Raw genomic sequence first — 111,960 nt, forward strand, 5'->3', positions numbered from 1 at the left:
CGAGGCTGAACACCGGCGGCTCCGCGCACTCAAGATTGATCTTCCGCGGCCGGGCACGGACAGAACGGCCCTGCGCCGTCCCACTTCGGGCGGGCCGGCGAAAGGCGCAGCCTCCCGCCGGCCACCGGGGTTACTTCGAGCAACGCCCGTTCTGGGCCATCTTCAGCTGCATCACCTGGCTGCGGCCTTCCGCTTCCGGAACCACGGTCAGCTTCGCGCCGCCAACGAACACGCCCATCTTGATCGACTGCTGGATGAAGTAGTTGCGACCGGCTTCGGTAAAGAGCTTGAGGTCGTTGGGCGAGAACTCCGACTCGGTGGAGATCACATGTTCCTGGTCACCGGCAACCTGGGTATAGAAGAACACCTTGTCGGCGGTTTCGCCCAGGCACTGCCCATCGATCAGCACGTCCTTCTTCAGTGCCTTGCCGACGAAACTGTTGCGGAACACGTACACCCCGGACTTGCCGTCCTGCGGTGCCGGGAAGGTCTTGGCCGTGTCCACCACGCTCTTCTCGGTCATCGGAACGCTGGCGCAACCGGACAGCGCACTGATTGCCACCGCCAACGCGACTCCATGCAGCTTTTTCATCTACAGCCCCTGTAATGCGCGCCATCGCGCGCGGAATGGACATGGCCAGGCACACCCGTTGCGGGTGTGCACTGCCAATAGTGAAATGAAGCTCCGGCATCACTGTGCAGGGCATGGATCGTCGCATGGCAGCCTGCACAGGCATCCTCCGTGATGCGCGGGTTCGGCCGCAGAGAATGCCATGCCGGCATGAAAAAAGGGCGACCCATCGGGCCGCCCTCGTCGGTACTGCCAGCAGATCGGCCAGGCCTTACTCCACCGTCACGCTCTTGGCCAGATTGCGCGGCTTGTCCACGTCGGTGCCGCGCGCCAATGCGGTGTGGTAAGCCAGCAGCTGCACCGGGATGGTGTGCACGATCGGGCTGAGCACACCGGCATGGCGCGGCGTGCGGATCACGTGCACGCCTTCGGACTCGTTGAAATTGCTGTCCTGGTCGGCGAACACGAACAGTTCGCCGCCACGCGCACGCACTTCCTGCATGTTCGACTTCACCTTCTCCAGCAGGCTGTCGTTGGGCGCGATCACCACCACCGGCATGTCCTCGTCCACCAGCGCCAGCGGGCCGTGCTTCAGTTCGCCGGCCGGGTACGCCTCGGCATGGATATAGGAGATTTCCTTGAGCTTGAGCGCGCCTTCCAGCGCGATCGGGTAATGCAGGCCGCGGCCCAGGAACAGGGCGTTGGCCTTGCGCGCGAAGCGCTCGGCCCAGGCGGCGATCTGCGGCTCCAGGTTCAGCGCGTGCTGCACGCTGCCCGGCAGGAAGCGCAGCTGCTCCAGGTAGTCCGCTTCCCGTGCCGCGTCGATGCGGCCATGCAGCTTGCCCAGCACCACGGTCAACTGGAACAGCGCGGCCAGCTGGGTGGTGAACGCCTTGGTCGAGGCCACGCCGATCTCGGCGCCGGCACGGGTGTAGCAGACCAGCTCGCTGGCGCGCGGAATCGCGCTTTCCGGCACGTTGCAGATCGACAGCGTGTGCTTGTGGCCCAGCGACTTGGCGTACTTGAGCGCCTCCATCGTATCCAGCGTTTCGCCAGACTGGGAAATGGTCACGATCAGGTGCCTGGGGTTCGCGTAGGCGGCGCGGTAGCGGTACTCGCTGGCGATCTCCACGCTGCACGGCAGGCCGGCGATCGCCTCGATCCAGTAGCGTGCGGTCAGGCCGGCGTAGTAGCTGGTGCCGCAGGCGATGATCTGCACGCCTTCGATACCCGACAGCACCGCTTCGGCGTTCTTGCCGAACAGTTCGGCCGGGAAACCACCGGCGTCGATCGCCGCTTCGATGGTGTCCCCCAGCGCACGCGGCTGCTCGTGGATTTCCTTCTGCATGAAGTGGCGGTACGGGCCCAGCTCCAGCGAGGCCAGCGACACGTCGGACAGGTGCACCTCGCGCTCGACCGGCTGGTCATGGCCGTCGAAGATGCGCACGCCGTCGCGACGGATTTCGGCGGTGTCGCCCTCTTCCAGGAAGATCACTTTGCGCGTGGCCGAGATCACTGCCGACACGTCCGAGGCAACGAAGTTCTCACCCTCGCCCAGGCCGACCAGCAGCGGGCAGCCCATGCGCGCGCACACGAAACGTTCAGGCTCGGCACGGCTGACCACGGCCAGCGCGTAGGCACCGGTCAGTTCCTTCACCGTGTGCTGCAGCGCCACCAGCAGGTCGTCGCCACTCTTCAGGTGATGGTGGATCAGGTGCGCGATGACTTCGGTGTCGGTCTGCGATTCGAAGGTATAGCCCAGCGCGCGCAGCTTCTCGCGCTGCTCCTCGTGGTTTTCGATGATGCCGTTGTGCACCAGCGCCACACCCTGGCTGATGTGCGGATGTGCGTTGGCCTCGGTGACGCCGCCGTGGGTGGCCCAGCGCGTGTGGCCGATACCCAGCAGCGCATTGAAGCCCTCGGCCTCGGCGGCCGTGGCCATCTCCGAAACGCGACCGGTACGGCGCACGCGACGAACCTCCGGACGCGCGTGCTGGTCGATCACGGCGATGCCGGAGGAATCGTAACCGCGGTACTCAAGCCGCTTCAGGCCCTCGATCAGCACCGGCACCACGTCGCGATCGGCGATCGCACCCACGATTCCACACATGTCACGCGTTTCCTTGAAGACGATCGCGGCATTCTAGCGTGCGTGTCCGCCTTCCCCCTCCTGTCCGCTTAATGAAAGTGTCCGGAAAGGTGTCCGCGGACACCCGGACACGTCCGCGCCATCTCCAACTCATTGAAAACAAATGAAATAAAGTTGGCACGCTACGTGCTTGGTACTGGCTACCACCGTCAGGCATGCACCCGATGATCCGCGACACTTCCGCCCAGGACCAGATCGTTTCCTCCGCCCCGGCCAGCGCCACCGGCGCCAGCTGGCACCGCTACCGCTGGCCGGCCCTGGGCGCCATCGCCCTGATCGCCGGCATCGGCTGGGCCGTGCATGCCTGGTCCAATGCCAGCCGCTCCTTCGACAGCAGCCGCGTGCGCATCGCCGAAGTGAAGCGCGGCGACCTGGTGCGCGACATCGCCGCCGATGGCCGGGTGATCGCCGCCAACAGCCCGATCCTGTACGCCATCTCGGCCGGTACCGTGGACCTGAAGGTGGTGGCCGGCGATGTGGTGAAGAAGGGCCAGGAGCTGGCGATCATCGACAGCCCGGAACTGCGCAGCAAGCTGGCCCAGGAGCAGGCCACCCTGGCCGGCCTGGAGGCCGAGGCCAGCCGCGCCGCGCTGGACGCCACCCTGGCCCGCGCCAAGTCGCGCAAGGAGACCGACCAGGCCACCATCGAACGGCAGGCCGCCGACCGTGACCTGCAGCGCTACCAGCGCGGCTACGACGGCGGTGCGGTGCCGCAGATCGACCTGGCCAAGGCCAAGGACTCGCTGAAGAAGGCCGACATCACCCTGGCCAACGCCACCACCGACGCCCGCCTGCAGAGCCAGGGCGCCGACCTGGACGCGCGCAACAAGCGCCTGCTGGCCGATCGCCAGAAGGCGGTGGTGGCTGAAGTGCAGCGCCAGGTCGATGCGCTGACCCTGCGCGCGCCGTTCGATGGCCAGGTCGGCCAGGTGCAGGCGGTGCAGTCCACCAACCTGGCCGCCAACGCGCCGGTGCTGGGCGTGGTCGACCTGTCCAAGTTTGAAGTCGAGATCAAGGTGCCGGAAAGCTTCGCCCGCGACCTGGCGATCGGCATGCCGGCACAGCTGACCGGCGGCAACGGCCAGCCGTTCCCGGGTGAGATCAGCGCGGTGTCGCCGGAAGTGGTCAACGGCGAGGTCAACGCCCGCGTGCGCTTCGCCAGCGCGCAGCCGGAAGGCCTGCGCCAGAGCCAGCGGATGTCGGTGCGTGTGCTGCTCGATACCCGCAAGAACGTGCTGAAGGTCGAGCGCGGCCCGTTCGTCGAACAGGGCAACGGCATGGCCTACGTGATGGATGGCCGCACCGCCGTGCGCCGCCCGGTGGAACTGGGCGTCAGCAGCCTGGGCGAAGTGGAAATCAAGTCGGGTGTGCAACCGGGCGACCGCATCGTGGTCTCCGGCAGCGACCTGTTCAAGGACGCCGAGCGCGTCTCCGTCAACTGATACCTGAACCCTGAATCCTGGAGAGAGGACACCCCATGTACATGCTCGAAATGCGCTCGGTCGCCAAGGTCTTCCGCACCGAACAGGTGGAAACCCATGCGTTGCGCTCGCTGGAACTGCAGGTCAAGGAAGGCGAGTTCGTCGCCGTCACCGGTCCGTCCGGTTCCGGCAAGACCACCTTCCTCAACATCGCCGGCCTGCTGGAAACCTTCACCAGCGGCACCTACATGCTCGACGGCCAGGACGTGAGCACGCTGGGCGACGACGCCCGCAGCCGCCTGCGCAACCAGAAGATCGGCTTCATCTTCCAGGGCTTCAACCTGATTCCCGACCTGAACCTGTTCGACAACGTCGATGTGCCGCTGCGCTACCGGAAGATGAGCGCCGGCGAGCGCCGCGAGCGCATCGAAAAGGCGCTGAGCCAGGTCGGTCTCGGCTCGCGCATGAAGCACTACCCCAATGAACTGTCCGGCGGCCAGCAGCAGCGTGCGGCCATCGCGCGCGCCCTGGCCGGCAGCCCGCGCCTGCTGCTGGCCGACGAACCGACCGGCAACCTGGATACGCAGATGGCCCGCGGCGTGATGGAACTGCTGGAAGAGATCAACGCCGCCGGCACCACCATCGTAATGGTTACCCACGACCCGGAACTGGCCGCGCGTGCACAGCGCAACGTGCACATCGTCGATGGCCAGGTGACCGACCTGGTGCGCGAGCCGGTGCTGGCCACGCCGGTGCGCCACATCGTCGCCGTCAACGAGTGAGGGCCCGACCATGTTCGCCTACTACGCCCGATTGGCGGCCCGCAGCTTCCGCCGCAACAAGGTCCTGACCGCGCTGATGGTGATCGCCATCGCGCTTGGCATCGGCGCCTCGATGACCACCCTGACCGTGTTCCATGTGCTGTCCGGTGATCCGATTCCCGGCAAGAGCGACCGCCTGTTCTACGTGCAGCTCGACGCCGCCACCGGCGCCTATGTCGCCGGCGAAGAGCCGGAAACCCAGTTGACCCGCTTCGACGGTGAAGCGCTGCTGCGCGAAGCCAAGGGCGAACGCCAGGCGCTGATGAGCGGCGGCGGTGGCACCATCGAACCAGACAACAGCACCCTCAAGCCCTTCAGCATCGACACCCGCTGGACCTCGGCCGACTTCTTCCCGATGTTCGAGGTGCCCATGCAGTACGGCCGTCCGTGGACGCGCGAGGACGATGACGGACGCGCGCGCGTGGTGGTCATCTCCAAGGCGCTCAATGACAAGCTGTACCAGGGTGCCAACAGCGTGGGCCGCGACCTGCGCATGGAGGGCCAGAGCTACCGCATCGTCGGCGTGATGAAGGAATGGAGCCCCGAGCCGCACTTCTACGACCTGACCACCGGCAGCTACGGCAAGAACGAAGACCTGCTGCTGCCGATCTCCACCTCGTTCGACCTGAAGCTGGGCAACAACGGCAACATGAACTGCTTCGGCGAGAACCCCGACGGCAACAGCTATTCGCTCAACGCCCCCTGCGCCTGGCTGCAGTACTGGGTGGAGATGGACCCAGCCAAGGCCGGCGATTACCGCCGCTACCTGGAAAACTATTCGACCCAGCAGCGCGAGGCCGGCCGCTTCAAGCACCCGCCGAACGTGCGCCTGCGCACCGTGATGGAATGGCTGGACTTCAACGGCGCGGTGCCCAGCGATGTGCGCCTGCAGCTGTGGCTGGCGCTGGGCTTCCTGGGTGTCTGCCTGGTCAACACGGTCGGCCTGCTGCTGGCCAAGTTCCTGCGCCGCAGTGGTGAGATCGGCGTGCGCCGTGCCCTGGGCGCCAGCCGCGGCCAGATCTTCCTGCAGTGCCTGGTGGAAGCCGGCGCGGTCGGTGTGGTCGGTGGCGTGCTCGGCATCGGCCTGGCCCTGCTCGGCCTGTTCGCGGTGCGCCAGCAACCGGTGGAGTACGCCAAGCTGGCCCACCTGGACGGCAACATGCTGCTGCTCGCACTGGGCCTGACCCTGTTTGCCAGCCTCGCCGCCGGTTTCCTGCCCGCCTGGCGCGCCATGCAGGTCACCCCGGCCATCCAGCTCAAGTCGCAGTAAGCACCCGAACGAGGACTCCCATGGACATCCGCCCCATCCTCAGCACACTGCGCCGGCACAAGACCGCTGCCGCCCTGATCGTGCTGGAAGTCGCACTGACCTGCGCCATCGTCTGCAACGCGCTGTTCCTGGTCAGCCAGCGCGTGGAGAAGATCAGCATGCCCAGCGGCATCGCCGAGAACGAACTGGTGATGCTGCGCGTCAGCGGCATCGGCAAGCAGACCGACGCCCTGGCCCGCACAAGCGAGGACCTGGCCTCGCTGCGTGCGATTCCCGGCGTCAGCAACGCCACCATCATCAACCAGGTTCCGTTCCGCAACGGCTCCTCCAGCAGCAGCATCTCGCGCGAGGTCGACCAGGAACGGCCGACCACCAACGCTTCGATGTACACCCTCTCGGAGAACGGGTTGGCCACGATGGGCATCAACCTGATCGCCGGCCGCGACTTCCTGCCCGACGAGTACCAGAACTTCGAAGACGTCAGCAAGGGCGGCGCCAAGGAAAAGGCCATCCCGGTGATCTTCACCCAGTCCACTGCCGCCAAGATGGAACCCAACGGCAGCGCGCTGGGCAAGACCTACTACATGGGCAAGCAGCCGCTGCACGTGGTCGGCATCGTCGACACGCTCAGCACGCCCAATGGCTGGAATGACAACTGGACCAATTCGATGCTGCTGCCGGTGCGGCGCACCTTCGACGACGGTGGCACCTACATGCTGCGCACCTCGCCGGAACGCCGCCAGGAAGTGCTCGACGCCGGTGCGGTCGCGCTGGAACGCAACGACCCCAACCGGCTGATGCGCGACAAGCTGACCTATGAAGACCAGCGCAAGGACTTCTTCAAGAATGACCGCGCCATGGTCGGCCTGCTGATCACCGTCAGCATCTCGCTGCTGGTGGTCACCGCGCTGGGCATCATCGGCCTGGCCAGCTTCTGGGTGCAGCAGCGCAGCAAGCAGATCGGCATCCGCCGTGCACTGGGCGCCACCCGTGGGCAGATCCTGCGTTACTTCCAGACCGAGAACTTCCTGCTGGCCACGCTGGGCATCGTGCTGGGCATGCTGGCTGCCTATGCGATCAATCTGGCCCTGATGAACCTGTACGAGCTGCCGCGCATGCCACTGTTCTACCTGCCGCTGGGCGCGCTGCTGCTGTGGGTGCTGGGCCAGATCGCGGTGTTCGGGCCGGCCCGGCGTGCGGCAGCGGTGCCGCCGGCCGTCGCCACGCGAGGGGCGTGAGATGCGCGCCTGCACGATGGCGTTGATGCTGCTTCTGCCACTGCCGGCGCTGGCCGGCGGTGGCAGCGCGCAGACAATGGAATGGCGCCAGGACGATGCGCGCTTGTCGCTGCGCTCGACCGAGGGCCAGGTGCATGTGGAGGCGGCGAAACCGGAGGCACGCTTCGGCGTGCGCCAGGGTGATCGGATCCTGCGGGTGAACGATACCGTCGTGCGCCGGATCGAGCATCTGAGCGAGGCCCTGCGCCAGACCACCGCACCGACCGTGTATCTGTTGCTGCGGCGCGACAAGCGCGAGCTGACGGTACCGGTGGACGCGGTCGCCTGGCGCCTGGCGCTGGTCGCGCCGCCACCACCTCCGCCGCCGCCTCCCCCTCCGGCGCCGCAGCGCTGAGCAACGCGCCCTGCACGGGCGCCGGTTTGGCTATGCTTGATGGGTGGCGCCGGGCTCTCCCGGCGCAGGCACGCGATCGGCTCCAACGGCGCCGCCCATCCCTTTCCGCAGAACTGCTTGATGCCTTCGATCCTGATCATCGACGACAACGCCAGCGTGGGCACCGCGCTGGACGTGCTGTTCTCCCTGCATGACATCGACACCCTGCAGGCGCAGACCCCGGCCGAAGGCCTGGCGCTGCTCGAATCGCAGCCGGTCGACCTGGTGATCCAGGACATGAATTTCAGCGAAGACACCACCTCGGGCGAGGAAGGCGAGGCGCTGTTCGCACAGATCCGCACGCGCCACCCGGACCTGCCGGTGATCCTGCTCACCGCCTGGACCCACCTGAGCAGTGCGGTGGACCTGGTCAAGGCTGGTGCCGCCGACTACCTGGCCAAGCCCTGGGACGACCGCAAGCTGCTGACCACGGTCAACAACCTGCTGGAACTGTCCGAGGCACGCCGCGAACTGGACCGCCGTCGCTCGCGCGAACTGCGCCAGCGCAACGCCCTGGAAGAGAAGTACGACCTGTGCGGCGCCGTGGTCGCCGATCCGGCCAGCGAACGCGTCATCACTCTGGCCTGCCAGGTCGCGCGCTCGGAGCTGCCGGTGCTGATCACCGGCCCCAATGGCGCCGGCAAGGAGAAGATCGCGCAGATCATCCAGGCCAACTCGCTGGTGGCCAAGGGGGCATTCGTGGCGGTGAACTGTGGCGCACTGCCATCAGAGCTGATCGAAGCCGAACTGTTCGGTGCCGAAGCCGGCGCCTATACCGGCGCCAACAAGGCACGCGAAGGCAAGTTCGAAGCCGCCGACGGCGGCACACTGTTCCTGGATGAGATCGGCAACCTGTCGCTGGGCGGGCAGATGAAACTGCTGCGTGTACTGGAAACCGGACGCTTCGAGCGCCTGGGCTCCAACCGCGAGCGCCAGGTCAAAGTGCGCGTGGTCAGCGCGACCAATGCCGACCTGCCGGCGATGATCCGCGACGGCAGCTTCCGCGAGGACCTCTATTACCGGCTCAATACCGTGGAGCTGGTGCTGCCGCCGCTGGCCGAACGCCCTGGTGACATCGTGCCGTTGGCCGAGCGCTTCCTGACCGCAGGCAAGCCGCTGTCCAGTGCCGCCACCGCTGCGCTGCAGCGGCATCCGTGGCCCGGCAACGTGCGCGAGCTGCGCAACGTGATCCAGCGCGCCGAGCTGCTGGCCACCGGCAGCCGCATTGAAGTGGCCGACCTGAATCTGCCGCGCGCGCCTGCCGCGCCCCGGCCTGCGCCCAGTGCGGGCAATGATCCCGACCGTGCGCGCATCGAGGATGTACTGGCACGCAACCACGGCGTCATCGCCCAGGCCGCTGCCGAACTCGGCCTGAGCCGCCAGGCGCTGTACCGGCGCATGGACCGCCACGGCATTCCACGCGAATGAAGCGGCGCTCCTTCACCTTCCGCCTGTTCCTGCGCCTGCTGCCGGTGCTGGCGCTGGCCGCCGCATTGCCATGGCTGCTGGCCTACTGGATGGATCACGGCTGGGTGGTGACCACGGTATCGGCACTGATCCTGCTGTCGCTGATGTGGTGGACGCTGCGCCGCGCCACCGCGCCGGTGCGTTCGCTGATGCGCGCCCTGTCCGGTACCACCAGCAGCTACCGCGATGGCGAGTACAACTTCGGCGTGCACTGGCCGGGCAATGACGAGCTGGGCGACCTGGTGCAGGCCCACCGCGAACTGGGCGACGTGCTGCGCGCGCAGCGGCAGGGCCTGGTGCAGCGCGAACTGCTGCTGGACACCATGGTGCAGAACACGCCGGTGGCGATGTTGCTGATCGCCTCCGGCGGTGATGGCATCGCCCGCGTGGTGTTCTCCAACCTGGCCGCACGCAAGCTGCTGCACGGCGGCTGGAAGCTGGAAGGCCAGCGCCTGGAAGACGTGCTGGAGCAGGTGCCGGTGGAACTGCGCGATGCCATCGCCCGTGGCGGCGACAGCCTGTTCGCGGTGCATGCCGAGGGCGAGGATGGCGATGAAGATGACGAGCAGGTCTACCACCTCTCGCGTCGCGCGTTCCAGCTCAACGGCCGCCCGCATGACCTGCTGCTGGTGCGCCTGCTGACCGCCGAACTGCGACGCCAGGAGGTGCAGACCTGGAAGAAGGTGATCCGGGTGATCAGCCACGAGCTCAACAATTCGCTGGCGCCGATTGCTTCGCTGGCTCATTCCGGCGGCGTGCTGGTGCAACGCGAACGCTTCGACCGGCTGCCGGAGATCTTCACCACCATCGAAGACCGCGCGCGCCACCTGGAAGGCTTCATCCGCGGCTATGCACGCTTTGCCAAACTGCCACAGCCGCAGCTGCAGACCGTGCACTGGGCACCGTTCCTGTCCAGCCTGCGCCAGCAGATTCCGTTCACCATGGATCGCGAGCCGGACGAGGAGCTGAGCAGCCGCATCGACATCGCGCAGTTCGGGCAGGCCCTGCTGAACCTGCTGAAGAACGCGCACGAAGCCTGCGCCGAGGCTGATCCGCCCAACGATGACGTGCAGGTGCAGCTGACGCGGTTGCCGCAGTGGCTGCGCCTGGATGTGCTCGATCGCGGCAAGGGCATGAACGAGCAGGTGCTGCAGAACGCGTTGATGCCGTTCTATTCCACCAAGCGCAATGGCACCGGGTTGGGGTTGGCGTTGACGCGCGAGATCGTGGAGGCGCACGGCGGACGTGTGTCGCTGCAGAATCGCAGCGATGGTGGACTGTGCGTATCGATTCTATTGCCCGTGGGTTGAGCGGGCCGATCGCGTTGGTGGATCCACGCCGTGCGTGGATGTGCCGACCCAGGTCGGTACCTACCAGAGCAGCCGCATCGCCACCCGCAGATGCATCGGAAACCCCAACGCGGCCTCTTCGGCCATCACTGCCTGCAGCGCCGCGCCCCACTCCGCTTCCGCTACGGTGACGAACCCTTCGCTGGCATAGAAGGCCGCATTCCACGGCACGTCGGACAGCGTGGTCAGCACCGCCGATCGGTAGCCGCCTGCCCGCGCCTGTGCCAGTACATGGCGCAACAACGCACGCCCATGGCCCTGCCGCGCATGCACAGGGTCTACATCCATCTGCAGTATGTGGAACTCACCTGCCAGTTCGCCCGCCAGCAGGTAACCGGCGATGCCACCGTCAGCCGCATCCACCACCCATAGCTGGCGGCGGTGCAGGCCTGCGTGCAGTACCCGCAGATCCAGGCCATGCGCGGCAAACACCGCATACGCCTCATGACCCTTCAACAGCCCTCCGGCGCGCTGCTCGATGACCGGCAGCGCGTCGAGTTCATCGGCGCGCGGAAGGCGCGGCTCAGGACTTCTTGAGCGGGCGCTTCCAGCCATCGATGGTTTCCTGTCGTGCGCGTGCCAGGGTCAGCTTGCCGTCCGGGGCATTGCGGGTGATGACCGAACCGGCGGCGATGGTCGCGCCATCGCCAATGGTCAGCGGCGCCACCAGCGAACTGTTGGAGCCGATGAACGCGTTGTCGCCGATGGTGGTGGTGAACTTGTTCACCCCGTCGTAGTTGCAGGTGATGGTGCCGGCGCCGATGTTCACCCTGCTGCCGATCACCGCATCGCCCAGGTAGGTCAGGTGATTGGCCTTGCTGCCGACGCCGAGGGAGACCTTCTTGGTCTCGACGAAGTTGCCGACATGCACGCCATCGGCCAGCACGGTGCCTGGCCGCAGCCGCGCGAACGGGCCGACCTGCGCCGCGCCTTCGGTGACCACGCCTTCCAGATCGCAATGCGCGCGCACTTCGGTGCCCGGCCCGAGGTTGACGTCCTTCAGGCGGTTGAAGGGACCGATGGTGACGCCGTCACCCAGCACGATGTTGCCTTCCAGCACCACGTCGACGTCGATCATCACATCGCTGCCGACGGTGACGGTACCGCGGATATCCAACCGTGCCGGATCGCGCACGCGCGCGCCCTGCGCACACAGTGCACGCACGGCGCGGCGTTGCCAGGCGCGCTCCAGCTGCGCCAGCTGCCAGGGATCATTGGCCCCTTCGGCGTCCTGGGGGTCGGCCACCAGCGCCATTTCGGCCGGGGTGTACTCGTGCGCGGCGAAGGCGAACACGTCGGTCAGGTAATACTCGCCCTGCGCGTTGCTGTTGGACAGCTGCGACAGCCAGCGGCGCAGCGCAGTGGATTCGGCGGCGATGATGCCGGTGTTGATGATGCGTACGCGCAGCTGCTCGTCGCTGGCATCCTTCTGCTCGACGATCGCACCGACCTTGCCCTCGGCGTCGCGCAGCACGCGACCATAGCCGGTCGGGTCATCCACCTCGGCCACCAGCACCGCCAACCGCCCCGGCTGCGCCAGCAGGTCGCGCAGGGTCTGCGCGCGGATCAGCGGCACGTCGCCGTACAGCACCAGCACCTGCGCGGCATCGGGCACCTGCGGCATCGCTTGTGCGACCGCATGGCCGGTGCCGAGCTGCTGTGCCTGTTCAGCCCATTGCAGATCCTGCTGGCCGGCGAAGTACTGGCGCACGGCTTCGCCGCCGTGGCCATGGACCACGTGGATCGCTGCCGGGTCCAGCTCGCGCGCCGCGGCGATCACGTGTGCCAGCATCGGCTGGCCGGCGATCGGCTGCAGCACCTTGGGCAGCACCGACTTCATGCGCTTGCCGGCGCCGGCGGCGAGGATGATGACGTGCAGGGGTTGGGTCATGGCAACGGCGGTCCGTGGGTCGTTGCCGATGATTCTAGAGCGTGGGCCGTTAACATGGGCATCCCTCCTCCTCCTGCCGCCTGCCGATGAGTCTGTTTCGCCAGGGAAGCGCCTACCTCGTCATCGGGCTCGTGCAGCTGCTGGTGGACTGGCTGGTGTTCGTGGTCGCCACCGCGCTGGGCATGCCGGTGGCACCGGCCAACATCACCGGGCGCCTGGCCGGCATGCTGCTGGGCTTCTGGCTCAACGGCCGCTACACCTTCGCCGAGGCCGGCAGCCATCGGCTGGGTTGGAAGCGTTTTGCCCGCTTCTTCGTGCTGTGGCTGCTGATGACCGCGGCAAGCACGCTGCTGGTGAGCCTGGTCGATCACGCACTCGGCCTGCAGTACACCTGGCTGGCCAAGCCGCTGGTCGAAGGGGGGCTGGCCTGCGTCTCGTTCCTGTTGATGCGGTATGTGGTGTATCGCTGATACAGCGCCAGGATCGGGATCGGTAGAGTCGACCGCTGGTCGACTGCTCTTCCGTGAGGCCGCGGAAATCCCGCGCTGCGCGCGGTAGTCGACTCTACCCATTCGGCGCTGCCGTACCCGCACAAACAAAAACGCCGGCACAAGGCCGGCGTTTTCGTGGACGCAGCGCGTGAACCTCAGTGCTTGAGGGTCTTGCGCAGGCGTTCCAGGGCCTGCAGCTGGACAACGGCTTCGGCCAGCTTCTGCTGGGCTTCGGCCACTTCCATCGCTTCGCCGCGGTTGGCCAGGATGCGCTCGGCTTCTTCCTTGGCCTTGCGGACCGAGGCTTCGTCGATGTCCTGCGCGCGGATGGCGGTGTCGGCCAGCACGGTCACTACCTGCGGCTGCACTTCCAGGATGCCGCCGGAAATGGCGAAATCCAGCTGCTCGCCGTTCGGCGTGGTGACCACGACCTTGCCGGGCTTGAGTCGGGTGATCAGCGGGGCGTGCTTGGGCGCAATGCCCAGCTCGCCCAGCTCACCGGTCGCCACGACCAGGGTCGCTTCGCCACGGAAGATTTCCTGTTCAGCGCTGACGATGTCGCAACGAATGGTGCTCATGATCAGGCCTTCTCAGCCATCTTCTTGGCCTTCTCAACCGCTTCTTCGATGCCGCCGACCATGTAGAACGCCTGCTCCGGCAGGTGGTCGTACTCGCCATCAACGATGGCCTTGAAGCCACGAATGGTGTCCTTCAGCGGCACGTACTTGCCCGGCGAACCGGTGAACACTTCGGCCACGTGGAACGGCTGGCTGAAGAAGCGCTCGATCTTGCGGGCGCGCGACACGGCCTGCTTGTCTTCTTCGGACAGTTCGTCCATGCCCAGGATGGCGATGATGTCCTTCAGTTCCTTGTACTTCTGCAGGGTCTGCTGGACGCGCTGGGCGGTGTCGTAGTGCTCGTGGCCGATGACCAGCGGGTCCATCTGGCGGCTGGTGGAGTCCAGCGGATCGACGGCCGGGTAGATACCCAGCGAGGCGATCGAACGCGACAGGGTGACGGTCGAGTCCAGGTGGGCGAAGGTGGTCGCCGGCGACGGGTCGGTCAGGTCGTCCGCGGGAACGTAGACGGCCTGGATCGAGGTGATCGAGCCATTCTTGGTCGAGGTGATGCGCTCCTGCAGAACGCCCATTTCCTCGGCCAGGGTCGGCTGGTAACCCACCGCCGACGGCATACGACCCAGCAGTGCCGACACTTCGGTACCGGCCAGGGTGTAGCGGTAGATGTTGTCGACGAACAGCAGGACGTCCTTACCCTTGCCGTTTTCGTCCTTCTCATCGCGGAAGTACTCGGCCATGGTCAGGCCGGTCAGGGCGACGCGCAGACGGTTGCCCGGCGGCTCGTTCATCTGGCCGTACACCATCGCCACCTTGTCCAGGACGTTGGAGTCCTTCATTTCGTGGTAGAAGTCGTTGCCCTCACGGGTACGCTCACCCACGCCGGCGAACACGGACAGACCGCTGTGCGCCTTGGCGATGTTGTTGATCAGTTCCATCATGTTGACGGTCTTGCCGACGCCGGCGCCGCCGAACAGGCCGACCTTGCCGCCCTTGGCGAACGGGCACATCAGGTCGATGACCTTGATGCCGGTTTCCAGCAGCTCGGTGGCCGGGGACTGGTCTTCATACGACGGCGCAGCGCGGTGGATTTCCCAGTTGTCGCTGGCAGCGACCGGGCCGGCTTCGTCGATCGGACGGCCCAGCACGTCCATGATGCGGCCCAGGGTGCCGGCGCCGACCGGCACCGAGATGCCACGGCCGGTGTTGACGGCAACCAGGTTGCGCTTCAGGCCGTCGGTGGAACCGAGGGCGATGGTACGCACCACGCCGTCGCCCAGCTGCTGCTGGACTTCGAGGGTGATTTCGGTGTTTTCGACCTTCAGTGCGTCGTACACCTTCGGCACCGACTCACGCGGGAATTCGACGTCGACGACCGCGCCGATGATCTGAACGATCTTGCCCTGACTCATTGCTGCATCCTCTAATGTGTGCTTTGAACGAACGCGGTCAGACTGCTGCCGCGCCGCCGACGATTTCGGAGATTTCCTGGGTGATCGCTGCCTGGCGCGCCTTGTTGTAGACGAGCTGCAGGGTGCCGATCAGCTTGTTGGCGTTGTCGCTCGCCGCCTTCATCGCAACCATGCGAGCGGCATGCTCGGAAGCAACGTTTTCCAGCAGTGCCTGGTACACCAGCGATTCGATGTAACGCGTCATCACGTGCTCGAGCACGGTCGCGGCATCGGGTTCGTACAGGTAATCCCAGTCGTGGTGAGCGACCTGCTTTTCAGCCGGCGGCAGCGGCAGCAGCTGATCGAAGCTGGCCTTCTGCGTCATGGTGTTCACGAAGCGGTTGTAGACCAGGTACACGCGGTCGACCTTGCCTTCGGTGAAGGCGTCGAGCATGACCTTGATCACACCGATCAGCGATTCCAGCTTCGGCACGTCGCCGATGTGGGTCACGCTGCCGACCATGTTGACCTTCACGCGGCGGAAGAAGGTCGATGCCTTCTGGCCGATGGTCACCAGGTCCACTTCGGCACCCTTGTCCTGCCATGCCTTGGCTTCGCCCAGCATCTTGCGGAACAGGTTGTTGTTCAGGCCGCCGGCCAGACCGCGATCGGAGGAGATCACGATGAAGCCGACCCGCTTGACCTGCTCGCGCTCGACCAGGAACGGATGCTGGTAGTCGGTGCTGGCCTGGGCCAGATGACCGATCACCTGCTTCATCGCCTGCGCGTACGGACGCGAGGTCTTCATCCGATCCTGCGCCTTGCGGATCTTGGAGGCCGAGACCATTTCCAGGGCGCGCGTCACCTTGCGGGTGTTCTGCACGCTCTTGATCTTGGTTTTGATTTCGCGTCCGCTTGCCATCTCTTGTTTCCCGTGGCGCGGGGCTGTTGCCCCGCGTTGTTCAACCGTTTGTCATCTGGTCCAGCGGAGCCCGTGGCTCCGCTCTACAGGACCGCGATTACCAGCTGCCGGTGGTCTTGAACTCGGCGATGCCCTTCTTGAAGGCACCTTCGATGTCATTGTCCCAGCCGCCGGTGGCGTTGACCTTGCTGACCAGCTCGCCCTGGGTGTTGGCGAAGTGGGCGTGCAGGCCTTCTTCGAACGCCAGCAGCTTGTTGACCGGCACGTCGTCCAGGTAGCCCTCGTTGACGGCGTAGATCGACAGCGCCTGGTTGGCGATGGACATCGGCGCGTACTGCTTCTGCTTCATCAGCTCGGTGACGCGCTGACCGCGCTCCAGCTGCTTGCGGGTCGCTTCGTCCAGGTCCGAGGCGAACTGCGCGAACGCAGCCAGCTCACGGTACTGGGCCAGCGAGATACGGATGCCGCCCGACAGCTTCTTGATGATCTTGGTCTGGGCCGAGCCACCGACGCGCGACACCGAGATACCGGCGTTCACGGCCGGGCGGATGCCGGCGTTGAACAGGTCGGTTTCCAGGAAGATCTGGCCGTCGGTGATCGAGATCACGTTGGTCGGAACGAAGGCGGACACGTCGCCGGCCTGGGTTTCGATGATCGGCAGCGCGGTCAGCGAACCGGTCTTGCCGGTGACCTTGCCTTCGGTGAACTTCTCGACGTATTCCTCGGACACGCGGGCAGCGCGCTCGAGCAGACGGGAGTGCAGGTAGAACACGTCACCCGGGTAGGCTTCACGGCCCGGCGGGCGCTTCAGCAGCAGCGAGATCTGGCGGTAGGCCACGGCCTGCTTGGACAGATCGTCGTACACGATCAGCGCGTCTTCGCCGCGGTCCATGAAGTACTCACCCATGGTGCAGCCCGAGTAGGCGCTGATGTACTGCATGGCAGCCGATTCGGAAGCGGTAGCGGCAACCACGATGGTGTGGGCCAGCGCGCCGTTCTCTTCCAGCTTGCGCACGATGTTGGCGATGGTCGAAGCCTTCTGGCCGATCGCAACGTACACGCACTTGATGCCGGTGCCCTTCTGGTTGATCACCGCGTCGATGGCCATGGCGGTCTTGCCGGTCTGGCGGTCGCCGATGATCAGCTCGCGCTGGCCACGGCCGATCGGGATCATCGCGTCGACCGACTTGTAACCGGTCTGCACCGGCTGGTCGACCGACTTGCGCCAGATCACGCCCGGAGCAACGCGCTCCACCGGAGCGGTCAGGTCGGTGCCCAGCGGGCCCTTGCCGTCGATCGGCTCGCCCAGCGCGTTCACGACGCGGCCCAGCAGTTCCGGACCGACCGGCACTTCCAGGATGCGGCCGGTGGTCTTGGCGACGTCGCCTTCGCGCAGGTGCTCGTAGTCACCCAGCACCACGGCGCCGACCGAGTCGCGCTCCAGGTTCAGGGCCAGGGCGAAGGTGTTGTTCGGCAGTTCGATCATTTCGCCCTGCATCACGTCGGCCAGACCGAAGATGCGCACGATGCCGTCGGACACGCTGGTCACGGTGCCTTCGTTGCGCGATTCCGCGGCCAGCTTGACCTTCTCGATGCGGTTCTTGATCAGTTCGCTGATTTCGGAGGGGTTGAGCGTGGTTGCCATCGTCAAGTCCTAGTGCCGGCAGCGGGGCCGGACGTTAAATGAATTCAGTTAGCGAGCGCGGTCTGCAGACGGGCCAGCTTGCCCTTCAGCGAACCATCGATGACCACGTCGCCGGCGTCGATCACGGCGCCGCCGATCAGCGAGGCATCCACCGCAGTGGTCACATCGACCTCGCAGTTGAAGCGCTTGCGCAGCGCGACCTTGATCGCGTCCAGCTCGCCGGCCGACAGTTCGGCGGCCGAGGTCACCGTGGCCTTGACCACGTGCTCGGCTTCGGCGCGCAGGGCGTCGAACATGCCGGCGATTTCCGGCAGCAGCGGCAGACGATGCGAATCGGCCAGGATGGCCAGGAAGCGCGAGTAGGTCTCGCCGTGGGACACCGGCGCCAGCAGGGCGACGGCGTCGTCACGACCCAGCTCCGGGTTGGCGAGCAGGGCCGCCACGCGCGGGTCGGCGGCGACGTGGGCGGAGAACGCCAGGGCGTCCGACCACGGCGCGAACGCGCCTTCGTCGCGCGCGGTCGCGAACGCGGCGCGGGCGTACGGGCGGGCAAGCGTGAGGGCCTGGCTCATCCTTAGATCTCCGAGGCCAGCTCGTCGAGCAGCGCCTTGTGGGCGTTGGCGTCGATTTCGCGCTTGAGCAGCTTTTCGGCACCGGTCACGGCCAGCGCGGACACCTGCTTGCGCAGATCTTCACGGGCACGGTTGGCGGCGGCGTCGATTTCAGCCTGGGCCAGTTCCTTCTGACGGGTGGCTTCGGTGATCGCTTCGTTGCGGGCAGCATCGACGATCTGGTTGGCGCGCGCGTGGGCCTGATCGATGATCTCGTTGGCCTTGGTGCGGGCTTCCTTCAGCGCTTCGTTGACCTTCTCCTGCGCCTGGGCCAGATCTTTCTGGCTACGGTCGGCAGCAGCGAGGCCTTCAGCAATCTTCTGCTGGCGCTCTTCGATCGCGTTCATCAGCGGCGGCCAGATCTTGGTCGCGATGATCCAGATCAGACCAGCGAAGGCGAGCGCCTGCGCGAGAAGGGTGAAATTGATATTCATGGTTAGCTCGATCGCTGGTTTCGGGGTGGACGCGCCGCCGTAGCGGCGCATCCGGCCTTCATCCGAAACCGGGTGCATCAGCACCCGGTCGTCTCAAACCGCTGTATCAGCCGGCCAGAGCCTTGGTGACGGCGCCAGCGAAGGCAGCCGACAGCGGGTTGGCGAAGGCCAGCAGCAGGCCGACGGCGACCGAGATGATGAACGCGGCGTCGATCAGGCCGGCGGTGATGAACATGCGGACCTGCAGGACCGGGATCAGTTCCGGCTGGCGGGCGGCCGACTCCAGGAACTTACCAGCCATGATGGCCAGACCCAGACCGGCGCCCAGCGCGGCCAGGCCGATCATGATGCCGACGGCAAGGGCGGTGGAGCTCTGAATCTGCGCGAAGTTGGTCAGGACGGCGAAGTACATGGTTATCTCCAGGAACTTAAGTTGCTAAGGGTGATGAAACGGATGAAGGTTGAAACGCGTTGAAGCTTGAAACGTTAGTGAGCGTCTTCCGACAGGCTCAGGTACACGATCGACAGCATCATGAAGATGAAGGCCTGCAGCGGGATCACCAGCAGGTGGAACAGCATCCAGCCAAGGCCGAACGCACCACCGGCAATGGCACCGAAGAAACCGGCACCACCCAGCACCCAGATCAGCAGGAACACGATTTCGCCGCCGAACATGTTGCCGAACAGTCGCATCGCCAGCGAGATCGGCTTGCTCAGCCACTCGACGATGTTGAGGATCAGGTTGAACGGCATCATCCACTTGCCGAACGGCGCCGTCAGGAATTCCTTGATGAAACCGCCCAGGCCCTTCGCACGCAGGGCGAAGAACAGCATCAGGAAGAACACGCTGAAGGCCATGCCCAGGGTGGCGTTGACGTCAGCGGTCGGCACCGGCTTCCAGTAGTGGATGCCGGCCATTTCCAGCGGCTTGGCGATGAAATCGGCCGGGATCATCTTCAGCAGATTCATCAGCAGAATCCAGAAGAAGATGGTGATGGCGATCGGCGTGACCAGCTTGCTCTTGCCGTGGTAGGTGTCCTTGGCCTGGCGGTCGACGAACTCCAGGCAGATTTCCACGAACGCCTGCCACTTGCCCGGCACGCCGGCAGTGGCCTTGCGGGTGCCCAGCCAGAAGGCAACCACGATCACCAGGCCCATCAGGACCGCGGTGAGGAAGGTATCGACGTGGATATGCCAGAACATCCCCTCGCCCTTGCCGACCGGAGCGGTCAGGTTCTGCAGGTGATGCTGGATGTAGCTGGTAGGGGTTAGAGCCTCGCCCGCCATGTGTCCGGAACCTTCAGTTATTTGAATTTCTGTCAACGCCTGGCCATGGCCAGGACCTGGAACATCAGGCCGACGGCGATACCGGCCAACAGCGCCAATGCAGGCAGCTTGAAGACCAGGAACCCCACCAGCAGGACGCCGAAAACGACCACCCACTTGGCCACGATCGCGACGATCAGCCGCGCCATCGCCGAACCCGCCGCCACCGCCCCACCACTGAGCGCCATTCGTGCCGCAACCCAGCCGCCGGCCGAAATGGCCACACCGGACGCCAGCGCGCCGAGGGCATATTTCGGACCCACCAGCAGGAAGGCCAGGGCCAGGACAGCGACCGCGGCCAGCGGGTAGACCGCGGCGCGCAGCATCAGTCGCCGACCCGCATCAACGGAGTTCAGCACAGGACGTCCCGCGTGGTTGCAAGTGGATGGCTGAGGCGGCTACAGCAGGGGGGCCTCATCGAGCCGCCAAATTATAGCAATGGGACAATTTGCGAGACAACCGCTCCCTGTTCATCCCGGAAGGCCGCAAGTTGCGGTAACGGTTACATTTTTGCGTTCCGCCCCGGGGACAATGACGTCCGTGTCATGTTGCAGTGCAATATTGAACTTTGGTCGCAGGCGGCGGAACTTTTGCTGCGGGCGTCGGTCCGATCTTGCGACCTGCCTGCAGCAACCTCGTCGACGCTCCGCCCCGCAGGTCCCACGATGGCCCCGAAGCCCGGCTCCGGGGCCATCTTTTTGCATCGCGGCGACAGCGCTGAACCGTCCACATGACGTGGACCATACGTTCACGGATGGTGGACGCCGGCGTCCGGCACAGTGGTTTTCATTCTGATGAACCCCTGCAAGGACTCTTCGATGCGCCCCGTACCCACCCTGCTCGCCCTCTCCCTGCTCGCCGCCGGCGCTTCGTTCGCCAATGCCGCACACGCCGCCGAAGGCGATGACCGCTTCGCCCTGCGCCTGGGTGCGATGAACATCGACTCGGACAACACGATCCGCGGCAAGACCAACGTCGCCGGCCAGGACATCGGCTTCTCCGAGGACTTCAAGCTGGGTGGCAAGGAGTGGGAACCGCGCATCGACGGCATGTTCCGCATCAGCAACCGCCAGCGCCTGCTGTTCAACTACTTCAAGTACGACAAGGACCGCCGCGAGACCCTCGGCCAGGACATCTCCTTCGGTGACGTCAACGTGCCGTCCGGCAGCTTCGTCAAGGGCGAGCTGAAGTACCAGGTGGCCAGCCTGGTCTATGACTACTCGGTGGTGGACACCGACACCTTCGATCTCGGCCTGCAGCTGGGTGCCGAGTACGCCAAGGTCAGCAGCAAGGCCTACGCCGATCTGGGCACCGTGTATGAGGGCCAGTTCCTCAACGAGAAGACCGACGGCGTGGCGCCGGTGGTCGGCGCGCGGCTGAGCTTCACCCCGTCGGAAAAGTGGATGATCACCCTGCAGGGCCAGTACCTGAACACCCGTTGGGGCAGCTTCGATGACTACAAGGGCGACCTGAGCCGCGCCAACGCCATCGTCGATTACCGCTTCACCCGGAACTTCGGTGTGTTCGCCGGCTACGACTGGTTCAAGCTCGATGCGGACAAGAAGGGCAGCGACGGCACCATCGGCCTGAAGCAGGAATTCAAGGGCCCGGTGGCCGGCGTCAGCTTCGTGTTCTGATCCCCTGCCTCTTCCACACACGCTCTCTCCTGGCGCGGCCTCCGGAACATCGGGGGCCGCGTTTTTTGTGCTGTTTTTCCCTGCGTGCAGGAGCAAGAGCAGCTGGGTCGAGCGTTTGAGGGAGAGGGGGATGGGTGCGAATGTCCCCGGGCGCCGGCCTGCGGCCGTCACCTCCTCCTTTACTTCGCACCCATCCCCCTCTCCCTCCGCGTGTCAGGCGTGCAGGCGGCCTAGGCCGTGGCTCTCGACTGTCCGGCAAGCCGAGCCGGTGCGCGGGTGGCAGGGGTTTGGACAACGTAAAGGAGGAGGCGACCGCCGCAGGCGGACGACGGGGTACCTTTGTCCAAACGTCTGCCACCCGCGCAGCGGCCCAGACCCTCGCGAGGTGCTGCCGAAGGCGTCCCCGCAGCCAACAAAAAACCCCGGCAGATGCCAGGGCTTTTCGTTCGCAAGGCGCGGGCGCCTTACTTCTTCTTCGGCATGTACAGATCGGTGATCGTGCCGTCGTAGATTTCCGAGGCCATCGCCACCGATTCGCTCAGCGTCGGGTGCGCGTGGATGGTGTGGCCGATGTCTTCGGCTTCGGCACCCATCTCGATGGCCAGGCCGATCTCGGCCAGCAGGTCGCCGGCATGCACGCCGACGATCGCACCACCGATGATGCGGTGGGTCTCTTCGTCGAAGATCAGCTTGGTGAAGCCCTCGGTACGGCCGATGCCGATCGCGCGGCCGCTGGCGGCCCACGGGAACTTGGCCACGCCGACCTTCAGACCCTTGGCCTTGGCTTCGGTCTCGGTCACGCCGACCCAGGCGATTTCCGGGTTGGTGTAGGCCACCGACGGAATCACGCGGGCCACCCATTCCTTCTTGTGGCCAGCGGCCACTTCGGCGGCCAGCTTGCCCTCGTGCGTGGCCTTGTGCGCCAGCATCGGGTTGCCGACGATATCGCCGATGGCAAAGATGTGCGGCACGTTGGTGCGCATCTGCCGGTCGACCGGAATGAAGCCGCGGTCGGTGACCTGCACGCCGGCCTTTTCGGCATCGATCTTCTTGCCGTTCGGCGAGCGGCCCACAGCCACCAGCACGCGATCGAAGGTGCCCTGCGCCAACGCCGGCGCCTGGCCTTCCTCGGCCGCTTCGAAGGTGACCGTGATGCCCTTGGCATCGGCGGTGACGCCCGAGGCCTTGGTCTTCAGGTGCACCTCAATGCCCTGCTTCTTCAGGCGGTCGGCCAGCGGCTTGACCAGATCCTTGTCGGCACCCGGCATCAGCTGGTCCATGAACTCGACCACGGTGACCTTGCTGCCCAGCGCGCCGTACACGGTGGCCATTTCCAGGCCGATGATGCCGCCGCCGACGACCAGCAGCGAGCCCGGCACTTCGGCCAGCTCCAGCGCGTCGGTGGAATCCATCACGCGCTTGTCGTCCCACGGGAAGTTCGGCAGCTTCACCGCCTGCGAACCGGCGGCGATGATGCACTTCTGGAAGCGCAGCAGCTGGGTGCTGCCGTCGGCGGCGGTGATTTCCAGTTCGTTGGCGGACACGAACTTGCCCACGCCCTGCACGCTGCGGACCTTGCGCTGCTTGGCCATGCCGGCCAGGCCCTTGGTCAGCTGGTTGACCACCTTTTCCTTGTACTGGCGCAGCTTGTCCAGGGTGATGGTGGGCTTGCCGAACTCGACGCCGAAATCACCGGCATGGGCCACTTCGTCGATGACCGCCGCGGCGTGCAGCAGGGCCTTGGACGGAATGCAGCCCACGTTGAGGCAGACGCCGCCGAGGCTGGAGTAGCGTTCGACCAGCACCGTATCCAGGCCGACGTCGGCGGCGCGGAAGGCAGCGGTGTAGCCGCCCGGGCCCGAGCCCAGCACGACCATCTCGCATTCGATGTCAGCCGGCTTGCCGCTGGACAGCGCCGGCTTCGGCGCGGCCGGCTCGGCCGGGGCACGGTGCGACGGGGTCACCGGCGGCTTGCTGGCCGGAGCGGCTGCTGCCGGGGCCGGCGCGGCGGCCTTGGCCGGGGCTTCGGCGGCGCCTTCGGCGTCCAGCACCACAACCACGGCGCCTTCAGACAGGGTGTCGCCCAGCTTGACCTTGATTTCCTTGACCACACCGGCGGCCGACGACGGCACTTCCAGGGTGGCCTTGTCCGATTCCAAGGTCACCAGACCCTGATCCTTCTTCACCGTGTCGCCGACGGCGACCAACACTTCGATCACCGGCACATCGCTGTAATCGCCGATGTCGGGAACCTTGACTTCAATCGTGGCCATGGTGGTTTTCCTTGTGCCCGGCCGGCATGGCCGGCGGGCTGTCACTGCATCTGTTCACGCGGCCGCGCCTGGGGCAGCGGCCGCACGGTGGGGGCGAAGCGGTGCCTTACAGCAGCACGCGGCGCATGTCGGCCAGTACCTGCGACAGGTACGTGGTGAAGCGTGCGGCCAGGGCGCCATCGATGACGCGGTGGTCGTAGCTCAGCGACAGCGGCAGCATCAGCTTCGGCGCGAATTCCTTGCCATTCCAGACCGGCTGGATGGAGGACTTGGACACGCCCAGGATGGCCACTTCCGGTGCATTGACGATGGGGGTGAACGCGGTGCCACCGATGCCGCCCAGCGAGCTGATCGAGAAGCAGCCACCGCTCATGTCGGCCGGGCCCAGCTTGCCGTCGCGCGCCTTCTTGGCCAGTTCGCCGGTTTCCTGGGCGATCTGCACCACACCCTTCTTGTCCACGTCGCGGATCACCGGCACGACCAGGCCGTTCGGCGTATCGGCAGCGAAACCGATGTGGAAGTACTTCTTCAGGGTCAGGTTTTCACCGCTGGCATCGAGCGAGGCGTTGAATTCCGGGAACTTCTTCAGCGCCGCGGCACTGGCCTTGATCAGGAAGGCGAGCATGGTCAGCTTGATGCCCGCCTTCTCGTTCTCCTTGTTCAGCGCCACGCGCAGGCCTTCCAGGTCGGTGATGTCGGCCTGTTCGAACTGGGTGACGTGCGGGATCATCGCCCAGTTGCGGGCCAGGTTCGCGCCGGAGATCTTCTTGATGCGCGACAGCGGCTGCACTTCGGTTTCGCCGAACTTGCTGAAGTCGACCTTCGGCCACGGCAGCAGGTTCAGGCCACCACCGGCAGCAGCGGCGGCACCGCCGGCAACCGGCACGCCACCGCTGAGCGCGGCCTTGACGAACTTCTGCACGTCACCCTTGGTGATGCGACCGCCCTTCTCGGTGCCGTTGATCTGCAGCAGGTCCACGCCCAGTTCGCGGGCGAACACGCGCACGGCCGGGGTGGCATAGGGCACCTTGGCCGGCAGCACGCCATCGGCGTTGAACTGCACCGGCGGGCTGGACGGCGTACCGGCAGAGGCGACCTCGCGGGCAGCCAGCTTGTCCGGCTGCGCCGGAACGGCGACCGGCTCAACCTTGGTAGCGGTCTCGGCAGCCGCCGGGGCGGCGGCAGCAGCAGCCTTGCTCGGGGCCGGAGCGGCGGCGCCTTCGGCTTCGATGATGGCAACCACGGCGCCCTGCGACAGAGTGTCGCCGACCTTGACCTTCAGTTCCTTGACCACGCCAGCCACCGAGGACGGCACTTCCATGGTGGCCTTGTCGCTTTCCAGCGTTACCAGGCCCTGGTCCTTCTTGACGGTGTCGCCCACGGCGACCAGCACCTCGATGACCGGGATGTCGGTGTAATCACCGATGTCCGGCACCAGGGCTTCAACGGCACCGCCGCTGGCGGCCGGGGCGGCCGGAGCAGCAGCGGCCGGGGCCGGCGCGCTCTGGGTGGCGGCAGCCGGGGCAGCGGCCTTGGCCGGGGCCGGTGCGGCGGCAGCCGGCTTGGCGGCCTCGCCTTCGGTCACTTCGATCAGCGCCACGACCTTGCCCTCGGACAGGTTGTCGCCGACCTTGACCTTGATTTCCTTGACCACACCGGCGACCGAGGACGGCACTTCCATGGTGGCCTTGTCGCTTTCCAGCGTGACCAGACCCTGGTCCTTCTTGACCGTATCGCCGACGGCGACAAGCACCTCGATTACCGGGATATCGCTGTAGTCACCGATATCGGGGACAAGTGCTTCCTTGATTTCGGCCATGGGGATAACTCCGGCAATCTGGTGTAGGGAAACGTCTATTGTGCGGCCAGCGGGGGTCTGCGCCAACCGTTACAGGTGTTTTCAGTACGCACGCAGCCGGGACAGGCTGTTGCCCATGGGCGGCGGCTGCGACCAGTCGGTAGCGTATTGTCGGCAGGATGTCCGCTTCATGTCGCCAGTGCGGCGGCCAGAGGCTGCCAGGCCTGGCGCAGTCGTGGCAACGACCACGCCGCGTTGGCCGGGCTGGTGGAGGGCAGTGCCAGCAGCGTTGGCGGGGCCGCCAGGTGGGGCAGAACCCAGCGCTGGTACGCCTGCAGCGCGGCACCACCGTTGCAGCCGATCAGCTTCAGCTCAGGCAGCTGCGCGATCAGTTCCGGCAACGCATTGGGGACTTCCGTGCCACGCACGATGCCCGCATCCAGGCTGCCGCGTCGTTCGCAGCGGCCGATCACATCCCACAGGCCAATACCGGCGGCCTTCGCTGCCTGCAGGCGTTGCGCATAGTCCAGATCCGCAGCGAACCCGCAGATCTCGGCCACGATCGGCCAGAAGCGATTGCGCGGGTGGGCGTAGTAACGCTGCTCCTGCAACGACGCCACACCCGGCATCGAACCGAGCAGCAGCACGCGGCAGTCCGCGTTCACCTGCGCGCGCAGGCCGATGCACAGCATCGCCGCGCTCACATCTTCTCCAACTGCATGAATGTCACCGCACGCGGAAATGCGCATGAAAACAGGCTTTTCGCACCCTTCGCTGAACAAGGAAAACCATTTTTTAACGCGCGTCGGATTCGATTCATGTTGAGGCGACTACGGTGTGCTCGCCCCGCAACCGGGGGCCCAAAACAAGAAACATTAGGAGATACCCCCATGCGCTCCATCCGTATCCTGAGTCTCGCCCTGCTGACCTCCGCTGCCTTCGCACCGGCCGCCTTCGCCCAGGACAGCAGCTCTGCCGACACTGCCTCGGGCAAGCATTTTGCCGTGGTTGGCGGCATCTCGCTGCTGGAACCGAAGAACGATCCGATCACCGGCGTGAAGAAGACCGATGGCGGCCCGGCGCCGACCGTCAGCTTCAGCTACTACATCAACGACAACTGGGCCGTTGAGCTGTGGGGCGCGGCCGACAAGTTCGACAACAAGTTCAAGGGCCCGAACAATGCCCGCCTGGGCTCGGTCGAGCAGCAGCCGATCGCGCTGAGCGGCCAGTACCACTTCGGCCAGGCTGACAACGTGTTCCGTCCGTTCGTGGGCGTGGGCTACTACCAGTCGAGCTTCAGCAACGAGAAGCTGGGCAACGGCGCTGACACCGACATCCGCTTCAAGGATGCCAAGGGCGTGATCGGCACCGTCGGCGTCGACATGAACATCAACTCCACCTGGTTCGCCCGTGCCGACGCCCGCTACATGCGCGCCCGCCCGGACATCAAGGTCGGCGGCGAGAAGATCGGCGAAGCCAAGATGGATCCGTGGACCGTCGGCTTCGGCATCGGCGCCCGCTTCTGATCCACGCTGCACCTGCTTGATTGATGTAACGCGACGGGCCCTGCGGGGCCCGTCGTCGTTTCCGTCACCCGCGTTCTGTAGAGTCGAGCTTGCTCGACTATCGCTCGGCACGGCAGTCGAGCAAGCTCGACTCTACAGACCGAATGCGGAGGCGCGATGGACGAAGTCGACCTGCTGGTGATCGGTGGCGGCATCAACGGCGCTGGCATCGCCCGTGATGCCAGCGGCCGCGGCCTGCGCGTGCTGCTGTGCGAGCAGCACGACCTGGCCGCACACACCTCCAGCGCCAGCAGCAAGCTGATCCACGGCGGGCTGCGCTATCTGGAACAGGGCGAGTTCGGCCTGGTGCGCAAGGCACTGGGCGAGCGCGAGGTGGTCCGGCGCCAGGCCCCTTTCCTGGTTCGACCACTGCGCTTCGTACTGCCGTGGGAACCCCACCTGCGCCCACGCTGGATGCTGCGCGCGGGGCTGTGGCTGTATGACCACCTGGGCCGGCGCAGCGACGCCTTCCCCGCCTCCCACGCACTGGACCTGCGGCATGACCCGCTCGGCACGTGGCTCTCGCCGACGCTGCGACAGGCCTTCAGCTACGCCGATGCGCAGGTGGATGATGCGCGGCTGGTGCTGCTCAATGCACTGGATGCCGCACAGCGGGGCACACGGGTGCAGGTGCACTGCCGCTGCGTGGATCTGCACGCCGAACAGGGCCGATGGCAGGCGCGGCTCGAAACGGCCGATGGCCGGCAGCAGCATGTAAGCGCCCGCGCGGTGGTCAATGCGGCCGGCCCATGGGCGGGCGGCCTGCTGGAACGGATGCAGGCGCGCAGCGGTGGCCCCGCGCTGCGGCTGGTACAGGGCAGCCACATCGTGCTGCACCGGCGCTGGCCCGATGACAGCGCCTGCCTGCTGCAGCAACCCGACGGCCGCGTGGTGTTCCTGCTCCCGTTCGCCCACGATCATCTGCTGATCGGCACCACCGACACCGACTATCGTGGCGACCCCGCGCGCTGCAGCGTGCTGCCAACTGAAGTGGCGTACCTGTGCGAGGCGGCCAGTCGCTACCTGCGTGAACCGGTCGTGCCGGATGAGGTGGTCTGGGAATTTGCCGGCGTGCGCCCGTTGCTGGCCGACCCGGACCCGCGCGCGGCGAAGCTGAGCCGCGATTATCGCCTGCAGCTGCAGGTGGCCCCGGCACCGGCGCTGCATGTACTGGGCGGCAAGCTGACCACCTACCGGGTACTGGCCGAAGAGGCGATGGACCTGCTGCGCCCGGCCCTGCCACAGATGGGGCAGGCCTGGACCGCTGCCGGAGAGCCGCTGCCCGGCAGTGACTGGGGAGACGCCGCACAGGCACGCGCGCACCTGCGGGAGCTTGCCCCCTGGTTGCCCGCCGATATCGCGCGGCGCTGGGCCGACACCTACGGCAGTCGCAGTGCCGGGCTGCTGCGCGGCGCGAAGGGCATCGATGATCTTGGCGAAGACTTTGGCGGCGGACTGCATGCACGCGAGGTCGGCTTCCTGCGCGAACACGAGTGGGCGCAGAGCGCCGAGGATGTGCTGTGGCGACGCAGCAAGCTCGGCCTGCGCCTGGATGCGGCACAGGTGGCACGGCTGCAGGCGTGGATGGAACCCGCATCGTAGAGTCGAGCTTGCTCAACTGCTGTGCAAAGCAGTCGAGCAAGCTCGACTCTACAGATTCCGGGCAATCCCACACACCGCACCGTCCATGACGATGCCTTAGGATTTCCCCAACGCCACCGGAGACGCCCCATGACGCCCCGCTACGTGCTGGCCATCGACCAGGGCACCACCAGTTCGCGCGCGATCCTGTTCGATCGGGCCGGCGACATCGTCGGCAGCGCGCAGCGCGAGTTCGCGCAGATCTTCCCGCAACCCGGCTGGGTCGAGCATGACCCGCGCGAGATCCTCACCAGCGTGTACGCCACGCTGACCGAACTGCTCAGCCGCGGGCAGATCGACCCACGCCACATTGCCGCGCTGGGCATCACCAACCAGCGCGAAACCACCGTGGTCTGGGACCGTGCCACCGGCCAGCCGATCCACAACGCCATCGTCTGGCAGTCGCGGCAGAGCCACGCGATCTGCGAGCGGCTGAAATCCGAAGGGCATGAGGCACTGATCCGCGAGCGTACCGGCCTGCTGATCGACGCCTATTTCTCCGCGACCAAGGTGCGCTGGATCCTCGACCACGTAGACGGCGCCCAGCAGCGGGCCGAGCGTGGCGAACTGCTGTTCGGCACCATCGACAGCTGGCTGGTGTGGAACCTCAGTGGCGGTCAGGCGCACGTGACCGACTACAGCAATGCCGCGCGCACCCTTATGTTCAACATCCACACGCTGGACTGGGACGACGACCTGCTGGCGCTGCTGGACATCCCGCGCGCGATGCTGCCGCAGGTGCGCGATTCCAGTGCGGTGTATGCGCACACCCGGCCGCAGTTCTTCTTCGACCATCCGATCCCGATCGCCGGCATCGCCGGTGACCAGCAGGCGGCGCTGTTCGGCCAGGCCTGCTTCCAGCCGGGCATGGTCAAGAACACCTACGGCACCGGTTGCTTCATGCTGATGCACACCGGCACTCAGGCGGTGCGTTCGCGCAACGGCCTGCTGACCACCATCGCCTGGGGCCTGGACGGGCGCGTGGAGTACGCGCTGGAAGGCTCGATCTTCATCGCCGGCTCGGTGGTGCAATGGCTGCGCGACGGGTTACGCATGATCGAGCGTGCCGGCGACAGCCAGGCGCTGGCCGCGCAGGTTCCCGACAGCGGCGGGGCCTATCTGGTCCCGGCCTTCGTTGGCCTGGGTGCGCCTTACTGGCGCAGCGACGTGCGTGGCGCGATGTTCGGCCTGACCCGCGGCACCCGCAAGGCGCACTTCGTGCGCGCGGCGCTGGAGTCCATGGCCTATCAGACCCGCGATGTGCTCGATGCGATGCAGTCCGATGCCGGCATCGCGCTGACCGAACTGCGTGCCGACGGCGGTGCGATCGGCAACGACTTCCTGGCCGGCTTCCAGGCCGACATTCTCGGCGTGCCGCTGCTGCGGCCACGGCTGACCGAAACCACCGCACTGGGCGCGGCGTATCTGGCCGGGCTGGCGGTGGGGTTCTGGACCAGCCGCGAACAGATCGCCGCGCAGTGGGGCCTGGACCGGCGCTTCGAACCCCAGATGGAGGTGGCCCGGCGCGAAAAGCTGTATGCCGGTTGGCAGCAGGCCGTGGCCGCCACCCTCGCCTTCCACGTCGATTGAGGGTAGTGCCGGCCGCTGGCCGGCAACCGCATGATCTTTGGCGGCGTTTGCAGATTGCCGGCCAGCGGCCGGCACTACCGCACGGCCAGAACGTCCGGCCGTGGCCGCCACCCTGGCCTTCCACGTCGATTGAGATTGGTAGCGCCGGGCATGGCCCGGCGCTACCCCAACATCAGAACGCCGGCAGCACCGCGCCCTTGTACTTGGTTTCGATGAAAGTCTTCACCTCCGGGCTGGTCAGTGCCTTGGCCAGCTTCTGCACGCGGGCGTCGTCCTTGTTGTCCGGGCGCGCGACCAGGAAGTTCACGTACGGCGAATCCTTGCTCTCGATCGCCAATGCGTCCTGGGTCGGGTTGAGGCCGGCATCCAGCGCGTAGTTGGTGTTGATCAGGGCCAGGTCGACCTGGTCCAGCACGCGCGGCAGCATCGCCGAGTCCAACTCGCGGAACTTCAGGTTCTTCGGGTTGGCGATGATGTCGCGCTGGGTAGCCAACGCATTGGTCGGGTCCTTCAGCTCGATCACCCCGGCCTTGTGCAGCAGGATCAGCGCGCGGCTGTTGTTGCTCGGGTCGTTGGGGATCACCACGTCGGCGCCTTCGCGCAGCTCGGCCAGCGACTTGATCTTGCGCGAGTACGCACCGAACGGCTCGATGTGCACGCCGATCACCTTGACCAGATCGGTCTTGCGGTCGCGGTTGTAGGCGTCCAGATACGGCTCGGTCTGGAAGTAGTTCACGTCCACCTGCTTCTGCACCAGCTGGTCGTTGGGCTGCACGTAGTCATTGAACACGCGCACGTCCAGGTCCACGCCTTCCTGCTTGAGGATCGGCTTGACCACCTCCAGGATCTCGGCATGCGGTACGGCCGTGGCGGCCACCACCAGCTTCTGCGAGGGCTCACCGGACTTGCCGCAGGCGGTCAGGGCCAGCGCAGCGGCGAGCAGGGGCAGCAACAGGGTCTTCTTCATGGGGGCAATGGGTCTCTCGGGGGGAGGGTCAGGCGTTTTCGTAGTTGCTCAGGGCCAGCTCAAGCAGCGCCTTGGCCTGCTCGCGCAGCATCATCGGCTCGACGATCTCGGCATCCGAGCCATAGTGCAGCACGTCCATCAGCAGTTCGCGCGAGACGCTGTAGGGCACCTTCAGCTCATAGCGGCCATCGGCCAGGAAACGGCCCTGCTGCTTGGAGTGCCAGTGCTCGTCGGCCACCCAGCGTGCGGCCTTGGCGCTGAACAGGATGGTTGCCCAGCCCTTCGGGGCACCGGAGAAGATGCCGTAGCTGGCGCCCAGCTGCTCATCCAGCTCGCTGTCGGCCACATCGCGGGCGGTGCTGTCGATCACCCGCGCCTTGTGGATGCGGTCCACGGCGAAACTGCGCAGGGCTTCGCGGTCGTGGTCCCAGGCGTCCAGGTACCAGTTGTCGCGGTAATGGGTCAAGCGCTGCGGCGATACGGTGCGCTTGGTCGGCTCGTCGGTGGAACGGGCGCGGTACTCGAACGCCAGCTGGCGGCGTTCCAGCACGGCCGAGGCCACGCTGCGGAAGCTGCCTTCATCGAACTTGCGGCCACGATGCGGGATCACCCGCACCCGGTCCACCGGCCAGCTGGACACACCCGCCTGCGCCGCCAGCAGGCTCTCGATGCGCTGCTGCAACGGTGCCAGCACCGACGACAGCACGCCGCCGCCAGTACGCGCCAGCAGATGCTGCGAGGCCAGCAGGGCGTGCAGCTCTTCCGAGCTGAGCCACAGGCCCGGCAGCTCGAAGCGGTCGCTCTCGTCGGCGTGGTAGCGGAAGCCGGCCTCGCCGTCGCCCTCGATCGGCGCCATCAGCGCATCGCGCAGGAAGGCCAGGTCGCGGTAGACGGTGGCGCGGGAACAACCGAGCTTGTCCTGCAGGGTCGCCACCGTCACCGGATAGCGCGCGGACTTGAGCAGACGATGCAGGGCGGTGATGCGTTCGTATCGGTCCATGCCCCCGATTATGTCCGAGTCGCGGGTCTTGTGTGGGACGTTTGGGCTATCGTGGGCGCCCCCGCCCCCATGGAAGCCCCGATGCGCCGGTTGCCTGCCCTGCCCCTGCTGGCCTGTCTGCTGCTGGCCGCCTGCAACGGAGCACCGCCCCCGGCGTCCTCCGCCGCCGTGGTCCCGGCCGCCGACCCGGCCCAGGCGGTGCTGGCCGCCAGCCAGCGATTTGCCGCCCTGCGCAGCTTCCATGCCGAGCTGGAGCTGCTGGGTGCGCCGCAGCCGGTGCGCAGTTCGATGGACTTCGTCGCCCCCGACCGCTTCCGGGTGCAGACCCCGGCCGGTGCGCAGACGATCATCGGCGATACCCTGTTCCTGCAGGCCGATGGCGCCATCCGCCAGGTGCCGGCCCCGGCGGGCCTGCTCGAACAGTGGCGCAATCCACTGCCGGCCGACGCCCTGCCCGCCGACCTGCAGGCCGAAGACCTCGGCGACCAGCTGCTGGATGGGGTCCAGACCCGCCACTACCGGCTGCGCGGTACGCAGCCCGGCGAGCGCCTCGAATACTGGCTGGATGCGCAGGGCCTGCCGCGGCAACTGGTACGCAGTGGCAGCAGCAATGGTCGCAGCTTCCAGCTGCGGCTGCGGTATTCGCGCTTCAACGACCCGGCACTGCGCGTCGATCTGCCCTGAATGGGCGATCGCGGCAACGCCTGCTGAAGCCGGTTTTGGATCGATTCGGACCGCCATCACGCTTCCAGTATCATCACCGGCTGTCAACCGCTTCGGAGAAGCCTCGATGTCCCTGCGCGTGTCCCTGCTGATTCCCCTGCTGCTGTGCGCGCCGCTGGCGTACGCGCAGGATGCCTCCGAACTGGCGGCGATGTCTTCGCCGTGGAGCGGCAGCGGCGGCGAGCTCGGCTTTGCCTCGGCGCGCGGCAACAGCAGCACCGAGAGCTTCAACGGCCGCCTGCGCCTGCGCTACACCGACGGCGACTGGGTGCACAGCATGGACCTGTTCGGCCTGCGCTCCAGCTCCAAGGTGACCGAGACCAACGACGACGGCACCACCACCCGCCGCAACAACACCACCGCCAACCGCTACACCGGCAGTGCCGGCAGCGCGCTGCAGCTGGGCGAGCACCGCCAGCTGACCGCGACGGTGCGTACCGAACGCGATGATTTCGCCACCTACGACCGCCAGAGCTCGTTCGGTCTGGGTTACGGCACCCGCCTGTGGAACACCGAGCGTTTCTCGTTTGATGCCCAGCTCGGCCCCGGTGTGCGCCGCACCCACAGCACCGAGGACGACCGCACCCGCACCGGCATGATCGGTCGCGGCCTGTTCGACCTGAAGTACTCGCTGACCGACAACACCGACCTGGTGAACACGCTGCTGGTCGAGTCCGGTTCGTACAACACCTTCGGCCAGAACGACTTCGGCGTGTCGGTGAGCATGAACGAGCACCTGGCGCTGAAGGCCGGCTGGCAGGCGCGTTACAACAGTGACGTGGCCGAGGACAAGCGCAAGACCGATACGCTGACCACCATGAACGTGGTCTACAAGTTCAAGTGAACAGAACGGGCGCCAGGGCGCCCGTTTTCTTTCGGTAGTGCCGGCCGCTGGCCGGCACTACCTGATGGCTCAGACGTCCAGCAGTTCGCCTGCGCCTGCGTCCAGCAGCATTCTCGCTACCTGCTGTCCCAGCGCGTCCGGGTCGCTGGCCGGGCCCACTGCCTCGGCACGCACTGCGCGGCCATCGCTGGCACTGCCCACCAGCCCCTGCAGGTGCAGGTCCTGGCCCTGCCACTGCGCGATCGCCGCCACCGGCACATGGCAGCTGCCATGCAGCGCGCGGTTCATCGCCCGCTCCGCCTCGACGCAGGCACGCGTAGCGGCATCATCCAGGCCGGCGAACAGCGCCATCAGGCGCGTATTGCCACCATCGCATTCCACCGCCACCGCGCCCTGCGCCGGTGCCGGCAACCACTGCGGCGGCTGCAGACGCGCGACGATGCGATTGCCCAGGCCGAGCCGCTCCAGCCCGGCCACCGCCAGCACGATGGCGTCGTAGCCGCCGTTGTCGAGCTTGGCCAGGCGGGTGTTGACGTTGCCGCGCAGATCCAGCAGTTCCAGATCCGGGCGTAGCGCGCGAAGCTGGGCCTGCCGGCGCAGTGACGATGTGCCGACCCGCGCACCGATCGGCAGCGCGTCCAGCGAGGCGTAGAGGTTGGAGACAAAGCCGTCGGCAGGGTCGTGGCGGGTGAGCATCGCCGGCAGCGCGAACGGCGCGTCCAGCTCCATCGGCACGTCCTTCAGCGAGTGGACGGCACAATCAGCCTCTCCACGCAGCATGGCCAGCTCCAGCTCTTTCAGGAACAGCCCCTTGCCACCGATGGCCGCCAGCGAGCGGTCCAGCACTTCGTCACCGCGGGTGCTCATCGGTACCAGTTCCACATGCAGGCCGGGGTGGGCATGGCGCAGGCGATCGGCGACGTGTTCGCTCTGCCAGAGGGCGAGCGGGCTCTTGCGGGTGGCGATGCGGACGGTTTCCATCGGCACATTATCGCGCCTCCGGCGCGGATACGGCCAACGGCGGAGTTCCTCCTGGCTGGGGCGAACGGCTGGATCATTGCGTTTGGCCGGGCGGGGTGGGTTCGCGGGGGACGCCGTGAATCCGTCCGTGGAGGCTTGGCCGCGGCATCCATGCCGCGGACACCCCCGCCAACCCACCCCGCCCGGCCTCTGACAGTTTCCGTGCGCGCCAGCCACGGAAGATCAAAAGAAAAGCGGAGCAACAGCGGATCGCTTCGCTCTGAGTCGAGCATGGCTCGACTCTACATTTCTCTCCCCCTCCGATAACACCAACGCTCTTGCTGTCCGACGCAGGAGACAACGAGAGGGTTGGGCCGGGGTGGGGTGGCGGGACCGTTGGCGCCATGGATGGCGCCATCGAGCTGACAGGGATGTACTTGCAGCGTGTCCCGCCACCCCACCCCGGCCCGACCCAGCACGTAGGAACACCGAGCCATGACCCGCTGTTGCTGTTGATGTTGATGTTGATTTCGAAGCAGTCGCGGCCGCAGGCCGCGCGGAACCCTACAGATGCCGCAATTCCTGCTTCAGCGTCGCCACGCAGCGGCGGCTGACTTCCAACGGTTGCTTGCCATGCCGCAGCACCGCCTGCACCTGCCCGCCAGTGCCACGGCGCAGTTCGACCAGCTCATGCCGCGCCACCAGGCAGTTGCGATGGATGCGGATGAAACGGCTGGCGAATTCCTCTTCCAGCGACTTCAACGACTCCTCGATCAGATCCTCTCCGCGCGCATGGTGCACCACCACGTACTTCTCTTCGGCCTGCAGGTAGTGGATGTCGTCCAGCGGAATCAGCCGCAGGCTGCCACGCAGGCGCGCGCACAGCATGCTGCGCGCCTGCTGCCCGCTGTTGTCATGCGGCTGGCCGTCACGGCCGGCCAGGAAGGTGCGCGCACGCGCGATCGCCGCGGCCAGCCGCTCGGCGCGCACCGGCTTCATCAGATAGTCGATGGCCGCCGCCTCGAAGGCCGACAGCGCGTGTGCATCGTAGGCGGTGCAGAACACAACGGCCGGCCGCGGCTCGAAACTGGCCAGATGACGCGCTGCCTCCAACCCGTCCAGTCCGGGCATCGCGATGTCCAGCAGGACCAGGTCCGGCTGCAGTTCCGCGCACGCGTGCAGGGCCTGTTCGCCGTTGCCGGCTTCGGCCACCACGTCCACGCCCTCCTGCGCCGCCAGCAGGCTGCGCAGGCGCTCGCGCGCCAGCGGTTCGTCATCGGCGATGACTACCCTCACGATCGTTCCCTCACTGGATCGGCACTGTCACCTGGCAGGCATAGTAGCCCTCGCTCCAGCCAGCCGTCATCCGCGCGGCGCTGCCGAAGCGCCAGGCCAGCCGATGGCCGATGCTGTGCTGGGCGTGGCCAGCGCCACGCGCCAGGGCCAGCCCGGGCGCTTGCGGGTCGGGCGCCGGATTGCGGACGCGGATCTGCAGTTCATTGCCTTCGCAGGCCAGCTGCAGCTCGATGGTGCCGCCCTCAGGCAGGCGCGAGATGCCATGCAGCACGGCATTTTCGACCAGCGGCTGCAGCACCAGGCGCGGCAAGGGCTGATCCCACGGCAGTGGCTCATCACGCTGCCAGCGCACCTGCAGACGTTCGCCCAGGCGCAGCGATTCGATGGAGAGATAGCGCTCGGCCAGTTCGCATTCGTCGCGCAACGTGGAATCGCCCTCGCCCGCCCCCAGTGCCGCGCGGAACAGGTCGGACAGATCCAGCACTGCACGCTCGGCCACCGCCGGGTCGCGATGCAGCAGGCTGGCGATCAGGTTCATGCTGTTGAACAGGAAATGCGGTCGGATGCGCGCCTGCAGTGCATCGGCCTGCGCGCGTGCATTGGCCTGCACCTGCGCCGCCCAACGGTCACTCACATAGAAATAGCGCAGCGCCAGGGCGGTGATCAGCGCGGTGGTCGCCGCACTGCCCAGGGTGAAACGCCAGAAGCTGATGCCGCGCGCGAAGCTGTCACCCAGCACCGCGTAAAGCGCATGCACGATGCCGGCGCAGACCACCGCGATCAGCGCCGCCAGCGCAATCGCCGTGACCGCGCCCAGCATCTGCGGCAGGCTCGACAGCGCCTGCCGCAGCAGGCACAGGCTGGCGGTCACCGCCAGCGCCAGCCACAGCGCGAAGCCACTGGCCGAGAGCAGTTCGCCGAAGGTCCAGTGACGACTGCCATCGGGTGCCAGGGCCAGCACCACCACCACCAGCTCGGCCAGGCCGAGCATCGCCGCAACCCGCGGCAGGCGGCACAGCTCCGGCATCCAGGGGGGCGCGCTGGCCGGCGACATGGCTCAGGCAGCGCCCAGCCGGTCATGCAGCCAGTCACCCAGCGCCTGGATTTCTTCGGCGCAGACCTGGTGGGCCATCGGGTAGCTGTGCCATTCCATCTCCAGCCCCAGCGTGCGCAGCGTCTGTGCGCTGTGCGCGGCCACCGCCTGCGGAATCACCGGGTCGCTGCTGCCATGGGCCATGAATACCGGCACCTGCACCGCTCCCTCCGCCCGGGTGGCCGCATCGGCATCGGGAAGGTAGGTCGACAGTGCGATCAGCCCGGCCAACGGCGCGGTGCGCGACAGCGCGGCGGTAAGGATGATCGCGCCGCCCTGCGAGAAGCCGGCCAGGAAGATCTTTTCCGCGGCGATGCCGCGCGCGATCTCGCGCGCGATCAGCGCATCGAGCTGCGCCACCGATTCACGCACGCCGGCCATGTCGGCGCGCGAACGGAAATCCATGCCGACGATGTCATACCAGCCACGCATCGGCACGCCGTTGTTGATGGTGATCGGCCGCACCGGTGCATGTGGAAACACGAAGCGGAGCGCCGGCCAGTGCGGGCGCACCAGTTCCGGCACGATCGGCGCGAAATCGTGGCCGTCGGCGCCGAGCCCGTGCAGCCAGATCACCGACCATTGCGGCGAGGCGCCGGTTTCCTGTTCCACCGTTTGCAGCATGATGCGGCTCCTTCAAGTTCGAGCCGCATTATGCCGCTGGCGCGGGGCGATCAGTACAGGGGTGGCTGCTCGCCCGCTTCCCGGCGCAGCTGCGCGGCCCGCACCAGCACCGGCGGCGGAATGTTCTCTTCCGGGATGTCGAGCAGGCCCAGGCGATGCAGGAAGGCGCCCGGACCACGCGAAGAGGTCAGCGCCACCACCGGAATGGCCAGCACCATGCCGATCACCACCGGCGCCATCCAGGCGGCCAGCGACGGCGACACCGCCCAGGCCAGCACCCCCATGAAGGCGCCGAACACGCCCAGCCCGCCATAGCCGCGGATCAAGGCCATCCACGAAATGCCGCCATCGTCACGCTGCTGCGCGTCCCAGCCGGAATCGCGCCCGGACAGCACTTCGGCCACGCCGCGCGACTGCACGTACATCACCACCGGCGCCATCAGCGCGGCCAGCACGGTTTCCACCAGCATCGACACGAACGCACGGATCGCACCGCCACAGCCACGGCGGTCGACCGGGTCCAGCAGCATCGCCAGGTAGCCCAGCACCTTGGGCAGCAGCAGCACCGCCATGGTGGCGGCGAACAGGCGTACCACCTGCTCCTCGTCCTGGGCACGCCAGTACACGCTGGGGGACAGGTGCAGCAGGGCGTTGAAGTCGATGCCCTCCTGGAACAACGGGATGGCGATGCCGATCAGCATCAGCATCGCCCACATCGGCGCGGTGAAGTAATGGCCGATGCCGATCAGCATGTGCGTGCGGCTGATCCAGTGCAGGCCGCGGCTGCCGACCACCTTGCCGTGCTGCAGGTTGCCCTGGCACCAGCGGCGGTCGCGCACCAGCAGGTCGGTCAGCGTCGGCGGGCCTTCTTCATAGCTGCCGCCCAGGTACGGCACCATGTGCGCGGCCCAACCGCCACGCCGCATCAGTGCCGCTTCAACGAAGTCATGGCTGAGCACGTGGCCGCCGAACGGCTTGCGCCCCGGCAGCGCCGGCAGGCCGGCGTGGTCGGCGAAGGCACGGGTGCGGATGATCGCGTTGTGGCCCCAGTAGTTGCTCTCGGCGCCATGCCACCAGGCCACGCCACGGGCGATCACCGGGCCGTACACGCGGCCGCCGAACTGCTGCATGCGCGCAAACAGGGTGCGCCCGCCGATCACCGACGGCAGGGTCTGGATCAGGCCGACATCGGCGTTGTGCTCCATGCCGGCCACCAGGCGCACGATGCTGTCGCCGGTCATCAGGCTGTCGGCGTCGAGGATCAGCATCTGCGGGTAGGCGCCACCGAAGCGGCGCACCCAGTCGGCGATATTGCCAGCCTTGCGCCCGCTGTTGTCGCCACGGCGGCGATAGAACAGCCGCGTCATGCCCTCCGGAACCCGCTCGCGCAGTTCGGCGAACACCTGCTCCTCGGCGCGCGCGATGTCCTCGCGCCGGGTATCGCTGAGCACGAAGAAGTCGAAACGTTCGAGCTGGCCGGTGGCCGCCACCGATTCGTAGATTGCCTGCAGGCCGGCCAGCAGGCGCCGCGGATCTTCGTTGTAGGTCGGCATCAGCAGCGCGGTGCGGCTGTGTACGGTCGGCAGCGGTTTGTCCGGATCGATGCCCAGGCGGTAGCCGCGGTCGAACACTGCGGTCAGGAAGCCGGCCAGGGCGCTGGCGAAGGACAGCGCGATCCAGGCGAACAGGCCGACGAACAACACCAGCAGGCAGGCTTCGAGCACGCTGATGCCGTTGGCCGACAGCACCCGCCACATCATCCGCGTGGCCAGGGCCGTCATGGCCAGGGTGCCGCCGAAAATATAGAAACGACGCAGGCCGATCAGGCGCGGCGACGTACGATGCCGACGGACCTTCAGCGCGCCCTGGCGCAGGGTCTGCTCGGGCATCGGCAACGGTGATTCGGCCGGCAGCAGTGCCCAGCCGGCATCAAGCCCGGGCGTATCGGCTTCAGCGTGGATGGTCTGCACCCCCATTGCCGCCTACTCCGCGCAGTCGGCACGGCCGGCCATCCCGGCCGGGCTGCATGCACCAAGGTTCCCGGCGCGCTTTCCCGGCGCCCGCACTTGTCCTGGCTGCGTCGGCACAAGGCCACACAGTCGATGTCTGTCACTACCGGAACCCACACGATCTCCAACGGGGCGGAATCGAAAATGCGGCCCAGTCTAGGGCGCCGGATGTAAGCCGGGTGCGAAGGTCTACGCCGGGATTTCTCCCCATTCAGCCAATAGCAGGCGAGCGGGCGCGGTGCGCGCTGGATGTCACGATGTCGCCCCGGGTACTGGATCGTATCAAACGCGAACAGTTATCATTTCATTAACCAGGCAGGTCGCCGTCTTCCTCACGGCCCAGACCCACCCAGCTGCGCCGGTCCGAACCGCGCACCCCAGATGACCCATGGAAGGGGCTGGCTGCCGATTGCCTGCGCCTGCTGCTTCCACCGGGTCCCCCACCTCCCATGGAAGCCGTCATGTCCCTGCCGTCCCACCCCCGCTCCGCGCGCCTGCCGCGTACCCGCCTGGCCCACGCCCTGGCCACCGCCTGCCTGCTGACCCTGCCCGGCCTGGCCGCCGCCGAGGCCAGCGCCGATGCCTCCACCAAGGATCTGGACACCGTGGTGGTCACCGCCTCAGGCAACCAGCAATGGATCAAGGATGCGCCGGCCAGCATCAGCGTGATCAGCCGCGAGGACATCGAGCGGCAGCCGGTGCACGACCTGGCCACCCTGCTCAGCCGCGTGCCCGGCGTCACCGGCGGCCTGAGTGCGGCTGGCGAACAGTCCAAGATCAAGCTGCGCGGGATGCCGTCCAACTACACGCTGGTGCTGGTGGACGGCAAGCGCATGGGCAGCTCGGCCTCGACCAACTACCGGCCGGACCTGGGCCGCCAGGACCTGAACTGGATTTCGCCCGACCAGATCGAGCGCATCGAAGTGGTGCGCGGGCCGATGTCCTCACTGTACGGCTCCGACGCCATGGGCGGGGTGATCAACATCATCACCAAGCGCATCGGCGATGAGTGGCGCGGCAGTGCCACCCACAGCTATACCCGCCCCGGCGATGACACGCGCGGCGACACCCAGCAGATCGGCGCAACGTTCTCCGGCCCGCTCAGCGAGCGGGTCGGGCTGCGCATCGGCGCCAACAGCATGCGGCGCGATTCCGACCGGTCCAACGGTGGTGTCTACGGCAATGCCTATGCCGGCGAGAAGGACCGCAACGTCGATGCATTGCTGCAATGGAAACTGAGCGACGCGCAGGACGTATCGCTTGAAGCGGGCCACGGCGTGCAGCAGGCCTTCATCGACACCGCACTGGAGCAGCAGGACGAAGGCGCCTGGGGGGCCAGTGAACTCAAGCGCAGCTCGCTGGCACTCAACCACGATGGCACGTGGAGCTTCGGCACCTCCAGGATCAGTGCGTACTGGACCGAGTACAAGAATGACATCGGCGCGACCGGCCGCTCCGAGGCCACCGACACCATCATCGAAGGCAGCCTGACCACGCCGTTCACGCTGGGCGTGGAGCACCAGTTCGCCGTCGGTGGCCAGTGGAAGCGCCAGGAACTGACCAACACCGATACCATCGGCCGCGCGCCGATCGACTACGCCGGCAATCCGGTCAATGGCTCGAGCCTGGAAGTGGATACCTGGGCCCTGTTCGTGGAGGACGAACTGAAGCTGCACCGCACCCTGGCACTGACGTTGGGCGCACGCCTGGACCATCACGAGAAATTCGGCGGCCACGTCAGTCCGCGTGCCTACCTGGTCTGGCACCCGGCCGAGCAGTGGACGATCCGCGGCGGCATCTCCAAGGGCTTCCGCGCGCCGAGCCTGACCGAGAACTCGCCCAATGCCGCCACCCAGTCCGGCGGTCGTGGCTGTACCTCGCTGATCCCGTTGGGCTACACCCGCGGCGGCTGCTACATGGCCGGCAACCCGGATCTGGATCCGGAGACCAGCACCAACCGCGAGATCGGCATCAGCTTCGACAATGAACGTGTCGATGCCGGCCTGACCTACTTCCATACCGATTTCAGGAACAAGATCGAGTACGCGCCGCTGGGCCGGTTCAACGGCATCTGGTGGACGCGGATGAGCAACGTCCAGCGCGCGCGTACCAGCGGCATGGAAGGCAACCTCAACGTGCGCTTCGGCGAGCACTGGCGCTGGCGCACCTCGGCGACCTGGATGAAGGAAGCCAAGAACCTGACCACCGGCCGCAACCTGATCGACACCCCGGAATTCTCGGGATACTCGTCGCTGGACTGGACGCCCAACACGGTGTTTTCCAGCAGCCTGTCGGCACAGTACACCGGCAAGCAGACCGGCGTGGCCACCACCTTCTTCAAGGCCTACACCCTGTATGACCTGACCGCGGCATGGAACGTCAACGAGGTACTGACCCTGCGCGGTGGCGTCAGCAACCTGGCCGACAAGAAACTGTATGCCGAAGGCTCCACCGACTACTTCGTCGCGGGGCGCAGCTACTTCTTCAGCATGACCGCACGCTTCTGATCGATGCGCGTCGGGATCGCGCTGGCCATGTGCCAGCGCGATCGTTGCCGTTGCGCGTTACTCGCTTTCCAGCGCGGCCGGTGCCGCGTTCTGCGTGGCCGCCGTGCGCGCACGGTCCATGGCCACCGCCAGTTGCTGGCGTGCGAGCAGTTGTTGTGCCTGCACCACTTCAGGTGTCGGCAGGAGCACCGGTCCCGGTGCGTTTTCCGGTGTAGCAGGTGTGGTCATGCAACCTCCATGGACATCCCGCTGCCATCCGGGTTCAGCTGGAACGGCAGCGGAACTGCGCACCCTATCCTAAAAACAAGGCGGGTGGGTAACGGTGGGGTCACCGACGGTGGCGCCGGGGTGTCCCGGCGCCTCATTCCCGCCCCTGCCGACCGTCTGCCGAAGCTGAATCGCTTCAGCCCACGGCGCCGTTCAGGCGGCGCGGCGCGCTGCAGGCAGCGGTTCGGCCTGCAGGCGGAAGCGCGACACCGCCACCGCCAGCTGCTCGGCCTGTTCTTCCATCGCGCGTGCCGCAGCGCTGGCTTCCTCCACCAGCGCAGCGTTCTGCTGGGTGGTCTCGTCCATCTGCACCACGGTCTGGTTGACCTGCTCGATGCCCGCCGACTGCTCGCGCGAGGCCGCCGAGATCTCGGCCATGATCTCGTTGACCCGGCCGACCTGGCCGACGATCTCCTGCATGGTGCGGCCTGCACCGTGCACCAGCTGCGCGCCCGCGCCCACCTGGGCCACCGAGGCATCAATCAGTTCCTTGATCTCCTTGGCGGCGCCGGCCGAGCGCTGCGCCAGCGCGCGCACTTCACTGGCCACCACCGCAAAGCCGCGCCCCTGTTCACCGGCACGTGCTGCTTCGACGGCAGCGTTGAGCGCCAGGATGTTGGTCTGGAACGCAATGCCATCGATCACCGAGATGATCTCGGCAATACGCTGCGACGAGGCTTCGATCTGCTCCATGGTCTGCACCACCTGGCTGACCACCTGCCCGCCTTCGCTGGCGACACCGGCTGCCGAGCCGGCCAGGGTATTGGCCTGCAGTGCGTGGTCGGCGTTCTGGCGCACGGTGGAGGTCAGTTCCTCCATCGAGGCCGCCGTCTCTTCCAGGTTGGCTGCCTGCTGCTCGGTGCGGCGTGACAGGTCGCTGTTGCCGGCGGCGATCTCGCCCGCGGCCAGGCGGATGCTGGCGGCCGACTGCTGGATCTGCCCGACGATGCCGGTCAGCTGCTGCACGGTGCTGTTGGCATCATCGCGCATCACCGCGAACACGCCATGGAAGTCACCGTGCATGCGCGCGCTGAGGTCTCCGGCGGCAATGGCCCGCAGCAGCGTCGACAGTTCGGCCAGGTTGTGGTCGCTGACCTGCATCATGGTGTTGAGCGTGTCCACCATGCGGCGGAAATCATGATCGAAGCGCGACACATCGCCACGCACCGCGAAATCGCCGGCGGCAGCGGCCGCCGCCAGCTGCTGGATCTGCTCGTTGATCGCGGCCAGGTTGTGCTTGGTGGTGGCCATCGCAGCGGTGAACACCGCCTTCTCGCCCGGCAGCGCTTCCATGTCCACACTCAGATCGCCCACCGCATAGCGCTGCATCACCTCCACCAGGCGCTGGGTGACGGCATTGCTGGCGGCCACCAGCTGGTTGCTGTCGGCGACCATGCGGCCGTACTCGCCCGGGAACGCGGTCGCATCCATGCGATAGCTCAGTTCACCGGCCTCATGGCGCTGCGCCATTTCCGCCTGTGCGGCCATCACCGCCTGCAACTGGCCGCGCATGCCCTGCATCGCGTCCAGCAGGCGGCCCACTTCATCGTTGCTGCGCGCCGGCAGCGTGCTGTCCAGCTTGCCGGCGGCCACATCACCGGCCACACGCACGGCCTCGGCCAACGGGCGGATCGCCAGCCGGCGCAGCAGCACATACACGCCGGCGCTGAGCGTCAGCGCCGCCACCACGCCCACCAGCAGGGTCAGCCACAGCAGCTGGCGCGCCTCGGCCACGATCACTGCATGCGGCATCACCACCCCCAGCGCGAAGCGCTGCGGTGCATCGCCTACGCGCAACGGCACGTACACGCGCACGTTGCCCTCGGCATCCGGGGTGAACGCCTCGAAGCGGCGGTCGGCCGCGATGTCGGCCAGCATGCCGCGGGTCAATGCATCAGTACGCGGCTTGCCGATCTCGGCGGCATTGGCCGAGGCCAGCACCACGCCCTTGGGTGACAGCAGTTCGACATGGCCGGCGCCCATTGGCTTCAGCGTGGCCAGGTGCTTCTGCAAGGCCGCCAGCGAGAAGTCGACGGTGAACACGCCCAGGAAGGTGCCGTTCTCCACGATCGGCGAGCTCAGCGTGCTCATCAGCACCTGCTGGCCGGCGATGTCGTAGGCGTAGGGTTCGCTGACCTTGGGCAGCTTGTCGCGGCTGGGCACCACGTACCAGTCGGCCGAACCGTCAGCGGCCTCGGTGTAGTCGGTCATGGTCGACTGCTGCGGCTTGCCCTCGTGCCAGGCCCAGTAGCTCATGTAGCGGCCGGTGGCGTCGTGCATCTCGGTGTTGGCGAACTCGGCATCCTTGCCATCGAACGCTTCGGCTTCCCACATGGTGCTCTTGCCCAGCCATTCCGGATGGGTGCGCAGCTGCTCGCCGAGGACCGCGGCCAGGCTGGCGCGGTCGGGAACGTCGCCGCGTGCGCGCTGGGCCAGCACGGCTTCGACCATCGCATCGTTGCTGGCGAAGGCGGTGCCCAGGTCGGCGGCGACCTGGCGGGCCTCCGCATTGGCCTCACTGGTCATGGTCTGGCGCGAGGCGTCGATCAGGCTGGCACTGGCCTGGCGGTAGATCAGGAAGGCGGTCAGGCCGAAGCACAGCAGCGCGATCAGGGCAGTGCCCAGCATCAGCTTGTGGGCGATGCTGCCCGGGCGGCGGGCAGCGGCGGAGCGGGAAGAAGGCATGGAAGGGTCCGCAAGGCAGTTCAGGACGACCGGCACCGCGAGGCGCCGCGCAGGCGCGCGATCCGTCGCGCGGGCCCCCAGCGGCCGGGTCTGGCCCGGCACTGGAAGCGCACCGGGTTAGCGGCCGCGTACCCACGAGGTTGAGTCGCCGCGCCTACACATTGCTGAATCCGCTCAGGGACGGGGCATGAAGCGCGGCCCGCACAGCCACCTGCGCCTACTCGGCCACGCGGTCCTTGATCCATTGCGCGCGCGGCAGGACCTCGATGCTGCCGGCCGCATACTGCTGCAGCACATCATCCGGGCCGAAGCGCGGCTGCCAGCCGAGCTCGCTGCGCAACCGCGCACTGTCATAGACGCGGTCGATGCTGAGCGGCAATGGCCAGCCACGGCGCTCGAACTCGGCGAGCAGCTGCGGGGCGCGCCGGGCCAGCACGCTGCGCGGGCGCGCGGCCAGGTCCAGGCAGTCCTCGCGCCGGAACGGGGTGGGCGCACAGGCGACGTAACGCGCGAACCCCTCGCCCGCATCCAGCAGCAGCGTGGCGTGTGCGCTGGCCACATCACGCGCGTCCAGGCCACGATGCAGGCGGAACATCGCCATGCGTTCGGGAGGTTCGGGGAAGCAGCGGCCCATGCGCAGTACGCGCACGCTGAACCCGGGCGCCACCGCAGCCTCGGCCAGGGCCTCGGCCTGCAGCTTGGTACGGTGGTAGATCGTACGCGGCAACGGCTCGGTATCTTCGTCGATCCAACGGCAGCCGCCGGCGACCACCGCATGGCCGTACAGCGCCGTGGTGCTGGTCAGCACGAAGCGCCGTGCGCCCGCCTCGCGTGCCGCCTGCAGCAGGTGGGCCGTGGCGTCCACATTGATCTGCTGGAACACCGCATCGGGCACCAGGCCCACGTGCGGTGCGTGCAGGGCGGCGGTGTGGATCACCGCGTCGACACCCTGCACCGCGCGCGCCACAGCCTGGCGGTCGGCGACATCGGCAATGATGCGGGTGGTGGCGAATGGGCTGCGATCCAGCCCCACCACTTCATGGGTCGCCGCCAGCGCACCGAAGATCGCGCGTGCGATCCGCCCGGAACTGCCGGTCAACAGAATCTTCATTGAGTCCATTCACTCGAGGCTCCCGGGAACTACCGGGATGCTGCGATTCTAGGCAAGCCATCGGTCATCTGCGATAGCACCGCCGCCAACGCTGTGTTCGCTACCGTAGCGGCGCGTGAACGCAACTGCGGCGTGGCGTGAAGGCTGCGCCGCCCGCGCGGACATGGCCTTAGCCGGGCATCGGCAAGGATGCTGCTTTCCTCCCTGCTCTGGAGAGTTCCCATGGCCGACCCGCAGCGCGGCACTTCCCAACGCGGCTTCGCTTCGATGGACCAGGACAAGCAGCGCGCGATCGCCGCCAAGGGCGGCCGTGCAGCGCATGCCTCCGGCAATGCGCACGAATTCAGCCCGGCCGAAGCGCGCCTTGCCGGCCGCAAGGGCGGCCAGGCCATCAGCCGCGACCGCCAGCACATGGCCGCCATCGGCCGCGAAGGAGGTCACGCCCGCCACGCAGGCATGCGGCAGCAACAGCAACAACCGGCCGATGAGCCGCTGGCCGAACGCTCGCCGCGGCAGCAGGGCTGAGCGGGCTACGGACGGGCCGCCTGCCTCGCTCAGCGGTGAGCCAGGATATTGAGCAGGCGCCCGAACGGATCGCGGACGAAGAAGCGACGCACGCCCCACGGCTCGTCGGCCGGCCCGTATTCCAGTGCGATGCCAGCCGCGTGCACGCGGTCGAGCACCTGCTGCAGATCGTCCACCTCGATCGACAGGTCCGGCACCGGCGCACCGCCGCCGCCTTCGCTGGCGAAACTGATCTGGGCCAGCGCGTTGCCCTGGCCGCCGTGGGTGACGATCCATCCGTGGTCCATCACCACCGGCATGCCCAGCAGACCGGTATAGAAGGCCGCCGCACGTGACGGGTCCGGGGTGGCGATGTTGGCGACGACACGTTTGACAGCCATGAGACTCCTTCGGCGGAAACAGAAGAGCCCCGTCGCTGACGGGGCCCCACATCATGCCGCTTCAACCGGCGCGACTCACACGCCCATGCAGAGATCGATCACACAGGTGTTGTACGCCTGCTCGCACTCGGTGGCATCTCCGCCGGTGGACAAGCACGCCTGGTAGGCCCGCCAGCACGGCCGGTCGCAGGGTTCCACCGGCCCGGCCACGGCCACCGAACCGGTACAGGCCAACGCGAACACCGCCGCCGTGATCACTTTCCTGAAAGTACGCATCGATATCACTCCTTGATAAGCCTGGTGAGCCCAGGCCGGCCCACGGTAAAGCGGCCGTCGGGAGACCACGTGAACGCCTCTGTCACGCAAAATTAACGCGTTCATAAAATTACCTTCACATTACTGGGGGGTGTTGCCCCGCCTTGGCGTTAACGGCGTTGTTGTCCGTCAACCAAGGAAGTTGTCCGATGAATCACCCGCTGTACGGCCGTTCGTCCCGCTCCCTGTCGCACCGCCCGCTGGCGCTTGCCGTTGCCAGTTCGCTGCTGCTGGCTACCGCGCTGCCCGCCCTGGCCAGCGAATCACTTGATGCCTGGCAGCAGCAGCGCCAACTGCAGGCTGCGTGGGCGCAACCTGCCACCGGCACGGCACCGGCAGCGACGGCCGCTGCCCCTGCGGCGACTCCCCCCGCCATTCTCGGCAACCCGGGTGACCCGGCAAGCTGGCGCAGTGACGAATTCAATGCCGATTGGGGCCTGGCTGCGATGGGGGCCGACCATGCCTACGCACGCGGCCTGACTGGCAAGGGCGTGCGCCTGGCGCTGTTCGACTCCGGTTCGGCACTGGCCCATCCCGAATTCTCCGGCCGCAACACTTCCAGCATCACCATCGGCGCGGACTGCGCGACACCGGGCGTAGTCGCAGGTGCCGGTGCTTGCGGGCAGACCCGTGGCGAACAGCCCGGCTACAACTACTACGGTCTCGGCGCCGGCGTTCCGGCAGCACTCGCCGCACGCCTGATCGCCGCCGGCCAGCCGTACGGCTTCAGCTATGCCGACCACGGCACGCATGTGCTGGGCACCATCGGTGCCAACCGCGATGGCACGGGTATGCACGGCGTGGCATTTGGTTCAGACCTCACCGCCGCCCGGGTGTTTGGCGACACCTACTACGAGTGGCGCCTGGATCCGGACAACTACTACCGTCCGCGTGCTGTCTATCGAACTGATCCGGACGACGCCGCGACGCTGGACATGTATGCGCAGATCCAGGCGCAGGGCGTGCGCGCCATCAATCACAGCTGGGGCATCTCCACGCGCAACATGACCGCCGCCGCGCTGGACCAGCAGTACGCCAACATCGGTGCCGACTACGGCGTGTACGGCAGCATCTACGCCAGCAATGGCGATACCCCCGGCTCCACGCTCATCCAAGTGTGGTCAGCTGGCAACGGCAGTGGCGCCGTCGCCGGAATCACGGCCGCCATGCCGCGCTGGAAGCCCGAACTGGAACCGTACTGGCTGGCAGTGGCCAACGTCCGCCGGCCCAATGCTGCTGCGGGCGAAACCGACTACGTGATCGATGGCAGTTCCAGCATCTGCGGCGTTGCCGCCAACTGGTGCATCTCGGCTCCCGGTACCGACATCCTGAGCACCATCGTGTCCGGTGATATCCAGGGCCGCGTCGAGAACACTTCGGCCTACGTCCGCCTGATCATCGACAGCGAGAACACCCAGTACGTCTATGGCACCAAGACGGGCACGTCGATGGCGGCGCCACACATCACCGGCGCGCTGGGCCTGCTGATGGAGCGCTTCCCGTATCTGGACAACGCCCAGGTGCGCGACGTGCTGCTGACCACCGCGCGCGACCTGGGTGCAGCAGGCATCGATCCAATCTACGGCTGGGGCATGGTCGATCTGAAGAAGGCCATCGAAGGCTACGGCTCGCTGCGCGTGGACACCAACGTGGTGATGAACCAGAAGGCCGGTGGCCTGAAGGTCTGGGAAGGCGACGCCTGGGACAACTGGACCAATGACATCGGCGGCCCCGGCAAGCTGACCAAGTCCGGCATCGGCTGGCTGCGCCTGAGCGGCAACAACAGCTTCAACGGCGCTATGCTGCGCGACGGCACGCTGGAATTGAATGGCACCAACACGCTGACGTCAGCGGTCGAGGTGCAGGGCGGCCAGTTCCTGCTCAACGGCAGCCTGGTCTCCACCGCACTGAACACCAGCGGCGGCGTCAGCACGGTCAGCAGCAGCGGCCTGCTGAAGAACAGCAGCCTGACCGTCAACGGCGGCGTGGTGTCATTCAACGGCACCCAGACCGGCGGCACCACCACGGTCGGCGCCAACGGCCTGCTGAAGGGCATCGGTACGCTGGGCACCACCCGCGTGGACGGCATCATCGCACCGGGCAACTCGATCGGCACACTCACCATCAACGGCAACTACGTGCAGGGCGCCACCGGCGTGTATGCCGCGGAACTGGCTCCGGGTGGCCGCAGCGACCAGCTGCACGTCACCGGCACCGCCACGCTCGGCGGTACTCTGGTCGCACTACCGGAACCGGGCGTGTACTACCTCGGCGAACAGTTCAACTTCCTGCGCGCCGACGGCGGTGTCAGCGGCCAGTTCGCCAAGACCGACTTCAGCGCGTTCTCGCCGTTCCTGCAGTTCAGCCTGGCCTACGGCGCCAATGGTGCGCGTATCGACGTTGCCCGCGGTGCTTCCCTGACTACCGCTGCCACCACCCCCAACCAGCGCGCAGTGGCGGGTGCCGCTGACCTGCTGCCGATCAACCAGGGCCTGCCCAAGCCGCTCACCCAGCTGTTCCCGCAGCAGGTCGGCGGCGTGCTTGACGGCCTCAGTGGCGAGCTGCATCCGGCCACCGCTCTGGCCCTGGTCGAGGGCAGCCGCTATGTGCGCGATGCCGCGCTGTCGCGCCGTGCCGGTGCCGCCGCGCCCGGTGCCGAGACCGGCGATGCGACCGGTGCCTGGGTCCAGGCGATCGGTGGCAACGGCAAGCTGGACGGTGATTTCAACACCGCCCGTACCGAAGCCAACAGCAACGGCCTGCTGGTCGGCATCGACCGCGAGGTCTCCGGCTGGCAGCTGGGTGTGCTGGCCGGTACCGGCCGCACCGACGTGAAGCAGCAGGACCGTCGCGCCAAGTCGAAGATCGACAACACGCATTTCGGTGCCTACGCCAGCCACAGCTGGGGTGGCTTCGGCCTGCGCGGCGGTGTGGCATGGAGCCAGCACGAAGTGAAGAGCACGCGCGAAGTCGGCTTTGCTGGCTTCAGCGACAGCCTGAGCGCACGCTACGACGCCCGCACCCGCCAGGCCTTCATCGAGGCCGGGTACCGCTTCGGCGGGCCGGAAGCCGGGCTGGAGCCGTACCTGCAGGTGGCGCGCGTTGAAGTGGACCTCAAGCGCATCAACGAACGCGGCGGCGCGGCGGCACTGCGTGGCGAGGTGGATGACACCGGCACCACCATCGCCACCGCCGGCGTGCGCTTCGACAAGGGCCTGAAGGCGTCGTTCCAGCAGGAAAGCTGGCTGCACCTGCGCGGCGGCGTCGGCTATCGCCGTGCCTCGGGTGACCGCAGCCAGGTGGCCAACCTGGCCTTCGCTGACGGCGCGACCACGTTTGCGGTGAACGGTGCACCGATTGCCGACAGCGCGGTGGTGGCCGAGATCGGCCTGGCGGCCTGGTTGAGTCCGCGCCAGCAGCTGGAACTGGGCTACAGCGGCCAGTTCGGCAGTGAAAGCCGCGACCACGGTGCCAATGCACGCTGGTCGATCCGCTTCTGACACAACCTGCGTTTGACGGGTTGGGGCGGCCTCACGGCCGCCCCTTTTTTACATCCTGCGCCCGATGATCAGGCCGCCTTCATCGCGTGCTTGCGCGCGCGCATCACGTTGTGGCACTCCTGCACGTCCGGCAGCAGCTGGGTGACTTCCTGGCGCACCGCCGGCGGCAGATCGTTCTCCTTCAGCACATCCTTGAATGCGCCGAGCAGACGGTCCTCGGATTCTTCCAGTTCGGCCACATAGCCGTAGTTGGTGTCGCCGAACGCCGCGCGCACCTTGCCGTAGAACTGCTGCATCGAACCGACCAGGGTGCCGTGCTCGGCCGGCTTGCCACCGCTGGCGGCCACCGAGCCACTCAGCGCAGCGACGATCCTGCCCTTGACGCCGGCGATGCGGACGAACAGCGCCGACAGTTCGGCATCCTTCACCTTGGTGGCCGCTTCCTCGTAGAACGACTTGCCATCGCGGGCAATTTCAATCAGGTCGTTGAGGCGATGTTCGATGGTGGACTGGGTGCTCATGGCGTTGCTCCTGTCTTCGGATCGGGGGAGAAAAGCAGCGTTGACTGCGCTGCCTGTGGGACCACTGTGGCCAGGTTGGTGTGGTTCGCGGGTGAGCAGCGATTGATGCCTGCCTCACTTCACCCAACCCGCACTGACTGCTTCACGCCACAGCCGCGTGCGGCTCACATCAAACCGACCTCACGTGGTCACCAGGGCACGAAGAGGATGATCAGCACGATCAACAGCACGGCAGCGAGTGCTCCCATCAGCACATTTCTCTGGCGCCAGCTGGGCTTGGGTTTTCCGGGGGTATTCATGGCTTTCCTGCCTGCCTCTGTGGATGACCCCGGCAGACTGCGGGATGGGCGACAGCGCCTGCGTGCAGAACGCGTGCAGGCGAGGTGCAGGTCAGTGTGGTCGCTGTCGATTCCCGACACCGTCACTCGTCGGAACAACAAAGGCACACCCTTCCGTCTGCAGGAGTACAGCGATGTCCCCGACCCTCACCGCCTTCGCCACCTCCCCCGACCGCGGCCAGGGCCTGGCCCGTGACATGCGCGTGCGCTGGGCGCTGGAGGAACTGGGCATTGCCTACGACGTGCAACTGCTCAGCTTTGCGCAGATGAAGCAGCCCGCCCATCTGGCCCGTAATCCGTTCGGCCAGATTCCCACCTGGCAGGAGGGCGAGCGGGTGCTGTTCGAGTCCGGCGCGATCGTCCTGCACCTGGCCGAGCAGCATCCCGGTCTGCTTCCGGCCGATCCGGACGCCCGCCTGCGCGCGATCATGTGGCTGTTCGCCGCCTTGAACACCGTGGAGCCGCCGATCGTCGAACGCTCGATGGCCTGGGTGCTGGAGCGTGAGCAGCCCTGGTATGCGCAGCGCTTGCCGATGCTCGATGAGCGGGTGCGCACGCGGCTGTCGCAGCTGTCGGCGGCGCTGGGCGCTGCCACCTGGCTTGACGGAGGGTTCAGCGCTGGCGACCTGATGATGGTCTCGGTGCTGCTGCGGCTGAAAAGCAGCGGCATCGTCGATGAGTACCCAGCGTTGGCCGCGTATGTGGCGCGCGCAACGCAGCGCCCCGCCTACCAGCGTGCGTTCGCCGCGCAGCTGGCGGTGTTCCAGAATGCGTAGCGCCACCTACACACAGGCTTCACCGCCGGTGGGCTCCGATCGCGTTCGTCGGCCATCCGCAAGGACCTCCCGTGAGCCACTCATCGCACTCGCTTGCCTACCTGCTTGCCCGCCTGCTGCTGATGGCGCTGTTCCTGGTCTCCGGGCTGGGCAAGCTCGGCAATCTGGCCGGCACCCAGGGGTATATGGAAACCATGGGCGTGCCCGGCATCCTGCTGTGGCCGACCATCATCTTCGAGATCGTCAGCGGCCTGTGCATCCTGTTCGGCTTCCAGACCCGGCTGGTCGCCATCGTGCTGGCCGGCTTCAGCCTGGTCACCGCGTTCGTCTTCCACCACAACCTCGGCGATGCGACCCAGCAGATCATGTTCCTGAAGAACCTGGGCCTGGCCGGTGGCTTCCTGTTGCTGGCGTGCACCGGCGCCGGGCGCTACAGCATCGACGGGCGCGGCCGGCGCGGCTAGGCGCCAACCGGCCCTGCCACCGTATCAGCGACGCAGCTCGGCCTCCGGTGCCAAGGTGTGGATCACCTTGCCCTGCGCATCAAGGAATTCGATCGCGCCATAGCCTTCGGCGGTGACCGTCAGGCGCAGGCGGGTGCGGTCGGCCTTGTCGTTCAGCGCAATGGCCGGCGTGCCATCGGCGCCGACCACCAGGCCGATACGGGTCGGTGCCTGCACGCCGGGAATCAGCTTGTTGTCGAGCGCCGGCTCGCGGATCAGCTTCGGCGCCTGGTTGATCGAAAAGCTCACCTGCCCATCGGGTGACACCCGCCACCCGATCGCATCCATGGCCGGATGATCCAGCGCCAGCACCGCCATGCCACCGTCGACATCGGCGGTGCCGAAGCCGCCGCGCTCGCTGCCCTTGTCGTCGTACAGCACCATGCCAGCCACGTTGAAGGCGCGCTTGTACTGGATGCCGTCGATGATCGGCGCCGGCGTCTTGCCGGACAACGTCATGCGGATCACGCCCTGCTCGTCGACGATATCGATGCGGCGCGCGGTGATGCGTTCGCTGTCCGGCGTTTCCACGCGTGTCTGCGGCGCCTTGTCCACGATCAGGCGCTGCAGGGTTTCCACCGATGGGCGCCTGGGCGAAACAGCGTCGTCGGATGCAGCGACCGAGACACCGGGAAGGAGGAAGAGAACCAACCACAGGCAGGGACTGCGCATCAGCGGACCTCCATCCGGGAATGCAGCGGGCGTCGGCAGGCCGCCTGCACCAGCATCAGCTGCGCCACCAGGATCAGCATCGCGCAGCCGGACAGCAGCCACGGGTCGATGTACCACTGCGCATTGAGGCTGAACTCCCCGGCAGAAATGCGCTTCCAGCCGTTGAAGTGCTGCATCGCTGCCACCACGAAAGCGAAACCGCCGCACGTGTAACCAAGCCACGGCACCACGATGCGGCCAGGCCGCGCGAACAGCAGCAGCACGCCCAGCACGCCGATGACCGTGCGCTGCACGCGGCAGTACGGGCAGACATAGGCCAGCCCGCTCCATTCCACCGACCACGCCAGTACGCTGATCAGCACACCCACGGCGCCTGCGATATACAAGGCCCTGGGTGTGATCGTCATGTTGCCGTTGTCTGCCATCTGGTGACTCCCTGCGCTGAGGACCCGCGCAGGGTAGCGCGGTTGGCGCCGTTCCGGCTCAGCGCAGCGGATCGGCCGGTACCCCCTCGCGGGTGATCTTCACCGGCAGGATGTGCCCCTGCGCATCGAACTGCAGGCGTTCAATGGCAGTCTGCCGATGGTCGCGCGCGCGGTCTCCCAGCGGCCGGCGATGGTAGACGATGTACCAGCGGTCACTGCCCGGCACCTGGATCACCGAGTTGTGGCCGGCACTGGTGGCGATGGCAGGGTCCTGCTGCAACACCTTGCCGATGCGCTTGAAGGGCCCGGTGGGTGCATCGGCGATGGCGTAGGCCACCGAGTAATCCGGCCCACCCCAACCGCCTTCGGACCACATGAAGTAGTAGCGTCCACCGCGCTTGAACATCAGCGGGCCCTCGACGTACTCCGGTGCCGGCGTGATCTCCTTGAACAGCGTGCCATCGGCCAGCGGCAGCACACCGCTGAAATCGTCTTTCAGGCGCACGATGTTGGCGTGCTTCCAGCCGCCGTAGATCATGTACCAGGCGCCGTCGTCATCGCGGAAGACAAACTGGTCGATGGGCTGTGCGCCATTGTGGAACGCGTCCACCAGCGGCTTGCCGAGCAGGTCCTTGTACGGCCCTTGCGGGTGATCGGCCACGGCCACGCCGATGCCGCCGAGCTCGCCATCGTTCTGGATATCGTTGGCGGCGAAGAAGAAGTAGTACTTTCCCTTGTTCTCCACCACCGAAGGCGCCCACATCGCGCGCCTGGCCCACGGTACCGCCCTGGCGTTCAGTACGTCGGCATGCTTGGTCCAGTGCAGCAGATCGGGCGAAGAAAACGCATCGAAGGTGGTCTGCGCTTCGTAGTCCGTCGAGGTGGTCGGGAATATCCAATAGCGGTTTCCGAATACCGCTGCTTCCGGGTCGGCATACCAGCCCGGCAGGATCGGATTACCCGAGGTGACTGCCGGCGCGGTCTGCGCACCCGTTGCCCCTGCCGCCGCCATGCAGGCGGCCATCATCCACGTGCCCAACGCCATGCCGTGCGCTCCCGTGCTGGATCGATAGGCGCATCTTAGATCGATTCAGGTGCGGGTGCGAAGGCAGGCAGCCCCACGTCGCATGCGCAGTGGGATGCAGGCCTCAAGCTTTCTTGATGACGGTGCGCTTGCCGATGGTGCTGGTCTTGCCCGCCGTCGGCCTGGCCAGACCGGGAATCAGGAAATCGGTGACCTTGTGGCCCTTGGATACCTTGGCCGCCAGCCAACGCGGCATGCGCCCGCGGCCACTCCAGGTCAGACGCTTGTATTCCGGATCGCGGTACTTTGGCGAGACTTTGGCCGATTTACGGCGGGCGGGTCTGCGCGCGGGTGCGGCGTCTTCGGCAGCGCCTTCGCCGAAGAGTTCTTCGATGGTGTAACCGGCTTCGGCTGCGGCGGCCTTCAACAGGCGGCGCACCGCTGCGGCCGGGCGACGGGTGGTGATCAGGGCCTTGCGCTGTTCGGCAGCCACCACCAGAGCGCCCAGCTCGCGCAGGCTGAGCGATTCGATATCGATAGTCATGGTGGGGAAGGTCCATGTTGGCGGGCGGACTGTCAAGCTGGCTTTGCCGCAGACGCCCGGCGCCCGGCGCTCCTTACGGGTGAATCGCGTAGACGAAGAATGCGTCGTCGCGCTGCCAACCCAGGCCTTCATAGAGCCGCTGGGCAGGCAGATTGCTGCGGCCGGTCTGCAGTTCCAACCGGCCGGCACCACGCCGGCGTGCCTCGTCCGTTGCTGCGATCATCAGTGCGCGGGCCAGGCCCCGGCGGCGCGCCGATTGCGCGATGTACAGGTCATAGAGAATGAAACTGCGCTGTGCACTTACGGAATCGAACAGTGGGTACAGCTGGGTAAAGCCGACGATTCCGTGGTCTTCGGTTTCGATTACAAGCACCAGTGAATCGCCGCTCTGCAACCGCTCACGCATGAAGCTGGTGGCCAGTTCAAGATCGGCGGGCTGTTGGTAGAACTGCCGGTACTCGTTGAAGAGTGCAGCAACCTGGGGGAGGTCGGAAGACGACGCGATGCGGATGGTGGGTTCCATGGCGAGCCTCCGTGCAGAGGCCTGAGCGTGGCGCTGCGGGTGTGAGCGTGGTGTTGAAGGCTGGCGGGCGATGGCGGCGCTGGTGGGCCCACCAGGATTCGAACCTGGAACCAAGGGATTATGAGTCCCCTGCTCTAACCGTTGAGCTATAGGCCCTGCGCAGCGCCACAGTGTAGTGGAGCGCGCCCCCGCCCGGCTACTCAGACCTCAGCAGCGAGCGCCTTGGCCACCCTCTCCAGGCGCACTTCGGCAATCTCCGCGAACTGCTGCATCTGCCGCAGGTGTGCCTGGAACAGCGCCACAGCCTTTCTCGCTGCTTCCAGTGCCGGCTGGTCGCTGCCACCAAACCCCTCAACCAGTCCCGAACCCGACAGCGTCAGCAAGTCGTACGTTGTGCGCCGGGCGAACCCTAGTCGATCCTCACGCTCGTCCTGCAGCACCTCATCCCAGTCCATCAACGGCACGAAGTCACAGTCGTCCGCCCGCTTCCTTTCATCGGAATCTCCACCCGCTCTCGACTTCAGTCCCATCTTCGCTCTCCTACGATTTGTCGAACCTCTTCCGCCTCCTGTTGAGAGAGGCGACCGGGCGCTTCAACACGGTCGTAGGGCCGCCCGCAGCTTTCCTCCTTGCGGTGTCTTGTATGACTGCGCGCCACCCGGCCAGAAACCTTCCAGCTCACCGGGATGGCGAGTGATGCGATTTGACCTTGGACAGCCTGCTGTTGCGGCCTGCCATCCGCCTACGAAGGTGTGTTGAGCACCTGCGAAGGACTGTGCAGAAAGGAAGGTAGAGGGCTCAATTGCTGATTGCGACACACTCTGGAAGAGCACGCAGCTTCCGGAAGATCCAACGCTTTGAACGGATTGGAAATTCGACTGATCGAGCGCGGCGCGCAGGAAAATTCTGCGATCAGATTCCAACAATCCTCAAAGCCAAGTACGTCACAAGGCGCAGCGCCAAGATAGTACGAGCGGTTCAGCCATTGGAAGTGCGGGAGATGCGTCATCCGATATCACCCAAACCGCACCCCCATCGCCCTGACCCGCTCGGCATTCATCGCCGCCAACGCACGCAGCCCAGCCGCCCGCACACGCGCATCCCCCGCCACGCGCTCCCAGAACTCAGCGGCCAGCGGTGCCGCCCAGCGCAGGTGTTCCAGCTCGCCACTGCCACGCGGCGCCACGGCTTCCAGGGGCAGGTCCTGCCGCAGTACACCCAGCCGGGACGGCGCCAGCGACATCGGCAGCATGTCGTACGCCGGCGCCAATGCCAGCGCGCCGCGATCCACAAAGTGGAAGCCCACGTTGCCTTGGTGCATGTCGCTGTTGCCGATCAGGCGCCCGAACGCATGCAGCCTCGCCATCGCCTGCACGGTGCGCGCAGACAGCCAGCCCATTGCCTGCAGTTGCGCACCGGCAGCGGGCCAGTCCAGCGTTGCTTCGCCGGTGAACGCGGACGACAGCGCCAGCAGCGAGACAAAGCCACGTCGCCCCAGCAGATCGGCGGTGCGGTCGAACCGCTCCACTTCCAGGAACGTATGCGTGGACGTCTGCAGCAGTTCGCTGTGGGCAGCATTCATGCCGGCGTCGCGCAGGGTCTGCAGGGCCAGGTGTTCGCACACCAGCAGATCGGCCCAGCGCTGCGCAGCGTCGCCGCCATCGGGCTGGGCGAACTTCACCAGTACCGCGCGTCGGCCGCCCGCGCTTTCCACGGTGGCGGTGAACTTGGGCTGCTCGCCGCCCGGCGATGAGCCGACGTCTTCGCCGGCCAGGGCGGCGCGGGCGCGCTCGGGGTACTGGCGCGTGCGGACGGCGGCATCCACGCGGTCCGGCGGTGCGTCCAGTGCGGCCAGAGCAGCCTGCACGGCTTCGCCGCCCAGCAGCAGATCGCCGATTTCGGTGCCACCGCCCTGCACCAGCGCCGTCAGTACATCATCGCGCAGCCATCGATTGAGGTCCGTCGGCAGGCCGAGCGTACGGCCGCGGCCGTGGGCGAAGCTGCGGCCCAGGAATCCCTGCGGCCGCAGGTCGTCCAGGTACCAGGGCAGACCCGGGAAGAAACCGGGCAGGTCGCTCTCGGGTGCGCGCTGAAGGTTCGTGCGCGCGCGGCTGGCGTCCACGTGGAAGGTATCGCCACTGAGCGCGATCATCCGGCCCAGCTCTTCCAGCGTGGCATCTTCGCGCAGCCGGTACAGCGGCCATTCGCTGCCGGCGCGTGAGGGTTGGCGCAGCGCGTAGGCGGTCGCGCGGGTCTGGCCCAGCCGCACCACCTGGCCGCCACTGGCGGCAACCAGGCGGCTGAGGGTCATGCGGTTTACGCCCAGCCGCTCGGCCAGGACCGCCGCCGGCACTGGCTGACCGGGGGGAAGCTGGGCGATCAGGTCCTGGGGCTGCAACAGCGCGGGGCGGGCCATGGCGGAGTTAGTTGGCGGAATAGTGTTACGTATTTAGCGCAAATGTTCAGGCTACGCAAGCAACCAAGTACTCCCAATTCCTTGTTTTTCAAAGAATTACTTGAGATTCACGGCAATCAGAATCGCGATTAGTGTTACGTAACCAATACGAATATCCATGCTAATCCACCGGGCACGGCCCGGCACCACCCAAGAAAAAACCCCGCCGAAGCGGGGTTTCTCTCAACACATCAGCGCAACCCGGAAATCAGTCGATATCCAGGAAGCTGCGCAGCTGCTCCGAGCGGCTCGGGTGACGCAGCTTGCGCAGGGCCTTCGCTTCAATCTGACGAATGCGCTCGCGGGTCACGTCGAACTGCTTGCCGACTTCTTCCAGCGTGTGGTCGGTGTTCATGTCGATGCCGAAGCGCATGCGCAGCACCTTGGCTTCCCTCGGGGTGAGGCCGGCCAGCACGTCGCGCACGGTTTCAGACAGGTTGATGTTGGTGGTGTTCTCGATCGGGGACTCCACGTTGGTGTCCTCGATGAAGTCGCCCAGATGGGAATCCTCGTCGTCGCCGATCGGGGTTTCCATCGAGATCGGCTCCTTGGCGATCTTCATCACCTTGCGGATCTTGTCTTCCGGCATGTCCATTTCCTTGGCCAGCTCCTCCGGCGTGGCCTCGCGGCCGTACTGCTGGAGCATCTGGCGGGAAATGCGGTTCAACTTGTTGATCGTCTCGATCATGTGCACCGGAATACGGATGGTGCGTGCCTGGTCGGCGATCGAGCGGGTGATCGCCTGGCGGATCCACCAGGTGGCGTAGGTCGAGAACTTGTAACCGCGGCGGTATTCGAACTTGTCCACGGCCTTCATCAGGCCGATGTTGCCTTCCTGGATCAGGTCGAGGAACTGCAGGCCACGGTTGGTGTACTTCTTGGCGATCGAGATCACCAGGCGCAGGTTGGCCTCCACCATTTCCTTCTTGGCCTTGCGCGCCTTGGCTTCACCGTAGGCCATGGCACGGCTGATTTCCTTCAGCTCTTCCAGGTCCAGCTGGGTCAGCGTCTCGATATCGATCGTCGCCTGCTGTTCGGCGATGATCTGGTCCTTCACTTCGCGCAGCGCCGAGGACCACTTCTGCTTGCGCTTCAGTGCGTCTTCCACCCACTCCAGGTTGGTCTGGTTGCCTTCCCAGGAACGGATGAAGTCCTTGCGCGGCATGCGTGCGGTGACGGTGGCCAGGTTCAGCACGCGGCGCTCATGGGCCTTGATGTCGGCCATGGTGTCGCGCAGCTGCTTGGTCAGCACGTCGGTCAGCGGCAGCGGCAGCTTCAGGGTGACGAACACCGCCGACATTTCTTCGCGCAGACGCGGCAGGTTCTTCTTGTCGCCCTTGGTCGCGGCCTTCTTGAAGGCGTTGAAGGCATCGCTCAGCGCCTGCATGCGCGCGGCGACTTCCTCCGGATCCGGACCGGTCGGTGCGGCTTCTTCCTCGCCACCGTCGACATCATCGTCCTCGTCCTCGTCGCCTTCGGCGTCGGCATCGCTGCTGTCATCGGCAGCGGCCGCCGGCGGCGCCGGCTCTTCGTCGGCCAGGTCGTTGAAGCCGACGATCACTTCGGCCAGGCGCTTCTTGCCTTCCTTGTGGGCTTCGTAGTCGTTCAGCAGCGACTCGACCGAGACCGGGAACTGGCCCAGTGCGGCCTGCACCTGCGAAAGGCCTTCCTCGATGCGCTTGGCAATGGCGATTTCGCCTTCGCGGGTCAGCAGCTCGACGGTGCCCATTTCGCGCATGTACATGCGCACCGGGTCGGTGGTACGGCCACCTTCGGTGTCGAGCGCGCTCAGCGCGGCGGCGGCTTCTTCGGCCGCAGTGTCATCGACTTCGCGGTTGCCGGTGTTGCCGTCGTTGAGAAGCAGGGTCTCCACATCCGGCGCAACTTCATGGACATCAATGCCCATGCCGTTGATCATGCCGATGATGTCTTCGATCTGTTCCGGGTCGACCATGTCGTCCGGCAGATGGTCATTGACTTCGGCGTAGGTCAGGTAGCCCTGTTCCAGGCCCTTGCTGATCAGTTGCTTGATTTCGGATTGGGCAGGACGTTCGTTGGCCATGTAGTGCTCGCGCCACCGGCTGGGTAGGAAATAGGGAACGTAGCATTATACCAGCCCGGGGCCCCGCCTGCCGGGCGGTGGTCCCGGCGGCTTCAGGGCCTGAGAAGGAAGGTCACAGGACCGTCATTGACCAGGCTGACGACCATATGGGCACCAAATCGGCCCGTTTCTACCCCTGGGGCGTGATTTTCACGGCAGATCCCGACAAATCGGTTGAACCCGCGTTCAGCCTCGTCCGGCGGTGCGGCCGTGGTGAAACTGGGCCGCATGCCCGAACGGGTGTCGGCGGCCAGGGTGAACTGGCTGACCAGCAGCAGGCCGCCGCCGGTGTCGCGCAGCGACCGGTTCATCTTCCCGGCCTCGTCGGCGAACACTCGGTAGCCCAGCAGGCGCTCGGCCATGCGCTGCAGCTGGGCCTCGCTGTCGCCCGGCTCCATGCCGACCAGCGCCAGCAGCCCGGGACCGATCTGCCCCACCGCTTCGCCCTCGACGTGGACGGCGGCCTGGCTGACGCGCTGGATCAGGACGAGCATGCGGGGGGCTTCCAATGAACACGGCCGGCCACGATAGCAGCGCCCTTGGCTAAACTGGCGCCAATGAATCCGCAACGCAAAGCCCGGCTGGTCTACCGCGCCACCACCCTGTTCGCCCGCCTGCCCTGGCCGCTGCTGCGGGGCGTCGCGCGCGCCCTGGCGTGGGCGTGGATCAATCTCAACGCCCGTGAGAGCCGCGTCACCCGCCGCAACCTGGAACTGGCCTACCCGGAACTGGACGCTGCCGCGCGCGACCGCCTGCACCGCGAGCTGCTGCGTTCGACCGCCCTGCAGGCCATCGAGACCCTGCGCCTGTGGAGCCAGAGGCCGGCCGACAACCTGCGCCTGCACCTGAAGCAGCGCCACGGCGAAGCCCTGTACGACGCGGCGCTGGCCAGCGGCAAGGGCGTGATCGTGGCCGCCCCGCACTTCGGCAACTGGGAGCTGCTGAACCAGTGGCTGGCCTCGCGTGGGCAGATCGCCATCGTCTACAAGCCGCCGGAGGACGAGGCCAGCGATGCCTTCCTGCAGCTGGTGCGCGGCGGCCAGAACGTGCAGCAGGTGCGCGCCGAAGGCCCGGCCGTGCGCCAGTTGTTCAAGGTGCTCAAGGAGGGCGGTGCCACCGGCATCCTGCCCGACCAGCAGCCCAAGGCCGGCGACGGCGTGTTCGTGCCGTTCTTCGGCGTGCAGGCGCTGACCATGACCCTGGTCAACCGCCTGGCCGAGCGCACCGGCGCCACCGTGCTGTATGGCTGGTGCGAGCGCATCGGGCCGGACATGGAATTTGCCCTGCACATCGAACCAACCGAGCCGGCGGTGGCCGATCCGGACCCGCAGGTGGCCGCCACCGCGCTCAATGCCGGCATCGAGCGCATCGCCCGGCGCGACCCGACGCAGTACCAGTGGACCTACAAGCGCTATACGCTGCGGCCACCGGGCAGCGGCGAGGACGACCCTTACGCCACCGAGGAACATCCGCACTGACGGCCGCCGCACCGAGGCCCGACCGGCCCCTGCGACCGGCAGCCGCACCGTGTTGAATACGACGCTGGCGCCCCCATAGAGACTGCGATGTCCGCCTCCCCCGGTCCTGCCATGCCTGCTTCTTCCCTGTTCGGCGACCCCGCCGCGATCCGCTGCGAACGCGCGGTGGCCGAACTGCGCGCCGGCCGCCCGGTGCTGCTCCACGATGGCCAGGGCCAGCGCCTGGCGGTCATCGCATTGGACAGTGCCACCGCCAGCAGCTTTGCCACCTTTGCCAATGCAGCGCGCGAGCGCCACTACCTGTTCCTGACCGCCACCCGCGCCCGCGTGCTCGGCGTGGAGGCAGCGCAGGGCGCGCGCCTGCCGCTGGCCGGCATCGCCTTTGATGCGCTGCCCTCGCTGGGTTATCTGCGCGAGCCGGGGCCGATGCCGGCCGACTGGAGCGCCGGTGATGCCTTCGATGCCGGTGCGGTGGAACTGGCGCGCCTGGGCCTGCTGCTGCCGGCGATGGTCGCGGTACGCCTGGAATCCGGCGACAGCACCTTCGACGGTGCCGCTGAAGTAGCCCTGTGCGACCTGGCCGAGGGTGCGGCACACGCGGCCCACGACTACGAACTGGTGGCGCGTTCGCCAGTGCCGCTGCGCGACGTCGGCATGACCACCTTCGCGGTGTTCCGCGGCGGCGTGGCGCAGCGCGACCAGGTGGCGATCATCGTCGGCGAGCCGGACCTGTCGGCGGTGGTGCCGGTGCGCGTGCACTCCTCGTGCCTGACCGGCGACCTGTTCGGTTCACTCAAGTGCGACTGCGGCGACCAGCTGCGGCGTGGCCTGCGCAAGCTGAAGGAGCTGGGCGGCGGCGTGCTGCTGTACCTGGACCAGGAAGGCCGTGGCACCGGCATTGCCGCCAAGATGCGCGCCTATGGCTACCAGCACGACGGCCTGGACACCATCGACGCCGATGCGCAGCTGGGCTTCGGTGCCGACGAGCGCCGCTATGGCAGCGCGGTGGCGATGCTGCGCGGCCTGGGCGTCACCCGCGTGGCCCTGCTCAGCAACAACCCGACCAAGGCGCAGCGCCTGCGCAATGCCGGCATCGAGGTGCTGGACTGCATTCCGGTCACCGGCGAGATCACCACCGAGAACGAGCACTATCTGCGCACCAAGGCCGACCGTGCCGGCCACCTGCTGGATGTGGATGCACTGATCCAGGCTGCGCAGTAACGTAGCCGACCTGCTACCGTCTGCGCGGTGCGGCCACGGCCGCCATCGCCCGCCCTGCCGCCTGACGGAGCCTGCGTGACCGACGTCGTTCCTGCCACCCCGCCCACCGCCGCCTGGCAGTCGCTGCCCCCGCGCGCGGCGCGTCTGGCCGCATTTGAAGGCGCCTTCGGTGGCCTGTTCGTGCCGGGCCTGCCACTGGCGGCGGCCTGGTGGTTCTTCGATCTTCCCGGCGGCTTCTGGGCTGCATCGGCGGGACTGCTGGCGGGGCTGCTGTTCGGCGCCTGGCTGGGCCATCGGCGCGTCACCCGCACCCGCTGGCGGCTGGATGCACAGGGCCTGGGCCTGCGTCGCGACCTGATGTGGCAGCTGGAAACGCGCATTCCCGTTTCGCGCGTGCAGCACCTGGACCTGCGCCGCGGTCCGCTGGAACGACGCGCCGGCCTGGCCACGCTGATCGTGCACACCGCCGGCACGCGCATGAGCGCGGTCACCGTCAGCGGCCTGGACGAAGCCGACGCCGAACGCCTGCGTGACACCCTGGCGCACCAGCTGGACCAGGACGCCGACGCCCTGTGAGCCTGCCGCCGCCCCTGCCCGTATCGCTGCCCGCCGGTGGCGAGGACCATCGCCTGCACCCGTGGTCGTGGCTGTTCGTGCTGTTGATGCAGCTGCGCCACTACTTCCTGCCGCTGGTCGCGCTGCTGGTGTTCGGCCAACGCGGTGACCGCGATCCGATGTGGGCACAGCTGGTTCCACTCTCCGCCATCGCCGTGCTGGTGCTGGTGTCGGTGCTGCAGTACCTGAGCTATCGCTACCGCATCGGCATCGATGCGATCACCGTGCGCAGCGGATTGCTTGCGCGCAATCGTCGCGAGATTCCGTTCGCCCGCATCCACAATGTGGAGGTGCGGCAGAACCCGCTGCATCGCCTGTTCGGCGTGGCCGAACTGCGCCTGGAGTCGGCCGGCGGCGCCCGCCCGGAAGCGGAAATGCGGGTCCTGAAGCTGGACCAGGCGCTGGCGCTGGAGCGTCTGGTGCGCCAGCGCGGGCACGCGCCACAGGCCGCCGATGCCCACGCCACCACCGACACCGCCGATGCAGGCGACGGGCAGGTACTGCTGCGCCTGTCGAGCTGGGAGGTGGTGCGCATGGGGCTGCTCTCCAACCGCGGCTGGACTCTGGTGGTGGCCGCCATCGGCGTGCTGTTCCAGATCGTGCCGCGTTCGCTGATGGACGATGCCCTGCAGCGTGGCGGCCGCGAGGCGTTTGGCTATGCCAGTCATCTGCACCCCGGCGTGGCCGGTGCCTTCGCGCTGCTGGCCGGTGCGCTGCTGCTGGGCTGGCTGGTGCTGCGCGCGCTGTCAGTGGTGCTGACCCTGTTGCGCTATCACGGTTTCATCCTCGCCGAGCAGGCCGGTCGCCTGACCGTATCGGCCGGCCTGCTCAGCCGCACCCGCAGCAGCGTGGCGCGTCGCCGCATCCAGGCCTGGACGCTGCGTGAGGGCACCCTGCATCGATGGTTCGGGCTGCGTCAGCTGCGTATCGACAGCGCCGCCGGTGGCCCGTCGCGCGAGGAAGATCGTGCCCTGCGCGAGCTGGCGCCACTGGCTCCGGCGCCGCGTTGCGAGCAGTTGGTGCAGCAGCTGCTGCCGCACCTGCACTGGCCGCCCGCGCACTGGCAGGCGGTGCCGCAGCACGGCCGGTGGCGGCTGTGCGTGGGCGCGCTGGTGCTGGTTCCAGCGCTGGCGGCGGCCGGCTACTGGCGCTGGGGTGGCTGGGGCCTGATCGTGCTGGCCTGGCTGCCGGTGGCATTGTGGGTGGCGCGCCAGCAGATGGAGCGCATCGGCTGGTACCTGGATGCGCACTACGTGGCGGTGCGTGGCGGCTGGTGGAACCGCTGGTGGCGCTGGGCCGAGCTGGACAAGGTGCAGGGCCTGCGGCTGCAACGCTCGCCGCTGGACAGGCTGCTGGGCACCAGCAGCCTGCAGCTGGACACCGCCGGTGCACACGGTGATGTGGCATTGACCCTGTCCTACCTGCCGCAGGCACAGGCGCAGCAGATGATGGATCAGCTGGCCAGCGCGCTGGCACGGCGCAAGCTGCGCTGGTGAGGCGGCACTACCCGTTCACCGCTGCGACGGTCCCCAGTAGCCCAGATCCCTGCGGATCTGCAGGTCGCGAACCCAGCTGCCGAACGGCTTGCGGCGCAACACGCCCATTTCACCGGACAGGAAATCCTCGGTGGCCGCGATCACTCGTTCGCTGGACAGGCCATCACGGTAGGGATGGATGGCATCGGCATAACGCACGATCTCCGCCTTCAGCGCCGCGTCCGGGTGCAGCGCGCGCTGCAGCATCGCCGCCAGCTGCGCGGGGTCGTCGAAGTCGATCATGTGCGGCTTCGGCACACGGTTGCGGAAGGTCACCACCGGCTTGTGCTGGACGATGAACTCCGAAACGATCGACGAGGTATCCGACACCAGCACGTCGGCCGCACGCTGAGCAGCCATCACCTGCTCCGGCTCGATGAAGCGCGCATTGGCACCGGCCAGCGCGCGGTACTGTTCGAACAGCTGCGGCGGGCACTTCGGGTGCAGGGTCAGCAGCCAGTAGCGTTCGCCAGCGGCGATGTCGGCGGCGATCTGTGCATGCAGGTGCGGAGCCGCACTGAGGCGTTCGGTGAAGGTCGAGCCGAACAGGATCACCGGGCGCCCGCCCGCGGGCGCGCGCAGCGCGGCGCTCTCGCCGCCATCATCGCGGAACAGGGGATCCAGTTTCGGCCAGCCGGTCTCGACCACCGCGAAGTGGCCCTGGTGATCGGCGATCTGGCGGAACGGTGCGGTGGTGGCAGGGCCCTGCGTGCAGTACAGGTCGAACATGCCGCGCACCCGGAAGTGGCCACGCGCACTGTCACGCTTCTCCACGTTGAAGCCATGGAACAGCTGCACCTTGGCCCCGGACAGGAACGTCGGTACCCAGTTGGCGGCGCTGAACACCGCGCGCGGACGCATCGCCAGGGCCTGCTTCAGGCCGATGTTGGGCACCCCGGGCAGGCTGCTGCCGGCCGCGCCGCCTTCGAACCAGGCGGCCAGCTCCTGCCCGGAGGCGTGCAAGGCCTGCGCCAACGGGGCGAGAATAGGCAGCGCATAGCGCTCCGTCGCAAACAACAGGTAACCGGCCATCATGTCCTCCACGACCGCTCCCATCGAACGGCCTCGCATCTCGGCGTGCATTATCACGTTCAACGAGGCCGGCCGCATCGGCGACTGCCTGGCCTCGCTGGCCTTCTGCGATGAGATCGTGGTGGTGGACTCGCAGTCCACCGACGCCACCGTGGCCATCGCCGAAGCGGCCGGTGCCCGCGTGCTGCAGCGGCCCTTCGACGGCTTCCGCAGCCAGAAGGCGTTCTGCGTAGAGCAGGCCAGCCACGACTGGGTGCTGTGCCTGGACGCCGATGAGCGCATCAGCCCGGACCTGCGCACGGCCATCGAACAGGCCCGCGACGGCGGCTTCGCAGGCCATGCCGGCTACCGCTTCGCGCGCCTCTCCGAGTACTTCGGCAAGTTCCTGCGCCACGGCAACGCCTACCCGGACCGGGTGCTGCGCCTGTTCGACCGCCGCCAGGGCGGCTGGCGCGGCAAGCGCGAGATCCACGAAGCGGCCAGCGTCGACGGCAGCGTCGGCGCCCTGCGCGGCGACCTGCTGCACTATCCCTACCGCTCGCTGCAGCAGCAGCTGGCCAAGACCGAGAAGTACGCGCGGATGATGGCCGAGCACGAATTCGCACGTGGCAAGCGCGCCACCCTGGGCAAGCTGGTGCTGGCGCCGGCCTGGCGGTTCTGGCGCGGCTTCCTGTTCCGTGGCGGCTTCCGCGACGGCTGGCATGGCCTGGTCTATGCCTATGTCCGCGCCAACTACGTACGGCAGAAGACCATCATGCTGTGGATGCTGGGCAACGGCCAGGCGGTGGCCGATCCGCCAGGCGCCTGATCGTCGGCTGTCGCGTGGCGGTCAACCGCCGAGGCGTGCCCGGTGCCGCGCACCTTCGACGATCGACAGGCCGGTCAGCAGGCCGACCAGGGTGACGTAGAAACTGGCCGTCATCTGGTGCGCGAACATCGACTGGGTCAAGCCGCACAGGGCGTAGGAGATCACCAGCATCACGCCGGCGGCCGCTGGACCGCGGAACGTTGCCCGGCCACTGCGCCGGTGCAGGCGCACGAACAACCAGAGCGGAATGCCGTAGACAGCCAGCAGCAGTGCCAGGCCCGGAACTCCCTGGGTGGCCGCCCATTCGGCGATATCGTTGTGCGCATGCCCCAGGTGGCAACGTGCCTCGGCCGGGTTGTCGCGGCAGACCGGTACCCGCTGCATGGCGTTGTCGAAATGCCCGATGCCAACCCCAACCAGCGGGTGGTCAACGAAGGTGTCCCACGCCACCTGCAGGCGTTCCACGCGTGCGCCGGCCGACGAATCGCTGTCGCCCTGCTCCATGCGCTGCACATCGCTGTGCAGTTCACTCAGGCGTACCTGGTGGCGCAGTTCCGGCACCGACAGCAGCAGTGTCGCGCCGATGGCCAGCATGCCCGCCAGCACCGACAGCCGCGCCGCACCGGTCCGCCAGCGCAGGCTCAGCGCCAACACCACCAGCAGCGCCAGCAACGCCGCGAAGACCCCGCGGCTGCCGGTCAGGACGATGGTGCCGCAGCCGGCCGCCATGCCCACGATCACCAGCGACCAGCGCCGCGATGGGCGGCAGAACACCAGCAGCACCATCAGCACCATCACGATGTCGGCCAGCACGATGGCATTGGTGAACAGTTCGGCGCGCGGCGCACCACCGAGCACCTGCCACAGCGACATGGCGAAGGTGGCCAGCAGACCGGTCAGCGCGCCGTACCAGAGCCAACGCAGGTCGGGACGCAACGCGCAGACCCACAAGGCGATCCACGGAATCACCACGAAGCGCGAGCGATTGTCGACGTCACGCAGGCCCTGTTCGAACAGCAGGACCGATACCAGCCCCAATACCAGCACGGCCAGCATCAGCCAGGTCAGCACCTTGACCGGCTGCCCGGCCATGCCACGCGCGCGCCACAGCAGCTCCGGCGCCAGCAAGGTACTGAGCAGCAGCAGCAGGCCATACGGCAGCAGGTTGATCGGCACGGTCAGGACCAGCGCCGGCAGGCAGAACAGGCCCAGTTGGGCCAGCCCGTGCGCAGCGCCCTGGCGCCCACCGACGGGAATGCCCAGCAGATCGCCGCCCTTGGAATTCAGGTTGTCCGATGAAGCTGGCACGTCGGAGATATCGCTGCAATCTGCGGAATGAACGGAAGCGGCCACCGAGGTCGTTTCCGCCTGCTGTTTTACTGCCTTTGGCCGCGCTTGGGCAGACTGGACAAGTCGAAATGGTAGGCGCTAGTCATGTTCCTGCAAGCGCCGTTCACGTTCCCGTTCGGCCGGGGTGGCCACGCACGGCAGGCTGACCGCTGCCGCAGGCACCAGCCACCAGCGGCGGCGGTTGGCCACGCCGGCCAGTTCCGCGCGGCTGCGGTCGACGCAGGACAGCAGGGCGTGCTCGTTGACCAGCAACCAGCGACGTTCGGGCACCAGTCGCTGCCAGCGGGTCGCGGCCGCCAGCTGCGCGTACCAGGGGGTCTGGAAGCCGAACGTGGCCGCCGGGCGGTCGGCCAGCAGCAGGTTCTGTTCCTTCCATGCCACCAGCCCCAGTTCCGCGTCCGGGCCGATGCGGGCCCCCACCGTCCGCATCAGCCCATGGGCGGAACTGGAATCGTTCAGCAGCGGGTAGCCGATCAGGCTGTACACCGTCCATATCCCGGCCAGGGTCGAGACCAGCGCCAGGTGACGCCGGCGGCCACTGGCCAGCAGGCTCAAGCCACCCCACAGGCCCATGGCCAGAATCGCCCACGCCAGCGCGTCGACCGCCCCCGGCGCCAGCCCGCGGCTGTGCGTCAGACGCAGCTCGTAGCCCGGGTCCCCCAGCAGTGCCAGGGCTCCGGCCACCGCCAGGCCCAACGCCAACAGTGCGGTGAACGCGCCCACCACGGCCTGCACGTCACGCCGCTTCAGCAGGCCCGGCAACAACGGCGCCAGCGCCAGGCAGAACATCGGCAGCGCCGGCAGGATGTACACATCGCGCTTGCCGTCGGGCAGGGAAAAGAACAGCACCACCAGCAGCCACCAGGCCAGCGGCAGCAGGTAGCGCGGGTCACGGCGGCGCAGGCGCCGGCGCCACGCCGGGAGCGCCCAGGGCAAGGCCAGGATCGGCGGAATCCACAGCAGCGGCATCGTCGCCAGGAAGTACCAGCCGGGCTGGTGGTGGTCCCAGGAATGGGTGTAGCGCCGCGCCGTCTGCTGGAACAGGATGTCGTCGATGTAGGCCCGGTAGGCATCCGAGCCGGTAGCCAACGCCGCCAGCAGCATCGGCGCCAGCCACAACGCCACGGCCAGCACGAAGGCCAGCGGTGCCAGCCAGAAACGCGGATCGCGTGCGTGCAGCTGCAGCCGCGGCCAGTGCAGCGCCGCGGCCAGCGCCGCCGGCACCAGCATCAGCAGCGCCAGCAGGCCCACGCCCTTGGTGATCACCCCGATACCGGCGAAGAACCAGCCCAGCCACCACCAGCGCCAGGCCGGGCCCAGCAGCAGATGGCGCAGCAGGCCGTAGTTGGCCAGGGTGATGAACAGCAGCAGCAGCGCGTCGATCTGCGCCTTCTTCGCCTGGAAGGTGAACTGCAGCGCGAACAGCAGGGCCCAGCCCGCATACAGCCCCACCCGCCGCGTCCACAGCCGGCGGCCCAGATCCACCACGCACCACAGCGTGCCCAGCGCCGCCAGCAGCGACGGCAGCAGGAAGGCCACGCGCCAGTGCCCGATCAGGCTGTACAGCGTGGCCTGCCACCACATCAGCATCGGTGGCTTGTCCGAGTACAGCTCGGTGCCACGATGCGGGAACAGCCAGTGCCCGCTGTCGATCATCTGCTTGGCCACCAGCGCGAAGCGTGGCTCGTCCGACGGCCACGGATCGCGAAGGCCAAGCCCGGCCCCCAGCACCAGCAGGGCCATCACCGCCAACAACCAGGTCTCGCGCGACGCGCGGGTTTTCAGCATGGGGCTCGCAACGGCAGCGGAGTCAGGCCGTTTTTAGCAGACGTGCGTAGAAGAATCCGTCAGCATCGTGGTCACCGGGCAGCCGTTGGCGTGCGATTCCGTCGCAGTCCAGGCCGAATGCGTCGCCCAGTGGTTGCGCCTGCGCATCCGGATGCCACTTCAGGAACGCCCTCACCTGATCGACGTTCTCGGCGCGCAGGATCGAACAGGTGGCGTACAGCAGCACCCCGCCCGGGCGCAGCATCGACCAGCAGGCTTCCAGCAGGCGTGCCTGCACACCGACCAGGGCCTCGATGTCCTCGGCACGGCGGTGGAACATGACGTCCGGCTGACGGCGGATCACGCCGGTGGCCGAACACGGCGCGTCCAGCAGGATGGCGTCGAACAGGGTGCCATCCCACCAGGCACCGGGGTCACTTGCGTCCGCCACCCGGGTCTGCGCAGCTTCGCCCACGCCGGTGCGCACATAGGTATCGCGGGCGCGCGCCAGGCGACGGGCGTCGATATCCAGGGCCAGCAGCTGCAGGGTCGGGTCACGTTCGAGCAGGTGCGCCGACTTGCCACCGGGGGCCGCGCAGGCGTCCAGCACGCGGGCGCCGGGCGCCGGCGCCAACGCGTCGGCAGCACATTGCGCCGACAGGTCCTGCACCGACAGCGCGCCGTCGGCGAAGCCCGGCAGCTGGTTCACCGCGATGGGCGCCGCCAGGCGCAGCGCATCAGCGCTGAGCGGGCTGGGCTCGGCGGCGATACCGGCCTCGGCCAGCACCGCCAGGGCCTTGTCGCGGCCACCGTGCTGGCGGTTGGCACGCAGCCACAGCGGAGCCGGTTGCAGGCTGGCGGCGAAGATCGCCTCAGCCTGGCCCGGCCAATCGCGCTCCAGGGCATCGGCCAGCCAGTCAGGGAACGCATCACGGGCCGGCTGCTCGGGGAACCCCTCGCGCTGCGCACGGCGCAGGATCGCGTTGACCAGGCCGGCCTGGCGCTCGCGGCCCAGCGCGCGCGCGGCGTCAACAGTCGCCGACAGGGCCGCATGCGCCGGCAGTTCCAGCACGTCCAGCTGGGCGAACCCGACCATCAGCAGCGTGCGCAGGTCGGCATCGCGTGCCGACAGCGGCTTCTGCATCCACGACTGCAACGCCGCGTCGTAGGTGCTGCGCCGGCGCAGCACGGCAAAACACAGCGCTTCCAGCAATGCACGGTCACGGCTGTCGGCCAGCTTCGGCAGTGCCCAGGCCAGTTCGGCCTTCAGCGAACGGCCGCGGGTGAACACCTGCGCCAGCACGCGCGCGGCCAGCATGCGGGTGGCTGCGCCCGGCGCCGCCTTGGCGATGGAGAAATCGTTCTGCTTCGACACCGCTTATGCCCCCACGCGCAGGTCGCGGCGGGCGTTGAGGTAGTCGGCGGCGGTGATCGCCTTGCCGCCTTCACGCTGCAGCACGCGCAGGCGCAGCGCGCCCTGGCCGCAGGCAATGTCGATGCCCTCGCGGCCGGCGGCCAGCACCGTGCCCGGTGCCTGGCCGTGGGCCAGGTCCAGCGCCACCGCACCATGGATGCGCACGCGCTCACCGGCCAGTGTGGCCTCGGCGATCGGCCACGGGTTGAACGCGCGCACGGTACGCGCCAGCGCCCCGGCGTCCTGCGCCCAGTCCAGCTTCGCTTCGGCCTTGTCCAGCTTGTGCGCGTAGGTCACGCCCTGCTCCGGCTGCGGCCGCGCGATCGGCTTGATGCCGGCCCGCAGCAGGCCCAGCCCGTCGGACAGCACCTGCGCGCCCAGCTCGGCCAGCCTGTCGTGCAGCTGGCCGCCGGTATCGGTCGCGGCAATCGGCAGTTCCTGGTGCAGCAGCACCGGGCCGGTATCCAGGCCGGCTTCCATCTGCATGAGGCAGACACCGGTCGTTTCGTCACCGGCCTGGATCGCGCGCTGGATCGGCGCGGCACCGCGCCAGCGCGGCAGCAGCGAAGCGTGCACGTTCCAGCAACCATGGGGCGGGATGGCCAGCACCGCCTTGGGCAGGATCAGGCCATAGGCCACCACCACCATCAGGTCCGGCTGCAGATCGCGCAGCTGCTGCTGTGCGGCTTCGTCCTTCAGCGACTCGGGCTGGTAGACCGGAATGCCACGGGCCACTGCTTCCAGCTTGACCGGCGACGGCGCCAGGCCACGGCCGCGGCCGGCCGGGCGGTCCGGCTGGGTGTAGACGGCCACGACCTCGTGGTGGCGCGCGGCGGCGCGCAGCGACGACACCGCGAATTCCGGCGTACCGGCAAAGACAATCCTCATGGCTACCCCACTTGCAGGATGGATTCGTGCAGGAAAGAAAACGGCGCCGTCGGCCGGCGCCGTGCAGCCTGCGCCGTGCGCAGGCACGGGCCACCCGGCGGGTGGCCCGGATGGGCGATCACGCCACGTGCTTGCGCTGCTTGGCCAGCTTCTTGCGGACCATTTCGCGCTTGAGCGGCGACAGGTAATCAATGAACAGCTTGCCGTCCAGGTGGTCCATCTCGTGCTGGATGCAGGTGGCCAGCACTTCACCGGCCTCGATCTGCTGCGGCTGGCCGTTGCGGTCCAGGTACTTCACGGTGATGGTGTCGGCACGGGTCACGTCGGCGAAGATGCCCGGCACCGACAGGCAGCCTTCCTGGTACACCCGGCCCCCGTCCTTGGCGATGATTTCCGGGTTGATGAACACATGCGGTTCATTCTTTTCTTCGCTGACGTCGATGACCATGAAGCGCTTGTGCACGTCCACCTGGGTGGCGGCCAGGCCGATGCCGGGGGCGTCGTACATGGTCTCGAACATGTTGTCGACCAGCTCCTGGAAGGCCGGCGTGGTGACTTCGGCGGCGTCGATCAACGCGGCCTTGGTACGCAGGCGCGGATCGGGGAACTCGAGAATGGGGAGAAGGGCCATGGCTGTTTCCGGATATAAGGGCCGGCACGCCGGCATACGTCGCAGATTCTAGCTCCAACGCTTGCCTTGCGCCCCGGTTTCTGGACTATAGTGCGCGAACCTGTTGGGGAATCAGGGCTTCACACCTATGTTGCTTCGTTTTCGTACGGTCGTCGCCGCGGCGATGCTGACCGTGGCTGCCTATGCTACCGCCGTGGAAGTGAATGGCGGGCACCCGGACACCTATGTGGTCCGAAAAGGGGACACGCTGTGGGATATCGCCGCGCGTTTCCTGCAGAAGCCCTGGCTGTGGCCGGAGATCTGGCAGGCCAATCCGCAGATCGCCAACCCGCACCTTATCTATCCCGGTGACGTGCTGAGCCTGGCCTATCTGGACCGGGTGACCGTGGCCGCGCAGCCCGGCCCGCGCCAGGAGGCCCCGATCGATGCCATTCCGCTGGCCCAGGTCGAGCCGTTCCTGAAGCAGCTGAGCGTGGTCGACAGTGTCAAGCAGCTGCCCTACGTGGTCGGCCTGGAAGACAACCGGCTGCGCGTCTCCGGCGGCGATACCGTCTATGTCCGCCTGGCCGACGCCCAGGTCGGCCAGCGCTGGGCCGTGGTCCGCCCGACTGTGCGCTACGCCCAGCCCAAGCCGACCGAGGATCTGACCGCCAATGGCGATGTCACCCCCGGCAGCGGCAACCTGTGGAAGGCCTACAACGCCCCCAACGCGCGCCGTGGCGTGCTGGGCTACGAGCTGGCCCAGGTCGCTACCGGCACCATCACCCAGATCGCCGGCGGCAAGGTCGAAGCGTCCACTCTGGTCCTGGACAAGAACGTCGGCGGCCGTGAAGTGCGTTCCGGCGACCGTCTGGTGCCGATCGAGGCCCGCCCGTACGACCTGCAGTTCGTGCCGCACGTACCGGCAGCCGGGGTCGAAGGCGTGGATGTGCGCGTGCTGGCAGTGACCGACATGTTCACCGCCGGTGGCCCGCGCGACGTGATCGCGATCTCGGCAGGCCGCGCGCAGGGCGTGGACAACGGAACGGTGTTCTCGCTGTGGCGTCCGGGCCGTCATGTCGCGCACCGCATGAAGTACCCGACCTCCTCGCGCATGGACGACGCGCTGAGCACCGGCGCCGGCCGCGTCTCGCTGCCGGATGAGTATGCCGCGCACGCGATGGTGTTCCGCACCTTCGACAACGTCAGCTACGCGCTGGTGATGCAGGGCGTGAAGCCGGTGCGGGTGGGCTACAACGCGCTGCACCCGGACGCGAAGTAGCGTCGAGCAAGCTCGGCTCTGCAGGGGCGGTCTCCGGCAAACCCTGACGGTCACACGCGAAGGCGCCCTAGGGCGCCTTCGTTGCATCCGGCCGATAGTGGGGCAATGACCAGACAGATGGATGAGGCGCTGCTGCGCCTGGTGATGGCGGGCGGCGCATTGGCGCCACGGCGGGCACTGCTGCAAGGGGCCGAGGACGCCACGGCGGCCATCGCACGCGGCGTCGCCGGATGGCGTGAACACGGCTGCACGCCGGAGCAGTGCGCGGCACTGGAGCGCCCCGCCCCGAAGGCGTGGGCAAGCACGCTGCGCTGGCTGCAGGACGACCACCATCACCTGCTGGCCTGCACCGACCCCGCCTTCCCACCGTCGCTGCTGGAGGTGCCCAACCCACCGCTGGCCCTGTTCACGGCCGGCGACCCCAGCCTGGCCTGGCGCCCATCGGTGGCCCTGGTCGGCAGCCGCTCGCCAACACCGGGCGGCCGCGCGCTGGCGGCCCGCTTTGCCGGGTGCTTCGTCGAGGCCGGCCTGGCCGTGACCAGTGGATTGGCGGCCGGCATCGACGCCGCGGCCCACCAGGCCACACTGGACGCCGGTGGCTGCACCGTGGCGGTGATTGGCACCGGCCCGGACCGGGCCTATCCGGACAGCCATGCTCGGCTGCAGGCGCGGATCGCCGCCGACGGCGTGGTGCTCAGCGAGTACCTGCCCGGCACGCCCGCGCGCCCCGGCCATTTCCCGGCGCGCAACCGGCTGGTGGCCGGGCTGGCACTGGCCACGGTGGTGGTCGAAGCTGCACAGCGCTCGGGCGCGCTGATCACCGCACGGCTGGCCGCCGAGGCCGGCCGCGAGGTCTGCGCACTGCCCGGCTCGGTGCTCAACCCGCGGGCGGCGGGCTGCCACCGCCTGATCCGCGAGGGCGCGGCGCTGGTCGAGCGTCCCGAGGACGTACTGGAGCTGCTGGCCCCCGCCCTGCGCCAGCAGCTGCCGGGCTTGCAATCGCGGCTGGCCACCCCCACTGAACAGGCACTGCCGGCGCTCCTGCCGGCGCGCTGGGCGAACGACCCTGACTACCAGTGCTTGTGGCGGGCCCTGGACCACAACCCAAGCGGTATGGATTCACTGATCACGCGCTGTGGATTGACGGCGCCACAGGTGTCCTCCATGCTGCTGGCCATGGAACTGGCGGGAATCGTGGTGTGCGTACACGGCCGCTACTGTCGAACTCCCTAGTTTCTTCACCTCCACAGCGTCGCGCGACGCAGGCCGAGGGGCAATGAAAGAGAGCATCCTGGACGTACTGCTGTACCTGTTTGAACACTATTTCAGCGAAGATGCGGACCTGATCCGTGACCGCGATTCGCTCCAGAACGGCCTGATCCAGGCCGGTTTCAGCCCCACCGAGATCAACAAGGCGTTCGACTGGCTCGACGCCCTGGCCGCGCAGCGACCGAGCATGGCCCAGGCACGGGTCGACGGTCCTGTGCGCGTCTACCACGGCCCCGAGCTGGACAAGCTGGACGTGGAATGCCGCGGTTTCCTGCTGTATCTGGAACAGCACGGCATCCTCGACGCCGACCAGCGCGAGCTGGTGCTGGACCGGGCGATGGCCCTGGACCAGGACGAACTGGACCTGGACGACCTGAAATGGGTCGTGCTGATGGTGCTGTTCAACCAGCCCGGCTCCGAGGCAGCCTACGCCTGGATGGAAACGCAGATGTTCATGGACGAGCCAGAACCCCTGCACTGACCGTACACTTGGGGGCATAGCGCATTCAGGAGCGTCCCCGTGAGCGAGTGGTTCCATGCAGAAGGCAACCGGCAGCAGGGTCCGCTGCCGGCGGAACAGGTGGTGGAGTTGTTCCGCAACAACCAGATCACCCTGGACACCCTGGTGTGGCGCGACGGCCTGCCGCAATGGCAGCCGTTGCGCAGCGTCGTGGACGAGCTGGGCCTGATCGTGCCGGCACTGGACGCGGCAACACCGCCGCTGACGCCTGACCCCACGCCGGAACCCGCGCCGCCGCAGCCACCGGTGCTGCCGCCCTCCACCCCCTATACCGCCACGGCCGCCGCCGCCGGCGTGTTGCCGCCACCGAAGAAGAAGCTCTCCGGCTGCGCCCTCACCGCGATCATCGGTGGTGGGTTGCTGCTGGTGCTGGTGCCGATCATGGCCATTCTGGCGGCGATCGCGTTGCCGGCCTACAACGAGTACACCTTGCGTGCCAAGGTCGCCGCCGCGGCCGATGCCCTGCACCCGTTGCAGGACCAGGTGCAGCATTTCGCCGATGAGGAAGGCCGTTGCCCCGGCGCCAACGACGCCGGTTTCCCGGCCCCGGGCGACTTCACCCAGGTGGGCCTGTCGGCCGTGCACATCGGCCGCTTCAACAACGGCCATTGCGGCATCGAAGCCACACTGGCCGCGCCGGGCAAGCAGATCGACGGCGACCTGCTGTGGCTGGAATACGACCGCGACAGCGGCCGCTGGGAATGCAGCGGCGAGAGCGACAACAAGTACCTGCCGCCGTCGTGCCGCGGCTGAGCCGCATGCACGACCGCGCTTCCAAGGACGATCCTACAGGGAACATGCAATGACCGAGTGGTACTACGCCGAAGGACAGCAACGCCAAGGCCCGCTGCCGGTCCAGGAGATCCGCCAGCGCTTCCAGCGCGGCCAATTGAATCTGGACACCCTGGTCTGGCGAGAGGGCATGGCGCAATGGGCCGCGCTGCGCCAGGTGGTCGACGAGCTCGGCCTGCAGACGCTGGCCGATGCCAGCACGACCGCCGCCAGTGGCGGCTTCGACCTGCGCGGCGACTATGCCGCGATCGACAACGGCAGCGCGCCCCTGCCCGGCACCGGCGCCCTCAGCAGCTCGCCCTACAGCGCCCCTGCGGCTGCCGGCGACAGCAGCCATGGCCAACCGATCGCCGGTGGCGAAGTGGTCTACGCCGGCTTCTGGAAGCGTGTGGCCGCCTACATGATCGACTACTTCGTGCTGGCCATTCCCGGCGGCATCATCGGCGCCATCATCGGTGTCGTGCTGGGCGCCAGCATGGGTGCGTTCGGCGGTGGTGATACCGCCATCGAAATCGTCGCGCAGCTGGCCAGCGCGCTGATCAACCTCGGCATCGGCATGGCGTATTACACCTGGTTCCATGCCTCGCAGGGCGGCGCCACGCTGGGCAAGATGGCGGTCGGCATCAAGGTGGTGCGCAGCAACGGCGAGCGCCTGACCAAGGGCCGCGCCTTTGGTCGCTACTGGGCGGCGATGCTGAGCAGCGTGACCCTGGGCATCGGCTTCCTGATGGCCGCCTTCACCGAGCGCAAGCAGGGCCTGCACGACATGATCTGCGACACCCTGGTGGTGGATCGCTGGGCCTTCACCGACCAGCCGCACCTGCAACGGCGCGAACTGGGCGCGGTCACCATCGCGATCCTGGTGGTGACCGGCCTGCTGACGCTGGCCGGCCTGGCCCTGCTGGTGTTCGCGGTCGGCTTCATCGCCAAGATGGCCTCCTGAACGGCCATCCTCACGCCTGGCTGCTTGACAGGGGCCGCCCGGGCGTGATTCCTCTAACAAGGTGAAACCTGAACGCCCGGCACAGTACCGGGCGTTCAGTTTATGGATTTGCCCGTGGCCGCTTCACTAATGCGGCCGTTTGCTCCACCCTAGCGGCCCCTTCCCCACGGTTCGCCCCACAGACCCTGCTGCCATGCCCAAGCACCTGCTCATCGTCGAATCGCCGGCCAAGGCCAAGACGATCAACAAATACCTCGGCAAGGATTACACCGTCCTGGCCTCGTATGGGCACGTGCGTGACCTGATTCCGAAGGAAGGCGCGGTCGACCCGGACAACGGGTTCGCCATGCACTACGACGTCATCGACAAGAACGAGAAACACGTCGATGCGATCGCCAAGGCCGCCAAGGGCGCCGATGACATCCTGCTGGCAACCGACCCGGACCGCGAGGGTGAGGCGATCAGCTGGCACATCGCCGAGATCCTGAAGGAGCGCGGGCTGGTCAAGGACAAGCCGATGCAGCGGGTGGTGTTCACCGAGATCACCCCGCGCGCCATCAAGGAAGCGATCAGCCAGCCGCGCGCCATCGCCAGCGACCTGGTCGATGCCCAGCAGGCGCGCCGCGCGCTGGACTACCTGGTCGGTTTCAACCTGTCTCCGGTGCTGTGGCGCAAGGTGCAGCGTGGCCTGTCCGCCGGCCGCGTGCAGAGCCCGGCACTGCGCATGATCGTCGAGCGCGAGGAGGAGATCGAAGCCTTCATCGCCCGCGAATACTGGTCCATCGGCGCCGAGTGCGCGCACCCGTCGCAGCACTTCAATGCCAAGCTGATCAAGCTGGACGGGCAGAAGTTCGAGCAGTTCACCATCACCGACGGCGACACCGCCGAGGCCGCCCGTCTGCGCATCCAGCAGGCCGCGCAGGGCTCGCTGCATGTCACCGATGTGGCCAGCAAGGAGCGCAAGCGCCGCCCGGCGCCGCCGTTCACCACCTCCACCCTGCAGCAGGAAGCCTCGCGCAAGCTCGGCTTCACCACCCGCAAGACCATGCAGGTGGCGCAGAAGCTGTACGAAGGCGTGGCGATCGGTGACGAAGGCACGGTCGGCCTGATCTCGTACATGCGTACCGACTCGGTGAACCTGTCGCAGGATGCGCTGGCCGAGATCCGCGACGTGATCGCCCGCGACTACGGCATCGCCTCGCTGCCGGACCAGCCCAACACCTACCAGACCAAGTCGAAGAACGCCCAGGAAGCGCACGAAGCGGTGCGCCCGACCTCCGCCCTGCGCACCCCGGCCCAGGTTGCCCGCTTCCTGACCGACGACGAGCGCCGCCTGTACGAACTGATCTGGAAGCGCGCGGTGGCCTGCCAGATGATTCCGGCCACGCTCAACACCGTCAGCGTCGATCTGTCCGCCGGCAGCGAGCACGTGTTCCGCGCCAGCGGCACCACCGTGGTGGTGCCCGGCTTCCTGGCCGTGTACGAGGAAGGCAAGGACAGCAAGAGCGCCGAAGACGAGGACGAAGGCCGCAAGCTGCCGGCGATGAAGCCCGGCGACCGCATCCCGCTGGAACGCATCCTGGCCGAACAGCATTTCACCCAGCCGCCGCCGCGCTACACCGAAGCGGCACTGGTGAAGGCGCTGGAAGAGTATGGCATCGGCCGTCCCTCGACCTACGCCTCGATCATCCAGACCCTGCTGTTCCGCAAGTACGTGGAAATGGAAGGCCGCAGCTTCCGCCCGTCCGACGTCGGCCGTGCGGTGTCCAAGTTCCTGTCCAGCCACTTCACCCAGTACGTGGACTACGACTTCACCGCCAAGCTTGAAGACGAGCTCGACGCCGTCTCGCGTGGCGAAGAAGAGTGGATTCCGCTGATGGCCCGCTTCTGGGAGCCGTTCAAGGAGCTGGTGGAAGACAAGAAGGAATCGGTCGACCGCGCCGAGGCCAGTGGCGCGCGCGAGCTCGGCACCGATCCCAAGACCGGCAAGCCGGTGAGCGTGCGCCTGGGCCGTTTCGGACCGTACGCGGCCATCGGCAGTACCGCCGAGGACGCCGAGGAAAAGCCCAAGTTCGCCTCGCTGCGCCCCGGCCAGTCGATGCACACCATTTCCCTGGAAGACGCGCTGGAACTGTTCCTGATGCCGCGCGCGCTGGGTGAGGACAAGGGCGAACCGGTCAGTGTCGGCATCGGCCGCTTCGGGCCGTTCGCCAAGCGTGGCAGCACCTATGCCTCGCTGAAGAAGGAAGACGACCCGTACACCATCGACCTGGCCCGCGCCGTGTTCCTGGTGGAAGAGAAGGAAGAGATCGCGCGCAACCGGATCATCAAGGAATTCGAAGGCAGCGACATCCAGGTGCTGAACGGCCGCTTCGGCCCGTACATCAGCGACGGGAAAATGAACGGCAAGATCCCCAAGGATCGCGAGCCGGCATCGCTGACCCTGGCTGAGGTGCAGCAGCTGATGGAAGAAACCGGCAAGCCGGTGCGCAAGGGCTTCGGCGCCAAGAAGGCCGCGGCGAAGAAGGCCCCGGCCAAGAAGGCGGCGGTGAAGAAGGAAGCGGCACCGAAGAAGGCGGCAGCCAAGAAGGCACCGGCCAAGAAGGCGGTGAAGAAGGCCGTGAAGAAGGCGGCCAAGAAAGCGGTGAAAAAAGCCGCAAAATAGATCCACGCTATGCGTGGATGAAGGTCAAGGCGTGCGGACCAACGGTCCGCACCCACCACCCCATCTGCACGCCGCAGGGGGATAATGAAGGCCCACGTCGGGCCTGGTTGCCGTCATGAAAGAACTCACCCTGGACTCCGCTGTCGCCACGCTCCGCGCCGGCGGCGTGATCGCCTACCCGACCGAAGCGGTCTGGGGTCTGGGCTGCGATCCCTCGCACGAAGCGGCGGTGCACATGGTGCTGCGGCTGAAACAACGCCCCATCGAGAAAGGCATGATCCTGGTCGCCGCCGACCTGCCGCAGCTGGAAGGCTGGGTGCGCCTGCAGGCGCTGCCCGACGCCCGCCAACGTGCCGTGCTGGCCAGCTGGCCCGGTGCCAACACCTGGATCCTGCCGGCCGGTCCTCGGGCGCAGCCCTGGATCACCGGCGAGCACAGCGGCATCGCCGTGCGCATCAGCGCGCATCCGCTGGTGGCCGCCCTGTGCAATGCCTGGGGCGGCCCGCTGGTGTCGACCAGCGCCAACCTGGCCGGTGAACCGCCGGCGCGCCGCCGCGAAGAGCTGGATCCACGCCTGCTGCGCCTGCTTGACGGAGTGCTTGATGGCCAGACCGGCGGCCTGGCCCAGCCGACACCGATCCGCGATGCGCTCAGCGGCAACGTGCTGCGCTCGTGAGCCGACGATTGCACGGTTCCGGACAATCCCGCACCCTGCTGCCATGAACCTGACACGCACCGCCCTGGGTCTGTGCCTGCTGCTGCCGTGGAGCGCAGCGCCGGCCGCCGACGACGTGCGCGTGTACCGCTGCGTGGCCAGCAACGGTGCCGTGGCCCTGCAGGACAAACCCTGCAGCAACGGGCGGCAGGAAGTCCGCGACCTGCAGCGCCCGCGCGATCCGCCGCCGAGAGTGGTCAGCAGCGACACCCCGCCACCACCGCCCAGCGCCACGCCGGCCATCGGCGGGCGCGAAGTGCGCCACGTCTACATCCAGCCGCCGCAGCCGATGTACGAATGCGTGAGCGACGACGGCCGGCGCTACACCAGCGACAGCAACGAGGGCAATCCGCGCTGGGTCCCGTTGTGGACCAGCATCTGGTTGCCACACGGGTACCCCGGCGGCGGCCATCCCGGTCCGCGCCCGTCCATCGGTGGGCGGGTGGGTCGGCCCATCGGCGGAGGCGCCGGGTATCGTCCGCCCACGGTCGGTGTCGGCGTGGAGATACCGGCCGGCAGCGTGCTGGTGCGCGACACCTGCCACGCCCTGCCGCAGCAGGAAGTGTGCGCACGCCTGCGTGACCGCCGCTGGGAACTGGACCGCCGCTACAACAGTGCGCTTCAGAGCGAACGCACCACCATCAGCACCGAACAGCGCGGCATCGACGCACGCCTGTCGCAGGACTGCGAGCGCTGAGCGCAGCCTGTACGCTGTACGCATGAACAGACTGATCTGGCTGGCCCTGGCCGTGTTGCCCGGCGCTGCAATGGCCGAAGAAGGCGTGATCTACCGCTGCACCTCCGGCAGCAGCGACGTTCCGACCCTGCAACGTACGCCCTGCCCGGCCGGCAGCCAGCAGCAGGTTCTTCGCGTACCGGCGCCGGCCAATGCCGAACCGGCCGTGAGCGAACCCTCACCGGTACAGGATCCCGCCGCGGCCGCCGTTTCCGGGGCCAGCGGAGGGGCTGCGCCGGCTGCGCCCCCGACGGCGCCACGGCGCGCGGACGAAGGGCGCACGATCATGGAAGCGGGCATGGTGGAAGCCGAAGGCGGCGATCAGATCCTGGACAGCGCAGCGCTGCACCACGATGCCGAGGCGCGTGCCGCCAGCGACGGGCCGCCGAGGCCGCCGCTGCCCCCGATCTTCCAGTGCACCGACAGCCAGGGCGGCGGCTACCTGCACGAATACGAGGCCTCGCCGGCACGCTGCGAACTGATGACCGTGCAGGGCCTGGGTGGTGCAACGCCGGTCAATGCGGCCAGCTGCGAAGTGGTGCGCGACACCTGCGAGGAGCTGCCCGAGGCACAGCGTTGTGGCAGCTGGCAGCAGCGCTTCCGCGACGCACGCGGCCGCGAGCGCTTTGCCGCGCCGGAGAACCGCGAACATGCCCAGGGCGAGCGCGAGCGGTTGCAGGGTGTGCTGGAGGCCAGCCATTGCCCGGTGCCGGGATGACCGCCACCCGGTAGGGCCGGCCGCTGGCCGGCAGCCACACGATGTTCAGAGGATTGCAGTTGCCGGCCGGCGGCCGGCACTACCGAGACCCGAGACCCGCGATCAGAACCCGTAACGCAGGAATCCACCATCCACGGCGATGCATTCGCCGGTGACATAGCTGGCTGCCGGCAGGCACAGGAAGCCCACGGCCGCCGCCACTTCCTCCGGCTCACCGATGCGACGCATCGGCGTGCGGTCGATCACCTCCTCGTAGTAGTCCGGGTCCGACAGTGGGCCGGAGGTTCGCCGCGTGCGGATGTACCACGGCGCCACGGCATTGACCCGGATACCGTCCTCGGCCCATTCCACGGCCAGGTTGCGGGTCATCTGGTGCATGGCCGCCTTGGTCATGCCATAGACCACGCCACTGCGCACGTGGGTCAGGCCGGATACGCTGCCGACGTTGACGATGGACGACGCGGCGTGGCGCGCCAGCAGCGGATGCGCGTAGCGCGACAGTTCGAACGCCGAGAACAGGTTGGTCTCGAAGATGTTGCGCCATTCGTCCTCGGTGTATTCGGTCGCGGGCCGGGTGATGTTGCCGCCGGCGTTGTTGACCAGGATGTGCAGGCCATCGCTGTGGTCTTCCACCCAGTCGAGGATCTGCCGGCGGTCTTCGTCATCGGAGACATCGGCGGCCAGCGCATGCACCTGCATCTGCGGATGCACGTCCAGCAGTTCGTCGCGTGCGGTCTCCAGCATGTCGATATCGCGCCCGACGATCATCAGGTCGGCGCCAAAGCCGGCCAGTTCGTGCGCGATGGCCAGGCCGATGCCGGCGCTGGCGCCGGTGATCAGGGCCGTCTGGCCATCCAGGCGCCACCGTTGCTGGGTCATGTGTTCTCCCGGGCCGCGCCCGCTGTGTTCCGATGCGGCAAGGATACGCGCTCACGGCGGCCCCCTGCCGGGGATGCGACACTGCGGGCACGCCCGTCATGGAGTGCCGCCATGCGCATCCTGAACCTGTCCATGCCCCTGCTGGCTGCCGTGCTGCTGTGTGCCTGCCAGCGCCCGCCCGCACCGAACCCGGAACAGCCGCCGGTGCCGAAAGCGATGTCGCGCGCGATCAACGAACCACTGGACCGCGCCAAGGGGGTGCAGAAGATCCTGGACGATAGCGACACGCGCGAGCGCAAGGCCGAGGCCGACGCGACGCATTGACCGGTGGGGTCAGAGCTCTTTGCGCCGCAAAGGGATCCGACCCCATGAATGAAAACGCCCGGCCTGGGCCGGGCGTTCTCATTCGATACCGTTGCCGGTCAGAACCCGCAGAAGCAGTACGCCAGCGCCTTCACCGGCGCGCCGTTGCCCTTCTCGCGGGCCGCGTTCTCGACGAAACGCAGCTGCGTGTCCACTTCCGGCATCGTGCGGGCCAGCATCATCCGCGCCATGCCCGAGTCGGACAGCATCCACGCACCGGCACGGCTGCCGGCGAAACCGCTGACGAACTGCGCGAACGGCGTGGCCGCCTTCTCGATGTAGCGCACGCGGTAGGCGTCGGTCTTGCCGAGCTTGGCGCGGCCGGCCGCATCGGCCACGGCATCCTTCAAACCACCGAAGGCGTCAACCAGACCGCGCTCCTTGGCCTGGGCACCGCTCCACACGCGACCACGGGCCACTTCATCGATGGCCTCGACCGGCTTCTTGCGGGCCTCGGCGACACGGCCGGTGAAATCGGCGTAGCCCTTGTTGATCACCGACTGGATGACCTGGCCAACGGCCGGGTCCATCGGGCGGGTCACATCGAACGCACCGGCAAAGCGGGTGGTGCCGACACCGTCGGTATGCACGCCGATCTTGTCCAGCGCGCGGCTGAAGTTGGGAATCATGCCGAAGATGCCGATCGATCCGGTGATGGTCGACGGATCGGCATAGATGCGGTCGGCATTCATGCTGATCCAGTAACCACCCGATGCGGCCAGGTCGCCCATCGATACCACCACCGGCTTGCCGGCAGCCTGCAGGGCCACCACTTCACGACGGATCTGCTCGGAGGCAAAGACTTCGCCCCCTGGAGAGCTCACGCGCAGCACCACCGCCTTGACGTTCTCGTCATCGCGCGCAGCACGCAGCAGCGCCGAGGTCGATTCGCCACCGATGCGACCGGCAGGCAGGTCACCGCCGCTGATTTCGCCGGCGGCGACCACCACGGCCACCTGCGGACGCGAGTCCACCGGGTTGCGACGTGCGTCGAGCAGGGCCAGGTAGCCGCCGAAATCGACATTGCGGAAACCGCCGTCGGCATCGTCATCGGCCACGCCGCGCTCGATCATCAGATCCTCGAATTCCTCGCGGGTCTTCAGCGCCGTCACCAGCTTCTGCTGCAGGGCGAACTTGGCCAGATCGCCACCGGCGGCGGCCACGCCTTCGGGCAGCGTATCGATGCCCGCAGCCAGCTGTGCCGGGTCCAGGCGGCGCGCCTTGGCGATATCACCCAGGTAGCGCTGCCACACATCGTTCATCCAGAACAGGTCGGCTTCCTTGGAGGCCGGCGAGGCGGCGTCGAGCACATACGGCTCGGCCGCGGACTTGTACTCGCCCACCTTGAACAGGTGTACGTCCACGCCCAGCTTGTCCTGCAGGCCGGTGCGGAAGTACTGGCGGTAACGGCCCAGGCCTTCCAGCACCACCGAGCCCATCGGGTCCAGGTAGACCTCATCGGCCTGTGCGGCCAGCAGGTACTGCGACTGGCCCATGCTCTCGCTGTAGGCCACCAGCTGCTTGCCCGAGGCGCGCAGGTCCTGCAGCGCGGCGGCGACTTCACGCAGCGAGGCGAAGCCGGACGGCTGCAGCTTGTCCAGCTCCAGCACTACCCGCTCGATCTTCTTGTCTTCCTTGGCCGACTCGATCACCCGCAGCAGGTCGCGCAGCTGGATCTCTTCGGCACTGTTGTCGCCCACTGCCTTGGCCAGCGCGCGGCTGACTGGATCAGCGCTGAACTGCTCGACCAGGCGGCCTTCCGGCGCGATCACCAGGGTGGTCCGGTCCTGCAGCGATTTGCTGGCACCGGCGCCCATGCCGGCAGCGACGATGAACATCACCAGCAGCAGGAACAGCAGGCCGAAGAACAGCAGGTTGAGGATCAACCGGCGGGTGAAGTTCATGACGTCCCACAGCCCGATGAAGAAACTGGCGACGGGGTTGCGACGCGCCGGGGGCAGCGGGGGCACGGGTTGATTCATGGAACGCTCCGGATGGCTTCTTGCCGTGGTACCAGCATAGCCGCTGCCGCGTGATGCAGCATCGGACACAAGTCAGGGGATCGCCCGCCAGGGGTGAACATGGCGGGCGCAGAAGGTCAGGACAGCATCGACTGGCCGATGCGCAGGCTGCTGCGGCGCAGGCGCCAGCCCATCAGGATGGCGGCGGCGGTCAGGCCGACGATCAGGCCGATCCACATGCCCTGCGGCCCCATGCCCAGGCCCAGGCCGAGCCCGGCACCGAGCGGCATGCCCAGGCCCCAGTACGCGAACATGGCGATGAACATCGGCACGCGGGTGTCCTTCAGGCCGCGCAACGCGCCGGCCGACAGCACCTGGATGCCATCGGGGAACTGGAAGGTCGCCGCATACAGCAGCAGGGTCGAGGCCAGCCCGGCCACCGCCAGATCGTTGGTGTAGACGCCGACGATGGCGTCGTGGCCGAACAGCAGCACCGCCGCCGACAAGGTCTGCGTGCCCATGATGATCGCGTAGCCGGCCCACGCCGCACGGCGCACGCCGAAGCCATCGCCACGGCCGACCGCATGGCCCACGCGCACGGTGGTGGCCTCGGCCACCCCCATCGGGATCATGAAGCACAGCTGCGCGACGTTGATCGCGATCTGGTGTGCGGCCGCCTCGTTGGCACCGAGGCGGCCGATCAGCAGCGCGGTGACGATGAACAGACCGCCTTCCATCAGCACGGTGATGCCGATCGGCAGGCCGGTACGCAGCAGGTCCCAGATCGCCTTCCAGCGCGGGCCTTCGAAATGCGAGAACAGCTGCAGGTGGGCAAAGCGCTTGGTGAACCACAGGTAGGTGGCGAAGGCGATGGCCTGCAGCCACATCATCACCGCCGAGGCGATACCGAGCCCTTCGGCGCCCATTTCCGGGAAACCGAGCTTGCCGTTGGCCAGCACATAGCCCATTGGCGCCAGTACCAGCAGGCCACCGAAACCGAGCAGCATGGTCGGCAGCGTCCAGTGCATGCCTTCACTGAGGTAGCGCATGCAGAAGTACAGGGTGAGCGCCGGACCGCCCCAGCGCACCGCATGCAGGAACGCGGTCGCTCCCGGCACGATGTCCGGTGCGATGCCGAACGCCGGCAGCAGCGGCGGCACCACGGTGAGGAAGGTGAACATGATCAGGCCCAGGCCCAGCGCCAGCCACAACGCCTGGCGGAACAGCGGGCCGATCTCGCGCTCGCGGCCGGCGCCATGCAGCTGCGAGACCGAGGCGGTAAGCGAGATGAGCGTGCCGATCGGGATCAGCATCGGCAGCCACAACAGTGCGGTACCGATGGTCACCGCGGCCAGGGTCGCCGTGGCGTGGTGGCCGGCAATCACGTTGTCGACGAAGGAGATCAGACCGGTGGATACGTGGCCCAGCACAAGCGGCAGGGCGAGCAGACCGGTGGCGCCGACTTCCTTGCTGAAGCGCGGCGTGGAGGTTGCAGTAGACATAAGGTGCTTGACGCGAACTACGGTTGCGCGCGAAGGGCACAGGCACCGGGTTGCGGCCGGTCATCTTACGCGCGCCGCGCGCGCATTCCCATGACATGGCGTGAATGCCGGGGTTCAGCAGCCCCGCACAAAAGGGGACGGAGGGGATTAAGTCGTTTCAGGCCCATTAGTGCCGGATGCGACTTAATCCCCTCCGTCCCCTTTTTTACTGGCCGGCCTGGCGCTTGAGCCAGGCGTCGCGCTCGGCGGCGGGCACGGCGAGGAAGGCGCTGCGTACGGCGTCGCGCTCCTGCGGCGGCGTGCGCTGCGCGACCAGGGTCAGCTGGGCCAGCTGCGCCGGGCTGAGCTGGCGCAGCACGGCCAGTGCGGTCTCCCGCTGCTCCGGCGGCACGAACCCGAACAGCCCATGCAGCTTGGGAAACTCCAGACCCAGCTGCGGGCCCAGCCGCCAGCCTTCACGGAAGGCCTGGTCCTGCGCCTGGAACTGTTGGCGCAGGCGTTGCTGCTGGTCGGCCGGCAGCGCATTGAAACGCGCAGCCGCCTGGCGGATGCGCTCGCGCTCGCCTTCCGGCAACGCGCGCCAGGCGGCGTAGTCGGCGCGGCGCTGGCGCTGCTGCTGCGCATCGAGTTGGACAAAGGCCGACGGCGCAGCGGTCGATGCCGGCAGCGCGGCCGGTGCGGCCGGCGACGGTGCCGGCAACGGCACATTCAAGGTCTGCGGCGCGGCCGAAAGCGACAACGGCAGGGCCAGCAGCAGGCTGGCGAACACGGTCTTATTCATCGGCGGCGGCGGTTTCCAGCGTGGTGCTGGCCGGCTCCGGCCGGCTCGGCTTGGATTGCGACTCGTCCACCGGCAGCGGTCCGCCGGCGGCCGTCCACGCATACAGATCGGCGTCGGCGACCAGCGGATAGTCGCGGTCGCCCAGCATCGTGGCGTCATCCGCGGCCTGGACCGGGGTCGCCACCGGAGGGGCGTTGACGGTGCTCGGCGGCAGCGCTTCCACTGTGACCGGACCGGCCTCGCCCACCACGCCTTCGGGCAGCGGCGCATCACTGCCGAACGAATGGCCCTGCCAGTGGCGCCAGCCGAGGGCGGCGACCAGCAGCACGGCCACAGTCACCAGCAGGATCAGTGGGCCGCGCCAGCGCGGCCTGGCATTCGGACGCCGCCGCTTGCCATGGGCAGGCGCACGTTCGTCGCGCTGTGGTGCGCGCCAACTGGTGGTGGGGGCTTCAGTGCTGGCCACCGCTGCAGCCGGCTGCTGCAGCTGCTGCAGGCGCTTGGCCGGCAGGTCACGGATCCGCCCCTGTACCTGTTCGGCCAACTGGCGCCAGGCCGAGGCATCGGGCTGGCCATGCACATCACGCGGGCAGGCATCGGCCAGCAGATGCTGGTAACCCGCCTCGTCCTGGTCGAGTACGCGCATGGCAATGCCCTCGTCCAGGCTGCCGCCCACCCGCAGCAGCAGAGCCAGGCGCGGCAGGGGCGCCATCTCGCCCAGCGCCGCCAACGGCGGCTGCCATTGCCCGCCCACCGGCTCACGCAGCGCCTGGCGCTGGCCCAACAGGGTCCAGAACCGGGTCGGCCACTGCGCCATCGGCAGATCACTGGCCACAGCGGCGAAGGCACGCATCACGGCCACCAGGGTCTGCTCGGCACGCGCGGCATCGCCGCACTGCAGCTCGGCCACCACCAGGGCACGGCGCTCGACGCCGCGCAGGAACGCCGCCAGCGCGCCGGCCGCGGTCGAGGAAACAGGGGCGGGCACAGCTGTCATCGGTCACTCCAAAGGTCTGCCGGCATGATAGCGGCAGCCCATTGGCGCCCGGCAGGACTTGCGCCAACCGCTGCTTCGTGCTGCAGGTTGTGCACAGCACCACGCCCCCTGCGGGGAAAACTGGGGCATCCAGCTGAATTCACTCTGTTTCAGCAATGTTTCACACCCAAGTTGCTGTTTTCAAAGGTTTTTAATGTGTGGCGATTTTTTGACCAACCCGAGGGCAAGGCTGTCGCCATCAGCCTCACACGCGCCCGTCGACCGGTAACGCACAACGTTATCCACAGAACGTGTGGATAAGACTGAATCTCCAATGGACACCGATATTTAGGTGACATTTATGATTCCCGGGGCGTCGCTCGACCGCCTCCGGCGCCTGCCATCCGCGTGCGCATGGCCCGTTACACTGGCCCGATGTTTGCCCCCATTCCGACTCTGCAGGTCGCCCTGCCCGTCCCGCTGCCCCGCCTGTTCGACTACCTGTCGCCGCAGGGCGGTGACCCGGAGGTGGCCGTCGGCTGCCGCCTGAAGGTGCCATTCGGCAACCGTGAACTGGTGGGTGTGGTCGCCGGGCACAGCCACAGCGAAGACGGCCAGGGGCTGCGCCAGGCGCTGGCCTGGTGCGACGGCCAGCCGCTGCTGCAGGGCGAACTGTGGCAGAGCCTGCAGTGGCTGGCACGCTATACCCACGCACCGCTGGGCGAAGTGGTGAATACCGCCCTGCCCGGCCCGCTGCGCCATGGCGAACCGCTGCCCGACACCCATCACTGGGGCTGGCAGCTGACCGCCGAGGGCCGCGCACAGCGCGACAAGCTGCGTGCCGGCAGCCGCCCCCGCCAATTGGCCGAACTGCTGGCCGAGGCCATCGTCGATGAAGACGTGCTGGGCGAACGCATGCAGGACTGGCGCACCGCCGCGCGCAGCCTGGCCAAGCGTGAACTGGCCGAGCGTGTCGCGCTCAGCGTGGCACCGCAGCATGCGCAACCGCTGCCCGGCCCCACCCTCAACCCCGACCAGGCCGAGGCGGTGGCGTCGATCAACGCTGCTGAAGGTTTCCAGCCGTTCCTGCTCGATGGCGTGACCGGCAGCGGCAAGACCGAGGTCTACCTGCAGGCGATCATCCACTGCCTGGCGCAAGGCCGGCAGGCGCTGGTGCTGGTGCCGGAAATCGGCCTCACCCCGCAGACCCTGGCGCGCTTCCGCGGTCGCCTCGGCATCGCGGTGCATGCGCTGCATTCGGGCCTGAACGACAACGAGCGCGCGCGGGTCTGGGCGGCGGCTTCGCGCGGCGAGGCACGGGTGATTGTCGGTACGCGTTCGGCAGTGTTCACGCCGTTGCCGCAGGCCGGCCTGTTGATCGTCGATGAAGAACACGACGGCAGCTACAAGCAGCAGGACGGCATCCGCTACCACGCGCGCGATTTCGCCCTGGTGCGGGCCAAGGCACTGGGCATCCCGGTGCTGCTGGGCAGCGCCACCCCTTCGCTGGAAACGCTGCACAACGCCTATGCCGGGCGTTACACCCACCTGCGCCTGAGGCAGCGCGCCGGTGATGCACGACCACCGCGCGTGCGCATTCTGGATGTGCGCAAGCGGCCACTGCATGACGGCCTCTCGGCCGATGTGCTGGCCGGCATCGGCGAACACCTGCAGCGCGGCCAGCAGGTGCTGGTGTTCAAGAACCGCCGTGGCTACGCACCGGTGCTGCTGTGCCACGACTGCGGCTGGACTGCGCCGTGCCAGCGCTGCGATGCGCCGATGACCGTGCACGGCGCTGGCCGTCGCCTGCAGTGCCATCACTGTGGCGCGCGACAGCCGGCACCGCTGGCGTGCCCGGCCTGCGGCAGCCTGGCCCTGCAACCGCAGGGCATCGGCACCGAACGCCTGGAAGAGCACCTCACTGCCGCATTCGCCGATTTCCCGGTGGTCCGCATCGATCGCGGCACCACCTCACGCCGTGATGCGCTGGAGCAGCAGCTGGCGAAACTGGGCGACCAACCCGGCATCCTGGTCGGCACGCAGATCCTGGCCAAGGGCCACGACCTGCCCAAGCTGACTCTGGTGGTGGTGGTCGGTATCGACGAGGGGCTGTTCTCGGCCGACTTCCGCGCCAGCGAGAAACTGGCCCAGCAGCTGATCCAGGTTGCAGGCCGTGCAGGCCGCGCACGTGATCCCGGCGAGGTCTGGCTGCAGACCCACCACCCAGGGCACCCGCTGCTGGAAACGCTGGTCAGCGGTGGCTACCACCCGTTCGCGCAGGCTGAGTTGAACCAGCGCCAGGCTGCGGGTTTCCCACCGTTCGCGCATCTGGCGCTGATGCGCGCCGAAGCGCAGCAGGTCGAACATGCCAATGCCTTCCTGCTGGCGGCACGGCAGCTGCTGGGCGAACAGGCGGTGGTGGACGCGTATGGCCCCATGCCGGCACCGATGCCGCGCCGCGCCGGCTACCAGCGCACACAGTTGTTGTTGTCGGCGTCGCAGCGCCCCCCGCTGCATGGCGTGCTGGCGCAGCTGGTGCCGCAGCTGTATGCGCTGCCGGAAGCACGCAAGGTGCGCTGGTCGCTGGATGTGGATCCAACGGATCTTTATTGAGGCCCCTCGCACCGCAGCGCCGGGCCGTGCCCGGCGGACCTTCGTACACCGCGTTCGCCGGGCATGGCCCGGCGCTACCCGCGGGGTCACCGCTATCCGGAACGCCGGCGCTTATGTCATCGGTGACATCACGCCACGCTGGTACGCCGGTCGCTCACGCAGGCGGGCGTACCACTCGGCCAGATGCGGTAGTTCCGGCCGCTGGATCGGCAGCTCGAACCAGGCATAGACCAGCGCACCGAGCGGAATGTCGCCCATCGCGAACTTCGCGCCCGACAGCCACGGCTGGGTGGCCAGCGTGGCATTGGCCATGGCGAGATAGTCTCCGGCACGCACGATGGCGGCATTGATGCGCGCCTCGTCACGGTCGGCCGGGGCGGTGCGCATGATGCCCCAGATCAGTTCGGAGTACAGCGGCGCCATCCGCGAAGTGCTCCAGTCCATCCACTTCTCGGCCTGCGCACGCTCCATCGGGTCTTCGGCATACAACGTGCCCAGCGCATAGCGTGCGCTCAGGTAGCGCACGATGGTGTTCGATTCCCACAGCGGAAGGCCGTGGTCCTCGATCACCGGCACCAGTCCGTTCGGATTCATCGCCACGTACTCGGCTGACTGCGTGCCGCCATGGCTGCCGCCCACCTCGATGGACTGGTAGGGCAGGCCGATCTCCTCGGCACACCACAACACCTTGCGGACGTTGCTGGAATTGTGACGTCCCCAGATCTTCAACATGCAGGTTTCCTTGCTGGCAATGCGAGCGGCAACGATACGCCTGATCCGCGCGGGTGTGTGCGTGCTGGATGCTGGATCTGGTGGCCGGGCATTGCCGGCCAGCGGCCAGTACTACCGGTTCTTTTTCGGCAGCGCGCGCACGTAGGAGGATTTGCCGTCCTTCTTCAGCTCGAACAGGCCAATGGCCGCCAGCAGGTCACTGAGTTTGCCGTAGCCGTAATTGCGCGAATCGAACGAGGCCTGGTTGCCGATCTGGCTGCCGACCGGCCCCAGATGCGACCAGCCGTCCTCGCCTTCGGCCGCCGACACCGCGCGCCTCAGCATCTTCACCAGCCGGGTGTCGCTGCGCATTTCCGCGCCGCTCTTGCGCGGGCGTGCATCGTCGCTGGGCAGCGGCTCGTTCGATGTCTGCTCACTCGGCGCCTGCTCGACATCCGGCACACTGGCATGGGTCTGGCCCAACGCTTCCAGGTAGGTGAATTTCGAACACGCGTTGACGAACGGTTCCGGTGTTTTCTTCTCGCCGAAGCCATACACCTTCACGCCGTCGGTAAGCAGGCGCATCACCATCGGAGTGAAATCGGCATCGCTGGAAACGATGGCAAATCCATCCAGGTTGCGCGCGTACAGCAGGTCCATGGCATCGATCACCATCGCCATGTCCGAGGCATTCTTGCCCTTGCTGTAAGCGAACTGCTGGATCGGGCGGATCGCATACTCGTGCAGCACCGCTTCCCAGCCCTTCAATCGCGGGCTCTTCCAGTTGCCATAGGCGCGACGCACGTTGGCCACGCCATAGCGCGCCACTTCGGCCAGGACTTCGTCGATCTTCGAGGCCGGCGCATTGTCGGCGTCGATCAACAGGGCGATGCGCTTTTCCGGTTCGCTCATGGGCTCCTCAGGGGCATGTGCCTGAACCCGAGTATCGCCGATCCTTGCAGGCGCTGACGTGACAGGCGGCCGGCGTGCGAAGATGCCAGGCGCTTCCCCCAATGCCCCCACTGGAGTGAGTCGATGAGTCGTGAGCGCGTTCCCCACCTGGTCGTTGTCGGCGGCGGTTTTGCCGGTCTCTGGGCCACCCGTGCCCTGGCCCGCGAGCGCATACGCATCACCCTGGTCGACCGCCGCAACCATCACCTGTTCCAGCCGCTGCTGTACCAGGTGGCCACCGCCGGCCTGTCCGCGCCGGATATCGCCGCACCGCTGCGCCACATCCTCGGCCACCAGCGCAATGTGGAAGTCCGGCTGGGCGAAGTGGTGGCCATCGACAAACAGGCCCGGCAGATCCGCATGGCCGATGGCAGCACGCTGGACTACGACAGCCTGCTGCTGGCCACCGGTGCTACCCACGCTTACTTCGGCAACGATCAGTGGGCCGATGATGCGCCCGGCCTGAAGACCCTGGACGACGCCATCGCGCTGCGCCGTAAGCTGCTGCTGGCCTTCGAACGCGCCGAGGCCGAGCCGGACCCGACCAAGAAGGCGGCGTGGTTGAGTTTCGCCATCGTCGGCGGCGGCCCCACCGGCGTTGAACTGGCCGGCACCCTGGCCGAGATCGCACGGCACACGCTGCGCAACGAATTCCGCCACATCGACCCGGCCAGCGCCAAGGTGCGGTTGGTCGAAGCCGGGCCACGCGTGCTGTCCTCCTTCCCGGAAGTGCTTTCGCTGAAGGCGCGCCGGCAGCTGGAAAAGCTGGGCGTGGAAGTGCTGACCGGCACCCCGGTAAGCGACATCGACAGCCAGGGCTTCAAGCTGGGCGATCAGTTCGTGCCGGCACGCACCGTGGTGTGGGCCGCCGGCGTGGCCGCCTCACCGCTGGCGCGCACGCTGGAGGTGCCGCTGGACCGCGCCGGGCGCGTGCAGGTGCAGCCGGACCTGACCCTGCCCGGTCACCCGGAGCTGTTCGTGGCCGGTGACCTGGCCGCACTGAGCCAGGCCGACGGCAAGCCTGTACCCGGCGTGGCACCGGCCGCCAAGCAGATGGGCAAGTACGTGGCCGAGGTGATCGGCGCGCGCCTGCACGGCAAGCCCGAACCCGGTCCGTTCACGTATGCCGACTACGGCAACCTGGCCACCATCGGCCGCATGGCCGCCATCGTGCACCTGGGCCGACTGCAGCTGTCCGGTGTGCTGGCCTGGTGGTTCTGGCTGGCCGCGCACGTGTTCTTCCTGATCGGCTTCCGCAACCGCCTCGTGGTGCTGCTGAACTGGGCGGTGGCGTACTGGAGCTACCAGCGCAGCGCGCGCATCATCTTCGGTGATGACCAGGACGACCGGCGGCCGAAGCGGTAGAGCCGGCAGCCGCAGGGTCGGATCCCTTTCCGCAGGAAAGGGCTCCGACCCCGTTGACGCCATCCACGCAGGACGTGGCACTACTTCATCAGCGGGCGCGAGAATTGCTGGCAGAAGCCTTGCTTCCTCGCCGTGTCGGCAATCTGCGCCGCACCCCAGTGCCGGGTAATCCAGATCGTCAGTGCTGCGCTGCTCAGATGCCGGCGCAGCATGCCGCGATGAGGCTGCTGCGACAGGTGGCTTTGGGCAATCCAGAGGGCTTCCCGCTCCACTTCGGGCGCCTTCTTCATCACGTCCTTGTCGAAGAACTGGGCAGTGAATCGCCATGGGTTCATCGGCTGGTATTCCGCTCGTGGTTCAGTGCCGCACGCTGCCACATTACTGGCGGCGCGGCCCGCCGGCTTCGGTCGACCGTCCACCAGTGCCATCCCGAGCAGGTACAACAGGCCAGGCAGCAGCACGATGCCGGCGACCAGCACGGCGATGCCGAGCCATGCGCGGCCAGCAGTGCGCATGGGTTATTCCGCCTTCGGCTTCGGGTACCACAGCGCGTTGACGATGACCCAGCGCTGCTCGAAACGCCCCATGTGGAAGTAGTCGACGAACCACGGCGTTTCCAGCCTCACCGAGGCGGCGTTGCCGGTCACATCCAGCACCGTGCAGCGACGGTCCCACTGATTCTTCGGGGTCATCAGTGCGCCTTGCTTCGTCAGCGCGACCAGCTCCTCCTTCGACATCCGGCGCAGGCCGAGTCGTTCGTCCGGCGTATCGCCGAGCACCGCGCGCTTGGCCAGATCCGGGTGCAGGGAACGGGCGACGCGCTGCGGGTCGGCTTCCAGCTGGCCGTCCACGTAGTCGTGGCAGGTCGCTTCGATGGCCGCGAGGGTGGCCGGGTCGGCGGCGGGGCTGGTTGATGCGGAGAGAGCGAACAACAGGGCAACGGCGGACATCCGGGTCTCCAGCGCTGAGGGCTGGGCGATCATGGCATGGGCGCACGCGCCCATCCACGCATGGCGTGGATCTACTGTAGAGCCGAGCCCATGCTCGGCTGATCCTCGTCGCCACTCCAGCAGCCGAGCATGGGCTCGGCTCTACAGAACAGCCTCGGCAGGCGCCTGCAGCCAGGCCAGCTTGCGTTCGCGCGGCTGCTGCTTGAGCTGCCATTCGGCGCGCGAGGCGGCGGCGCGGTCCGGGTATTCGCGCACGGCCAGGATGCGCAGCGGCGGCCTGGCGCGGGTGTAGCGGGCACCCTTGCCGGCCTGGTGGGCAGCGAAACGCGCGTCCACGTCAGTGCTGATGCCGGCGTAGAAGCTTCCATCGCGGCATTCGAGCAGGTACAGGAACCAGGGGCGGAGGGACGGGGCCATGGCCGGATTATGCCGTGCTGCACTGCAGCGGATATACTGGCGCCCGAATGCAGGAGAGAGGCGCCGCGCTGGCGCCCGCCGAAGGCGCAGGCTCCCATGATCGCTCAGGCCGGTGGGCTGGAATCCCACCAACCATGCATTCGACTCGCCGAGCTGGAGAGAGGTCACCGGGCATGCCCGGGACGATCCGCCGAAGGGGCACGCGGCCTACGCCGCTGAACTCTCAGGCAAAAGGACAGCGGGAGCGGCACCGGTCATCGTCATCACGTCATTGCGCAGGCAGTGGCGGTATACGCGCATGGCCGGCCCCACCGCGCCCGGAGCCTGCCCCATGCTGCTTTCCATCATCTACCTGATCGCCATTTCCGCCGAAGCCATGACCGGCGCGCTGTCCGCTGGCCGCCGCCGCATGGACCTCTTCGGCGTGGTCATGATCGCCTGCGTCACCGCCCTCGGCGGCGGTTCGCTGCGCGACATCCTGCTCGGCCACTACCCGCTGGGCTGGGTGAAGCATCCCGAGTACCTGGGCTTCACCGTGTGCGCGGCGCTGATCGCCACCTGGGTGGCGCGCTGGATGCACCACTTCCGCCGCACCTTCCTGGTGCTCGATGGCCTGGGTCTGATCGCCTTCACCCTGATCGGCTGCTCGATCGCGCGTGAGGCGGGCCATGCCACGCCCATCGTGTTGATTGCCGGCATGCTGACCGGTGCGTTCGGCGGCGTGCTGCGCGACATCCTCTGCAACGAGGTGCCGCTGATCTTCCAGAAGGAGCTGTACGCAATCATCGCGCTGCTGACCGGCGCGGCGTATCTCCTGCTACTGCACTGGGGCGTAGCCGACGCCACTGCCATCCTGTGCTGCCTGGGCGGCGGCTTCGCGATGCGCCTGCTGGCGATCCACTACCGCTGGGAAATGCCGAAGTTCGTGTATCACGACGAAGTGCATTGAACGATGGCGTGTTCGCCGGGCATGGCCCGGCGCCACCCTTCGAGCCCTGCACCACCCCGGCGATGTACCTGGCGCTGTCGCACATACGCAGCGCCAGGCGCATCGCCGGTGCGGACGGGCCGGTCTCCAACTCCGACCGGCCCTGATCGCGGCCGCACCCCCGCAGGCGCTGGCCGCCATCCACACACATGCCGCACTCAGGCGGCTCCCATCAGGCGGCTTCGTACACCTTCACTCCGCGACGGGCGCGCACGGCCGCAGCCAGTCGCTCCAGCACCGTCACGGTGGTGTCCCAGTCGATGCAGCCATCGGTGATGCTCTGGCCGTAGACCAGCGGCTGGCCTTCGACCAGTTCCTGGCGGCCACCGACCAGATGGCTCTCGATCATCACACCGACGATGCGCTGTTCACCGTCTTCCAACTGAACGGCGATGTCCTCGATCACCGTCGGCTGGTTCTCCGGGTTCTTCAGGCTGTTGGCATGGCTGGCGTCGATCATCAGGCGTGTCGGCAGCTTGGCCTTGGCCAGCGCCTGGCAGGCATCAGCCACACTGGCTGCGTCGTAGTTCGGCTGCTTGCCGCCGCGCAGGATCACGTGGCAATCCGGGTTGCCGGTGGTTGACACGATGGCGGTGCCGCCCTGCTTGGTGACCGACAGGAAGTGATGCGGATTCGAAGCAGCACCCACGGCATCGGCGGCGATCTTGACGTTGCCGTCGGTGCCATTCTTGAAACCGACCGGGCACGACAGCCCCGACGCCAGTTCGCGGTGCACCTGGCTTTCAGTGGTGCGTGCACCAATGGCGCCCCATGCCACCAGATCGGCGATGTACTGCGGCGAGATCACGTCGAGGAATTCGACACCGGCCGGCAGGCCGAGCTTGTTGATGTCGCGCAGCAGGCCACGTGCGATGCGCAGGCCCTTGTCGATCCTGAAGCTGCCATCCAGGTCCGGATCGTTGATCAGGCCCTTCCAGCCCACCGTGGTGCGCGGCTTCTCGAAGTACACGCGCATGATGATTTCCAGTTCACCGGCCAGCGCATCGCGCAATGGCTTCAGGCGCTGGGCGTACTCGATGGCGGCACTCGGGTCGTGGATCGAGCACGGGCCGACCACCACGGCCAGGCGGTCGTCACGGCCTTGCAGGATCTGGTGCAGGGCCGCGCGCGAGGCGCTGACAGTGTCGGAAGCTTCATCGTCACACGGCAGCATCGCCAGCAGCTGGGCGGGCGGTGTCAGCGGTTCGATGGTGCGGATACGCAGGTCGTCGGTGTGCGGGGGCATTGCGGGGGTTCTCCGGAACGTTGGGGGTCCCCAGCGTGGCGGCATGAAAAAAGCCGCCAGGTTCGCTGGCGGCTTTCGGGAATGCGTCTGAAGCTTTCTTCAGGGTGAGCGCAATCCTTCCTCCGCCAGAGGCTTCGGAAAGTAATACCAAAAGTAAAAGCTGGCGCGGGCTGCGTTCATGGGGTGTATTGATAGCACAGCTTTTGCGCAGTGCAAAATGTTTCATCCGCAACTGGGGAAGCGGTTCAGCGATGTGCGCACCCGCACCGCCTATCGGCGCGCAGGCACGCGAAACCGCTCATTTGCCATGCACTTCCACATCCAGCAGCAACCCCTCATGGATGTCGGCCCAGCGCTCCAGCACGCGCCCCAGCTCCTGCCGCGCCTCATCCAGCTGCTCGGGATTGAGCAGGGAACGGGCGGTGTAGAGATCGGACACCAGCCGGCGCAGGACCGGTTCCGGGATCGCCACCGACGGTCCTTCCACCTGCGGCAGCTGCAGCGCGGGCGTATCGCCTTGCGGGCCGTACAGCGTTACCTGGAGCGTGCTCTGCATGATCGACTTCCGTGCGGATGACAGGGGCAATGCACTGTTTATCGCGTCCGGGTGACAGGCGCATGTGCCGTGGGCATCTGCAGGCGCTGCTACAACGCGGCCAGATCGGTCAGGTGCTGTGCCATGTCATCGTCGGCACCCAGTGCGTTGGTGGTGGTGAAGTACCGATGCCAGCCGGTGGCAGCAATGCCTTCGACCAGGGCATCGGCGTCTTCCCGGCTCTCGCACCTCCAGACAGCATAGAACTGCTCGCTGCTACCGTGCGCTACGCCGGAGAGAACGCGGCCCATTGCTACCGCCGTGATGCGGGCCGGGTCGAAATGCTGCATGCCCGCACCGATGCGGTCGAAGAAGGCGGTGCGTTGCTCGGGCGGCAGTGCGGCCCAGGCGGGCGTGGCGGTGTAGAGCTCGATGAGCGTGTGCGACATGGCGTTCTTCCTTGAGGGTTTGAGGGTTGCCGGCCAGCGGCCGGCACTACTGCAGCGAACGTAGTGCGCGATTGCGGATGTAGGCGTTGGCGCTGCTGTGGTGTCCACGCTGCCAGCGCGCGCACAGATCGCTCAGCCAGCGCGGCTGGGTCTTGCCGGCATCGTTGAGCCAGTTGCCGACCGAATCCTGCACGTAGCGCTCGGGGTCGTTGGCCAGGGCTTCAAGCATCGGCAATGCATGTTCTGGATGCTGCTTGAACAGCGCGATATGCGTGGCCCACACGCCTCGCGGGCGCAGGGCTTCACAGGCGAAGCGACGCAGGTAAGGCGATGCTTCATCTGTCCACGGCAGCAGCAGCTCAAGCGCCTGCAGCGGTGCCGCCACGATGTCCATGCGCAGTGCCAGCCACGCCCATTCGCGCACGCCGAAATGCGGGTCATCGGCGAGTGGACGCATCGCCTGCAGCTTCGCCGCAAGGGATGCAGCACTGTCGCCGCCGATCAGATGGCAGGCCCAGCCACGCACGGTGTCGGAAGGGTGCGCTTGCCACTGCAGCGGATCACCCTGCCCGGCTTCGCGCAGCAGCGTCGCGGCCAACGCCATGCGCACGGTGATGCCTTTGCCTGCTGCATCACGCATGCGTTGCACGGCGGCCGCCTGCAGCATGGGCACCACCGCAGGCAGCAGTGCACCGAAGTCCATTGCCAGGCATTCGGCCAGATGGGTGGCGGCGGTGCTGCCGGTGTTGAGCGCACGAAGGCGCTCTGCCGGAATCGCGGCGCTCATGCTGCCGGCTCCCGACCCGCATCGGTGTGCTGCCAGACCTTGTGCAGCAGCTGCGAAAGCTGCTGCTGTTCGCCAGCATCCAGCCCGTCGAACAGGCCACCGATCCAGTTGCTGTGCTGTTCGAACAGGCGTTCGGCCAGGCGCCGGCCTTGCGCAGTCAGCACGATCTGCAGGCGACGGCCATCTTCGGCATCGCTGCGACGTTGCAGCAGCCCTTCGCGCTGCAGGCCATCGAGCAGGCCGCTGATGGTGGCGCGGGTGACGCCGGCGCGCTCGGCCAGTTCATGCGGCGGCAGCGTGCCACCGGCACCGTGCAGCAGGAACAGCACGATGAAGCGGCCTTCACTGAGCCCGTGCGGCGCGAGCCGGCTGGCGCAGTCGCGATCGATCGCCGAGGACAGCGACAGCAGCTGGAAGCACAGACGCAGCTGGGCGACATTGGCGTGACCACGTCGCTGTGCTTCCTCCAGCAGGGCATGGTGCTTGGCTTCGATCATCGGTCGCATCATTATGATTAGGCGCCTAATCATAATATGAAAAGTACGCTCAGGTCGATCAGGCGTTGAGGTCAGGAATGCGTGGCCAGCAGCAGCCGGGCGATCAGCCCGCCACCTTCGCGGGGCAACAGCAGCAGCTCGCCGCCATGCCGCCGCGCGGCGTTGGCGGCGACTGCCAAGCCCAGCCCGGTGCCACCGGTGGCGCGGCTGCGCGAGCTCTCGCTGCGCTGGAATGGCTGCAGCAGGCGCGCACGGTCGGCCTCGTCGATGCCGGGGCCACGATCCATCACGTCCAGCTGCACCCTCTTGCCGGACACAGCTGCCCGCAGCTCTACCACGCCCGCGTAGCGATCGGCGTTGTCGATGAGATTGTCGATCGCCCGCCGCAGCAACAGCGCGTCGCCCTGCCACGGCAGCGCATCCGGCCCATCGAGGGAGATTTCGACGCCGCGTAGCAGCGCGCTCTGCACGCATTCCTCCAGCAGCGCGGCCAGGTCCAGTGGGCGCATCTGCAAGGGTTGCAGCTCACCACGTGCATAGTCGAGCACCTGCTCGATCATCGTGTCCATGCGCTCGATGTCGGCCACCATCCGCGCCGCCTGTTGCGGTGGCGCGAACTCCGCACGCAGGCGCAGGCCGGTCAACGGTGTGCGCAGATCATGCGCGACGGCAGCGAGCATGCGGGTCATCTCCTGCGCCTGTTCGTGCAACCGCTCGCGCCCGGCACTGATCGCGCGGGCCAGTACCTGCACCTCGCGCGGGCCATCGTCCGGAAGCGGTGTAGTGGCCTGCAGGTCCACGTTGGCGCTGGCCTCGGCCAGCCGCCGCAGGGGTCGGCCGAGGCGGATCGCTGCCCAGGCGGCCAGCGGTGCCAGCAGTACGGTTCCCGCCACCAGCGCCAGCACGACCTGCCGGCGCCACGCTGCCAGATCGCTGTGGTCGCTGCCCACCACCTGCCATCGACCATCGGCCCGGCGCACGGCCAGTTCGAACGGCGTCCACTGCATGGCGGTCAGCACCGCGACCTGTGCCTGCAACGCATCCGCACGCGCCTTGGCGTCGAGCACAGCGCCGCCTTCGATGACCTGCACCTCCGGCGCCTTGCCGCGGCTGCTCCAGACCAGCTTCACCTGCTCCAGCGGCTGCCCCAGCTGCGCGGCCACCAGATGGGTGAGCCAGTCATTGCTGATGCCCTCGGGTGCAGACACGCGGGTTTCCAGGTGCAGGCCCAGCGCCGCGGCAGAGCGTTCACCACGCAGCACCTGCATGGCCTGGTCCAGCCGCATCGGCGGCGGCGCCGGTCGCGGCATCCAGCCCACTACCGCCACGCTGACCAGGGTCGCCAGCAGCAGGCTGGCCAGGGCCAGCATCGCGATCCAGCGCGCGGTGGACCAGCGCGCCCTCACAGCACCTGTACCTCGGCGTCGAAGCGGTAGCCTTCGCCGCGCAGGGTCTGCACCAGTGCCTCGGCGCCGGGTGCTGCCTGGCCCAGCTTGCGGCGCAGGCGGCTGATCGCCAGGTCGATGGCACGGTCGACGCTCTCGCTGTCCTCGCCACGGGTCAACGACAGCAGCTGCTCGCGCCCCAGCACCCGCCCGGCACGCTCGGCGAGCGCCAGCAACAAGGCGAACTCGCCACGGCTGAGCGCCAGCTCGCCGCCATCGGGGGCAAGCAGGCGGCGCTGTTCGGGAAACAATCGCCAGCCGCAGAAACGCAGCTCGCTGGCTACCTGGGTGCGCAGTTTGTCCTGCCGGCGCAGCAGTGCGCGCACCCGCGCCAGCAGTTCGCGCGGATCGAAGGGTTTGCCCAGATAGTCATCGGCCCCCATCTCCAGGCCGATCACCCGGTCCGGCGCGGTGCCCATTGCCGACAGCATCAGGATCGGAATGGCGCGCGCCTGCAGCCGGCGGCATACCGACAGGCCATCCTCGCCGGGCATCATCCAGTCCAGGATGATCGCGTCCGGGCGCTCGCTCTGCAGCAGCACATCCAACGCTGCGGCATCGGCGGCCGCGCGCACCTGGTAGCCGTGCAGCAGCAGGCAGTCGGCAATGGCATCACGGATGCTGGCATCGTCATCGACAACGATGACCCGGGCTGGAGTGTTCATGCGGTTAGTATCGTGCAGGTGTGTATCAGGACGGTATCAACGCCGATGTTCCGGCGATACGCCGATGCGCGCCAATGGGCCTCCCCGTTCAACCCCGGAGACTTCCCGTGCGCCTCACCCTGCTGCCCCTGCTTGCCGCCGCCTTCCCCACGCTGGCCGCCGGCACCCCCGAACATGTACTGCCGATGTGGATGCAGGGCGGGCACCCGACCGTGGCGCTCTCGCTGGATGGCCGGGCCGAACCGCTGCGCTTCGTGGTCGACAGCGCCGCAGGCGCGACACTGGTTGATGGTCGTGTGGCACGCCGATATGGCCTCGTCGATGGCAAGGCCGAAGTCTCGATCGCGCAGGGCGCCAGTACCTCGGGCGCGCAGCTGCGGCGCATACGCACCACCACGTGGCAGCTGGGTAGCTGGCTGCTGCAGGCCAGCGCGCTGCAGGCCGATCTGGCGTCGCTGACCGAGGGCGACGATCCCGCCATCGACGGCCTGGTCGGCAATGACCTGACCGCACGCTGGGACACCCGGTGGGACTTCGTTCGAGGTGAGCTGTCGTTGTCGAGAACCGGCACCCTCCCCTTCGACGATGACAGCTGCCAGTCCAATGCAATGCCGGACCGCGCCGAGGGCCTGCGCGATTTCGGATTCATCACCCTTGCCTTCGGCGGAACGAACATCGCTGCCGTGGCCGTGGTCGATACCGGCGCCGCGCAGACCGTACTCAACGATGCCGCTGCGCGCGCCCTGGGATTGCGCACCGATGGCAGCGATCCGCGCGTGCGCGTGCGCAGCAATGGCACCGAAGGCCTGGGCGGGAAGCCGCACCCGACCTGGCTGTATACCCTGCCCGGCATGCACAGCGCCGGTTGGCAGCACCCGGCCATGGAGGTCAGGATCAGCGAGCTGCCGGTGTTCAAGGCCATCGGACTGGATAAGCGCCCCGCGCTGATCCTCGGCGCCGATGCCATGCGCGGCGGCCAGGTCGACATCAGCACCGGCGCGGCGCGGATCTGCCTGCGCCGCCCGTCCGACAGCTGAGGCCGGGCCATGACGCCGGCGACCGGCTGGCGTAGCATCGCGCCACGTCCCGCCAGGAGGTCCACGCATGCGCCGTGCTGCCCTGTTGTTGCTGACGCTGTTCCCGCTGGCCGTGCTGGCCGCCCCACCTCCGGTACCCACGCCGGCCCGCATCGACACCGAAGCGCAGCGGCTGATGCGGGCCGCGCACGCGCGCGGCATGGCGCTGGCGGTGATCGATGGCGGCAAGGTGGTGCACGTGGCCGCCTACGGCGAGCGCAATGCCGCAGGCGAGCCGCTGCGCACCGACACCGTGATGTATGCCGCGTCGCTGACCAAGATGGCGTTCGGCCACCTGGTCGCACAGCTGGCGCAGGACAGGAAGATCGAGCTGGATGCCAGCATCGCTGCGGCGCTGGACAAGCCCCTGCCGGACTATGCGCCCGAGCCGAAGAAGTACGCCGACTACCGCGTGCTGGCCGATGATGCGCGCTGGCGCCAGCTCACCCCGCGCCTGCTGCTCAACCATTCCAGTGGCTTTGCCAACTTCGGCTTCCTGGAACCCGATGGCCGCCTGAAGTTCCACTTCGATCCGGGCAGCCGCTACGGCTATTCCGGCGAAGGGCTGATCCTGTTGCAGTTCGTGATCGAGCGTGGGCGGCTGGGCCAGGACGTCGGCACATTGATGCAGCGGCAGGTGTTCGACCGCTTCGGCATGACCCGCACCAGCATGATGTGGCGTGAGGATTTCGCCGCCAACCTGGCCGATGGCTGGACGGCAGAAGGCGCGACCGAACCGCACGATGAGCGCAGCCGCGTACGTGCGGCAGGGTCCATGGATACCACCATCGCCGACATGGCCCGCTTCGCCGCCGGCTACGTGCGTGGCGACGGGCTGTCCGCATCGATGCGCCGGGAGCTGGTGCGGCCGCAGCTGCCGATCACCACCGCCAGCCAGTTCCCCACCCTGCAGCCAGAGCTGCCGCCTGCACAACGGCACCGGAACCTGGCGGCGGGGCTGGGCGTGGTGACGTTCCAGGGCCCGCAGGGGGCCGGCTTCTACAAGGGCGGCCATGATGATGCGGTGGGCAATACGCTGGTGTGCATCGAACAGGGCCAGCGCTGCGTGGTGATCCTGGGCAACGATGTCCGCGCCGAGGCGGCGTTCCCGGCCTTGGTGCGCTTCGTGCTGGGTGAAACCGGCGTGCCGTGGGAATGGGAATACGGGGCGAACAAGCCGTTCGTGCGCTGACCGCATTGCCCAGCGCGCCCACAAAAAAACCCCGCCTTGCGGCGGGGTTTCTGGTGCATCGGCAACGCGGGGACTTAGAAGTCCATGCCGCCCATGCCACCCATGCCGCCCATGCCACCGGCGCCACCCATGGCCGGCTCGTCCTTCTTCGGAGCTTCGGCAACCATGGCTTCGGTGGTGATCATCAGGCCCGCGATCGAGGCCGCGTTCTGCAGCGCCGAGCGGGTCACCTTGGTCGGGTCCAGGATGCCGAACTGCAGCATGTCGCCGAACTCGCCCGTGGCGGCGTTGTAGCCGAAGCTGCCGGTGCCTTCCTTGACCTTGTTGATGATGACCGACGGCTCTTCACCGGCGTTGGCCACGATCTCGCGCAGCGGGGCTTCCATCGCGCGCAGGGCGATCTGGATGCCGTGGTTCTGGTCTTCATTGGCACCCTTCAGGCCGGCCAGCGCGGTGACCGCACGGACCAGGGCCACGCCGCCGCCCGGGACCACGCCTTCTTCAACGGCTGCACGGGTAGCGTGCAGGGCGTCGTCGACGCGATCCTTCTTTTCCTTCATTTCGATTTCGGTCGAGGCGCCGACCTTGATCACGGCAACGCCGCCGGCCAGCTTGGCCACGCGTTCCTGCAGCTTCTCGCGATCGTAATCGGAGGAGGTGTCCTGGATCTGGGTCTTGATCTGGCCGACGCGTGCGTCGACGGCCGCCTTGTCACCCACGCCATCGATGATGGTGGTGTTTTCCTTGGAGACCTGCACCTTCTTGGCGCGGCCCAGGTCCTTGATGGTGGCCTTTTCCAGCGACAGGCCCACTTCTTCGGAGATCACGGTGCCGCCAGTCAGCACGGCCATGTCTTCCAGCATCGCCTTGCGACGGTCGCCGAAGCCCGGAGCCTTGACGGCCACGACCTTGACGATGCCACGGATGGTGTTGACCACCAGGGTGGCCAGCGCTTCGCCTTCGACTTCTTCGGCCACGATCAGCAGCGGCTTGCCGGCCTTGGCGACGCCTTCCAGCACCGGCAGCAGGTCACGCACGTTGGAGATCTTCTTGTCGTGCAGCAGGATGAACGGGTCATCCAGGTCAGCGGTCTGCGACTGCTGGTTGTTGATGAAGTACGGGGACAGGTAGCCGCGGTCGAACTGCATGCCCTTGACCACGTCCAGCTCGTTGTCCAGGCCCGAGCCTTCTTCAACGGTGATGACGCCTTCCTTGCCGACTTCCTTCATCGCATCGGCGATGATCTGGCCGATCGACTCGTCCGAGTTGGCCGAGATGGTGCCGACCTGGGCGATCGCCTTGTCGTCGGCGGTCGGCTTGGAGATGTTCTTCAGCTCGGTGACGGCGGCCACGACGGCCTTGTCGATACCACGCTTGAGGTCCATCGGGTTCATGCCGGCGGCCACGGCCTTGGCGCCTTCGCGGATCAGGGCCTGGGCCAGCACGGTGGCGGTGGTGGTGCCGTCGCCGGCGTCGTCATTGGTGCGCGAGGCGACTTCCTTCACCATCTGTGCGCCCATGTTCTCGAACTTGTCAGCCAGTTCGATTTCCTTGGCGACGGAGACGCCGTCCTTGGTGATGGTCGGAGCGCCGAAGCTCTTTTCCAGCACGACGTTGCGGCCCTTCGGGCCCAGGGTGGCCTTGACGGCATTGGCGAGAACATTGACGCCGCGCACCATGCGCGAACGGGCGTCTTCACCGAAACGAATATCCTTGGCAGCCATTGCAGTTACCTCATTGGTAGCGCCGGGCCATGCCCGGCGGCTGGGTGTTTGGAATCAGGGGATGAAGCAGGTCGCGTCGAGGCTCAGCCGATGATGGCGAGCACGTCGTCTTCGCGCAGGACCTTGTACTCGACGCCTTCGCTCTTGTACGAGCTGCCGGCGTACTGGCCGTAGATGACCTTGTCGCCGACCTTCAGCGACGGCGCGCGCACGCTGCCGTTGTCCAGCGGCTTGCCCGGGCCGACGGCCACGACTTCACCCTTGGTGGACTTTTCCTTGGCCGAATCCGGGATCACGATGCCGCCGGCGGAGATTTCGTCGGCTTCGATCGGCTTGACCACAACGCGGTCGTGCAGCGGCTTGATGCTCATGAGAGACCTCTTAAGTTATTGATTGGTCTGAAAAAGTCTGGCGATGTTAGCACTCACCCCAGGTGACTGCCAGCATTGCTCGCGAAAAAGCCCGACGAATCGGGAGCAGGACAGAGATGGAGCTGGCCCCGGACCTTTCAAGGGCGGTCCCGGAAAAAATTTCGTCGCGGCCAGGCCGCACGATGCGGCCCTGCATGAAGACGTTCAGCCCGGTGAAACGCGTCGAATCGCGCGCCGACACCCTCGACTTTTGGTGATCAGCGTCGCACTGTCAGATATCTGACGTTCATTTACGACAAAGTGTCACCGGATCGGCCTTAGGCTCGGCCGCGCATTCCCAATCACAAGGAGTTGTCGATGCGATTGCTGTCCCCGCTTGCCGCCGCCTGCCTGCTGGCGCTGGCCGCCGCGCCGGCCCAGGCCGAGGTCTTCATCAACGAACTGCACTACGACGACAGCACCGCCGCCGGTGACGTCGGCGAAGCGATCGAGGTGGTGGCCACCGCCGGTGAGGATCTGTCCGGCTACCGCCTGTACCTGTACAACGGCAGCAATCCGTCGGCCGCCACGGTCTACGCCAACAACCCGGTCCCGGCCGGCAGCGCCGCCGGCTGCGGCAGCGCCAGCATCGCCGTGGTCAGCTACCCGACCAACGGCCTGCAGAACGGCCCGAACGACGGCATCGCCCTGGTCGATGCCAGCGGCAAGGTGGTCCAGTTCCTCAGCTACGAGGGCGCCATCACCGCCTCCGGTGGCCCTGCCGCCGGCATGACCAGCCAGAACATTCCGGTGGCCGAGACCAACAGCACCGCGCCGGGTACCTCGCTGCAGCTGACGGGCAGCGGCAGCCAGTACGCCCACTTCACCTGGGCCGAGTCGGCCAGGCAGACCTTCGGCAGCTGCAACAACGGCCAGACCTTCAGCGGCGGCGGCACCCCGGGCCCGAACACGCCGCCGTCGGTGTCCACCACCACCCCGGCGCAGGGCAGCAGCACCTTCCCGGCCGCGGCCGATCTGGAAGTGGTGTTCAGCGAGACGGTGAACCTGGCCAGTGGCGCCTTCGCGCTGAGCTGCGGCACCTCCGGCAGCGTGCCGCTGACCTTCCCGGCCAGCGGCCGCAGCGTGAAGCTGTCCACGAATACCGCGCTGGTGGCCGGTGAAGCCTGCCGCTTCGACATCCGCGCCGCGCGCATCAGCGACCTGCAGGGCGCGCACCCGGCCGCCGACAGCCGCATCGCCTTCACCGTGGCCAGCACCGGCGGCAACCCCGACCCTGGCAATCCGGGCGTACCGGCCGGCTACTACTCGAAGGTGAACACCTCCAGCCCGAGCCAGCTGCGCTGCTCGCTGCACGCCACCATCAAGGGCCACACCGCCTACCCGTACAGCGGTTCGGGCACCAGCACCTGGACCATCCTGGAGATCGCCGACGAGGACCCGAACAACAGTGGCAGGATCCTCGATGCGTACCGCAACCGCAGCTACGCCAAGGTGACCGATCGCGCCGGCAGCGGCAGTGGCCTGAAGTACAACCGCGAGCACACCTGGCCGAACTCGCTGGGCTTTGCCAGCACCACCGGTGACAAGGGCCTGCCGTACGCGCCGTATACCGACACCCACATGCTGTACCTGACCGATGCGCAGTGGAACGCCGACCGTGGCAACAAGCCGTTCGCCAAGTGCGACGCCGGCTGCGGCGAGCGTGCCACCGAGGCCAACAACGGCCAGGGCGGCGGCAGCGGCGGCTACCCGGGCAATTCCAACTGGGTGCGCACGCCGGACGGCAACACCGGCACCTTCGAGGTGTGGGGCAAGCGCAAGGGCGATATGGCGCGTGCGGTGATGTACATGGCGATCCGCTATGAGGGCGGCAAGGACGCGGCAACCGGCCAGTCCGAGCCGGACCTGGAGCTGACCGACGACCGCAGCAAGATCGTCAAGACCAGCAGCTCGCCGGCCTACATGGGCCTGCTGTCGACGCTGATCGATTGGCACCTGTCCGATCCGCCGGATGATGCCGAGCGTGCCCGCAACGACGTGGTCTACAGCTTCCAGGGCAACCGCAACCCGTTCATCGACCACCCCGAGTGGGCGACCCCGGGCCTGTTCACTTCGGCCAAGCCGGCCACCTGCCAGCTGGCCAACTGAGTCCGCCTCCAAGAAGTTGCAATCGCCCCTGTCCGGTCCTGACCCGGCCGGACAGGGGCCCTATACTCGACGGTCATGTCGACCGTCGAACCTGTCCTGCTGCTGTTGACCACCTGCCCGGACCGGGCCAGTGCCGAGCGCATCGCGCACGCGCTGGTCGGCGAGCGCCTGGCCGCATGCGTGACCCGGCTCGAGGGGGCGCAGTCGACCTACCGCTGGCAGGGCGAGGTCACCACCGACGCCGAGCTGCAGCTGCTGGTAAAGACCACCGCGAGCCGCGTCGATGACGCAATCGCCCGGATCGTCGAACTGCATCCGTATGAACTCCCGGAGTGCATCGCGGTCGAAACCCGGGCCGGTCTGCCGGCGTATCTGGATTGGATCCGGGCACAGACCCGGGAGGACACTGATTGAAGACTCTGTTTGCGCGTGGCGCTGCCTTGTGCGCCCTGTTGTGGCTCTCGCTGCCGGCGTTCGCGCTGGATGAGAAGGACCTGCTGCCGGTGGACCAGGCGTTCGCGCTGACCGCCACCGCCTCCGAGCGCGGCCAGGTGCAACTGCAGTTCAAGATCGCACCGGGCTACTACCTGTATCGCCACCGCACCAGCGTCAAGGCCGACCCGGCGTTCAACGCCGGCGCGTTGCAGATGCCGAAGGGCGACAAGCACCACGACGACTTCTTCGGCGAAGTTGAAACCTATCGCGAGCGCCTGCTGGCCACCCTGCCCGGCGTGCCGACCGACGCGGCCGGCACCATCAGCCTGGAAGTGCGCTACCAGGGCTGCGCCGATGCGGGGGTCTGTTACCCACCGCAGAAGCGCGTGGTGCAGGTCACCCTGCCCGGTGGCGGTGCCCAGGCTGCCGCACCCGCCGCGCGTACCGGTGCCGCCAGCCCGTTCAACAACCCACTGGCCGGTGCCGGCAACGGCGGCGGCCTGCGCCTGCCGGGCGCCGCCAGCAACAGCCAGGCGTTGCCGCTGCCGTCGGAACAGGCGTTCGGCTTCGATGCCATCGCCAGTGATGGCAACACCCTGCTGCTGCGCTTCAGCCCCGCGCCGGGCTACTACCTGTATCGCGACCGCACCTCGCTGAAGCTGGAAGGCAGCGCCGGCGTACTGGCCGACAAGCCGCGCTGGCCGGCCGCGCAGTCGCATCGCGATGAGCACTTCGGCGATGTCTCGGTGTATTTCAACCAGGTGGAAGTGCCGCTGCCACTGCGCCGCACGGTATCCGAGGCGGTCGACAGCACCCTGGTGGTGACCTTCCAGGGCTGCCAGACCGATGGCATCTGCTATCCGCCGATGACGCGGCGGGTGAAGCTGTCGATCCCGGCGGGAAAGATCAATGCCAGCGCCGACCAGGCACCGCCACGCACCGAGGTGATCAGCCCGTTGCCCGCCGCCACCGGAGTGGCGCGCGAAGGCACCAATGGCACCACGCTGCGCCTGCTGCCGACCGTACCCAACACCGATGCCGGCGCTCCGCTTGCCGCCGGCGCTGCGGGGGCCAGCACCGGCAATGAGTTCGCCGCCGATGCCCGCGGTGACAACGCCCTGCGCACGCGCCCACCGGCGAGCACGCCGAATCCGGACCGCTCGTTCGTGTGGGTGCTGTTGCTGGCGCTGGCCGGTGGCCTGGTGCTGAACCTGATGCCGTGCGTACTGCCGATCCTGTCGCTGAAGGTGCTGAGCCTGGCGCAGAGCGGCGAAAGCCCGCAGCGCGCACGCAGCCACGCGCTCTGGTACACGCTGGGCGTGCTGGTCGCGTTCGCGGTGATCGGCGCGTTGATGGTTGGCCTGCGCGCGATCGGCAA

Annotated in this window: 105 protein-coding genes, 1 tRNA gene and 2 riboswitches (1 of these 108 cut by a window edge); of the genes, 42 read left to right on the plus strand and 64 right to left on the minus strand. The window is 67.3% G+C overall.

Annotated features, from left to right (window positions below; translation table 11 throughout):
* Positions 1–130 precede the first annotated feature (130 nt).
* Both AC5YGJ_RS10870 and glmS read right to left on the minus strand, forming a co-directional pair.
* A complete protein-coding gene (locus AC5YGJ_RS10870) occupies positions 131–592 on the minus strand; it encodes a DUF2846 domain-containing protein (RefSeq protein ID WP_053518720.1) in 462 nt (153 codons plus the stop codon).
* A 250-nt stretch (positions 593–842) separates the two neighbouring features.
* Positions 843–2,681: a glutamine--fructose-6-phosphate transaminase (isomerizing) gene (glmS, locus tag AC5YGJ_RS10875; protein WP_496186538.1), complete on the minus strand. Its 1,839-nt coding sequence runs from the start codon at positions 2,679–2,681 to the stop codon at positions 843–845.
* Positions 2,682–2,884: 203 nt separating this feature from the next.
* On the opposite strand from glmS, the gene AC5YGJ_RS10880 reads away from it, so the two are divergent.
* The 7 genes from AC5YGJ_RS10880 (at position 2,885) to AC5YGJ_RS10910 (ending at position 10,680) form a co-directional block, all read left to right on the plus strand.
* The gene (locus AC5YGJ_RS10880) at positions 2,885–4,162 is read left to right on the plus strand and encodes an efflux RND transporter periplasmic adaptor subunit (RefSeq protein ID WP_309339997.1); all 1,278 of its coding nucleotides are present in this window, start codon (positions 2,885–2,887) and stop codon (positions 4,160–4,162) included.
* Positions 4,163–4,197: 35 nt separating this feature from the next.
* Positions 4,198–4,923 (plus strand): ABC transporter ATP-binding protein, encoded by a 726-nt coding sequence (locus tag AC5YGJ_RS10885; protein WP_107231942.1) that lies wholly within the window; start codon positions 4,198–4,200, stop codon positions 4,921–4,923.
* A 10-nt stretch (positions 4,924–4,933) separates the two neighbouring features.
* The gene (locus AC5YGJ_RS10890; RefSeq protein ID WP_107231941.1) at positions 4,934–6,232 is read left to right on the plus strand and encodes an ABC transporter permease; all 1,299 of its coding nucleotides are present in this window, start codon (positions 4,934–4,936) and stop codon (positions 6,230–6,232) included.
* A 20-nt stretch (positions 6,233–6,252) separates the two neighbouring features.
* Positions 6,253–7,470 carry an ABC transporter permease gene (locus tag AC5YGJ_RS10895; RefSeq protein WP_496186539.1) on the plus strand — a complete coding sequence of 406 codons (1,218 nt, stop codon included), beginning with the start codon at positions 6,253–6,255 and terminating at the stop codon, positions 7,468–7,470.
* 16 nt (positions 7,471–7,486) lie between these two features.
* A complete protein-coding gene (locus AC5YGJ_RS10900; protein WP_496186622.1) occupies positions 7,487–7,864 on the plus strand; it encodes a PDZ domain-containing protein in 378 nt (125 codons plus the stop codon).
* A gap of 120 nt (positions 7,865–7,984) precedes the next feature.
* Positions 7,985–9,331 carry a sigma-54-dependent transcriptional regulator gene (locus tag AC5YGJ_RS10905; RefSeq protein WP_496186540.1) on the plus strand — a complete coding sequence of 449 codons (1,347 nt, stop codon included), beginning with the start codon at positions 7,985–7,987 and terminating at the stop codon, positions 9,329–9,331.
* Entirely contained in the window at positions 9,328–10,680 is a 1,353-nt protein-coding gene (locus tag AC5YGJ_RS10910; protein ID WP_496186541.1) for a sensor histidine kinase, read from the plus strand. The genes AC5YGJ_RS10905 and AC5YGJ_RS10910 overlap by 4 nt, the downstream gene beginning before the upstream one ends.
* A gap of 60 nt (positions 10,681–10,740) precedes the next feature.
* Here the strand turns inward: AC5YGJ_RS10910 and AC5YGJ_RS10915 are convergent, their stop codons facing one another.
* Both AC5YGJ_RS10915 and glmU read right to left on the minus strand, forming a co-directional pair.
* On the minus strand, positions 10,741–11,274 hold the full coding sequence (locus AC5YGJ_RS10915; protein ID WP_496186542.1) for a GNAT family N-acetyltransferase: 534 nt from the start codon (positions 11,272–11,274) through the stop codon (positions 10,741–10,743).
* Positions 11,243–12,610 (minus strand): bifunctional UDP-N-acetylglucosamine diphosphorylase/glucosamine-1-phosphate N-acetyltransferase GlmU, encoded by a 1,368-nt coding sequence (gene glmU, locus AC5YGJ_RS10920; protein WP_496186543.1) that lies wholly within the window; start codon positions 12,608–12,610, stop codon positions 11,243–11,245. Before glmU ends, AC5YGJ_RS10915 begins: the two co-directional genes overlap by 32 nt.
* An 86-nt stretch (positions 12,611–12,696) precedes the next feature.
* Here glmU and AC5YGJ_RS10925 point away from each other — a divergent pair, with 86 nt between their 5' ends.
* Entirely contained in the window at positions 12,697–13,080 is a 384-nt protein-coding gene (locus tag AC5YGJ_RS10925; protein ID WP_249842781.1) for a GtrA family protein, read from the plus strand.
* Positions 13,081–13,256: 176 nt separating this feature from the next.
* On the opposite strand, the gene AC5YGJ_RS10930 is transcribed toward AC5YGJ_RS10925, so the two are convergent.
* The 9 genes from AC5YGJ_RS10930 to AC5YGJ_RS10970 all read right to left on the minus strand — a co-directional run bounded on the left by AC5YGJ_RS10930 (position 13,257) and on the right by AC5YGJ_RS10970 (position 20,364).
* A complete protein-coding gene (locus tag AC5YGJ_RS10930; protein ID WP_005411127.1) occupies positions 13,257–13,679 on the minus strand; it encodes a F0F1 ATP synthase subunit epsilon in 423 nt (140 codons plus the stop codon).
* Positions 13,680–13,681: 2 nt separating this feature from the next.
* Positions 13,682–15,088: a F0F1 ATP synthase subunit beta gene (gene atpD / locus AC5YGJ_RS10935; RefSeq protein WP_005419510.1), complete on the minus strand. Its 1,407-nt coding sequence runs from the start codon at positions 15,086–15,088 to the stop codon at positions 13,682–13,684.
* A 37-nt stretch (positions 15,089–15,125) separates the two neighbouring features.
* Positions 15,126–15,989 (minus strand): F0F1 ATP synthase subunit gamma, encoded by an 864-nt coding sequence (atpG, locus tag AC5YGJ_RS10940; RefSeq protein WP_006471334.1) that lies wholly within the window; start codon positions 15,987–15,989, stop codon positions 15,126–15,128.
* Between the two features lie 97 nt (positions 15,990–16,086).
* Positions 16,087–17,634, minus strand: coding sequence for a F0F1 ATP synthase subunit alpha (gene atpA / locus AC5YGJ_RS10945; protein ID WP_008266965.1), 1,548 nt, complete (start codon positions 17,632–17,634; stop codon positions 16,087–16,089).
* A 44-nt stretch (positions 17,635–17,678) separates the two neighbouring features.
* Entirely contained in the window at positions 17,679–18,206 is a 528-nt protein-coding gene (locus tag AC5YGJ_RS10950) for a F0F1 ATP synthase subunit delta (protein ID WP_496186544.1), read from the minus strand.
* A gap of 2 nt (positions 18,207–18,208) precedes the next feature.
* Complete coding sequence (locus tag AC5YGJ_RS10955) at positions 18,209–18,679, minus strand: F0F1 ATP synthase subunit B (protein ID WP_005419512.1); 471 nt, start codon at positions 18,677–18,679, stop codon at positions 18,209–18,211.
* 106 nt (positions 18,680–18,785) lie between these two features.
* Positions 18,786–19,091, minus strand: a complete 306-nt coding sequence (gene atpE / locus AC5YGJ_RS10960; protein WP_005411133.1) for a F0F1 ATP synthase subunit C — start codon at positions 19,089–19,091, stop codon at positions 18,786–18,788.
* Between the two features lie 74 nt (positions 19,092–19,165).
* On the minus strand, positions 19,166–19,966 hold the full coding sequence (gene atpB / locus AC5YGJ_RS10965; protein WP_057496519.1) for a F0F1 ATP synthase subunit A: 801 nt from the start codon (positions 19,964–19,966) through the stop codon (positions 19,166–19,168).
* Between the two features lie 32 nt (positions 19,967–19,998).
* Positions 19,999–20,364 carry a hypothetical protein gene (locus AC5YGJ_RS10970; RefSeq protein ID WP_181358707.1) on the minus strand — a complete coding sequence of 122 codons (366 nt, stop codon included), beginning with the start codon at positions 20,362–20,364 and terminating at the stop codon, positions 19,999–20,001.
* Between the two features lie 459 nt (positions 20,365–20,823).
* Between AC5YGJ_RS10970 and AC5YGJ_RS10975 the strand changes: the two genes are divergently transcribed.
* On the plus strand, positions 20,824–21,642 hold the full coding sequence (locus AC5YGJ_RS10975; protein ID WP_279920569.1) for a hypothetical protein: 819 nt from the start codon (positions 20,824–20,826) through the stop codon (positions 21,640–21,642).
* Between the two features lie 464 nt (positions 21,643–22,106).
* Here the strand turns inward: AC5YGJ_RS10975 and lpdA are convergent, their stop codons facing one another.
* From lpdA to AC5YGJ_RS10990, 3 genes are all read right to left on the minus strand, one after another.
* Positions 22,107–23,915, minus strand: a complete 1,809-nt coding sequence (gene lpdA, locus AC5YGJ_RS10980; protein WP_496186545.1) for a dihydrolipoyl dehydrogenase — start codon at positions 23,913–23,915, stop codon at positions 22,107–22,109.
* Positions 23,916–24,021: 106 nt separating this feature from the next.
* Positions 24,022–25,734 (minus strand): dihydrolipoyllysine-residue acetyltransferase, encoded by a 1,713-nt coding sequence (gene aceF, locus AC5YGJ_RS10985; protein WP_496186546.1) that lies wholly within the window; start codon positions 25,732–25,734, stop codon positions 24,022–24,024.
* Positions 25,735–25,901: 167 nt separating this feature from the next.
* The gene (locus AC5YGJ_RS10990; protein WP_496186547.1) at positions 25,902–26,417 is read right to left on the minus strand and encodes a DNA-deoxyinosine glycosylase; all 516 of its coding nucleotides are present in this window, start codon (positions 26,415–26,417) and stop codon (positions 25,902–25,904) included.
* 186 nt (positions 26,418–26,603) lie between these two features.
* Here AC5YGJ_RS10990 and AC5YGJ_RS10995 point away from each other — a divergent pair, with 186 nt between their 5' ends.
* The 3 genes from AC5YGJ_RS10995 to glpK all read left to right on the plus strand — a co-directional run bounded on the left by AC5YGJ_RS10995 (position 26,604) and on the right by glpK (position 30,509).
* Positions 26,604–27,239, plus strand: a complete 636-nt coding sequence (locus AC5YGJ_RS10995) for an OmpW/AlkL family protein (protein WP_107231927.1) — start codon at positions 26,604–26,606, stop codon at positions 27,237–27,239.
* 156 nt (positions 27,240–27,395) lie between these two features.
* Entirely contained in the window at positions 27,396–28,880 is a 1,485-nt protein-coding gene (gene glpD, locus AC5YGJ_RS11000) for a glycerol-3-phosphate dehydrogenase (RefSeq protein ID WP_496186548.1), read from the plus strand.
* A gap of 129 nt (positions 28,881–29,009) precedes the next feature.
* Positions 29,010–30,509 carry a glycerol kinase GlpK gene (glpK, locus tag AC5YGJ_RS11005; protein ID WP_496186549.1) on the plus strand — a complete coding sequence of 500 codons (1,500 nt, stop codon included), beginning with the start codon at positions 29,010–29,012 and terminating at the stop codon, positions 30,507–30,509.
* A 172-nt stretch (positions 30,510–30,681) separates the two neighbouring features.
* On the opposite strand, the gene AC5YGJ_RS11010 is transcribed toward glpK, so the two are convergent.
* Both AC5YGJ_RS11010 and AC5YGJ_RS11015 read right to left on the minus strand, forming a co-directional pair.
* A complete protein-coding gene (locus AC5YGJ_RS11010; protein WP_496186550.1) occupies positions 30,682–31,476 on the minus strand; it encodes a MetQ/NlpA family ABC transporter substrate-binding protein in 795 nt (264 codons plus the stop codon).
* Positions 31,477–31,504: 28 nt separating this feature from the next.
* Positions 31,505–32,476 (minus strand): helix-turn-helix transcriptional regulator, encoded by a 972-nt coding sequence (locus AC5YGJ_RS11015; protein ID WP_107231923.1) that lies wholly within the window; start codon positions 32,474–32,476, stop codon positions 31,505–31,507.
* Positions 32,477–32,557: 81 nt separating this feature from the next.
* On the opposite strand from AC5YGJ_RS11015, the gene AC5YGJ_RS11020 reads away from it, so the two are divergent.
* Entirely contained in the window at positions 32,558–33,160 is a 603-nt protein-coding gene (locus AC5YGJ_RS11020; protein WP_496186551.1) for a hypothetical protein, read from the plus strand.
* Positions 33,161–33,266: 106 nt separating this feature from the next.
* Positions 33,267–34,043 (plus strand): DUF481 domain-containing protein, encoded by a 777-nt coding sequence (locus AC5YGJ_RS11025; RefSeq protein WP_107231921.1) that lies wholly within the window; start codon positions 33,267–33,269, stop codon positions 34,041–34,043.
* Between the two features lie 69 nt (positions 34,044–34,112).
* Here the strand turns inward: AC5YGJ_RS11025 and hemC are convergent, their stop codons facing one another.
* The 5 genes from hemC to mdoH form a co-directional block, all read right to left on the minus strand.
* A complete protein-coding gene (gene hemC / locus AC5YGJ_RS11030) occupies positions 34,113–35,024 on the minus strand; it encodes a hydroxymethylbilane synthase (protein WP_496186552.1) in 912 nt (303 codons plus the stop codon).
* Between the two features lie 543 nt (positions 35,025–35,567).
* On the minus strand, positions 35,568–36,299 hold the full coding sequence (locus AC5YGJ_RS11035) for a LytR/AlgR family response regulator transcription factor (protein WP_107231919.1): 732 nt from the start codon (positions 36,297–36,299) through the stop codon (positions 35,568–35,570).
* A 10-nt stretch (positions 36,300–36,309) separates the two neighbouring features.
* Positions 36,310–37,353 (minus strand): sensor histidine kinase, encoded by a 1,044-nt coding sequence (locus tag AC5YGJ_RS11040; RefSeq protein ID WP_249842771.1) that lies wholly within the window; start codon positions 37,351–37,353, stop codon positions 36,310–36,312.
* 3 nt (positions 37,354–37,356) lie between these two features.
* Positions 37,357–38,016, minus strand: coding sequence for an alpha/beta hydrolase (locus tag AC5YGJ_RS11045; protein ID WP_496186553.1), 660 nt, complete (start codon positions 38,014–38,016; stop codon positions 37,357–37,359).
* A gap of 50 nt (positions 38,017–38,066) precedes the next feature.
* Entirely contained in the window at positions 38,067–39,992 is a 1,926-nt protein-coding gene (gene mdoH / locus AC5YGJ_RS11050) for a glucans biosynthesis glucosyltransferase MdoH (protein ID WP_496186554.1), read from the minus strand.
* A 494-nt stretch (positions 39,993–40,486) separates the two neighbouring features.
* Here mdoH and AC5YGJ_RS11055 point away from each other — a divergent pair, with 494 nt between their 5' ends.
* Positions 40,487–42,532 (plus strand): TonB-dependent receptor domain-containing protein, encoded by a 2,046-nt coding sequence (locus AC5YGJ_RS11055; RefSeq protein ID WP_496186555.1) that lies wholly within the window; start codon positions 40,487–40,489, stop codon positions 42,530–42,532.
* Between the two features lie 57 nt (positions 42,533–42,589).
* Here the strand turns inward: AC5YGJ_RS11055 and AC5YGJ_RS11060 are convergent, their stop codons facing one another.
* The 3 genes from AC5YGJ_RS11060 to AC5YGJ_RS11070 all read right to left on the minus strand — a co-directional run bounded on the left by AC5YGJ_RS11060 (position 42,590) and on the right by AC5YGJ_RS11070 (position 46,595).
* Entirely contained in the window at positions 42,590–42,760 is a 171-nt protein-coding gene (locus AC5YGJ_RS11060; protein WP_169050326.1) for a hypothetical protein, read from the minus strand.
* 192 nt (positions 42,761–42,952) lie between these two features.
* A complete protein-coding gene (locus AC5YGJ_RS11065) occupies positions 42,953–45,484 on the minus strand; it encodes a methyl-accepting chemotaxis protein (protein WP_496186556.1) in 2,532 nt (843 codons plus the stop codon).
* 217 nt (positions 45,485–45,701) lie between these two features.
* Entirely contained in the window at positions 45,702–46,595 is an 894-nt protein-coding gene (locus AC5YGJ_RS11070) for an NAD-dependent epimerase/dehydratase family protein (RefSeq protein ID WP_496186557.1), read from the minus strand.
* A 222-nt stretch (positions 46,596–46,817) separates the two neighbouring features.
* Here AC5YGJ_RS11070 and AC5YGJ_RS11075 point away from each other — a divergent pair, with 222 nt between their 5' ends.
* Positions 46,818–47,120 (plus strand): KGG domain-containing protein, encoded by a 303-nt coding sequence (locus tag AC5YGJ_RS11075; protein WP_409460527.1) that lies wholly within the window; start codon positions 46,818–46,820, stop codon positions 47,118–47,120.
* A gap of 29 nt (positions 47,121–47,149) precedes the next feature.
* Here the strand turns inward: AC5YGJ_RS11075 and AC5YGJ_RS11080 are convergent, their stop codons facing one another.
* Both AC5YGJ_RS11080 and AC5YGJ_RS11085 read right to left on the minus strand, forming a co-directional pair.
* Positions 47,150–47,500, minus strand: a complete 351-nt coding sequence (locus AC5YGJ_RS11080) for a VOC family protein (protein WP_249842763.1) — start codon at positions 47,498–47,500, stop codon at positions 47,150–47,152.
* A 75-nt stretch (positions 47,501–47,575) separates the two neighbouring features.
* Positions 47,576–47,776 (minus strand): hypothetical protein, encoded by a 201-nt coding sequence (locus AC5YGJ_RS11085; RefSeq protein ID WP_496186558.1) that lies wholly within the window; start codon positions 47,774–47,776, stop codon positions 47,576–47,578.
* Between the two features lie 188 nt (positions 47,777–47,964).
* Between AC5YGJ_RS11085 and AC5YGJ_RS11090 the strand changes: the two genes are divergently transcribed.
* Positions 47,965–51,315 (plus strand): autotransporter domain-containing protein, encoded by a 3,351-nt coding sequence (locus AC5YGJ_RS11090; protein WP_496186559.1) that lies wholly within the window; start codon positions 47,965–47,967, stop codon positions 51,313–51,315.
* Between the two features lie 68 nt (positions 51,316–51,383).
* Here the strand turns inward: AC5YGJ_RS11090 and AC5YGJ_RS11095 are convergent, their stop codons facing one another.
* Positions 51,384–51,836 (minus strand): PA2169 family four-helix-bundle protein, encoded by a 453-nt coding sequence (locus tag AC5YGJ_RS11095; protein WP_107231909.1) that lies wholly within the window; start codon positions 51,834–51,836, stop codon positions 51,384–51,386.
* A 472-nt stretch (positions 51,837–52,308) separates the two neighbouring features.
* Here AC5YGJ_RS11095 and AC5YGJ_RS11100 point away from each other — a divergent pair, with 472 nt between their 5' ends.
* Both AC5YGJ_RS11100 and AC5YGJ_RS11105 read left to right on the plus strand, forming a co-directional pair.
* The gene (locus AC5YGJ_RS11100; RefSeq protein WP_309338302.1) at positions 52,309–52,950 is read left to right on the plus strand and encodes a glutathione S-transferase family protein; all 642 of its coding nucleotides are present in this window, start codon (positions 52,309–52,311) and stop codon (positions 52,948–52,950) included.
* A gap of 71 nt (positions 52,951–53,021) precedes the next feature.
* Positions 53,022–53,414 (plus strand): DoxX family protein, encoded by a 393-nt coding sequence (locus AC5YGJ_RS11105; protein WP_496186560.1) that lies wholly within the window; start codon positions 53,022–53,024, stop codon positions 53,412–53,414.
* Positions 53,415–53,438: 24 nt separating this feature from the next.
* Here AC5YGJ_RS11105 and AC5YGJ_RS11110 read toward each other — a convergent pair whose 3' ends face one another.
* The 10 genes from AC5YGJ_RS11110 to dtd form a co-directional block, all read right to left on the minus strand.
* The gene (locus AC5YGJ_RS11110) at positions 53,439–54,032 is read right to left on the minus strand and encodes a hypothetical protein (RefSeq protein WP_496186561.1); all 594 of its coding nucleotides are present in this window, start codon (positions 54,030–54,032) and stop codon (positions 53,439–53,441) included.
* 92 nt (positions 54,033–54,124) lie between these two features.
* Complete coding sequence (locus AC5YGJ_RS11115; RefSeq protein WP_496186562.1) at positions 54,125–54,550, minus strand: hypothetical protein; 426 nt, start codon at positions 54,548–54,550, stop codon at positions 54,125–54,127.
* A gap of 58 nt (positions 54,551–54,608) precedes the next feature.
* Positions 54,609–55,595 carry a glycoside hydrolase family 43 protein gene (locus AC5YGJ_RS11120; RefSeq protein WP_496186563.1) on the minus strand — a complete coding sequence of 329 codons (987 nt, stop codon included), beginning with the start codon at positions 55,593–55,595 and terminating at the stop codon, positions 54,609–54,611.
* Between the two features lie 103 nt (positions 55,596–55,698).
* Complete coding sequence (locus AC5YGJ_RS11125) at positions 55,699–56,118, minus strand: H-NS histone family protein (protein WP_496186564.1); 420 nt, start codon at positions 56,116–56,118, stop codon at positions 55,699–55,701.
* 73 nt (positions 56,119–56,191) lie between these two features.
* Positions 56,192–56,641, minus strand: coding sequence for a GNAT family N-acetyltransferase (locus AC5YGJ_RS11130; protein WP_496186565.1), 450 nt, complete (start codon positions 56,639–56,641; stop codon positions 56,192–56,194).
* Between the two features lie 80 nt (positions 56,642–56,721).
* Positions 56,722–56,797, minus strand: a tRNA-Ile gene (locus tag AC5YGJ_RS11135).
* Positions 56,798–56,841: 44 nt separating this feature from the next.
* Positions 56,842–57,171, minus strand: coding sequence for a hypothetical protein (locus AC5YGJ_RS11140; RefSeq protein WP_496186566.1), 330 nt, complete (start codon positions 57,169–57,171; stop codon positions 56,842–56,844).
* Between the two features lie 485 nt (positions 57,172–57,656).
* Positions 57,657–59,057 (minus strand): type II toxin-antitoxin system HipA family toxin YjjJ, encoded by a 1,401-nt coding sequence (yjjJ, locus tag AC5YGJ_RS11145; protein WP_496186567.1) that lies wholly within the window; start codon positions 59,055–59,057, stop codon positions 57,657–57,659.
* Between the two features lie 247 nt (positions 59,058–59,304).
* Complete coding sequence (rpoD, locus tag AC5YGJ_RS11150; RefSeq protein WP_249842752.1) at positions 59,305–61,158, minus strand: RNA polymerase sigma factor RpoD; 1,854 nt, start codon at positions 61,156–61,158, stop codon at positions 59,305–59,307.
* Between the two features lie 92 nt (positions 61,159–61,250).
* Complete coding sequence (dtd, locus tag AC5YGJ_RS11155; RefSeq protein WP_107231899.1) at positions 61,251–61,691, minus strand: D-aminoacyl-tRNA deacylase; 441 nt, start codon at positions 61,689–61,691, stop codon at positions 61,251–61,253.
* Between the two features lie 63 nt (positions 61,692–61,754).
* Between dtd and AC5YGJ_RS11160 the strand changes: the two genes are divergently transcribed.
* The 4 genes from AC5YGJ_RS11160 to AC5YGJ_RS11175 all read left to right on the plus strand — a co-directional run bounded on the left by AC5YGJ_RS11160 (position 61,755) and on the right by AC5YGJ_RS11175 (position 66,007).
* Complete coding sequence (locus AC5YGJ_RS11160) at positions 61,755–62,675, plus strand: lauroyl acyltransferase (RefSeq protein WP_496186568.1); 921 nt, start codon at positions 61,755–61,757, stop codon at positions 62,673–62,675.
* Between the two features lie 87 nt (positions 62,676–62,762).
* The gene (gene ribA / locus AC5YGJ_RS11165; RefSeq protein WP_249842749.1) at positions 62,763–63,896 is read left to right on the plus strand and encodes a GTP cyclohydrolase II RibA; all 1,134 of its coding nucleotides are present in this window, start codon (positions 62,763–62,765) and stop codon (positions 63,894–63,896) included.
* 75 nt (positions 63,897–63,971) lie between these two features.
* A complete protein-coding gene (locus tag AC5YGJ_RS11170; protein ID WP_496186569.1) occupies positions 63,972–64,472 on the plus strand; it encodes a PH domain-containing protein in 501 nt (166 codons plus the stop codon).
* Complete coding sequence (locus AC5YGJ_RS11175) at positions 64,469–66,007, plus strand: PH domain-containing protein (protein ID WP_496186570.1); 1,539 nt, start codon at positions 64,469–64,471, stop codon at positions 66,005–66,007. Before AC5YGJ_RS11170 ends, AC5YGJ_RS11175 begins: the two co-directional genes overlap by 4 nt.
* 15 nt (positions 66,008–66,022) lie before the next feature.
* On the opposite strand, the gene AC5YGJ_RS11180 is transcribed toward AC5YGJ_RS11175, so the two are convergent.
* On the minus strand, positions 66,023–67,081 hold the full coding sequence (locus AC5YGJ_RS11180) for a CDP-glycerol glycerophosphotransferase family protein (protein WP_496186623.1): 1,059 nt from the start codon (positions 67,079–67,081) through the stop codon (positions 66,023–66,025).
* Here AC5YGJ_RS11180 and AC5YGJ_RS11185 point away from each other — a divergent pair.
* Positions 67,080–67,886 carry a glycosyltransferase family 2 protein gene (locus AC5YGJ_RS11185; RefSeq protein ID WP_309338966.1) on the plus strand — a complete coding sequence of 269 codons (807 nt, stop codon included), beginning with the start codon at positions 67,080–67,082 and terminating at the stop codon, positions 67,884–67,886. The two genes, AC5YGJ_RS11180 and AC5YGJ_RS11185, sit on opposite strands and share 2 nt — an antisense overlap.
* Before the next feature lie 21 nt (positions 67,887–67,907).
* Here the strand turns inward: AC5YGJ_RS11185 and AC5YGJ_RS11190 are convergent, their stop codons facing one another.
* From AC5YGJ_RS11190 to def, 5 genes are all read right to left on the minus strand, one after another.
* A complete protein-coding gene (locus AC5YGJ_RS11190; protein ID WP_496186624.1) occupies positions 67,908–69,173 on the minus strand; it encodes an O-antigen ligase family protein in 1,266 nt (421 codons plus the stop codon).
* 141 nt (positions 69,174–69,314) lie between these two features.
* On the minus strand, positions 69,315–71,024 hold the full coding sequence (locus AC5YGJ_RS11195) for an ArnT family glycosyltransferase (protein ID WP_249842745.1): 1,710 nt from the start codon (positions 71,022–71,024) through the stop codon (positions 69,315–69,317).
* A 22-nt stretch (positions 71,025–71,046) separates the two neighbouring features.
* Positions 71,047–72,378, minus strand: coding sequence for a 16S rRNA (cytosine(967)-C(5))-methyltransferase RsmB (rsmB, locus tag AC5YGJ_RS11200; protein ID WP_249842744.1), 1,332 nt, complete (start codon positions 72,376–72,378; stop codon positions 71,047–71,049).
* Between the two features lie 3 nt (positions 72,379–72,381).
* A complete protein-coding gene (gene fmt / locus AC5YGJ_RS11205; protein ID WP_309338960.1) occupies positions 72,382–73,305 on the minus strand; it encodes a methionyl-tRNA formyltransferase in 924 nt (307 codons plus the stop codon).
* Between the two features lie 118 nt (positions 73,306–73,423).
* Positions 73,424–73,936 carry a peptide deformylase gene (gene def / locus AC5YGJ_RS11210; protein ID WP_496186571.1) on the minus strand — a complete coding sequence of 171 codons (513 nt, stop codon included), beginning with the start codon at positions 73,934–73,936 and terminating at the stop codon, positions 73,424–73,426.
* 127 nt (positions 73,937–74,063) lie between these two features.
* Between def and AC5YGJ_RS11215 the strand changes: the two genes are divergently transcribed.
* From AC5YGJ_RS11215 to AC5YGJ_RS11255, 9 genes are all read left to right on the plus strand, one after another.
* Positions 74,064–75,197 (plus strand): LysM peptidoglycan-binding domain-containing protein, encoded by a 1,134-nt coding sequence (locus AC5YGJ_RS11215; protein ID WP_496186572.1) that lies wholly within the window; start codon positions 74,064–74,066, stop codon positions 75,195–75,197.
* 105 nt (positions 75,198–75,302) lie between these two features.
* Positions 75,303–76,430, plus strand: coding sequence for a DNA-processing protein DprA (gene dprA, locus AC5YGJ_RS11220; protein WP_496186573.1), 1,128 nt, complete (start codon positions 75,303–75,305; stop codon positions 76,428–76,430).
* Between the two features lie 43 nt (positions 76,431–76,473).
* Positions 76,474–76,947, plus strand: a complete 474-nt coding sequence (locus tag AC5YGJ_RS11225) for a DUF494 family protein (protein ID WP_057497164.1) — start codon at positions 76,474–76,476, stop codon at positions 76,945–76,947.
* Between the two features lie 39 nt (positions 76,948–76,986).
* A complete protein-coding gene (locus tag AC5YGJ_RS11230; protein ID WP_496186574.1) occupies positions 76,987–77,739 on the plus strand; it encodes a pilin in 753 nt (250 codons plus the stop codon).
* Between the two features lie 49 nt (positions 77,740–77,788).
* Positions 77,789–78,721, plus strand: coding sequence for an RDD family protein (locus AC5YGJ_RS11235; protein WP_249842739.1), 933 nt, complete (start codon positions 77,789–77,791; stop codon positions 78,719–78,721).
* A gap of 193 nt (positions 78,722–78,914) precedes the next feature.
* Positions 78,915–81,386 (plus strand): DNA topoisomerase I, encoded by a 2,472-nt coding sequence (locus AC5YGJ_RS11240; RefSeq protein WP_107231884.1) that lies wholly within the window; start codon positions 78,915–78,917, stop codon positions 81,384–81,386.
* A 115-nt stretch (positions 81,387–81,501) separates the two neighbouring features.
* The gene (gene tsaC / locus AC5YGJ_RS11245; RefSeq protein WP_309338946.1) at positions 81,502–82,062 is read left to right on the plus strand and encodes an L-threonylcarbamoyladenylate synthase type 1 TsaC; all 561 of its coding nucleotides are present in this window, start codon (positions 81,502–81,504) and stop codon (positions 82,060–82,062) included.
* A gap of 43 nt (positions 82,063–82,105) precedes the next feature.
* Positions 82,106–82,798 carry a DUF4124 domain-containing protein gene (locus tag AC5YGJ_RS11250; protein ID WP_496186575.1) on the plus strand — a complete coding sequence of 231 codons (693 nt, stop codon included), beginning with the start codon at positions 82,106–82,108 and terminating at the stop codon, positions 82,796–82,798.
* Between the two features lie 22 nt (positions 82,799–82,820).
* Entirely contained in the window at positions 82,821–83,555 is a 735-nt protein-coding gene (locus tag AC5YGJ_RS11255) for a hypothetical protein (RefSeq protein WP_496186576.1), read from the plus strand.
* Between the two features lie 102 nt (positions 83,556–83,657).
* Here the strand turns inward: AC5YGJ_RS11255 and AC5YGJ_RS11260 are convergent, their stop codons facing one another.
* Positions 83,658–84,434: an SDR family oxidoreductase gene (locus AC5YGJ_RS11260; protein WP_249842735.1), complete on the minus strand. Its 777-nt coding sequence runs from the start codon at positions 84,432–84,434 to the stop codon at positions 83,658–83,660.
* A 111-nt stretch (positions 84,435–84,545) separates the two neighbouring features.
* Between AC5YGJ_RS11260 and AC5YGJ_RS11265 the strand changes: the two genes are divergently transcribed.
* Positions 84,546–84,758 carry a hypothetical protein gene (locus AC5YGJ_RS11265; protein WP_496186577.1) on the plus strand — a complete coding sequence of 71 codons (213 nt, stop codon included), beginning with the start codon at positions 84,546–84,548 and terminating at the stop codon, positions 84,756–84,758.
* A gap of 98 nt (positions 84,759–84,856) precedes the next feature.
* Here the strand turns inward: AC5YGJ_RS11265 and sppA are convergent, their stop codons facing one another.
* The 4 genes from sppA to AC5YGJ_RS11285 form a co-directional block, all read right to left on the minus strand.
* Positions 84,857–86,779, minus strand: coding sequence for a signal peptide peptidase SppA (sppA, locus tag AC5YGJ_RS11270; protein ID WP_249842733.1), 1,923 nt, complete (start codon positions 86,777–86,779; stop codon positions 84,857–84,859).
* Positions 86,780–86,895: 116 nt separating this feature from the next.
* Positions 86,896–88,260 carry an MATE family efflux transporter gene (locus tag AC5YGJ_RS11275; RefSeq protein WP_032129679.1) on the minus strand — a complete coding sequence of 455 codons (1,365 nt, stop codon included), beginning with the start codon at positions 88,258–88,260 and terminating at the stop codon, positions 86,896–86,898.
* Between the two features lie 205 nt (positions 88,261–88,465).
* Entirely contained in the window at positions 88,466–89,041 is a 576-nt protein-coding gene (locus tag AC5YGJ_RS11280; protein WP_249842732.1) for a DUF3106 domain-containing protein, read from the minus strand.
* Positions 89,034–90,038, minus strand: coding sequence for a hypothetical protein (locus tag AC5YGJ_RS11285; protein WP_496186578.1), 1,005 nt, complete (start codon positions 90,036–90,038; stop codon positions 89,034–89,036). Before AC5YGJ_RS11285 ends, AC5YGJ_RS11280 begins: the two co-directional genes overlap by 8 nt.
* A gap of 414 nt (positions 90,039–90,452) precedes the next feature.
* Here AC5YGJ_RS11285 and AC5YGJ_RS11290 point away from each other — a divergent pair, with 414 nt between their 5' ends.
* Entirely contained in the window at positions 90,453–92,630 is a 2,178-nt protein-coding gene (locus AC5YGJ_RS11290; RefSeq protein WP_496186625.1) for a primosomal protein N', read from the plus strand.
* Between the two features lie 111 nt (positions 92,631–92,741).
* Here the strand turns inward: AC5YGJ_RS11290 and AC5YGJ_RS11295 are convergent, their stop codons facing one another.
* Together AC5YGJ_RS11295 and AC5YGJ_RS11300 are read right to left on the minus strand one after the other, a co-directional pair.
* On the minus strand, positions 92,742–93,362 hold the full coding sequence (locus AC5YGJ_RS11295; RefSeq protein WP_107231874.1) for a glutathione S-transferase family protein: 621 nt from the start codon (positions 93,360–93,362) through the stop codon (positions 92,742–92,744).
* A 111-nt stretch (positions 93,363–93,473) separates the two neighbouring features.
* Positions 93,474–94,253, minus strand: a complete 780-nt coding sequence (locus tag AC5YGJ_RS11300; protein WP_249842730.1) for an NYN domain-containing protein — start codon at positions 94,251–94,253, stop codon at positions 93,474–93,476.
* 123 nt (positions 94,254–94,376) lie between these two features.
* Here AC5YGJ_RS11300 and AC5YGJ_RS11305 point away from each other — a divergent pair, with 123 nt between their 5' ends.
* A complete protein-coding gene (locus AC5YGJ_RS11305) occupies positions 94,377–95,657 on the plus strand; it encodes an NAD(P)/FAD-dependent oxidoreductase (protein ID WP_496186579.1) in 1,281 nt (426 codons plus the stop codon).
* An 80-nt stretch (positions 95,658–95,737) separates the two neighbouring features.
* Here the strand turns inward: AC5YGJ_RS11305 and AC5YGJ_RS11310 are convergent, their stop codons facing one another.
* From AC5YGJ_RS11310 to AC5YGJ_RS11320, 3 genes are all read right to left on the minus strand, one after another.
* Complete coding sequence (locus AC5YGJ_RS11310; RefSeq protein ID WP_496186580.1) at positions 95,738–96,172, minus strand: hypothetical protein; 435 nt, start codon at positions 96,170–96,172, stop codon at positions 95,738–95,740.
* A gap of 3 nt (positions 96,173–96,175) precedes the next feature.
* Positions 96,176–96,607 carry a nuclear transport factor 2 family protein gene (locus AC5YGJ_RS11315; protein WP_496186581.1) on the minus strand — a complete coding sequence of 144 codons (432 nt, stop codon included), beginning with the start codon at positions 96,605–96,607 and terminating at the stop codon, positions 96,176–96,178.
* A gap of 141 nt (positions 96,608–96,748) precedes the next feature.
* Positions 96,749–97,024: a GIY-YIG nuclease family protein gene (locus tag AC5YGJ_RS11320; protein WP_249842727.1), complete on the minus strand. Its 276-nt coding sequence runs from the start codon at positions 97,022–97,024 to the stop codon at positions 96,749–96,751.
* 40 nt (positions 97,025–97,064) lie between these two features.
* A riboswitch (glycine riboswitch) is annotated at positions 97,065–97,154 on the plus strand.
* A 13-nt stretch (positions 97,155–97,167) separates the two neighbouring features.
* Positions 97,168–97,273, plus strand: a riboswitch (glycine riboswitch).
* An 82-nt stretch (positions 97,274–97,355) separates the two neighbouring features.
* On the opposite strand from AC5YGJ_RS11320, the gene AC5YGJ_RS11325 reads away from it, so the two are divergent.
* Positions 97,356–97,973: a trimeric intracellular cation channel family protein gene (locus AC5YGJ_RS11325; protein ID WP_107231868.1), complete on the plus strand. Its 618-nt coding sequence runs from the start codon at positions 97,356–97,358 to the stop codon at positions 97,971–97,973.
* Positions 97,974–98,184: 211 nt separating this feature from the next.
* Here the strand turns inward: AC5YGJ_RS11325 and AC5YGJ_RS11330 are convergent, their stop codons facing one another.
* The 7 genes from AC5YGJ_RS11330 to AC5YGJ_RS11360 all read right to left on the minus strand — a co-directional run bounded on the left by AC5YGJ_RS11330 (position 98,185) and on the right by AC5YGJ_RS11360 (position 103,636).
* Entirely contained in the window at positions 98,185–99,258 is a 1,074-nt protein-coding gene (locus AC5YGJ_RS11330) for a 3-deoxy-7-phosphoheptulonate synthase (RefSeq protein ID WP_496186582.1), read from the minus strand.
* 298 nt (positions 99,259–99,556) lie between these two features.
* The gene (locus AC5YGJ_RS11335) at positions 99,557–99,814 is read right to left on the minus strand and encodes a hypothetical protein (protein ID WP_107231865.1); all 258 of its coding nucleotides are present in this window, start codon (positions 99,812–99,814) and stop codon (positions 99,557–99,559) included.
* 89 nt (positions 99,815–99,903) lie between these two features.
* The gene (locus AC5YGJ_RS11340) at positions 99,904–100,242 is read right to left on the minus strand and encodes a DUF6616 family protein (protein ID WP_496186583.1); all 339 of its coding nucleotides are present in this window, start codon (positions 100,240–100,242) and stop codon (positions 99,904–99,906) included.
* 46 nt (positions 100,243–100,288) lie between these two features.
* Complete coding sequence (locus AC5YGJ_RS11345; protein WP_496186584.1) at positions 100,289–101,029, minus strand: DNA alkylation repair protein; 741 nt, start codon at positions 101,027–101,029, stop codon at positions 100,289–100,291.
* Positions 101,026–101,526: a MarR family winged helix-turn-helix transcriptional regulator gene (locus AC5YGJ_RS11350; protein ID WP_496186585.1), complete on the minus strand. Its 501-nt coding sequence runs from the start codon at positions 101,524–101,526 to the stop codon at positions 101,026–101,028. The genes AC5YGJ_RS11345 and AC5YGJ_RS11350 overlap by 4 nt, the downstream gene beginning before the upstream one ends.
* 71 nt (positions 101,527–101,597) lie before the next feature.
* A complete protein-coding gene (locus AC5YGJ_RS11355; protein ID WP_496186626.1) occupies positions 101,598–102,896 on the minus strand; it encodes a sensor histidine kinase in 1,299 nt (432 codons plus the stop codon).
* A gap of 32 nt (positions 102,897–102,928) precedes the next feature.
* Positions 102,929–103,636, minus strand: coding sequence for a response regulator transcription factor (locus AC5YGJ_RS11360; RefSeq protein WP_496186586.1), 708 nt, complete (start codon positions 103,634–103,636; stop codon positions 102,929–102,931).
* A gap of 74 nt (positions 103,637–103,710) precedes the next feature.
* Here AC5YGJ_RS11360 and AC5YGJ_RS11365 point away from each other — a divergent pair, with 74 nt between their 5' ends.
* Together AC5YGJ_RS11365 and AC5YGJ_RS11370 are read left to right on the plus strand one after the other, a co-directional pair.
* Complete coding sequence (locus tag AC5YGJ_RS11365) at positions 103,711–104,673, plus strand: aspartyl protease family protein (RefSeq protein ID WP_496186587.1); 963 nt, start codon at positions 103,711–103,713, stop codon at positions 104,671–104,673.
* A gap of 67 nt (positions 104,674–104,740) precedes the next feature.
* Positions 104,741–105,904: a serine hydrolase domain-containing protein gene (locus tag AC5YGJ_RS11370; protein ID WP_496186588.1), complete on the plus strand. Its 1,164-nt coding sequence runs from the start codon at positions 104,741–104,743 to the stop codon at positions 105,902–105,904.
* 74 nt (positions 105,905–105,978) lie between these two features.
* Here the strand turns inward: AC5YGJ_RS11370 and groL are convergent, their stop codons facing one another.
* Together groL and AC5YGJ_RS11380 are read right to left on the minus strand one after the other, a co-directional pair.
* On the minus strand, positions 105,979–107,628 hold the full coding sequence (gene groL / locus AC5YGJ_RS11375) for a chaperonin GroEL (protein WP_100443702.1): 1,650 nt from the start codon (positions 107,626–107,628) through the stop codon (positions 105,979–105,981).
* Between the two features lie 83 nt (positions 107,629–107,711).
* On the minus strand, positions 107,712–107,999 hold the full coding sequence (locus AC5YGJ_RS11380) for a co-chaperone GroES (protein WP_049427125.1): 288 nt from the start codon (positions 107,997–107,999) through the stop codon (positions 107,712–107,714).
* 357 nt (positions 108,000–108,356) lie between these two features.
* On the opposite strand from AC5YGJ_RS11380, the gene AC5YGJ_RS11385 reads away from it, so the two are divergent.
* The 3 genes from AC5YGJ_RS11385 to AC5YGJ_RS11395 all read left to right on the plus strand — a co-directional run.
* On the plus strand, positions 108,357–110,147 hold the full coding sequence (locus AC5YGJ_RS11385; RefSeq protein ID WP_249842718.1) for an endonuclease: 1,791 nt from the start codon (positions 108,357–108,359) through the stop codon (positions 110,145–110,147).
* A gap of 75 nt (positions 110,148–110,222) precedes the next feature.
* Positions 110,223–110,561 (plus strand): divalent-cation tolerance protein CutA, encoded by a 339-nt coding sequence (cutA, locus tag AC5YGJ_RS11390; protein WP_249842717.1) that lies wholly within the window; start codon positions 110,223–110,225, stop codon positions 110,559–110,561.
* Positions 110,558–111,960, plus strand: the 5' portion of a protein-coding gene (locus tag AC5YGJ_RS11395) for a protein-disulfide reductase DsbD family protein (RefSeq protein WP_496186589.1). 988 nt of this gene lie beyond the right edge of the window; the window shows 1,403 of its 2,391 coding nt (coding positions 1–1,403); the start codon lies at positions 110,558–110,560; the stop codon falls past the right edge of the window. Before cutA ends, AC5YGJ_RS11395 begins: the two co-directional genes overlap by 4 nt.

The organism is Stenotrophomonas sp. CS3K5 (assembly GCF_059515225.1).

Coding starts and splice junctions, on each gene's coding strand:
- AC5YGJ_RS10870 (WP_053518720.1), bottom strand. CDS start 592: ATGAAAAAGCTGCATGGAGTCGCGTTGGCGGTGGCAATCAGTGCGCTG.
- glmS (WP_496186538.1), bottom strand. CDS start 2,681: ATGTGTGGAATCGTGGGTGCGATCGCCGATCGCGACGTGGTGCCGGTG.
- AC5YGJ_RS10880 (WP_309339997.1), top strand. CDS start 2,885: ATGATCCGCGACACTTCCGCCCAGGACCAGATCGTTTCCTCCGCCCCG.
- AC5YGJ_RS10885 (WP_107231942.1), top strand. CDS start 4,198: ATGTACATGCTCGAAATGCGCTCGGTCGCCAAGGTCTTCCGCACCGAA.
- AC5YGJ_RS10890 (WP_107231941.1), top strand. CDS start 4,934: ATGTTCGCCTACTACGCCCGATTGGCGGCCCGCAGCTTCCGCCGCAAC.
- AC5YGJ_RS10895 (WP_496186539.1), top strand. CDS start 6,253: ATGGACATCCGCCCCATCCTCAGCACACTGCGCCGGCACAAGACCGCT.
- AC5YGJ_RS10900 (WP_496186622.1), top strand. CDS start 7,487: ATGGCGTTGATGCTGCTTCTGCCACTGCCGGCGCTGGCCGGCGGTGGC.
- AC5YGJ_RS10905 (WP_496186540.1), top strand. CDS start 7,985: ATGCCTTCGATCCTGATCATCGACGACAACGCCAGCGTGGGCACCGCG.
- AC5YGJ_RS10910 (WP_496186541.1), top strand. CDS start 9,328: ATGAAGCGGCGCTCCTTCACCTTCCGCCTGTTCCTGCGCCTGCTGCCG.
- AC5YGJ_RS10915 (WP_496186542.1), bottom strand. CDS start 11,274: ATGGCTGGAAGCGCCCGCTCAAGAAGTCCTGAGCCGCGCCTTCCGCGC.
- glmU (WP_496186543.1), bottom strand. CDS start 12,610: ATGACCCAACCCCTGCACGTCATCATCCTCGCCGCCGGCGCCGGCAAG.
- AC5YGJ_RS10925 (WP_249842781.1), top strand. CDS start 12,697: ATGAGTCTGTTTCGCCAGGGAAGCGCCTACCTCGTCATCGGGCTCGTG.
- AC5YGJ_RS10930 (WP_005411127.1), bottom strand. CDS start 13,679: ATGAGCACCATTCGTTGCGACATCGTCAGCGCTGAACAGGAAATCTTC.
- atpD (WP_005419510.1), bottom strand. CDS start 15,088: ATGAGTCAGGGCAAGATCGTTCAGATCATCGGCGCGGTCGTCGACGTC.
- atpG (WP_006471334.1), bottom strand. CDS start 15,989: ATGGCAAGCGGACGCGAAATCAAAACCAAGATCAAGAGCGTGCAGAAC.
- atpA (WP_008266965.1), bottom strand. CDS start 17,634: ATGGCAACCACGCTCAACCCCTCCGAAATCAGCGAACTGATCAAGAAC.
- AC5YGJ_RS10950 (WP_496186544.1), bottom strand. CDS start 18,206: ATGAGCCAGGCCCTCACGCTTGCCCGCCCGTACGCCCGCGCCGCGTTC.
- AC5YGJ_RS10955 (WP_005419512.1), bottom strand. CDS start 18,679: ATGAATATCAATTTCACCCTTCTCGCGCAGGCGCTCGCCTTCGCTGGT.
- atpE (WP_005411133.1), bottom strand. CDS start 19,091: ATGTACTTCGCCGTCCTGACCAACTTCGCGCAGATTCAGAGCTCCACC.
- atpB (WP_057496519.1), bottom strand. CDS start 19,966: ATGGCGGGCGAGGCTCTAACCCCTACCAGCTACATCCAGCATCACCTG.
- AC5YGJ_RS10975 (WP_279920569.1), top strand. CDS start 20,824: ATGCGCCCCGTACCCACCCTGCTCGCCCTCTCCCTGCTCGCCGCCGGC.
- lpdA (WP_496186545.1), bottom strand. CDS start 23,915: ATGGCCACGATTGAAGTCAAGGTTCCCGACATCGGCGATTACAGCGAT.
- aceF (WP_496186546.1), bottom strand. CDS start 25,734: ATGGCCGAAATCAAGGAAGCACTTGTCCCCGATATCGGTGACTACAGC.
- AC5YGJ_RS10995 (WP_107231927.1), top strand. CDS start 26,604: ATGCGCTCCATCCGTATCCTGAGTCTCGCCCTGCTGACCTCCGCTGCC.
- glpD (WP_496186548.1), top strand. CDS start 27,396: ATGGACGAAGTCGACCTGCTGGTGATCGGTGGCGGCATCAACGGCGCT.
- glpK (WP_496186549.1), top strand. CDS start 29,010: ATGACGCCCCGCTACGTGCTGGCCATCGACCAGGGCACCACCAGTTCG.
- AC5YGJ_RS11010 (WP_496186550.1), bottom strand. CDS start 31,476: ATGAAGAAGACCCTGTTGCTGCCCCTGCTCGCCGCTGCGCTGGCCCTG.
- AC5YGJ_RS11015 (WP_107231923.1), bottom strand. CDS start 32,476: ATGGACCGATACGAACGCATCACCGCCCTGCATCGTCTGCTCAAGTCC.
- AC5YGJ_RS11020 (WP_496186551.1), top strand. CDS start 32,558: ATGCGCCGGTTGCCTGCCCTGCCCCTGCTGGCCTGTCTGCTGCTGGCC.
- AC5YGJ_RS11025 (WP_107231921.1), top strand. CDS start 33,267: ATGTCCCTGCGCGTGTCCCTGCTGATTCCCCTGCTGCTGTGCGCGCCG.
- hemC (WP_496186552.1), bottom strand. CDS start 35,024: ATGGAAACCGTCCGCATCGCCACCCGCAAGAGCCCGCTCGCCCTCTGG.
- AC5YGJ_RS11040 (WP_249842771.1), bottom strand. CDS start 37,353: ATGTCGCCGGCCAGCGCGCCCCCCTGGATGCCGGAGCTGTGCCGCCTG.
- AC5YGJ_RS11045 (WP_496186553.1), bottom strand. CDS start 38,016: ATGCTGCAAACGGTGGAACAGGAAACCGGCGCCTCGCCGCAATGGTCG.
- mdoH (WP_496186554.1), bottom strand. CDS start 39,992: ATGGGGGTGCAGACCATCCACGCTGAAGCCGATACGCCCGGGCTTGAT.
- AC5YGJ_RS11055 (WP_496186555.1), top strand. CDS start 40,487: ATGTCCCTGCCGTCCCACCCCCGCTCCGCGCGCCTGCCGCGTACCCGC.
- AC5YGJ_RS11060 (WP_169050326.1), bottom strand. CDS start 42,760: ATGACCACACCTGCTACACCGGAAAACGCACCGGGACCGGTGCTCCTG.
- AC5YGJ_RS11065 (WP_496186556.1), bottom strand. CDS start 45,484: ATGCCTTCTTCCCGCTCCGCCGCTGCCCGCCGCCCGGGCAGCATCGCC.
- AC5YGJ_RS11070 (WP_496186557.1), bottom strand. CDS start 46,595: ATGAAGATTCTGTTGACCGGCAGTTCCGGGCGGATCGCACGCGCGATC.
- AC5YGJ_RS11075 (WP_409460527.1), top strand. CDS start 46,818: ATGGCCGACCCGCAGCGCGGCACTTCCCAACGCGGCTTCGCTTCGATG.
- AC5YGJ_RS11080 (WP_249842763.1), bottom strand. CDS start 47,500: ATGGCTGTCAAACGTGTCGTCGCCAACATCGCCACCCCGGACCCGTCA.
- AC5YGJ_RS11085 (WP_496186558.1), bottom strand. CDS start 47,776: ATGCGTACTTTCAGGAAAGTGATCACGGCGGCGGTGTTCGCGTTGGCC.
- AC5YGJ_RS11090 (WP_496186559.1), top strand. CDS start 47,965: ATGAATCACCCGCTGTACGGCCGTTCGTCCCGCTCCCTGTCGCACCGC.
- AC5YGJ_RS11095 (WP_107231909.1), bottom strand. CDS start 51,836: ATGAGCACCCAGTCCACCATCGAACATCGCCTCAACGACCTGATTGAA.
- AC5YGJ_RS11100 (WP_309338302.1), top strand. CDS start 52,309: ATGTCCCCGACCCTCACCGCCTTCGCCACCTCCCCCGACCGCGGCCAG.
- AC5YGJ_RS11115 (WP_496186562.1), bottom strand. CDS start 54,550: ATGGCAGACAACGGCAACATGACGATCACACCCAGGGCCTTGTATATC.
- AC5YGJ_RS11120 (WP_496186563.1), bottom strand. CDS start 55,595: ATGGCGTTGGGCACGTGGATGATGGCCGCCTGCATGGCGGCGGCAGGG.
- AC5YGJ_RS11125 (WP_496186564.1), bottom strand. CDS start 56,118: ATGACTATCGATATCGAATCGCTCAGCCTGCGCGAGCTGGGCGCTCTG.
- AC5YGJ_RS11130 (WP_496186565.1), bottom strand. CDS start 56,641: ATGGAACCCACCATCCGCATCGCGTCGTCTTCCGACCTCCCCCAGGTT.
- AC5YGJ_RS11140 (WP_496186566.1), bottom strand. CDS start 57,171: ATGGGACTGAAGTCGAGAGCGGGTGGAGATTCCGATGAAAGGAAGCGG.
- yjjJ (WP_496186567.1), bottom strand. CDS start 59,057: ATGGCCCGCCCCGCGCTGTTGCAGCCCCAGGACCTGATCGCCCAGCTT.
- rpoD (WP_249842752.1), bottom strand. CDS start 61,158: ATGGCCAACGAACGTCCTGCCCAATCCGAAATCAAGCAACTGATCAGC.
- dtd (WP_107231899.1), bottom strand. CDS start 61,691: ATGCTCGTCCTGATCCAGCGCGTCAGCCAGGCCGCCGTCCACGTCGAG.
- AC5YGJ_RS11160 (WP_496186568.1), top strand. CDS start 61,755: ATGAATCCGCAACGCAAAGCCCGGCTGGTCTACCGCGCCACCACCCTG.
- ribA (WP_249842749.1), top strand. CDS start 62,763: ATGTCCGCCTCCCCCGGTCCTGCCATGCCTGCTTCTTCCCTGTTCGGC.
- AC5YGJ_RS11185 (WP_309338966.1), top strand. CDS start 67,080: ATGTCCTCCACGACCGCTCCCATCGAACGGCCTCGCATCTCGGCGTGC.
- AC5YGJ_RS11180 (WP_496186623.1), bottom strand. CDS start 67,081: ATGATGGCCGGTTACCTGTTGTTTGCGACGGAGCGCTATGCGCTGCCT.
- AC5YGJ_RS11195 (WP_249842745.1), bottom strand. CDS start 71,024: ATGCTGAAAACCCGCGCGTCGCGCGAGACCTGGTTGTTGGCGGTGATG.
- fmt (WP_309338960.1), bottom strand. CDS start 73,305: ATGAGGATTGTCTTTGCCGGTACGCCGGAATTCGCGGTGTCGTCGCTG.
- def (WP_496186571.1), bottom strand. CDS start 73,936: ATGGCCCTTCTCCCCATTCTCGAGTTCCCCGATCCGCGCCTGCGTACC.
- AC5YGJ_RS11215 (WP_496186572.1), top strand. CDS start 74,064: ATGTTGCTTCGTTTTCGTACGGTCGTCGCCGCGGCGATGCTGACCGTG.
- dprA (WP_496186573.1), top strand. CDS start 75,303: ATGACCAGACAGATGGATGAGGCGCTGCTGCGCCTGGTGATGGCGGGC.
- AC5YGJ_RS11225 (WP_057497164.1), top strand. CDS start 76,474: ATGAAAGAGAGCATCCTGGACGTACTGCTGTACCTGTTTGAACACTAT.
- AC5YGJ_RS11235 (WP_249842739.1), top strand. CDS start 77,789: ATGACCGAGTGGTACTACGCCGAAGGACAGCAACGCCAAGGCCCGCTG.
- AC5YGJ_RS11240 (WP_107231884.1), top strand. CDS start 78,915: ATGCCCAAGCACCTGCTCATCGTCGAATCGCCGGCCAAGGCCAAGACG.
- tsaC (WP_309338946.1), top strand. CDS start 81,502: ATGAAAGAACTCACCCTGGACTCCGCTGTCGCCACGCTCCGCGCCGGC.
- AC5YGJ_RS11250 (WP_496186575.1), top strand. CDS start 82,106: ATGAACCTGACACGCACCGCCCTGGGTCTGTGCCTGCTGCTGCCGTGG.
- AC5YGJ_RS11255 (WP_496186576.1), top strand. CDS start 82,821: ATGAACAGACTGATCTGGCTGGCCCTGGCCGTGTTGCCCGGCGCTGCA.
- AC5YGJ_RS11260 (WP_249842735.1), bottom strand. CDS start 84,434: ATGACCCAGCAACGGTGGCGCCTGGATGGCCAGACGGCCCTGATCACC.
- AC5YGJ_RS11265 (WP_496186577.1), top strand. CDS start 84,546: ATGCGCATCCTGAACCTGTCCATGCCCCTGCTGGCTGCCGTGCTGCTG.
- sppA (WP_249842733.1), bottom strand. CDS start 86,779: ATGAATCAACCCGTGCCCCCGCTGCCCCCGGCGCGTCGCAACCCCGTC.
- AC5YGJ_RS11275 (WP_032129679.1), bottom strand. CDS start 88,260: ATGTCTACTGCAACCTCCACGCCGCGCTTCAGCAAGGAAGTCGGCGCC.
- AC5YGJ_RS11280 (WP_249842732.1), bottom strand. CDS start 89,041: ATGAATAAGACCGTGTTCGCCAGCCTGCTGCTGGCCCTGCCGTTGTCG.
- AC5YGJ_RS11285 (WP_496186578.1), bottom strand. CDS start 90,038: ATGACAGCTGTGCCCGCCCCTGTTTCCTCGACCGCGGCCGGCGCGCTG.
- AC5YGJ_RS11290 (WP_496186625.1), top strand. CDS start 90,453: ATGTTTGCCCCCATTCCGACTCTGCAGGTCGCCCTGCCCGTCCCGCTG.
- AC5YGJ_RS11295 (WP_107231874.1), bottom strand. CDS start 93,362: ATGTTGAAGATCTGGGGACGTCACAATTCCAGCAACGTCCGCAAGGTG.
- AC5YGJ_RS11300 (WP_249842730.1), bottom strand. CDS start 94,253: ATGAGCGAACCGGAAAAGCGCATCGCCCTGTTGATCGACGCCGACAAT.
- AC5YGJ_RS11305 (WP_496186579.1), top strand. CDS start 94,377: ATGAGTCGTGAGCGCGTTCCCCACCTGGTCGTTGTCGGCGGCGGTTTT.
- AC5YGJ_RS11310 (WP_496186580.1), bottom strand. CDS start 96,172: ATGCGCACTGCTGGCCGCGCATGGCTCGGCATCGCCGTGCTGGTCGCC.
- AC5YGJ_RS11315 (WP_496186581.1), bottom strand. CDS start 96,607: ATGTCCGCCGTTGCCCTGTTGTTCGCTCTCTCCGCATCAACCAGCCCC.
- AC5YGJ_RS11320 (WP_249842727.1), bottom strand. CDS start 97,024: ATGGCCCCGTCCCTCCGCCCCTGGTTCCTGTACCTGCTCGAATGCCGC.
- AC5YGJ_RS11325 (WP_107231868.1), top strand. CDS start 97,356: ATGCTGCTTTCCATCATCTACCTGATCGCCATTTCCGCCGAAGCCATG.
- AC5YGJ_RS11330 (WP_496186582.1), bottom strand. CDS start 99,258: ATGCCCCCGCACACCGACGACCTGCGTATCCGCACCATCGAACCGCTG.
- AC5YGJ_RS11335 (WP_107231865.1), bottom strand. CDS start 99,814: ATGCAGAGCACGCTCCAGGTAACGCTGTACGGCCCGCAAGGCGATACG.
- AC5YGJ_RS11340 (WP_496186583.1), bottom strand. CDS start 100,242: ATGTCGCACACGCTCATCGAGCTCTACACCGCCACGCCCGCCTGGGCC.
- AC5YGJ_RS11345 (WP_496186584.1), bottom strand. CDS start 101,029: ATGAGCGCCGCGATTCCGGCAGAGCGCCTTCGTGCGCTCAACACCGGC.
- AC5YGJ_RS11350 (WP_496186585.1), bottom strand. CDS start 101,526: ATGATCGAAGCCAAGCACCATGCCCTGCTGGAGGAAGCACAGCGACGT.
- AC5YGJ_RS11355 (WP_496186626.1), bottom strand. CDS start 102,896: ATGCTGGCCCTGGCCAGCCTGCTGCTGGCGACCCTGGTCAGCGTGGCG.
- AC5YGJ_RS11360 (WP_496186586.1), bottom strand. CDS start 103,636: ATGAACACTCCAGCCCGGGTCATCGTTGTCGATGACGATGCCAGCATC.
- AC5YGJ_RS11365 (WP_496186587.1), top strand. CDS start 103,711: ATGGGCCTCCCCGTTCAACCCCGGAGACTTCCCGTGCGCCTCACCCTG.
- AC5YGJ_RS11370 (WP_496186588.1), top strand. CDS start 104,741: ATGCGCCGTGCTGCCCTGTTGTTGCTGACGCTGTTCCCGCTGGCCGTG.
- groL (WP_100443702.1), bottom strand. CDS start 107,628: ATGGCTGCCAAGGATATTCGTTTCGGTGAAGACGCCCGTTCGCGCATG.
- AC5YGJ_RS11380 (WP_049427125.1), bottom strand. CDS start 107,999: ATGAGCATCAAGCCGCTGCACGACCGCGTTGTGGTCAAGCCGATCGAA.
- AC5YGJ_RS11385 (WP_249842718.1), top strand. CDS start 108,357: ATGCGATTGCTGTCCCCGCTTGCCGCCGCCTGCCTGCTGGCGCTGGCC.
- cutA (WP_249842717.1), top strand. CDS start 110,223: ATGTCGACCGTCGAACCTGTCCTGCTGCTGTTGACCACCTGCCCGGAC.